The 115,343-nt window shown below is 34.5% G+C and carries 93 protein-coding genes and 2 riboswitches (1 of these 95 running past the window's edge); of the genes, 29 read left to right on the top strand and 64 right to left on the bottom strand.

Going from position 1 to position 115,343, the window contains the following annotated elements; genetic code table 11:
* A protein-coding gene (locus GWR14_RS09685; RefSeq protein ID WP_163408827.1) for a M16 family metallopeptidase crosses the window boundary here: on the bottom strand, nt 1-591 show its start. The gene continues 732 nt to the left of window position 1, outside the view; only the first 591 of its 1,323 coding nucleotides appear in the window; the start codon lies at nt 589-591; its stop codon lies beyond the left edge, outside the window.
* Between the two features lie 275 nt (nt 592-866).
* Here GWR14_RS09685 and rplU point away from each other — a divergent pair, with 275 nt between their 5' ends.
* Together rplU and rpmA are read left to right on the top strand one after the other, a co-directional pair.
* Nucleotides 867-1,310: a 50S ribosomal protein L21 gene (rplU, locus tag GWR14_RS09690; protein WP_078227187.1), complete on the top strand. Its 444-nt coding sequence runs from the start codon at nt 867-869 to the stop codon at nt 1,308-1,310.
* A 24-nt stretch (nt 1,311-1,334) separates the two neighbouring features.
* A complete protein-coding gene (gene rpmA, locus GWR14_RS09695) occupies nt 1,335-1,595 on the top strand; it encodes a 50S ribosomal protein L27 (RefSeq protein WP_025539465.1) in 261 nt (86 codons plus the stop codon).
* Between the two features lie 289 nt (nt 1,596-1,884).
* On the opposite strand, the gene GWR14_RS09700 is transcribed toward rpmA, so the two are convergent.
* Both GWR14_RS09700 and miaE read right to left on the bottom strand, forming a co-directional pair.
* Nucleotides 1,885-4,641, bottom strand: a complete 2,757-nt coding sequence (locus tag GWR14_RS09700; protein ID WP_163408828.1) for an AsmA family protein — start codon at nt 4,639-4,641, stop codon at nt 1,885-1,887.
* Nucleotides 4,642-4,690: 49 nt separating this feature from the next.
* Nucleotides 4,691-5,272, bottom strand: a complete 582-nt coding sequence (gene miaE / locus GWR14_RS09705; protein WP_163408829.1) for a tRNA-(ms[2]io[6]A)-hydroxylase — start codon at nt 5,270-5,272, stop codon at nt 4,691-4,693.
* Nucleotides 5,273-5,382: 110 nt separating this feature from the next.
* On the opposite strand from miaE, the gene GWR14_RS09710 reads away from it, so the two are divergent.
* From GWR14_RS09710 to GWR14_RS09725, 4 genes are all read left to right on the top strand, one after another.
* On the top strand, nt 5,383-6,630 hold the full coding sequence (locus tag GWR14_RS09710; RefSeq protein WP_163408830.1) for a glycosyltransferase family 4 protein: 1,248 nt from the start codon (nt 5,383-5,385) through the stop codon (nt 6,628-6,630).
* A gap of 170 nt (nt 6,631-6,800) precedes the next feature.
* Nucleotides 6,801-7,919, top strand: a complete 1,119-nt coding sequence (locus GWR14_RS09715) for a hypothetical protein (RefSeq protein WP_163408831.1) — start codon at nt 6,801-6,803, stop codon at nt 7,917-7,919.
* 74 nt (nt 7,920-7,993) lie between these two features.
* Nucleotides 7,994-8,551, top strand: coding sequence for a hypothetical protein (locus GWR14_RS09720; RefSeq protein WP_163408832.1), 558 nt, complete (start codon nt 7,994-7,996; stop codon nt 8,549-8,551).
* Between the two features lie 13 nt (nt 8,552-8,564).
* Complete coding sequence (locus GWR14_RS09725) at nt 8,565-9,230, top strand: fibrobacter succinogenes major paralogous domain-containing protein (RefSeq protein ID WP_163408833.1); 666 nt, start codon at nt 8,565-8,567, stop codon at nt 9,228-9,230.
* A gap of 68 nt (nt 9,231-9,298) precedes the next feature.
* Here the strand turns inward: GWR14_RS09725 and GWR14_RS09730 are convergent, their stop codons facing one another.
* The 8 genes from GWR14_RS09730 to porU all read right to left on the bottom strand — a co-directional run bounded on the left by GWR14_RS09730 (nt 9,299) and on the right by porU (nt 21,663).
* Nucleotides 9,299-10,189, bottom strand: a complete 891-nt coding sequence (locus GWR14_RS09730; RefSeq protein WP_246236310.1) for a helix-turn-helix domain-containing protein — start codon at nt 10,187-10,189, stop codon at nt 9,299-9,301.
* A 71-nt stretch (nt 10,190-10,260) separates the two neighbouring features.
* Nucleotides 10,261-10,812 (bottom strand): carboxymuconolactone decarboxylase family protein, encoded by a 552-nt coding sequence (locus GWR14_RS09735; protein WP_163408834.1) that lies wholly within the window; start codon nt 10,810-10,812, stop codon nt 10,261-10,263.
* A gap of 465 nt (nt 10,813-11,277) precedes the next feature.
* Nucleotides 11,278-13,125 (bottom strand): hydrolase/aminopeptidase, encoded by a 1,848-nt coding sequence (locus GWR14_RS09740; RefSeq protein WP_163408835.1) that lies wholly within the window; start codon nt 13,123-13,125, stop codon nt 11,278-11,280.
* A 93-nt stretch (nt 13,126-13,218) separates the two neighbouring features.
* The gene (locus tag GWR14_RS09745) at nt 13,219-14,865 is read right to left on the bottom strand and encodes a 2-oxo acid dehydrogenase subunit E2 (RefSeq protein ID WP_163408836.1); all 1,647 of its coding nucleotides are present in this window, start codon (nt 14,863-14,865) and stop codon (nt 13,219-13,221) included.
* A 6-nt stretch (nt 14,866-14,871) separates the two neighbouring features.
* The gene (gene pdhA / locus GWR14_RS09750; RefSeq protein ID WP_163408837.1) at nt 14,872-15,870 is read right to left on the bottom strand and encodes a pyruvate dehydrogenase (acetyl-transferring) E1 component subunit alpha; all 999 of its coding nucleotides are present in this window, start codon (nt 15,868-15,870) and stop codon (nt 14,872-14,874) included.
* A 161-nt stretch (nt 15,871-16,031) separates the two neighbouring features.
* Nucleotides 16,032-16,514 (bottom strand): cytidine deaminase, encoded by a 483-nt coding sequence (cdd, locus tag GWR14_RS09755; protein WP_163408838.1) that lies wholly within the window; start codon nt 16,512-16,514, stop codon nt 16,032-16,034.
* A gap of 75 nt (nt 16,515-16,589) precedes the next feature.
* A complete protein-coding gene (gene porV, locus GWR14_RS09760; RefSeq protein WP_163408839.1) occupies nt 16,590-17,777 on the bottom strand; it encodes a type IX secretion system outer membrane channel protein PorV in 1,188 nt (395 codons plus the stop codon).
* A 49-nt stretch (nt 17,778-17,826) separates the two neighbouring features.
* A complete protein-coding gene (gene porU / locus GWR14_RS09765) occupies nt 17,827-21,663 on the bottom strand; it encodes a type IX secretion system sortase PorU (RefSeq protein WP_163408840.1) in 3,837 nt (1,278 codons plus the stop codon).
* Between the two features lie 212 nt (nt 21,664-21,875).
* Between porU and gldJ the strand changes: the two genes are divergently transcribed.
* From gldJ to GWR14_RS09780, 3 genes are all read left to right on the top strand, one after another.
* Nucleotides 21,876-23,564, top strand: a complete 1,689-nt coding sequence (gldJ, locus tag GWR14_RS09770) for a gliding motility lipoprotein GldJ (protein ID WP_163408923.1) — start codon at nt 21,876-21,878, stop codon at nt 23,562-23,564.
* A gap of 112 nt (nt 23,565-23,676) precedes the next feature.
* Nucleotides 23,677-24,963: a UDP-N-acetylmuramoyl-tripeptide--D-alanyl-D-alanine ligase gene (locus GWR14_RS09775; RefSeq protein WP_163408841.1), complete on the top strand. Its 1,287-nt coding sequence runs from the start codon at nt 23,677-23,679 to the stop codon at nt 24,961-24,963.
* 57 nt (nt 24,964-25,020) lie between these two features.
* A complete protein-coding gene (locus tag GWR14_RS09780) occupies nt 25,021-25,341 on the top strand; it encodes an MmcQ/YjbR family DNA-binding protein (RefSeq protein WP_163408842.1) in 321 nt (106 codons plus the stop codon).
* Between the two features lie 5 nt (nt 25,342-25,346).
* On the opposite strand, the gene GWR14_RS09785 is transcribed toward GWR14_RS09780, so the two are convergent.
* The 8 genes from GWR14_RS09785 to ahcY all read right to left on the bottom strand — a co-directional run bounded on the left by GWR14_RS09785 (nt 25,347) and on the right by ahcY (nt 31,615).
* Nucleotides 25,347-25,955 carry an alpha-ketoglutarate-dependent dioxygenase AlkB family protein gene (locus GWR14_RS09785; RefSeq protein ID WP_163408843.1) on the bottom strand — a complete coding sequence of 203 codons (609 nt, stop codon included), beginning with the start codon at nt 25,953-25,955 and terminating at the stop codon, nt 25,347-25,349.
* Entirely contained in the window at nt 25,942-26,187 is a 246-nt protein-coding gene (locus tag GWR14_RS09790) for an Ada metal-binding domain-containing protein (RefSeq protein ID WP_163408844.1), read from the bottom strand. Before GWR14_RS09790 ends, GWR14_RS09785 begins: the two co-directional genes overlap by 14 nt.
* Before the next feature lie 234 nt (nt 26,188-26,421).
* Entirely contained in the window at nt 26,422-27,135 is a 714-nt protein-coding gene (locus GWR14_RS09795) for a 2OG-Fe(II) oxygenase (protein WP_163408845.1), read from the bottom strand.
* Nucleotides 27,136-27,196: 61 nt separating this feature from the next.
* A complete protein-coding gene (locus GWR14_RS09800) occupies nt 27,197-28,039 on the bottom strand; it encodes a bifunctional helix-turn-helix domain-containing protein/methylated-DNA--[protein]-cysteine S-methyltransferase (protein ID WP_163408846.1) in 843 nt (280 codons plus the stop codon).
* Between the two features lie 141 nt (nt 28,040-28,180).
* Entirely contained in the window at nt 28,181-28,513 is a 333-nt protein-coding gene (locus GWR14_RS09805) for a DMT family transporter (RefSeq protein WP_163408847.1), read from the bottom strand.
* 41 nt (nt 28,514-28,554) lie between these two features.
* Nucleotides 28,555-29,634 carry a hypothetical protein gene (locus GWR14_RS09810; RefSeq protein WP_163408848.1) on the bottom strand — a complete coding sequence of 360 codons (1,080 nt, stop codon included), beginning with the start codon at nt 29,632-29,634 and terminating at the stop codon, nt 28,555-28,557.
* A 111-nt stretch (nt 29,635-29,745) separates the two neighbouring features.
* Entirely contained in the window at nt 29,746-30,033 is a 288-nt protein-coding gene (locus GWR14_RS09815) for a hypothetical protein (RefSeq protein ID WP_163408849.1), read from the bottom strand.
* Between the two features lie 265 nt (nt 30,034-30,298).
* The gene (gene ahcY, locus GWR14_RS09820; protein WP_163408850.1) at nt 30,299-31,615 is read right to left on the bottom strand and encodes an adenosylhomocysteinase; all 1,317 of its coding nucleotides are present in this window, start codon (nt 31,613-31,615) and stop codon (nt 30,299-30,301) included.
* Between the two features lie 321 nt (nt 31,616-31,936).
* On the opposite strand from ahcY, the gene GWR14_RS09825 reads away from it, so the two are divergent.
* The gene (locus GWR14_RS09825; RefSeq protein WP_163408851.1) at nt 31,937-32,587 is read left to right on the top strand and encodes a 4'-phosphopantetheinyl transferase family protein; all 651 of its coding nucleotides are present in this window, start codon (nt 31,937-31,939) and stop codon (nt 32,585-32,587) included.
* Nucleotides 32,588-32,713: 126 nt separating this feature from the next.
* Here the strand turns inward: GWR14_RS09825 and GWR14_RS09830 are convergent, their stop codons facing one another.
* Complete coding sequence (locus GWR14_RS09830) at nt 32,714-33,580, bottom strand: DMT family transporter (protein WP_163408852.1); 867 nt, start codon at nt 33,578-33,580, stop codon at nt 32,714-32,716.
* Between the two features lie 101 nt (nt 33,581-33,681).
* Here GWR14_RS09830 and GWR14_RS09835 point away from each other — a divergent pair, with 101 nt between their 5' ends.
* Both GWR14_RS09835 and GWR14_RS09840 read left to right on the top strand, forming a co-directional pair.
* The gene (locus tag GWR14_RS09835) at nt 33,682-34,062 is read left to right on the top strand and encodes a heavy-metal-associated domain-containing protein (protein WP_163408853.1); all 381 of its coding nucleotides are present in this window, start codon (nt 33,682-33,684) and stop codon (nt 34,060-34,062) included.
* A gap of 165 nt (nt 34,063-34,227) precedes the next feature.
* A complete protein-coding gene (locus tag GWR14_RS09840) occupies nt 34,228-34,689 on the top strand; it encodes a VOC family protein (protein WP_163408854.1) in 462 nt (153 codons plus the stop codon).
* Between the two features lie 61 nt (nt 34,690-34,750).
* Here the strand turns inward: GWR14_RS09840 and gldD are convergent, their stop codons facing one another.
* Genes gldD through mutY form a run of 4 tightly spaced genes read right to left on the bottom strand, consistent with a single transcriptional unit; the run spans nt 34,751 to nt 38,150 of the window.
* Nucleotides 34,751-35,311, bottom strand: a complete 561-nt coding sequence (gene gldD / locus GWR14_RS09845) for a gliding motility lipoprotein GldD (protein WP_163408855.1) — start codon at nt 35,309-35,311, stop codon at nt 34,751-34,753.
* Nucleotide 35,312: 1 nt separating this feature from the next.
* The gene (locus GWR14_RS09850; protein ID WP_163408856.1) at nt 35,313-36,605 is read right to left on the bottom strand and encodes a gliding motility-associated protein GldE; all 1,293 of its coding nucleotides are present in this window, start codon (nt 36,603-36,605) and stop codon (nt 35,313-35,315) included.
* A gap of 23 nt (nt 36,606-36,628) precedes the next feature.
* Nucleotides 36,629-37,066, bottom strand: coding sequence for a single-stranded DNA-binding protein (locus GWR14_RS09855; protein WP_163408857.1), 438 nt, complete (start codon nt 37,064-37,066; stop codon nt 36,629-36,631).
* 37 nt (nt 37,067-37,103) lie between these two features.
* Nucleotides 37,104-38,150, bottom strand: a complete 1,047-nt coding sequence (gene mutY, locus GWR14_RS09860) for an A/G-specific adenine glycosylase (protein WP_163408858.1) — start codon at nt 38,148-38,150, stop codon at nt 37,104-37,106.
* 140 nt (nt 38,151-38,290) lie between these two features.
* Between mutY and GWR14_RS09865 the strand changes: the two genes are divergently transcribed.
* Nucleotides 38,291-38,581 (top strand): HU family DNA-binding protein, encoded by a 291-nt coding sequence (locus GWR14_RS09865; RefSeq protein ID WP_007805026.1) that lies wholly within the window; start codon nt 38,291-38,293, stop codon nt 38,579-38,581.
* Nucleotides 38,582-38,994: 413 nt separating this feature from the next.
* Entirely contained in the window at nt 38,995-40,539 is a 1,545-nt protein-coding gene (locus tag GWR14_RS09870) for an Rne/Rng family ribonuclease (RefSeq protein WP_163408859.1), read from the top strand.
* A 213-nt stretch (nt 40,540-40,752) separates the two neighbouring features.
* Here the strand turns inward: GWR14_RS09870 and pbpC are convergent, their stop codons facing one another.
* From pbpC to GWR14_RS09890, 4 genes are all read right to left on the bottom strand, one after another.
* Nucleotides 40,753-43,134: a penicillin-binding protein 1C gene (gene pbpC / locus GWR14_RS09875; RefSeq protein ID WP_163408860.1), complete on the bottom strand. Its 2,382-nt coding sequence runs from the start codon at nt 43,132-43,134 to the stop codon at nt 40,753-40,755.
* A gap of 149 nt (nt 43,135-43,283) precedes the next feature.
* Complete coding sequence (locus GWR14_RS09880; RefSeq protein ID WP_163408861.1) at nt 43,284-43,874, bottom strand: transposase; 591 nt, start codon at nt 43,872-43,874, stop codon at nt 43,284-43,286.
* A gap of 212 nt (nt 43,875-44,086) precedes the next feature.
* Nucleotides 44,087-49,774, bottom strand: coding sequence for an alpha-2-macroglobulin family protein (locus GWR14_RS09885; protein ID WP_163408862.1), 5,688 nt, complete (start codon nt 49,772-49,774; stop codon nt 44,087-44,089).
* Nucleotides 49,775-50,049: 275 nt separating this feature from the next.
* On the bottom strand, nt 50,050-50,493 hold the full coding sequence (locus GWR14_RS09890) for a nucleoside deaminase (protein WP_163408863.1): 444 nt from the start codon (nt 50,491-50,493) through the stop codon (nt 50,050-50,052).
* A 62-nt stretch (nt 50,494-50,555) separates the two neighbouring features.
* On the opposite strand from GWR14_RS09890, the gene GWR14_RS09895 reads away from it, so the two are divergent.
* The 4 genes from GWR14_RS09895 to GWR14_RS09910 are packed head-to-tail and all read left to right on the top strand — an operon-like array spanning nt 50,556 to nt 55,004.
* A complete protein-coding gene (locus GWR14_RS09895; protein ID WP_163408864.1) occupies nt 50,556-51,431 on the top strand; it encodes an energy transducer TonB in 876 nt (291 codons plus the stop codon).
* Between the two features lie 44 nt (nt 51,432-51,475).
* Nucleotides 51,476-52,126: a hypothetical protein gene (locus GWR14_RS09900; protein ID WP_246236311.1), complete on the top strand. Its 651-nt coding sequence runs from the start codon at nt 51,476-51,478 to the stop codon at nt 52,124-52,126.
* Between the two features lie 53 nt (nt 52,127-52,179).
* Nucleotides 52,180-53,970: a 1-deoxy-D-xylulose-5-phosphate synthase gene (locus GWR14_RS09905; protein ID WP_163408866.1), complete on the top strand. Its 1,791-nt coding sequence runs from the start codon at nt 52,180-52,182 to the stop codon at nt 53,968-53,970.
* Between the two features lie 35 nt (nt 53,971-54,005).
* Complete coding sequence (locus GWR14_RS09910) at nt 54,006-55,004, top strand: DUF3078 domain-containing protein (RefSeq protein WP_163408867.1); 999 nt, start codon at nt 54,006-54,008, stop codon at nt 55,002-55,004.
* Between the two features lie 4 nt (nt 55,005-55,008).
* Here the strand turns inward: GWR14_RS09910 and GWR14_RS09915 are convergent, their stop codons facing one another.
* The 3 genes from GWR14_RS09915 to GWR14_RS09925 all read right to left on the bottom strand — a co-directional run bounded on the left by GWR14_RS09915 (nt 55,009) and on the right by GWR14_RS09925 (nt 58,080).
* Nucleotides 55,009-56,355, bottom strand: coding sequence for a deoxyguanosinetriphosphate triphosphohydrolase (locus GWR14_RS09915; protein WP_163408868.1), 1,347 nt, complete (start codon nt 56,353-56,355; stop codon nt 55,009-55,011).
* Between the two features lie 344 nt (nt 56,356-56,699).
* Nucleotides 56,700-57,275 carry an outer membrane beta-barrel protein gene (locus GWR14_RS09920; RefSeq protein ID WP_163408869.1) on the bottom strand — a complete coding sequence of 192 codons (576 nt, stop codon included), beginning with the start codon at nt 57,273-57,275 and terminating at the stop codon, nt 56,700-56,702.
* A gap of 220 nt (nt 57,276-57,495) precedes the next feature.
* Nucleotides 57,496-58,080, bottom strand: coding sequence for an outer membrane beta-barrel protein (locus tag GWR14_RS09925; RefSeq protein WP_163408870.1), 585 nt, complete (start codon nt 58,078-58,080; stop codon nt 57,496-57,498).
* Nucleotides 58,081-58,217: 137 nt separating this feature from the next.
* Here GWR14_RS09925 and gldA point away from each other — a divergent pair, with 137 nt between their 5' ends.
* From gldA to GWR14_RS09965, 8 genes are all read left to right on the top strand, one after another.
* The gene (gldA, locus tag GWR14_RS09930) at nt 58,218-59,114 is read left to right on the top strand and encodes a gliding motility-associated ABC transporter ATP-binding subunit GldA (RefSeq protein WP_163408871.1); all 897 of its coding nucleotides are present in this window, start codon (nt 58,218-58,220) and stop codon (nt 59,112-59,114) included.
* 276 nt (nt 59,115-59,390) lie between these two features.
* A complete protein-coding gene (locus GWR14_RS09935; RefSeq protein WP_163408872.1) occupies nt 59,391-61,229 on the top strand; it encodes an O-antigen ligase family protein in 1,839 nt (612 codons plus the stop codon).
* A gap of 46 nt (nt 61,230-61,275) precedes the next feature.
* Nucleotides 61,276-62,841: a transglutaminase domain-containing protein gene (locus GWR14_RS09940; protein WP_163408873.1), complete on the top strand. Its 1,566-nt coding sequence runs from the start codon at nt 61,276-61,278 to the stop codon at nt 62,839-62,841.
* A gap of 79 nt (nt 62,842-62,920) precedes the next feature.
* Entirely contained in the window at nt 62,921-64,195 is a 1,275-nt protein-coding gene (locus tag GWR14_RS09945) for a hypothetical protein (protein WP_163408874.1), read from the top strand.
* A 76-nt stretch (nt 64,196-64,271) separates the two neighbouring features.
* Entirely contained in the window at nt 64,272-65,810 is a 1,539-nt protein-coding gene (locus GWR14_RS09950; protein WP_163408875.1) for a T9SS type A sorting domain-containing protein, read from the top strand.
* 5 nt (nt 65,811-65,815) lie between these two features.
* Entirely contained in the window at nt 65,816-67,288 is a 1,473-nt protein-coding gene (locus GWR14_RS23710; protein ID WP_187356529.1) for a hypothetical protein, read from the top strand.
* Between the two features lie 15 nt (nt 67,289-67,303).
* A complete protein-coding gene (locus GWR14_RS09960; RefSeq protein ID WP_163408876.1) occupies nt 67,304-67,828 on the top strand; it encodes a hypothetical protein in 525 nt (174 codons plus the stop codon).
* Between the two features lie 166 nt (nt 67,829-67,994).
* Complete coding sequence (locus GWR14_RS09965; protein ID WP_163408877.1) at nt 67,995-68,522, top strand: hypothetical protein; 528 nt, start codon at nt 67,995-67,997, stop codon at nt 68,520-68,522.
* Nucleotides 68,523-68,646: 124 nt separating this feature from the next.
* Here GWR14_RS09965 and GWR14_RS09970 read toward each other — a convergent pair whose 3' ends face one another.
* On the bottom strand, nt 68,647-69,501 hold the full coding sequence (locus GWR14_RS09970) for an alpha/beta hydrolase (RefSeq protein WP_163408878.1): 855 nt from the start codon (nt 69,499-69,501) through the stop codon (nt 68,647-68,649).
* Between the two features lie 407 nt (nt 69,502-69,908).
* On the opposite strand from GWR14_RS09970, the gene GWR14_RS09975 reads away from it, so the two are divergent.
* Nucleotides 69,909-72,032 carry an outer membrane beta-barrel family protein gene (locus GWR14_RS09975; protein ID WP_163408879.1) on the top strand — a complete coding sequence of 708 codons (2,124 nt, stop codon included), beginning with the start codon at nt 69,909-69,911 and terminating at the stop codon, nt 72,030-72,032.
* A gap of 149 nt (nt 72,033-72,181) precedes the next feature.
* Here GWR14_RS09975 and GWR14_RS09980 read toward each other — a convergent pair whose 3' ends face one another.
* The 20 genes from GWR14_RS09980 to GWR14_RS10070 form a co-directional block, all read right to left on the bottom strand.
* Entirely contained in the window at nt 72,182-73,384 is a 1,203-nt protein-coding gene (locus GWR14_RS09980) for a PepSY-associated TM helix domain-containing protein (protein WP_163408880.1), read from the bottom strand.
* 108 nt (nt 73,385-73,492) lie between these two features.
* Nucleotides 73,493-74,719, bottom strand: a complete 1,227-nt coding sequence (locus GWR14_RS09985; protein WP_163408881.1) for a DUF4374 domain-containing protein — start codon at nt 74,717-74,719, stop codon at nt 73,493-73,495.
* A 69-nt stretch (nt 74,720-74,788) separates the two neighbouring features.
* A complete protein-coding gene (locus tag GWR14_RS09990; RefSeq protein ID WP_163408882.1) occupies nt 74,789-77,146 on the bottom strand; it encodes a TonB-dependent receptor in 2,358 nt (785 codons plus the stop codon).
* Nucleotides 77,147-77,429: 283 nt separating this feature from the next.
* Nucleotides 77,430-78,833, bottom strand: coding sequence for a pyridoxal phosphate-dependent decarboxylase family protein (locus GWR14_RS09995; protein ID WP_163408883.1), 1,404 nt, complete (start codon nt 78,831-78,833; stop codon nt 77,430-77,432).
* A 60-nt stretch (nt 78,834-78,893) separates the two neighbouring features.
* Complete coding sequence (locus GWR14_RS10000) at nt 78,894-81,962, bottom strand: T9SS type B sorting domain-containing protein (protein WP_163408884.1); 3,069 nt, start codon at nt 81,960-81,962, stop codon at nt 78,894-78,896.
* A 184-nt stretch (nt 81,963-82,146) separates the two neighbouring features.
* Nucleotides 82,147-83,370, bottom strand: coding sequence for a dicarboxylate/amino acid:cation symporter (locus GWR14_RS10005; protein ID WP_163408885.1), 1,224 nt, complete (start codon nt 83,368-83,370; stop codon nt 82,147-82,149).
* Nucleotides 83,371-83,559: 189 nt separating this feature from the next.
* Nucleotides 83,560-84,213, bottom strand: a complete 654-nt coding sequence (locus GWR14_RS10010) for a class I SAM-dependent methyltransferase (RefSeq protein WP_163408886.1) — start codon at nt 84,211-84,213, stop codon at nt 83,560-83,562.
* 281 nt (nt 84,214-84,494) lie between these two features.
* The gene (metF, locus tag GWR14_RS10015; protein ID WP_163408887.1) at nt 84,495-85,451 is read right to left on the bottom strand and encodes a methylenetetrahydrofolate reductase [NAD(P)H]; all 957 of its coding nucleotides are present in this window, start codon (nt 85,449-85,451) and stop codon (nt 84,495-84,497) included.
* A gap of 92 nt (nt 85,452-85,543) precedes the next feature.
* A complete protein-coding gene (gene metH / locus GWR14_RS10020; RefSeq protein WP_163408888.1) occupies nt 85,544-88,219 on the bottom strand; it encodes a methionine synthase in 2,676 nt (891 codons plus the stop codon).
* A 236-nt stretch (nt 88,220-88,455) separates the two neighbouring features.
* Nucleotides 88,456-89,457, bottom strand: a complete 1,002-nt coding sequence (locus GWR14_RS10025; RefSeq protein ID WP_163408889.1) for a PDDEXK nuclease domain-containing protein — start codon at nt 89,455-89,457, stop codon at nt 88,456-88,458.
* A gap of 137 nt (nt 89,458-89,594) precedes the next feature.
* The gene (locus GWR14_RS10030; protein WP_163408890.1) at nt 89,595-90,599 is read right to left on the bottom strand and encodes a homocysteine S-methyltransferase family protein; all 1,005 of its coding nucleotides are present in this window, start codon (nt 90,597-90,599) and stop codon (nt 89,595-89,597) included.
* A gap of 270 nt (nt 90,600-90,869) precedes the next feature.
* Nucleotides 90,870-90,981: riboswitch (SAM riboswitch) on the bottom strand.
* A 204-nt stretch (nt 90,982-91,185) separates the two neighbouring features.
* On the bottom strand, nt 91,186-91,320 hold the full coding sequence (locus GWR14_RS24015) for a hypothetical protein (RefSeq protein WP_262888213.1): 135 nt from the start codon (nt 91,318-91,320) through the stop codon (nt 91,186-91,188).
* A gap of 205 nt (nt 91,321-91,525) precedes the next feature.
* Nucleotides 91,526-92,578, bottom strand: coding sequence for an NAD(P)/FAD-dependent oxidoreductase (locus GWR14_RS10035; RefSeq protein WP_163408891.1), 1,053 nt, complete (start codon nt 92,576-92,578; stop codon nt 91,526-91,528).
* A 96-nt stretch (nt 92,579-92,674) separates the two neighbouring features.
* On the bottom strand, nt 92,675-93,256 hold the full coding sequence (locus GWR14_RS10040) for a precorrin-2 dehydrogenase/sirohydrochlorin ferrochelatase family protein (protein WP_163408892.1): 582 nt from the start codon (nt 93,254-93,256) through the stop codon (nt 92,675-92,677).
* 42 nt (nt 93,257-93,298) lie between these two features.
* A complete protein-coding gene (gene cobA / locus GWR14_RS10045; RefSeq protein ID WP_163408893.1) occupies nt 93,299-94,072 on the bottom strand; it encodes a uroporphyrinogen-III C-methyltransferase in 774 nt (257 codons plus the stop codon).
* Nucleotides 94,065-96,155 carry a HEPN domain-containing protein gene (locus GWR14_RS10050; protein WP_163408894.1) on the bottom strand — a complete coding sequence of 697 codons (2,091 nt, stop codon included), beginning with the start codon at nt 96,153-96,155 and terminating at the stop codon, nt 94,065-94,067. The genes cobA and GWR14_RS10050 overlap by 8 nt, the downstream gene beginning before the upstream one ends.
* 74 nt (nt 96,156-96,229) lie before the next feature.
* Entirely contained in the window at nt 96,230-97,474 is a 1,245-nt protein-coding gene (locus GWR14_RS10055) for a sulfate adenylyltransferase subunit 1 (protein ID WP_163408895.1), read from the bottom strand.
* A 117-nt stretch (nt 97,475-97,591) separates the two neighbouring features.
* Nucleotides 97,592-98,491: a sulfate adenylyltransferase subunit CysD gene (cysD, locus tag GWR14_RS10060; protein WP_078227138.1), complete on the bottom strand. Its 900-nt coding sequence runs from the start codon at nt 98,489-98,491 to the stop codon at nt 97,592-97,594.
* A gap of 109 nt (nt 98,492-98,600) precedes the next feature.
* A complete protein-coding gene (locus GWR14_RS10065) occupies nt 98,601-99,311 on the bottom strand; it encodes a phosphoadenylyl-sulfate reductase (RefSeq protein WP_163408896.1) in 711 nt (236 codons plus the stop codon).
* A 26-nt stretch (nt 99,312-99,337) separates the two neighbouring features.
* Nucleotides 99,338-100,240 (bottom strand): sulfite exporter TauE/SafE family protein, encoded by a 903-nt coding sequence (locus tag GWR14_RS10070; protein WP_163408897.1) that lies wholly within the window; start codon nt 100,238-100,240, stop codon nt 99,338-99,340.
* A 309-nt stretch (nt 100,241-100,549) separates the two neighbouring features.
* Here GWR14_RS10070 and GWR14_RS10075 point away from each other — a divergent pair, with 309 nt between their 5' ends.
* A complete protein-coding gene (locus GWR14_RS10075; protein ID WP_163408898.1) occupies nt 100,550-101,332 on the top strand; it encodes a sulfite exporter TauE/SafE family protein in 783 nt (260 codons plus the stop codon).
* Nucleotides 101,333-101,412: 80 nt separating this feature from the next.
* On the opposite strand, the gene GWR14_RS10080 is transcribed toward GWR14_RS10075, so the two are convergent.
* The 11 genes from GWR14_RS10080 to GWR14_RS10130 form a co-directional block, all read right to left on the bottom strand.
* Nucleotides 101,413-101,823 (bottom strand): RrF2 family transcriptional regulator, encoded by a 411-nt coding sequence (locus GWR14_RS10080; RefSeq protein WP_031454305.1) that lies wholly within the window; start codon nt 101,821-101,823, stop codon nt 101,413-101,415.
* A gap of 236 nt (nt 101,824-102,059) precedes the next feature.
* The gene (locus GWR14_RS10085; RefSeq protein ID WP_163408899.1) at nt 102,060-102,575 is read right to left on the bottom strand and encodes an alpha/beta hydrolase family protein; all 516 of its coding nucleotides are present in this window, start codon (nt 102,573-102,575) and stop codon (nt 102,060-102,062) included.
* A 21-nt stretch (nt 102,576-102,596) separates the two neighbouring features.
* Nucleotides 102,597-103,115 (bottom strand): RDD family protein, encoded by a 519-nt coding sequence (locus GWR14_RS10090; protein ID WP_163408900.1) that lies wholly within the window; start codon nt 103,113-103,115, stop codon nt 102,597-102,599.
* 159 nt (nt 103,116-103,274) lie between these two features.
* A complete protein-coding gene (locus GWR14_RS10095) occupies nt 103,275-104,447 on the bottom strand; it encodes a trans-sulfuration enzyme family protein (RefSeq protein WP_163408901.1) in 1,173 nt (390 codons plus the stop codon).
* Nucleotides 104,448-104,612: 165 nt separating this feature from the next.
* Complete coding sequence (locus GWR14_RS10100) at nt 104,613-105,044, bottom strand: OsmC family protein (RefSeq protein ID WP_163408902.1); 432 nt, start codon at nt 105,042-105,044, stop codon at nt 104,613-104,615.
* A gap of 18 nt (nt 105,045-105,062) precedes the next feature.
* Entirely contained in the window at nt 105,063-105,365 is a 303-nt protein-coding gene (locus GWR14_RS10105) for a DUF1330 domain-containing protein (protein ID WP_163408903.1), read from the bottom strand.
* Nucleotides 105,366-105,395: 30 nt separating this feature from the next.
* Nucleotides 105,396-107,810, bottom strand: coding sequence for a bifunctional aspartate kinase/homoserine dehydrogenase I (gene thrA, locus GWR14_RS10110; protein WP_163408904.1), 2,415 nt, complete (start codon nt 107,808-107,810; stop codon nt 105,396-105,398).
* Between the two features lie 20 nt (nt 107,811-107,830).
* Nucleotides 107,831-108,796 carry an alpha/beta fold hydrolase gene (locus GWR14_RS10115; RefSeq protein ID WP_246236312.1) on the bottom strand — a complete coding sequence of 322 codons (966 nt, stop codon included), beginning with the start codon at nt 108,794-108,796 and terminating at the stop codon, nt 107,831-107,833.
* Between the two features lie 74 nt (nt 108,797-108,870).
* A riboswitch (SAM riboswitch) is annotated at nt 108,871-108,978 on the bottom strand.
* 187 nt (nt 108,979-109,165) lie between these two features.
* On the bottom strand, nt 109,166-109,363 hold the full coding sequence (locus GWR14_RS10120; RefSeq protein WP_163408906.1) for a hypothetical protein: 198 nt from the start codon (nt 109,361-109,363) through the stop codon (nt 109,166-109,168).
* A 717-nt stretch (nt 109,364-110,080) separates the two neighbouring features.
* Nucleotides 110,081-111,388, bottom strand: a complete 1,308-nt coding sequence (locus tag GWR14_RS10125) for an O-acetylhomoserine aminocarboxypropyltransferase/cysteine synthase family protein (protein WP_163408907.1) — start codon at nt 111,386-111,388, stop codon at nt 110,081-110,083.
* Between the two features lie 66 nt (nt 111,389-111,454).
* Nucleotides 111,455-111,625 carry a hypothetical protein gene (locus tag GWR14_RS10130; RefSeq protein ID WP_163408908.1) on the bottom strand — a complete coding sequence of 57 codons (171 nt, stop codon included), beginning with the start codon at nt 111,623-111,625 and terminating at the stop codon, nt 111,455-111,457.
* 750 nt (nt 111,626-112,375) lie between these two features.
* Between GWR14_RS10130 and metK the strand changes: the two genes are divergently transcribed.
* Nucleotides 112,376-113,626: a methionine adenosyltransferase gene (gene metK / locus GWR14_RS10135; RefSeq protein ID WP_163408909.1), complete on the top strand. Its 1,251-nt coding sequence runs from the start codon at nt 112,376-112,378 to the stop codon at nt 113,624-113,626.
* Between the two features lie 118 nt (nt 113,627-113,744).
* On the opposite strand, the gene GWR14_RS10140 is transcribed toward metK, so the two are convergent.
* Entirely contained in the window at nt 113,745-115,217 is a 1,473-nt protein-coding gene (locus GWR14_RS10140) for a M28 family metallopeptidase (protein ID WP_163408910.1), read from the bottom strand.
* Between the last annotated feature and the right edge of the window lie 126 nt (nt 115,218-115,343).

The raw sequence follows: 115,343 nt of genomic DNA on the forward strand, positions 1-115,343 counted from the left end.
AGCCTGAAATTCTTCCAGAGTGGCAGCGTCAAGATCTTTCATCGAACCAATAGTTGTCCATCGGTATGGGTGATTTTTGAACATGTATTTTTTGACCTCAGGCAAAATATTTCCGTAAGGCTGATTGTCATAACGCATTCTTTTTTCTTCCTTAACTACTTCATTCTGTGTTTCGACACCTATTTTGTTAATTATTGGATGCATTAATCTTTCTGATTCCATCCATAAGCCTAATTCTAAATTATTTGAAGGGAAAACTTCATAATAATAGGTTCTGTCGTCAGATGTATTGGCATTGTTTACCCCGCCATTTGCAGTAACGATTTTCATCCATTCGCCTCGTTTTATATTTTGGGTTCCTTCAAATAATAAATGTTCGAAGAAATGTGCAAAACCGGTACGATCAGGACGCTCATCTTTTGAACCTACGTGGTACATTACAGAAGTCACAACAACAGGTGCAGAAGGATCATTGTGCAAAATGACATGCATGCCGTTGTCTAAATTGTATTCTTCGAAAGCTACTTTTTGGGCATTAGCTACTCCGCCGAGCATTAGTGCAGCACTTAACATCATTATTGAGTTTTTCATAAAGATTAATAATTTTATAATTATCTAACTAAATTAGATATCCGAGGATTGATTATGTTACATCAAAAATAAGTTTTTTTAGTCATTATTTAAAAAAAGGGTAGCCGTTTTGGAAGATTTTTACTAATCTTCTACTTGGAAATGGTCTTTTAAAAGAGAATGAAAGCCTTGAAAAACAGGAATTAAAGCAGGAAAAATATTTTTGAAACAAGGGATTGCATACTAAAATTTTAATTGTATATTTGCATCCTTAAAAATCAATAAATCAATTTGGTATGTATGCAATCGTAGAGATAGCAGGGCAACAATTTAAAGTAAGCAAAGACTTAAAGGTTTATGTTCACCGTTTGGCTAATGAAGAAGGTTCAAAAGTTTCTTTTGACAAAGTTCTTTTATTAGACGATAACGGAAATGTAACTTTAGGCGCCCCAGCTATAGAAGGTGCTTCAGTAGAAGCTAAAGTGTTACAACACTTAAAAGGTGATAAAGTTATCGTTTTCAAAAAGAAAAGAAGAAAAGGGTACAAAAAGAGAAATGGTCACAGACAATATCTTACTCAAATTGTAATTGAAGGTATTACTGCAGCGGGAGGAACTAAAAAAGCAGCAGCTAAAAAAGCAGTTGTAGCAGAAGAAGCTCCGGCTACTGAGGCTGAAGCAGCTCCAAAAGCAAAAAAAGCAGCAGCTCCAAAAGCAAAAAAAGAAGCTAAAGAAGAATAATAACAATATTTAAACTCATACGTCATGGCTCACAAGAAAGGTGTCGGTAGTTCGAAGAATGGTAGAGAATCAGAATCAAAACGTCTAGGCGTTAAGATTTTTGGTGGACAGGCTGCTATTGCTGGGAACATCATCGTTAGACAAAGAGGTTCAAAACACAATCCAGGTGAAAACGTTTACATCAGTAAAGATCACACTTTACATGCTAAAGTTGATGGAGTTGTTAAGTTCCAAAAGAAAAGAGATAACAAATCTTATGTATCTATCCTTCCATTCGAAGCATAATCATTAGATAAATTATTATAGAAAACCCGATCTGAAAAGATCGGGTTTTTTGTTTTTAATAAAACAGCAAAGTTTGTTTTAAACCATGTAAGTAATATTTAAATAAGATGTGTCCGTTTTCTTCGATGTTTGTCATTTATGACAAACAACATACATGTCGATAAAGGATCACGCTTTGTAAAAGAAAAAACCTTTGTCTAAGTTTTAAACTTTGACAAAGGTTTTTTGATGATTGGAATTTGGAATTTCCAAAAAAATTGAATTTTGACATTGCAATTGTCATTGAATTTTACTCAGCATCTTGTGTTTCTTCCAGATCTTCAGTATTTCGGCCAACTTTTACTTTAGGGTTGTTCTGTGTTCCGGTAACAGTCAGCGGAATTCCAAATATTCCCAACGGAGGAAGTCCTAAACGCATTTTTAAATTCAGTTTTCCGTCCAGACTTGTAGTTCCTTCGATTCTTGGTCTGAATCCGGCAAATTTAAATTTAAAACGTTCAACAGTCATGATGTTGTTTTTGATTGTAGTTTTGATATCTACTCTGGAAACATCAGGGTTTTTCATGGATTCGGAATTTGTTTTTTTGCTTACAGCATTAAACATTTTTAATCCTCTTACTTTTACATCTTTCACAGAAAGTGTTCCGCCACCTGCTAAAGATGGATAAACTGGTTCCATATTCCCGTTTAAGCGTCCTTTTAGTTTGTAATCTAAAGAAACAATTCCCTGCGCTTTTTCGGCAGCGCTGGCCATTTTTCTAAACACTTCAATTTCATTATAAGCTCTTTTAATATCAAAATCTGAAGCTTTAATCGCATAATCAAAATTTGCTTTTTGAGGTGTTGTTGCCTGATAGTTACCATTCATGCTCACATTACACCCAATTAAATTAAATCCTGTATTTTTCATGGTCAATTTACCATTTTTCATGCTCAAATTTCCTTTTGCATTTTGCAGGTTAAGTTTATCAAAATATACTTTTTGTGCATTTGCCATTAGCTGCAGGTTCAGATTCGCCGGAATTATGATAACTCCGGTCTGGTGCGTTGTGCTCGGTTTTGTTTCTGATTGCGAAGCAGGATTTTTTGCTGGAGTTGTATTTGTTTCTGTACTGGACATGAATTCATCTACATTGATATATCGTGCAGAAACAGTAAAAGAACCTTTTAGAATTCCTGTATTAGTTGCGTAATTAAAAACATTTTGCAAATAACCATTCATTTTAAAATCTGATTGCCCGTAAGCAGCAAGAAAGTTATTAAATGACATTTTATCCTGGTTGATTTTAAAAATACCTTCTTTAATAATAAATTTTTTAGGAAGATATTCAGATGCAATTCCGATGTTTCTTAGTTCAAGTGTTCCTTTATTATTAAGTTTACTGTAATTGCCTTTTGTAGCATCGCTTTGTTTTCCTTTTAAGGTCAGGTCAGCTTTTATAAAACCATCCAGATCAAGTCCTTTTTGAGAGAAAACTTTATAGATTTTGTTAACATCAAGTTCGCCTTTGGCCTTTACATCATAATTTAAATCATCAAAATTGCTCAAATCAGCTGATACAAAAACAGGTTTTCCTTCAAAAGTAAATTGTGCAGGTTTTAGTTTTACTTTTAAATCGTCAAAAGTTCCTTTTTGATTGTTGATATTAGATTTTACAATAATATTCGTAATCGGGTTGGGATAATATTTAGTTTTTACATATCCATTATTTAAATCAATGAAACCTTTGGTAGTAGGGAAAAGTCTGTTTTTTTGATCAAATTTTCCGTTGGTTTTTACATCGCCCGTTAGAGTTCCTTTTAGTTCGATATCTGGAATTCCCAGAGCTTTAGTTAGTTTTCCAAGGTCAATTTTCGTTTTAAAATCACCATTGATTTCAGGAGTATTGACACCTTTTACGTAAAATTTAGATTTTAAATAATCCTGATTAATATTTAAAGACAAATTTTTCGCATCAACAATTACAAGATCCGGATTCAAAGAAGGAACTTTTGTTTTGATGTCTAAATTTAAGTTTGAAACTGGAAAAGCACTTTTATCATAGTTTACAAATCCATTATCTATTTTTACATCAAGATTCAGGTCTGGGGCTATGTTTTGTGCAGCAATGTAATCTCCTTTTAAAGTAAAAAGTAAATTAGTGTTTCCTTTTAATTCGGTTTTAGAAAGCCAGGTAATATATTTTGGCGGGAAAGCAGTAAAGACATCCTGTAAGTCACTATTGTCAGATTTTATAACAAAATCCATTTTGTAGCCATCTTTCAGGAAGTCAAATTTACCTTTAAAGTCAACTAAAAGCTGATTGATTTTTAGGTTGTTCTGTTCAAAGAAAAACGATAATGAATTTACATTTACTTTAGTAATTAAGTCTGCATCAACTTTTTTATTCATTAAATAAGGTTCGTCGTCATAAACAATATTTAGTTTTTCAATTTTAGCTTTTGAGTGTAAATCGAAAATAGCTTTATTCAAATCACCTTTTCCAAGATAATTAAAGCCAAGAGCATTAAAATGAACTTTTGTCGATTTATCGTCATAAATTATTTTACTGTTGATGATTTCAATTCGTTCTAATTTTAAGGCAGTTTCGGTGCTGTCTTTAGACTTTTCCTGATTTGATGAAGACTTATAGATATTGTAATTTGCCTCTCCGTTTGTGTTTACTTTTACGTTAATAAATGAATCAGATAAATAAATCTGATCAATTTTTACGGCTTTACTGAATATTAAACTAGCAACATTAATTCCAAAAGAAACTTCCTTTGCTGTAATAAACTTTTCCTTTGCATAGGGCGCAGAACCATTTAGATTTAAATCATTCAGTGTTAAAGTTAATGAAGGGAAATGATGGAAAAATGAAAGCGAAACATCAGAATAATTTAATTCTGCACTAAGTTTTTCATTTGCGGTTTTTTTAATCTGCTCCTTTATTTTATCAGCGAAAATAACAGGGGTCAAAAAAAGCAATCCTATAATAACTACGAAAGTTATTCCAAGATATTTTGCAGTTTTTAATAAAATGGATTTCGTTTTACTTTTGGACATGATATTTTTTTTTGATTAGGGAATATTTGAAAATATATTATTTTGATGCTTAACCGTGTACAGTTTCATTTTTGCCATAATTGGTAATAATTGAACCTTCGTATTCAATCCATTCCTTCCAGCGTTTGTCAATATCAATATTATCCTGATACTTTCTGGCGAAACCTAAAAAAGTAGTATAATGTCCGGCTTCAGAAATCATCAGGTCACGATAAAATTTTGCTAATTCCTGATCCTGGATGTTTTCAGAAAGGACTTTAAAGCGCTCACAGCTTCTGGCTTCAATCATAGCAGAAAATAATAAGCGGTCACAAAGAGCGTCTCTGCGGCTTCCGTCTTTTTTCATGAATTTGAAAAGTTCATTTACATAATGATCTTTTCTTTCGCGGCCTAAAGTAAGACCACGTTTTTTTATTACTTCGTGAACCATCTGAAAATGTTCTAATTCTTCTCTGGCAATTACAAGCATTTCGGTTACGAGTTCTTCTAATTCAGAATTATACGTTACGATGCTGATGGCGTTTGAAGCTGCTTTTTGTTCGCACCAGGCATGATCGGTCAAAATTTCTTCTATATTTGATTCAACTATATTTACCCAGCGAGGGTCTGTAGCTAATTTTAATCCTAACATAATTTTCGGAATTTAGATGTTGCAAAATTAGTGTTTTTTATAACCGAATATGAGGAAATGTCATGTAAATACGAGGAAAAGTCATTATTTTGCAGTAAGAAAGAATTAAAATGAATCACATGAAAAAGCTTTTGATTATTGGTTTTGTCTGGCCGGAACCCAACTCATCTGCAGCAGGGGGGAGAATGATGCAATTGATTTCTATTTTTGCAGCAAATGGATTCGAAATTACATTTGCAAGTCCTGCTTTAGACAGTGATTTTATGGTTGATTTGGAGGAGTTTGGAGTTATAAAAAAAAGTATTGAACTCAATTCTTCCAGTTTTGATGATTTTATTCTGGAACTTAATCCGGATGTGGTTTTGTTTGATCGGTTCATGACTGAAGAGCAATTTGGCTGGAGAGTATCTGAAAACTGTCCGAAAGCCATCAGATTATTAGATACAGAAGATTTACATTGCTTAAGGACTGCACGCCAAAAAGCATTCAGAGAAAACAGAACTTTTGAACTGTACGATTTGTTATCTGAGGAAGTGGCAAAGCGCGAAATTGCAAGTATTTTGAGATGTGATTTATCTTTAATGATTTCAGAATTTGAAATGGAGGTTTTAAATGACGTCTTCAAAATTGATCCAAAATTATTGTTTTACCTTCCTTTTTTAGTGGATGAAATGAAGGAAGACGACCTTTTGAAATTACCTTCTTTTGAAGATCGGCAACATTTTATTTTTATTGGAAATTTTCTTCATGAACCGAACTGGAATACAGTTTTATATTTAAAAGAAGCAATTTGGCCTTCAGTGAAGAAGCAATTTCCGGAGGCTGTTTTAGAAGTTTATGGAGCTTATCCTTCGCAAAAAGTTTTACAATTGCATCAGCCTAAAGATGGTTTTTATATCAAGGGAAGAGCCGAAGAAGCAAATGAGGTTGTGAAAAAAGCCAGAGTAGTTTTGGCGTCCATTCGTTTTGGTGCAGGTTTAAAAGGCAAATTATTAGAAGCGATGCAATGTGGAACTCCAAGTGTCACTACGGATATTGGAGCTGAGGCAATGCATGCCGGTTTACCCTGGAATGGCTTTATAGAAAATGATATTGAGAATTTTGCAAAACAGGCTGTTTTATTATTTCAGGATGAAAGTGTCTGGAAGCAATCGCAAAAAAATGGTATTGCAATTATTAATGAATGCTATCAAAAAAATAAATATTCAAATAAATTAATTGATGAAGTCAATACATTATTGATGGATTCTGAAAGTCATCGTCTGCATAATTTTATGGGAAGTCTGCTTCAGTATCATACCTTAAAAAGTACCAAATATATGGCAAAATGGATTGAAGCTAAGAATAAAAAGAATTAGTTTTTCAAGGTATTTCAAGTCATGAAATTTGCTTGAATTGACTTGAGATTTGTGTTTAGTATATTGATTTTTAAATATTTGTATTTTTCGTAACCAAGATTGTACAGGATAGTTTTTGATATAAATAGTAATAATTTACTGACCTTATTAACTATCAACCAAAATTAATTATGAAAAAAGAAATGTTTAAGAGGCAATTTTTTGTCTCAGTGTTATTCGTTGGTTTAAGTTTTTTTGCCGGCTGTACAGCCGATAGTGAAGAAACAAACGCTGAAGCTGAAGCTGCGGCGCAAAATGAAACTTATCAGGTTTCAACTGCAAAAGGAGGCAATTTATCTGGTGAAGTAACCGGTTCAACAGGTGCCTATGTTACTAAAGTAAATGGTGTAACCAAATACACAGGTTCTGATTATGTGGCTGCAATTCAGGCTGCGATTAACAATCTTACTTCTGGGAGGGATGTAAAAGAATGGGTAACTGTTCGTGTTTCTGGTGCATCAGGTTCAACTGGCGGTGCTCTGAAATATGTAAATATGGCTAGTTATACCGGTTTGGATTTTGTAAACAATACTTTTAATGCGAATAGTGGTGATGCTTTGGTTATTCCGATTTGGGCAGACAGAAAAACGAATGTCGAAGTAAAAAACCTGAAAGTTACCGGAAAGCCACGTTATGGTATTTGGTTTAAAGGCTGTACGGTAATGAATATCAGTAATATTACTATGAATATTGGAGTACCTCAGGCTGATTTAGGATTAGGAATCAGAGTTGATAATAGTACGGCAGCTACCAGTAATCTGACTATTAGCGGAACTATTAATATTACAGGCGGTGATAATTCTATCGAAACCTATGGTGTTGACGGATTTTCTATTGGAAACGTGACTTCCAGTAATAATGCCGCTTGTGGAGTATTATTGAATCAATCTAAAAATGGTACTGTGGGTACGGTTACAGGAACTAATAACAGTACTACCGGTTCAGTTACAGGTTATGCAACTTTTCGCTGCGCCAATAATAACGGACCAAATATCGTTTGTACTAAAGTGTATTCCCGAGGCAGCGGACGCGGTTTCTTTAGTGTTACAGGCAGCAATGGCTGTACTGTAAATACTGTAGATATTGCAAATACAGCCATTCAGGGCATATTATTGCAAGATGCGTCTAATACAAAAGTATTAGCCGGTACAGTTAGTAATGGTCATCCTAATGTTCAGCATGTAAATTCAACAAGCTGTAGTACTAAAGTAAATGGTCAGACCTATACTGCTACAAACGGTAGCTGGTAATTATTGTAATATAAAAACAAAGGCGATGTGAAAAATCACATCGCTTTTATTATAACCTTTTTATGAATGGATTAATGAGTCGATTTGTTTTTTTTGCACTTCTGTTGCTTTTTTACGGATGTAAAGATTCTTCCCGAGAACAGATTGTAGATTTTAAAAGGACTATTTTAGAACAGAAGAATGTTTTTACAGTCCCTAAAAAGTTGAAAGATAATTTTCTGCAAAAATTCCCGACACTTGAAATGATAAAAAAAGAAGATTATTCTAATTTATTTTGGGACTTTTATGACCGAAATATGATTCCAAGCGAATGTTATACGGATATTAATAACGACCAGATACTTGATTATGCTTTGTTAGTAAAGGATGGTGATAAATTAAAATTAGGAATCATTTTCTCTTCAGATAAAGATTATTCATATTGGATTTCTCCTTTTTCGATTGAAAATGTAAATTCTGGAGGAGTGAATTTTTGCGTGTCTGTAAAACCTGCGGGAAGAACAGATGTTGTAAAAAAAGCCCCGGAATCTCTCGTAATAAAGAAAAACGGATTTCTTTTGAGGAATTTGGAACAGGATTCCTTTATATTTTATGAAACCAATGGAGAAATAAAGACGTTTAAAATGCTTTAGAACAATTGACTTAATGAAACAACTTAATATTTATAAAATAGTTTTTTTTCTTTTTTTCATTTCTTTATTTTCTTGTAAAAATGCTGAAACGGCAGAAGATATAGACGGAAATGTATATCATACAATCAGGATTGGAAGGCAAACATGGATGGTAGAAAATCTTAAAGTTACTCGTTTTAATAATGGGGATTCAATTAAAAAGTTTGAAAGTAACAGCGATTGGAAACAGGCAAACCAGGCGGGTTATTCTTTCTATAATAATGATGTTACTATTGTAAAAGATTATGGTTTTTTATATAACTATAAATGTCTGCAAGATGCACGAGGAATTGCTCCGGAAGGTTGGAGGATTCCAACAGAAGAAGATTTAAGAGAACTGGAGTCATTTGTAAATTCCAATTCAATAGGAATTTTTTTAAAAGAAAAAGGGAATTCACATTGGTTGCCATCTAATGTAGTTGGAAATAATGCAACGGGTTTTAATGCATTGCCGGGTGGTTATCGCGATGAGGAAGGAAATTTTTACATGCTTAGATCTAACGGGTATTATTGGACTACGAATGGAAGTTTTGAATTCTACAATTGGAGCGACAGAATGTTTCAGGCTTTTGCAGATACAAGAAGGGACAGTGTTTTTAAGCGATACGGATTTTCAATCAAATGTATTAAAGAGGAATAATTTTATGGAAAGCCTGCTATTTATTCTGCTTTAAAAAACACAAAATAGACAGAAGACTAAAAATAAAATTAAACTTCCATTTTTCCAAAACCTACCGTTTCGCGATAAATTTGCGGAGAGATATCTGCATTGGTTTTAAAGAAACGGCTGAAATAATGTTCGTCGTCATAGCCTAATTCATAAGCGATTTCTTTTACAGTTTTATTAGTCATATAAAGTTCTCTTTTGGCTTCAATAATGATTCTTTCTGAAATCAAATCGGTCAGGGTTTTGTTGAAGTAGTTTTTAGACAATTTAGCCAATGCTTTAGAGGAAATATTAAGCATATCAGCATAATGTCCGGCCGAATGTTTGGTTTTAAAATTAAGTTCAATTGCATCCTTTAGATTTTGAAGAATAACAGGTTCCTTAGAATCGGGAACCGATTTCATTTCTTCTAATTGTTCTGTTTTTAATCGTGAAGCTGTGATTAAAAAGATTTTTAAGTACGAAATCAACAACTCATACTGCGCCAATTCCGCATTCTGAATTTCAGCTTTCATTTGATCAATCACCATTTTAAAAGTCTGTTCCGCTTGTTCGGTAACCTGAACATAAGGTGGCTGATAAATATTGTTGAACAAAACGCCATTGCAGGAAACCTCTTTTTGATGCATGTGAATGCAGTAAAAACCGGGGTGAAAATGAATTGCAATTCCTTCAATCGGCTTATTTACACAAAGCATAAATGGTTGATAAGGAGAAAAGGCGAGGAGGGAATTTTCCTCAAAATGATGTTCTGCAAAATCGGCTTTTACTTTCCCTTTTCCTTTGGTTACCCAAATTAAAGAGTAATAATTATTGCGCTGTAAATGGTCAAAATGGCTGTTGTCATCAAAGGGAAGAATTTTAAAAGCCAAATTCCCATTCTGTGGATTGATTAAAGTGAAAACATTTTGAGAGCTCATAATCGGTTTCATTTTTAGAAATATAAAGATAGTCATGAAAATAATTCACAACTATCTCTATAACTTGTTTTTTGTTGTCTGTATTAGTTTTGTAATTCCAAGTTAGAAACTTTTGGAAAGTCAATTTCTGTGTTTGCTACGTTGTTAAAGTAGTTTGTCAGTACATTCAAAGCAACATGAGCGATAGTTTCTGCAATTTCAGCATCAGAAACTCCTGTGTTTTTAGCTTTATTTACATCTTCATCGTTTGCTAAACCACCTTTACTGATTAATGTTTTGGCTAATTGCAAAATTGCTTCTGTTTTAGCGTCAGCAGCATTTCCTGTTCTTGCTGCGTGTAAAACTGCTGGATCTGCTTTTACCAATTTTTCTCCGATAAAAGTGTGAGCGGCTAAACAGTAATCACAAGAGTTGCTTTCTGAAACCGCCAATGCAATTAATTCACCTGTTTTTGCGCTTAATTTTCCGTGGCTCAAAGCGCCGCTTAAATTCAAATATCCTTCCAAAACTGCTGGAGAATTCCCCATTGTTCTCATCATGTTTGGTACAACGCCTAATTTTGCCTGAACTGCGTTGAATAAATCTTTAGTTTTTCCTGTAACTTCTTCTGGGTTTAATGCTGTTAATCGTGCCATTGTATTTAATTTTTAATGTTATTATTAGTTGTTGTCTTTTGACATTACAAAGTTGCAACGATTACAGATTTTAGAACATGGAGAATGTACGCTATGTGATGGACAATTTTCCCTGTTGTTTTTTTAGTGAAGAATTATCTAGGTATTTTGGTTTTCATAATAAAGTTTATCAGGAGCTAATCCCGCTATCCGTTACAATCTTTTGTGTCTCATTAAAGAAACGAGACACAAAAGGATTTTCACTTCTATCGGGGCTAGGGCATTCGGTTTCATAAGAATGTTTTTGTTTGTTTTGTCATTTCGACTGAAAGGAGAAATCACACACGAAATTCGACAAAGATTGACGACATACTTTGTCGAATTTCGTGTGTGATTCCTCGTTCCTTGGAATGACAAACCAAGTGTAAAAAAATAGGTTGTTCCTTTCAGGAACAACCTATTTTAAAATTATATTATTAAAAATGTCTATTTCAAAACCCCTTCAACAGCCTGAATAGTCGTTGCATGATAACCAGATTTCGCTTTATCAAATACTTTGTTAGCCCAAACTTTTCCTTCTGGAGTTTTAACCATTTCTTTATAAAGCATCATAACAGAACCTGTTCTGCTGATTCCAATCAAAAATTGTTCAATTGCAGGATCAGCCACTTTATATTGATGACGAATTGCCTGAACAAACCATTGACGTTTGATGATAAAGTTACCGCCTTTTGTAAAGTTGAATTCTTTATCAATCGCTTCCATTTCTTTTGCTGTAATATCAGCTGGAAGGTGATCAATAAAATGCTGTTTTTCTGCAGTTGTTGTAATTTTTTTGCTCAAACCGGCAACACCAGTTTCTCTCCAGCTTTTTTGAATCGCATCAATAGTATCAAATTCTGCTGAGCTTACCGGAAGAATATTCGATGGGATTCCTGGTTTGTAAATCCAATCTTCCAATTTGATTTTATCTGCCAAGGCTTTGTCTCCTTTAATAAGATTTTCATTCAAATACTTTACAAAATCTTCTGTTGTGATAGATTGGAAAGCATGAGAATCAAAATAATTCTTAATAAACGGATCAAATTTGTCACGTCCAACCGCATTTTCAATAACTCTTAAAAATGCATACCCTTTTACGTAAGGAATCTGGCTGATTCCATCATCAGGATTTCTGCCTGTTAAACTTACTTTTAATCTTGTATCAGGACTTGTATCTCCGTATTCCGCAACATTGTCAGTCAACTCTTTATTCGTGATAACGTTTTGCATGTCAAATTCTTTCTTTCCGAAAATAGCTTCGCCAATTCTATGTTCCACATAAGTAGTAAAACCTTCGTTTAACCAAATATCATCCCAAGTAGCATTTGTAACTAAGTTTCCGCTCCAGCTGTGTCCTAATTCGTGTGCTAACAAGCTTGTCAACGAACGATCTCCGGCAATTACTCCCGGAGTTAAGAAAGTCAAGTTCGGATTCTCCATTCCGCCATAAGGGAAACTTGGAGGTAAAACCAATACATCGTAACGTCCCCATCTGTATGGCCCGTATAATTTTTCGGCTGCGTTTACCATTTTTCCTAGCTCAGCAAATTCGTAAGCCGCACTTTTTAAAACAGATGGTTCTGCGTAAACTCCAGTTCTGTTGTCAATTGCTTGGAATTCGATATCTCCAACCGCAATTGCCATTAAATAAGAAGGAATTGCCTTGTCTTGTTTGAAAGTATAAACTCCAGTATCGTTTTTCTTCTGTGGATTTACAGCACTCATAACTGCTAATAAATCTTTAGGAACTGTAACTTTTGCATTATAAGTAAAACGAATTCCTGGTGAATCCTGACACGGAATCCAAGTACGAGACCAAACACTTTCGCCTTGAGAAAACAAGAAAGGTTTCTTTTTGTCTGCTGTTTGTGCTGGTTTCAGCCATTGTAATGCTACAGCGTCTTTAGTGGTGTTGTAGTAAATGTTTACTTTAGTTGTATTGGGTTCAATTGTGATATGAAGCGGTTTTCCGTGAAATTCAACATCTTTTCCAAGTTCAAATTTGGTTTCTTTTTCTTCATCTCCAAGGGTAACTTTTGTAATGTTTAAAGTGTTTTCGTCGAAAATAATTTCGTTTCCTTTACTGATGTTTTCAATTGTCCAAGATGCTTTACCGGAAATGGTTTGTGTATCAAAATCAACTTTGATATCAAGATCAAGATGCTTGACAACGGCAAGTTCCGGTTTAGAATAACTGTGTTCGTCTGTAACAGCAGTAGTTTTTTCTGTTTGCTCTTTTTTCTGGCAGGCAATTGCTGTCAGAAATAAAGCGACAAGAATTAGTTTCTTCATTTTACAAGGTTTTGAATTTGAGGATGAAAAGTAAACAAAAAATCCCGTCCCGAAAAACTTCGGGACGGGATTTAATTATAAAATTAACAACGATTACGCCAACATTGTAACTGGGCTTTCGATGTATTGTTTTAATGTTTGTAAGAACTGAGCACCAGTTGCACCGTCAATTGTTCTGTGGTCGCAAGCTAATGATAACATCATTGTGTTTCCAACTACGATTTGACCGTTTTTAACTACTGGTTTTTCAACGATTGCACCTACAGAAAGGATTGCAGAGTTTGGTTGGTTGATAATTGAATTGAATTCAGTAATACCAAACATACCAAGGTTAGATACTGTAAAAGTACTTCCTTCCATTTCCTGTGGTCCTAATTTTTTGTTTTTAGCTCTTCCGGCAAGATCTCTTACTGAACCACCAATTTGAGATAAACTCATAGCGTCAGTAAATTTCAATACAGGAACAACTAATCCGTCTTCAACAGCTACAGCAACACCAATATTTACGTGGTGGTTGATAATGATAGCATCTTCTTTCCAAGTAGAGTTGATTTTTGGGTGTTTTTTCAATGCTAAAGCACATGCTTTGATCACCATATCGTTGAAAGATACTTTTGTATCTGGAACGCTGTTGATAGCAGCTCTTGCCTGCATTGCTTCGTCCATGCTTACCTCGATCACTAAGTTGTAGTGAGGAGCAGTGAATAAAGATTCAGAAAGACGTTTTGCAATGATTTTACGCATTTGAGAGTTTTTGATCTCTTCTGTGTAAACTTCACCAGCAGGAACGAATACTTTTGGTGCAGCAGGAGCAGTTGCTTCTTGTTTAGCAGCAGGAGCAGAAGCAACAGTTTGTGCTTGTGCAGATGGAGTAAAGTTTTCGATATCGCTTTTTACGATTCTTCCGTTTTCTCCAGATCCTTTAACTTGATTTAATGAGATTCCTTTATCAGAAGCGATTTTTTTAGCTAATGGTGAAGCTAAAATTCTTCCTCCGTTTGAAGTTTCAGCAACAGCTTCTGTAGCTTGTGCAGCAGCAGGAGCAGCAGCTTTTGTTTCTTCAGCAGCAGGAGCACTTGCAGTTGCAGCGCCACCAGCAGTAAAGTTATCAGCAATTCCGGAAATGTCAGTTCCTGCAGGTCCGATGATTGCTAATAAGCTGTCAACAGGGGCAGTATTTCCTTCCTGAATTCCGATGTATAATAATGTTCCGGCATTGAAAGACTCAAACTCCATAGTAGCTTTGTCTGTTTCAATTTCGGCTAAAATATCGCCTTCAGCTACAGCATCACCTACTTTTTTCAACCAGGTTGCTACTGTACCTTCTGTCATTGTATCACTCAAACGAGGCATTGTTACAACGACAACACCTTTTGGTAATTCAGCTGCAGCTTTTGCAGGAGCAGCAGTTTCAGTTTTTGCTTCTGCAGCAGGAGCATCCGCTTTTGGAGCTTCGGCAGCAGGAGCAGCACCACCGGCTAAAAGAGCAGAAATATCTTCTCCTTCGTTACCAATGATTGCTAATAATGAATCAACCGGAGCAGTTTCTCCAGCCTGGATTCCGATATGTAAAAGAGTTCCTTCGTTAAAAGATTCGAACTCCATAGTTGCTTTGTCTGTTTCGATTTCAGCAAGGATATCTCCTTCGCTTACTTTATCGCCCACTTTTTTAAGCCAAGTCGCTACCGTTCCTTCCGTCATAGTATCGCTCAAACGAGGCATAGTTACTTTAATTGCCATAATTTTTTATAATTTATGAGGTGTAAATGGATAGTCTTCTTGTGCGTATACTACATCGTATAATTGTTGCAAGTCTGGATATGGAGATTCTTCAGCGAATTTCTGACATTCCTCAACTAAGTCTTTAACTCTTTGGTCAATTACTTCAATTTCTTCTTCAGTAGCATATTTTTGGTCTAAAATTACATCAAGAACCTGAGTAATTGGGTCGATTTTTTTGTATTCTTCAACCTCTTCTTTAGAGCGGTATAATTGTGCATCAGACATTGAGTGTCCTCTGTAACGATACGTTTTCATTTCAAGGAAAGTAGGTCCGTCTCCGCGACGTGCTCTTTCCATAGCCTCATGCATTGCTTCGGCAACTTTTACCGGGTTCATTCCGTCAACAGGTCCGCAAGGCATTTCATAACCTAAACCTAATTTCCAGATATCAGTATGGTTTGCAGTTCTTTCTACAGAAGTTCCCATAGCATAACCGTTGTTTTCAACGATAAATACAACTGGAAGTTTCCATAACATGGCCATGTTGAAAGCTTCATGTAAAGAACCTTGTCTGGCAGCTCCGTCACCAAAATAAGTTAAGGTAACCCCACCAGTCTCAAAATATTTATCAGCAAAAGCTAAACCAGCTCCTACAGGAATTTGTCCACCTACGATTCCGTGCCCTCCATAAAAACGGTGTTCTTTAGAGAAAATGTGCATAGAACCTCCCATACCTTTAGAAGTTCCTGTTGCTTTTCCTAAAAGTTCAGCCATAACGTTTCTAGGATCAACTCCCATACCGATTGGCTGTACGTGGTTTCTGTAAGCAGTAATCATTTTATCTTTGGTCAAATCCATAGCGTGCAAAGCGCCTGCCAATACAGCTTCCTGACCATTGTAGAGGTGAAGAAATCCTCTGACTTTTTGTTGGATGTATAACGCTGCAAGTTTGTCTTCAAACTTTCTCCAAAGCAGCATGTCTTCATACCACTTTAAGTAAACCTCTTTTGTAACTTCTTTCATCTGAATTCTTTCTTTTGCTAAAGTTGTTTTTTTTGTGTTATCAATTATTACCTATAACGCAAAATAGTTTCCTCCCACAAATTTGCGCCCGAAGGGTCGGGATGCAAAAATAAGACATTACATTTAAGAACTAAAATTTAAAAGCTACTTTTTGTTTTTTTTTACAAGAACTTTTTATCAAACATGAAAGGGAGCAGATTTTTAAGGGATGCTGACTGATAAATTATGCCTATTTCTCCCATAAAATAGATTTCTATAGGGGTGTCCTGCTTGATTTCGTATTCTGCAATAGATTGTCGACAGGAACCACAAGGAGGAATAGGGGCTTGGGTTTGATTTATATCTGAAGCAGCTGTTATTGCCATTTTTAAGATTTTAGCCTCTGGGTAAATACTTCCTGCGTGAAAAATAGCCACACGTTCTGCACATAATCCAGACGGGTATGCTGCATTTTCCTGATTTGAACCTAGAACAACTTTTCCGTTGTCCAACAATAATGCTGCGCCAACCCTGAATTTAGAATAGGGAGCATATGCTTTTTTACGTATTTCTACAGCCTGATTCATTAATTCCTGAATGTCATTTGGTAATTCCTGAAAGGTGTCGAAAACCAAAAATGATGTTGTTATGCTTATTTCTTTCATTCTTTTTATGGGAAAAAAAATCCAAATCTCTGTTTAGAAATTTGGATTGATATTATTTTAGTTTTTGTTTTCGAATTAATACTCTTCGTATTTATCACCAAAGTTAAATGTTAATGAGAATCGAAGTGTGTTTTCCAGAGGGTTTTTTACTTTTGATGCAGAGAACAGGTATGAAACATCAACTTTTACAATGTTGTATTTGAATCCGGCTCCTAATGAGAAAAATTGTACTGCACCTTTCTCTGGGCTTTGATGAAAATATCCTGCTCGCATAGAAAAGGAATCCTGATAAGTGTATTCTCCAGAAAGGCTATAGGTGATTTCTTTTAACTCTTCACTAAATCCGTCCGGGGCATCGTGAAAAGACTGAAACATTCCTTCTACCCAGCCAATTGAATTGTATTTGTTATTAGCTTCCTGAATACCGTTAGTTTCTCCCGTATCATCAGTGTCTCCGTCATTATTAAGGTCGACAGGTACTGGTATTTGTGGGGTAGGAACAAGTAATTTTGTAAATTCAAGACCTACAGATACTTTATTATAATCGTCTAATATGAAATCAAAGCCTCCACCAAGTCTTAAATTAGCAGGAAGAAAGTTTGATCCGTTATCAGAATCACTTAAATCGTAATTAATTTTCGGACCCATATTTTGGAAATTAAATCCGGCTCTCCATCTCCCGTTAAAGTCAGTGTAAGCAATTTCTTCAGACTGATAAAACCCGGCAACATCAAACGCAAATGATCTGGCTGCTGATAAACTTTGCCCTCCTGTTGTAATTCCTAAATTTGAGCTGATGAATCTTGCGCCTACTGCCATTGAGAACATTTCACTTAATTTTAATGAATAAGATCCGTCTATTGCATATTCAGATGGTTTAACTGTATTGGCAGGGTCATTGGCGTTTTCTCTTAGTTCAATATCACCAATACTAAAATAGCGAATACTTCCGGCAAAAGCACTTCGTTCGTTAATTTTGTTGTAATAAGTTAACTGACTTAATGAAATGTCATTTACCAGATCAGTCAGATAAGGAGTATAACTCACAGAGAAACCTTGTTTGTCAATTGAAAAAGCATATTTTGCAGGATTCCATTGTTGAGAGAAAACGTCTGCAGATGTTGCAACACCCTGATCACCCATACCCGCTGCTCTGGCATCAGCAGCTACTTGTAGAAAGGGAACCCCTGTTGTGATTGGTCTATCTTGTGCTTTCGCAAACGATATAATAAAATAAAACAATAAGAGAGATATTTTTTTCATTTATAATAAGTAAGTGTTAGTTTTTTTGTGTTAGTTGTGCAAATATATATTATAGAATAACAAGTTTTTCATACTTCTCAGCTTTTTTATTTGTCGTATTTGATTTTACAGTGAGTTTATAAATATAAACGCCTTTTCCTATTCTGTCTCCAAAATCATCCTTCCCGTCCCAGGTAATTTCTCTTGATAAAAAACCTTCCGTCGTAATGATTTGGTTTTTGGTCCAGACTACTTTTCCTGTTATAGTCATGACTTGTACCTGAACATCCAAAGGTTCATAAGGTTTGTTGTGAGAAAACCAAAACTGGGTATAGGTAGAAAAAGGATTCGGATAATTAAGAACGTGGGTCAGCTCAAGTGAATCATCTCCAACAACTACAAACTGTATTTCACTTGTCACCGGATTATTATAAACATCCCAGGCTGTAAAGGTAATAGTGTGCATTCCGGCACTTAGATTACGTAATGGAAATCGCAAATTTCCATTAGTGTAATCATCTAATTTTGTCTGATAATAATCATTCAGAATGTAAGGATTACTAACGTCTCCATCTAAAACAGCAATGATATCATGACCAATTCCACTTGCTGTATTAATTCCGTTTTCATCTTCAAGCAATGCTAAAAGAAATGGAGAAGCATTTGTAATTCCTCCCGAAACGAATGTTTCATCGTTCATATATAACTTCACTTTTGGACTAATATTGTCCTGAGCTGCATTTTCGTTAATTCCTCCAATTTTTATGATATCATTATAGCCCGACTGGTTTTCTAAAACGTCATTTTTTTTCGAATAGAAGCTGATTCTGCCATTATTTACAGGAATTCTAATATCTCTAGGAACTACAAAACTAAATTCGAACTGACCATTTGTAACAGAAGCGTTTCCTCTGAAAATGGTTTCGCCCAAAGTTTTAAACTGCATTGCCGGACTGTAGCCATCATTGTTAAGAGTTGTGCTGGTAATCAGTTTATCAAAAATGGCAGTTGAAAGCTCTCCGTTGTAATTACTTAAAAGAGTATTATTTTCATCTGTAACTTCTCCTGAAATCTTAATTTTTGCTAATGATTTAAAATCATCGATGGTTCCGGAAACAGATACATCATTTACCTTTGTTAAGTTAATTCGGGGTTTGGGAATAGCCAGCATTATAGCAGGATCTCCCAAATAAAAGACGACATTGCTGGAAGAACTTGGGTTTTCGTTTTTTGAAATGCGCAAAGCTTCGGCAATAGTCTGATATTGATTTGATCCGTAAGACAAAAGATTTTTTGCTAAGATATCGTTGAAGTTTTCAGCGTTATATTGCCCGATAGAACGAATTGTACTCAGCATTGCAATAGCTCCACCTTTTGGATTCCAGAAAGTATATTCTCCTGCAGTTGGATGTGTTGGGTCGTCAAAACGTGAAAACTCACAGGTTATCGTTATAAATAATGGGTATTTATATTGATTACTTAAATTTTGCCCGTCAGATTTTTCCCAAATTCGTTCGGTGGCTAAGCCATCTTCTCCGCCATGTCCTAAATAGTTAAAGACCAAAGCTCCTTTTTCGAAAGCATTAAAAAGATCGGTTCTGGCTTTTGGATACCTTGAACCTCCGGCAGATGCTTCTTGTGTATAAGAGTCCATAAGGATTTTATCAATATTTAAAAATGGTTTTTCAAGAGCGATTTTGTCGGCTAAAGTGTTTTGACGGGATTGTAATGTCGCATCAGAAGCCTTGTCAGAATCATCACTTATTAAAACAAAGTTATTTCGCCAGTTTCCATAAGATTTTGTGTTGTGGTATTCTAAAACTTTGTTGACCATTTCTTCTGCCTGTGTATTGTCAGAAACCAGCATTCTTCCTGTAGCTATGTCAATACCTCCAAAAAAAGATATTACGTTTCCTTCATTGTCATCCATCAGGCCAAAGAAATCGTCAGATGAAAATGAAGATTCTCCGCCAGTGCTGCTGTTCAACGAATGATAGATAGGTACAATGTTGGTATTGTTGGAAGTGCGGTTTTTATAATCAAATGAGGCATCGCCAAAGAGATTTAGATATTTTATTCTTTTATCTGAAGATGAGGCGTTTTTATAAACATATTTCACGCAGTTTCTGATTGCGGCAATGTCTTGTTTTCCCGAAGAGAATTCCTGGTAGATGTTTTCAAGTGTAACTACCTTTACATTTAGTTTTGAATAACTTCTGTGAAAAGCAGCCAGTTTTTCGGCCTGAGAAAGTAATATTTTAGGTGTTAAAATTAAATAATCAATGTCCTGAAAACTGTTTTGGGCATTCTTAAAAAGGGTGCCTTTTAGATTTTGATTGGTAATTTTGGACTGACCTTCTTTTAAAGGTGTATAATAATCCCTTGAGTCTATTGCAATGTATTTTCGGACTTCTCCTAAAGGTGCTTTGAAGCTCAAATTGTTCAAATTGTTGTTTTCGATATTTGACACATTGTATAAGTCGGTAATATCCCAGACTTGAGAAATTCCCGAAGCATCAGAAATAGTATAATTCACAATTCCGTTGGTTGAACCTGCAAGGTCGTATTGAAATAAAAATTGTTTACCTGTACCTTTTAGTTTTCTTTTTGCAATTAGATTAATATAATCCAGATAGCCTTTTGATCCTGGTACTCCATTATTATTATAGGTGAGTTTTATTTTTACATTTTCAGTTCCTGTAAAACTTGTATTAGCAGGAAGATTACCAGTGTAGAATTTTGTTTCAGAACCGCTGACTAGTGAACTGAAGGATATGTTTCCAATAGTTTGACCATTGGCAGAAACAGCAAATGAAGTATTTGTAAATGCAGCAGAAGCAGTTAGAGTTTCAATTTTTATTGGAGTTGTAACTTCCAGATTAGGAAAGTTAAACTCGAATTCCTGTTCGTTGTTGATTTCAAAAGACTCCCCAAACCATTGGCGGCCTGTATGTACTATATTAATTAGATCTGTTTCGTGAAATTGATGGTCGTCGAAAGTGTTTAATTCTAAGGTGATATTCCCAGAAGGTTGAGAGATATTCGGAATTCTTTTCCCATCACTTCCCTGAGTGGTAATGTAATAATATGACTTAGTATCATATAAGTTTATATTGGTTTGGCTTTCGGAGTTCCAGTTGTTGATTCCTTCAGCATAAAAAAGTATGTAATCATCATTGTTAAAGATGCCGTCGTTTTCGCCTATAACCTGAATTGCATTTTCAGCTAAGTCTTCCGGATAATATATATTGTTGGCTAAAGGAAGCATTCGTCCTCCATTTCCATAAATTTTAATTTTTCTTGGATCACTTTTGCCTGCATCAAAACCAAGACTTTGTAAAAACGATTTTGAAATTTTATAAACGCCTGACTTTTCTACATAAAAACGATACCAGTCACCCGAGGATAATACCGAATTTGAGATAATATTTGATTTTGATGTAGAAACATTGCTGTTGTTTGTCGAAGCGTTGCCTATAATTGAATAAGAAAATGATTTTATTCTCTTGAAGCTATTTCCTTCAGAGATTATAGGTGATAATGAAATGAATCCTTGTTTTTGATCTCTTGAAGTTGCTATTTGGAGTGTTTCGTTTGGTTGTTTGGGTATGTTTGCTAATGATAAATCACCCAAATCAGAAGCAGAAACAGATTCGTAAATTATGTTTGAAATTTTTACGGAGCTGGCGTTTGAGTAATCTGAATAATCAGGTCTAAAGAGTAAGGTTATACTTTTTTTAGTAATATCGTACCGGAAATAATCACCTGTAAAGTAAGGTATGCTTGTTTTGAATTCACCAAAATTCATTTCTTTTTTACTATGCCAGTCTATTGTGAGTGCCCCGTTTTTCTGAGAAAACAAGAAAAATGGAATTAAAAAAAGATATAAAAATATGGCTTGTTTCATAGTTAAAGAAAACGAAATTAATCTTAAAATATTTTAGTAAGTAAAAATATGTTTTTTAATGCAATAGTAATAATAAAAAGTATATTTTTGCGTTCGAAAACTATAGCTTATTTTCTGGTAAAAACAGCTAAACAAAATTATTAGAACAGATGTTGCTAATTAAATGTTAATTATTATATTGCAGCACCTAAATTTATCACCTAAGAATGAGTATGAAAGTAAACAAAATTGTAGCCTTGCAAGTAATGATGTCAATAGTTTTGATGTTGGGCACGGCTAGTTGTAGCAAAAAATCAAGTTCAAGCCACGCTTCAAGAGCAACCGGTTGGGATGTTGACAGTCAAAACGGAACGGCTGCTAGAAATGCAGGAAAAAAACAACAGGCAGGACCTGGTTTAGTTTTTGTTGAAGGAGGTACATTTACAATGGGTAAAGTACAGGATGATGTTATGCACGATTGGAATAACACACCAACTCAACAACATGTTCAGTCGTTTTACATGGATGAAACAGAGGTTACTAATGGTATGTATCTGGAATATCTGGAATGGCTGAAAAAAGTTTTCCCTCCTACAGAAGAAATTTATAAAAATATTTATGCAGGGGCATCACCTGATACCTTAGTATGGAGAAATCGTTTAGGATATAACGAAACGATGACAAATAATTATTTAAGACACCCTGCTTATGCTAACTATCCTGTTGTTGGTGTTAACTGGATTCAGGCAGTTGAGTTTAGTAAATGGAGAACAGATCGTGTAAATGAAGCAGTTTTAGAAAAAAGCGGATATATCAAAAGAGGTGCTAAAACAAATGATGTTAGTGCTGAAAGTTTATTTAACACAGAAACTTATATCGCTTCTCCAACTTCAACTTATAGTGGTAATGAAGAACTTGTACTAAAGAAAAGCCCTAACGGAAGAAGACCAAGAAAAGGAAAAGACGGAGCTGTAGAAGAACAGAAAAATGTTTATGCACAGCGTTCTTCAGGTATTATTTTACCTGAGTACAGACTTCCTACTGAAGCAGAATGGGAATATGCAGCAGCAGCAGATGTTGGACAAAGAGAATACAATATCTATAAAGGGCAAAAGAAATATCCTTGGTCTGGAGACTATACACGCTCTAACAAACGTAAAAACAGAGGTGACCAATTGGCTAACTTTAAACAAGGTAACGGTGATTACGGTGGAATTGCAGGTTGGTCAGATGATGGTGCTGATATTACAAACAATGTAAAAAGTTATCCTGCAAATGATTTTGGTTTATATGATATGGCAGGTAACGTAGCAGAATGGGTTGCTGACGTTTACAGACCAATAATCGATAACGAAGCAAATGATTTTAATTATTACAGAGGGAATCAATATGCTAAAAACAAAATTGGTAAAGATGGTAAGTTAGAAATTATCACAAAAGATAATATTAAATATACCACTTTAAGTAATGGTAAAGTAGTTGCTACAAATTTACCTGGAGAAATAGCTCAGGTTCCGGTTGATGAAAATGAAACGTATTTGAGACAAAATTTTAGCAAAAGTGATAACATTAATTATAGAGATGGAGATAAACAATCTTCAAGATACTATGATTTTGGGGATTCAGAATCAGCTGATGATGCTAAAAAAGAGACAATGTACAATTCTCCAATACACAATGTAACTACAGATAGTTTAGGTAACATGGTAAGGAAATATGACAGCTCAAGCAAAAGAACTACTTTAATAAACGATAATGCAAGAGTTTATAAAGGAGGTTCATGGAGAGACAGAGCTTACTGGTTAGATCCTGCGCAAAGAAGATACTTCCCTCAGGATATGGCTACAGACTACATCGGATTTAGATGTGCGATGTCTAGAGTAGGTGCTAAAACTGAAAGAAGAAAATCACCAAGGAATTAAATTTTAGAAATTCCAAAATAAAAAAATTCCAAATTCCGAAGCTGAGTTCAGTAAGGAATTTGGAATTTTTTTATTGTTTTTTTATTTTTATAATCTATATAAATGATGTAAAATGAATATTAAAGAAATTCATGCTTTATTTTTAAAATGCAAATCTCTTTCAATTGATACACGCAAAATCGAAAAAGATTCTATGTTTTTTGCTATCAAAGGAGAAAGATTTGATGCTAATACTTTTGCTCAGGAAGCTCTGGAATTAGGAGCTTTATTTGTAATAATTGATAATCCGTCTTATTTAATAGACGAAAGAACAATTTTGGTAAAAGATAGTTTAGAAATTTTACAAGAGTTAGCAAAATTTCATAGACAATATTTAAAAATTCCTATTGTTGCATTGACGGGAAGCAATGGAAAAACAACGACAAAGGAACTTATAAATGTTGTTTTGGCACAAAAATATAAGACAAAAGCAACTGTCGGAAACTTAAATAATCATATTGGTGTTCCGTTAACATTACTGTCTTTTACCAATGAAACCGAAATTGGAATTGTAGAGATGGGAGCCAATCATAAAAAAGAAATTGAGTTTTTATGTTCAATAGCGCAGCCTGACTATGGTTATATTACGAATTTTGGAAAAGCACATTTAGAAGGTTTTGGAGGTGTGGAAGGTGTAATTGAAGGGAAAAGCGAAATGTACAAGTACTTGTTGGAGAATGATAAATTGGCTTTTGTTAATTTGGATGATGCAATTCAGGTTGAAAAATCAAAAAAAATAAAAACTTTCACATTTGGATTGGACAATAGTCTTGCTGATATTAATGTTCAGGAGATAGAAGCAAATCCGTTTGTTGTGATTAATTATGATGACTTTTTTGTGAAATCTAATTTGATCGGACTTTATAATGCTAACAATATTAATGCTGCCGTTGCTATTGGAAGTCATTTTAAAGTGGATAACAACGACATTAAAACAGCAATTGAAAATTATACGCCAACCAATAACCGCTCACAGTTGTTAAAAAAAGGAACATTTGAAATTATTCTGGATGCCTATAATGCTAACCCAAGTAGTATGGCTGTGGCAATAACTAATTTTTCACAATTAGATAACACAAATAAAATAATGATTTTAGGTGACATGTTCGAGCTTGGAAGTGAAAGCCAGCAAGAGCACAAAATTATTGTTGATTCTTTGAAGAATCAGGATAAATCTGTTTGTTATTTGATTGGAAAATCGTTTTATGAAAATCGTATTTCTAATGAAAATCTTCACTTTTTTGAAACTTTTGATGATTTTTCCAAATTTTTGGAAAATAATAAATTTACTTCTCAAAGTACTATATTGATTAAAGGTTCACGTGGTATGGCATTAGAAAGAACTTTGGATCTTATTTAACAGAAGCCTTTAAATGATTGGATTAAGACCTTAGATTAGAATTTAAAATTGAAATTTATGGTCTTAATCGAAACATTTAGAAAATTAGCTTTATCTTTTCCGAATGCTGCTGAAGAACCTCATTTTGAGAAAACATCTTTTCGTATTAACAAAAAAATATTCGCAACTTTTGATGAAAAGAATAATCGGGCTGTATTAAAATTAAACGAAATTGATCAATCAGTTTTTTGTGCTTCAAGCGAGAAGATTTTCTATGAAGTTCCAAATAAATGGGGAAAACAAGGCTGGACAATTGTTGAACTTTCAAAAGTAAGACCCGAAATGTTTGAAGATGCATTAATGCGTTCTTATGAAAATGTTGCGTCAAAAAAGAAGTAGCATTTCTATTTTACAATAGTTCTGAAAGTCAAATTAACTCTTGATTTTTGAGTGCTTTTTGTCGGAGGTAATCGATGCAGCCAATGCGTCTGCGTTTCATCTTTCATAATCAATAAACTGCCATGTTCTAAAATCAAGGAAACCGTTTCTTTAGTTTCTTTATGTTTAAAAGCAAACTTACGCTCTGCTCCAAAACTTACCGATCCAATTGCACCATTCTTTTTCAAATCTTTCTCTGCATCGCTATGCCACGCCATCCCTTCTTCGCCAGTATGATATAAATTCAAGAGACAAGAATTGAAAGTTTCTCCCGTTTTTTCTTCAATGATTTTCTTTAATTTTGAAAGTTCAGGAATCCAAGGCAGCGCTTTTTTGGTAGTATTCGAATACGTATATTCAAATTCCTGATCACCGTACCAAGCTACTTTTCGTTTAGTTAAAATTAATTTTCCAAAAATTACAGCTTCGTCATTTTTCCATTCAATTGTGTTTAATAAGACATCACGATAGAAATCAGCTTCTTGTCTGGAGAAGCATTTTCCATAATAATTTACCGTTCCATCTTTCGGAAGAAGATTTGTAGTTTCGTCTGTTTGAGGATTAAATAAGTCCATTTTTCCATTTTTGATATTCCGATTTCATACAATGTCCGCAAGGCCTGAAACCATTTTGTTTGGCGTCATTTTCAGATAAAAAGAAAACCCGATTTTCTTTTTTTATTCTTTTTCCTGAAGAACATTTGAGTGTTCCGTAGATTTTTAATTTTTGGTTGCCACCGAAACAAATTTCCGCATTTTTAATTTTACGAAGCAATTCAGAATCGGTTATTTTTTGATGATTAATCATGAAGTTATAAGTTTTGAATTTTAGAGATGCACAGCAATACGAATAAGCAAAGATTGGTTTTTAATTTATCACAGATTATAAGAATTATTATGGTTAAAAATCTGTTTAAATCTGGCGGCATCTGCGAAAAAAATGCTTTTGTGATTAACGTTGTGTAGACGCACTGCAGTGCGTCTCTACAGATATGCGTTGGTTCGAAACCTCAGAACCTTTGCGACTATGTACCTTTGTGTCTTAATTTAATGCATCATGAAAAATAATTCCCAACGTATATCTTTCGCCAGAATGAATCTCACTTACTCCATGTTTCATATTTACGTGATAATACCCTTTTGTGCCTTTTACAGGTCTAAAATTGGTTGTAAAAACTAGAATATCTCCCTTTTTGGGTTTCAAAACAATAGCTTTTGATTGTGCTCTTGGAGTTTGTTGAGTCAAAACAAATTCTCCTCCAGTAAAATCTTCATCGGGTTCATTTAGAAAAAGCACAATTTGAATAGGGAAATATATATCTCCATACAAATCCTGATGTAAAGTATTGAATCCGCTTTTTTCATATTTTAAAATTAAAACCGTCGCTTTCAATTGATTATTGTCGTGACATTGTTTTAATAATTCTGAATGAGTTTCTGGAAAAACAGAATTAATATTGAGGGCTTTCATCCAAGAATTGGCAATTGGAGCAAGTTTTGGATAAATTGAAGTTCGAATATTTTGAATTAAATCCGGAAGCGGATAATTGAAGTATTTGTATTCGCCTATACCAAATCGATAACGTTCCATAACAACAGTTTTTCGATATATAGATGGATTATCATAATCGAATTTTAAATCTTCGCATTGTTCATTATTAAGCACTTTTGGAATAATTGAGAATCCATTTTCGTGCATAGATTCAGTGATGCTTTCCCAGTCTTGAGAAGCAATTTTCGATTGTATATTTTGCATAGTAATTAGATTTTATGAAATTTCCAATGAAGATTAATCATTGAAATTTGAAATTTTATTTTTAGGGATTTATTTGCGAACCTTCCCAGCCGATTATGGCTGTTTTTCGGGTATTTCCCCACATATAACCGCCGAATATTCCAGAAGATTGGATTACACGATGACACGGAATTAAAAATGCAACAGGATTACTTCCAATTGCTGTTCCCACAGCGCGAGAAGCATTTGGTTTCTGAATTTGATGCGCAATGGTACCATAAGTTGAAAGCTGTCCCATTGGAATTTTTAATAGCGCTTCCCAAACTTTCAATTGGAAATCGGTTCCTTTTAAATGCAGTTTGATTTCAGATAATTTGCTCCAATCGTTTTGAAAAATGAATAAAGCATTCTGCTGAGATAAATCCAGTTTTTTCGAAAATTGAGCATTCGGGAATTTATCTTTCAACACAATAAATCCAGTGATTTCATCTTCGGCGAAAGCCATAAAACAAACGCCTTTTTGAGTAGACGCGACAATAATATTCCCAAATGGACTTTCGGCAAAACTGTAATTGATCTCAAGATTTTTTCCTCCATTTTTATATTCGGCAGGTGTCATTCCTTCGATATTTACAAATAAATCATGAAGTCGGCTAGTTCCTGAAAGTCCAGTTTCAAAAGCAGTTTCAGAAATTGTTGCCTGATTTTCTTTAAGTAGCTTTTTAGCGTGTTCGATACTTGTATATTGTAAAAACTTCTTCGGACTCGTTCCAGCCCATTCGCTAAAAAGTCTCTGAAAGTGAAACGGACTCAAATGTACTTTTTCTGCAACTTCATCCAGATTGGGCTGATCTTTAAAATTAGCTTTGATATAATCTATAGCTTCAGCGATACGATTATAATTTATGGTTTCCTGTGTGTTCATCTTCTTTCCATTTTATAATACAAATATCGATTGGTTTCTAAAGTTATAAAATCTGAAACTTGCTGAAATGCTTTTTTGTTGTTTTAGTTTCAAGTTTCAGGTTTCACGTTCCAGCATAACTTGAAACCTGAAACTTCAATTCTAATGCGCTACAGTCTTAGAAAAAACATTAATCACAATAACGCCAATTACAATTAACGCAAGACCAATAATTGCTGGTAAATCTGGAATTTCTTTAAAGAAAACAGCACCAATAATCGTGATTAAAACAATGCCGACTCCAGACCAAATTGCATAAGCAAAACCAACAGGAATGGTTCTAATAGCAAAACTCAAACAATAAAAAGCACCGCAATAGCCAATAATAGTAATAATACTTGGAAGTGATTTGGTAAATTCTTCGGATTTTTTTAATGCTGAAGTAGCAATGATTTCGAAGATTATGGCAAGAAATAAAAATAGAAAATTCTTCATGGCTTACTTTTTTACAAAGTTAGACTTTAAAGCGGAAAGAATTATTTAAGATTATCTTTTCCAGAAGAAACACTAATCAATTTGTATCCGTTTTCAGTTCGTAGAAACTCAAAATGATCTTGCCCGCTATCGGTTTTGTTTTTTGGATTGATTATAAGATCCATTGTTGGGTACATCCAATCTTTCGATTCTCTGCAATTGTTGAAATAAACATCGTATTCTTCTGTTTCAAAAATAAATTGATTTAATCCGTCAGAAGAAATAAAATAATCTGTTTTTGGATTTTTGAGTTCCTGAAGTTTTAGTTTTAAGTAAGTATAATTCTGACTGATAAATTTAGTTTTAGGCGCGTTGATCCAACCGTCTGGTTCTTTCCAATAAGTAATTTTTTCGAAAGCGTGTTTTTCTAAATTTGCTTTAGACAAATCCTGAAGTAAAGTATTTTCCAGCCAATATTTAAATTCTTTGTTATAATTGATGAACGAGTAATATTGTCCATCAACACCAAGGAAACTATCCCTTGTTTTGTCTTTACTGGGTTCTTTTGATTTTTCTAAAGAATAAAAATTTAAATCATCGTTGTAAGCAAAATTTTCAACTAAGATTTTGTTGTTGATGTCAATAAGGAATTCTTTTCCTCCAGTCCAGAAAAGATGTTCTCCGTCTTTTTCTTTTTTGGCGTCTTTTAATGCAATGAACATTCCGTTTTTGGCTTTGGTTACATTGCTATATCCTGCTGGAATGACAATTTTTCCCTGGCTGTCAAACATACCCATTTTATCAGTTTTGTGATCTGTGAATCTTATAAAACCTTCATTTTCGCAATCCGGACTATTGTCAAAAACATATAAACTGTCTCGCCCGACAATCTTTCCCTGCTTAGTTAAATAATAGTTTTTCCATTTACCGTTTTCTTCTTCGGTAACGGCAATTATATTTTCAAATTTACGCGCAATAGTAAAACCATTCAATTTTGGTTCAATTTTGATTACTCCGTTTTTGTCATTAAATCCAATCAGCGTAGTGTCTTTGTTAGGAAATGAAGTCCATATATCATTTTTTTGTGCAAAAACAGAAGTATTTAAACACAAAAGCAGGCAAAGTGCAAGGATATTTTTCATGAAAGTTTATTTATCTGATTGAGTTTCTAGTTTATTTTTTTACTTCTTCAAAACAATTAGAACATAATGTTCTATTTTTTTCGAACATAATTTTGCATTGAAAAAGACATGTTACATTACTTCAATTAACTTAAAACGTAATGTATTATTGTTGAATTCGGTATGTAAAGTCAATTCGGTTTCTTTGTTGTCGGAGGTAAATAAATTTGTTTCAAGGATTTTTAGTTTTGGGAGATCTTCGGTTTCGAAATAGTCGAATAATTCTTCTTTGATTTCTTCAAAAAGAGCTGAGTTGATTCCGAAATTATTTTTTAAGTTTTCGAAATTCATGGAATTGATATTTTCTACTAATTCGGAGTTTAAGCGGAAGGCGGTTTGGGAGCTATTTTCTTTTGTCATTTCGTAAGTTTATACTTCAAATTTAAAGTTATAAAGTTTAAAGATTATAAAGATCTTGTTAATTTAATTGGTTCTTGGGCTACGTAAGCGTGAGGGATAGGAATAAGCTACCGAAGTAGCATGGATAGCCCGACAGCATTTAAGAAAAGGCCTAATGAGCGCAAAGTATATTTGGGCCTTTTTTTAAATGGTGGCACGCCCAAATAAAAAACCCTCACATTTCTGCAAGGGTTCTATCTTAATTCTTAGTACTAAAAACTTAATATTAGTATCTGTAATATTCTGGTTTGAATGGACCCTGAACTTCAACACCAATATAAGCAGCCTGATCTTCTCTAAGAACTTCAAGTTCAACGCCTAATTTAGCTAAGTGTAAAGCAGCCACTTTTTCATCTAAATGTTTTGGTAACATATAAACTTCATTTTTGTAAGCTGCGCTGTTGTTCCATAATTCGATTTGAGCCAAAGTCTGGTTTGTAAATGAGTTACTCATTACAAAACTTGGGTGACCTGTAGCACAACCAAGGTTTACCAAACGTCCTTCAGCTAAGATAATGATATCATTTCCAGCGATAGTATATTTGTCAACCTGAGGTTTGATTTCGATTTTAGAAGCACCATGGTTTTTGTTTAACCAGGCCATGTCGATTTCGTTGTCAAAGTGTCCGATGTTACAAACAACAGTTTTGTCTTTCATTTTTTCGAAATGACTTCCAACTACGATATCTTTATTTCCTGTAGTTGTAATGATGATATCAGCATTAGCAATTACAGTATCTAATTTTTTAACTTCGTAACCGTCCATTGCAGCTTGTAAAGCACAAATCGGATCGATTTCAGTAACTGTTACGATAGAACCAGCACCTCTAAAAGAAGCTGCAGTTCCTTTTCCTACGTCACCGTATCCGCACACAATTACTCTTTTTCCAGCTAACATTAAGTCAGTAGCACGACGAATAGCATCTACTGCAGATTCTTTACAACCGTATTTGTTATCAAATTTAGATTTAGTAACAGAATCGTTAATGTTGATAGCAGGCATTGGTAAAGTTCCGGCTTTTACTCTTTCGTAAAGTCTGTGAACACCAGTTGTAGTTTCTTCAGAAAGACCTTTAATTCCAGGAACTAATTCCGGGTAACGATCGATAACCATGTTAGTTAAATCTCCACCATCGTCAAGAATCATGTTCAAAGGTTTTCTGTCTTCTCCAAAGAATAACGTTTGCTCAATACACCAGTCAAATGATTCTTCGTCAAGACCTTTCCAGGCATAAACTGAAATTCCGGCAGCAGCAATAGCAGCAGCAGCCTGATCCTGAGTAGAGAAAATGTTACAAGAAGACCAGGTAACCTCTGCACCAAGAGCAATTAAAGTTTCAATCAAAACAGCAGTCTGGATTGTCATGTGTAAACATCCTGCGATACGCGCACCTTTAAGTGGCTGCTCATCTTTGTATTCAGCGCGAAGTGCCATTAAACCTGGCATTTCAGCTTCAGCTAGTTCGATTTCTTTTCTTCCCCAAGCTGCCAGAGAAATGTCTTTTACTTTGTAAGCCACATAAGGCGTAGTTGTAGTACTCATTTATAGTATATTTGTAATTGTAAAATTTTTGCAAATTTAAGGAATAGGTTTTTAATTTTACTACTTTCAGTAAGATTTATGAAATCTTTAATTTCTTAATCTTTAGAATGTTAGTTGCATTCTTTGTTTGTCATACTGAGCGTAGTCGAAGTAAGAAGCTAATCCTGCTGTCCACTGTATCTTTTGTGGCGAACCCCGTCACAAAAGGTAATTGCGAGAGCAATTCGACCATTAGGGCTAAACCAGAGTTCATTAGATAAGTTATTTTCAAAAAGAAAGTAATTTATAATTTATCATTCATTAATTTATAATTAAAGAGAAATGCCTTTATTTCAAACTATACAATGCAATGAAAACACCCGAATTTTAATTTGGGAGATAACCGAATCTTTTGACGAATTAAGAAGTAAAGTTGTCTTAAAAGAAAAAACGCAATTGAGGTTGAATGGGATGAAATCTGAAATGCATCAGCGCGCTTTTTTGAGCGTTCGCATGCTAATTCAGGAAATGGGTTTCACAGATAAAGACCTGCATTATGACGAATTCGGAAAGCCGTATTTCGATTGTCATAATTATATATCAATTACGCATTCGTATCATTTTGCCGCAATTATTATTAGCGATGAAACAGTTGGAATCGATATGGAGTTGCAGCGTGAAAAAATCATCCGTATAGGGGATAAATTTACTGATTATGAATGTAAATATCTGTACCCTGATTTTTTAGAAGAATACATTAAAAAACTAACTTTCATTTGGGGTGCCAAAGAAGCCATTTTTAAAATCAGAAACGAAAAAGGAATCAGTTTTAAAGATCATATTTGGGTCGAAGATTTTTCTTTGAATGAATCCCAAACACAGGCAAGTCTACATTTCGATGATTTAGTTAAAGATTTCGATGTATATCATCAGGAAATCAAATCAGATCATTTTGAAGGAACTTTTACTTTGGTTTATGCTTTTGAAAAGTAAATCCAATATAAAAATTCCAAATCTTATAGAATGTAAGAATATCTAAAAAAACTTATCCTAAAACAACAAAAACTGTACATTATAACTTTGTAAAGAAAGTTTAAATCAAAAAAGCTTTACTATTTTTTACTTCTTCGCTGACAAATAAACCCCAATCAGAATAATAAATGCTCCAAAAAACTGAATCGGCGTCAGCATCTCGTTATCCAGCAACCCCCAGAAAAAAGCCACTATCGGAATCAAATAGGTTACCGATGTTGCAAATATCGGCGAGGACATTTGTATCAGTTTAAAGAACAAGACATTTGCAATTCCTGTTCCTAAAACGCCTAAAATCATTACAAACAAAACAGAATATTGTGTTGTCTCCAGATGTATTTTTTGTGTAAAATCTGTAGTACTCAAAATAAGTAAAGCCGGTAAAAACAAAACCGCAAAATTACCTGTCGTAATACTCAATGAATTCAAATCGGACAAATATTTTTTGATCAGATTGACGTTAATTGCATAACACAGCGTTGCAATTACAACTAAAATCAAATAATAATAATTTTGACCGGAATGATCCGAAGACCCATTCAAAACCAGTAACAAACAGCCAACCAATCCGATAAAAACACCTAAAACCTGACGTTTTTGAAACTGAATTCCAAAAAATATAATTCCTAAAACTAATGTATTTAAAGGTGTAAGCGAATTTAAAATAGCTACAATTGAGCTATCCACCTGAGTTTCGGCAATCGCAAAAAAGAAAGCAGGTATAAATGTCCCAAAGAATGAAGTCAGAGCCACAAATTTCCATTGCCGCAGGGAAATTTTCTTTAAACTCGAAAACCCGACTACAAGCAAAAACAAACCTGCAAAAATAATTCGGAGCGAACCTACCTGAATCGCCGTTAATCCTACTAATCCCCTTTTGATTAGAATAAACGAACTTCCCCAAATTAGCGAAAGCAGCAATAAATAGAACCATTTTAATTGTTTTGCATCCATAAAACTGTATTTTACTACAAATTTGTAATAATTTTAGGAACTGACCTTTCCTTTTTTATTAATTTTGCAACAAACATATTGACAAACTAAAATCATATATAATGAAATTTACAAAAATAATAACATCGTTAGCCATTGCAGGCTTGGTACTGGTAAGCTGTAAAAAAGAAGAAGATAAAAGCTTAGCGGTCGCAAGAGGCGAAAAAACAGAAACTCCAAAAGAACACAAACCAATCGCTGCAGAAAATGTACAGACTGCCAGTTTTACCATCGAAGGAATGACTTGTGCAATGGGATGCGCCAAAACCATCGAAAAAGAATTAACAAATCTGGACGGTGTTGAAAAAGCAGCTGTTGATTTCGACAAAAAAACAGCAACTGTAACTTTTGATAAAACAATTCAGAATCCTGAGTCTTTGACAAAAGTCGTTCAGGAAACCGGAGACGGCAAAACATATAAAGTTTCGAATATGAAATCGTAATTAAAGCGATTATCTAATTCTGATAAAAAACAATTATAGACAGTATTAAACTCAGGTTTAACTACTGTCTTTTTTTCTGAATTACTTTCATAAAATCTAACTGCATAATCATTTTCGAAACAATAGTAAAAAACCACGTCAATTTTACGACCAAATAGAAAAAGAATGAATCTTAAGTTTAGTCATATAGATATTTTAGTTAATAATCTTGAATCAGCTTGTAATTATTACGCAAAAACACTTGGTGCAGAGATCTCAAAAAAATTCACCTGGAAAAGAAAGGAACTTCATGTCACATATGCTGTTGTAAAAATTGGTCAGGAACGATTTATGCTTGTAGAACCTTTTTCAGGAAATTTAAAAAATCTGTTAGATACCAAAGGCGAAGGAACGATATATCGCCACTGCTATTCTACTCCTGATATTGAAGCCGTTTTTGATGAATTAACAGCTTCAGGTGTTCAACCAGAGGACGAAAATGGAAATCCTTTATCAAAAGAAAGCCTAAATTCCCCTAGTGGAGTCAGAATTATTTGGCTTCCAAAACGTTTTGGTGAATTTTCAATTGAAATACTTGAAGAGACAGGTCTTCAACAATTTATGACAGAAGCATTTTCAGCATCTTAATCTATTATTCTATATTTTAAACAAACAAAAGGCGTTCGAATTGAACGCCTTTTGTTTGTCTTTACTTCCACTTCAAAGTCTCCATCAGCCTCTGCATATCATTTTTGATATAACTTGCAGCCGGCATAACCGAATCAAAATTAGGTTTGGTGTAAAAATAAACTGATCCTGTAATGAAATGCTTTGTACTATCTGTCACATAAAATTGTGAGTTAGTCGCTGCATTTCCGTTTACCTGATAAAACATTCCGTATACTTTTTTTTCAGGGTTTAAATACGGCTGTTCTAATATGTCATCAGCTTTTATAACATGCTCGTAAGTTAACTTTTGAGCATCTCTCAACAGTTTATCTATATTATTATTTACAGGCTTATAGGTCAAATAAATTGTTGCCTTCATTTTTGGATATGTAATAGCAAACCCGCATTCCTTTTCACCCTTAATTACAGCCGCTTCATTCATTTGAAAAGAAAACGGACATGTATTTTCAAAGTTTACATATTTAGCTACCGGATAATCCAAACGTAAAAAACCGGCCGGTTTTGGCAGCACATCATCTTTACAACTTACAACAGTCAGGCTCAGTAAAATTACTGCTATCCAAATTGTTTTTTTTAACATCTTATTCTATTGTTACTTTTATTTGTTTAATACGTTTTTTATCAACTGCTTCTATAGTAAAGACACAATTCTCAAACGTTACTTTTTGGTCTTTTTTAGGAAAATTGCCCAGAATTTCAAGTATAAAACCAGCCAATGTTTCTGCCTCACCTTTGTGTGATTCAAAAAGATCTTCATCAACATCGATAATTCTGTAAAAATCCTTCATATTGATTTTTCCCTCAAAAAGAAAATTCTTTTCATCGATTTGAGAAAAATTCAAATGTTCATCATCAAATTCATCACTGATATCTCCTACGATTTCCTCAATTACATCTTCTAAAGAAACCAAACCAGAGGTTCCGCCATATTCATCAACTACAATCGCCAAATGGCTTTTCAGGCTCTGAAAATCTTTCAATAGATTATCCAACTTTTTATTCTCAGGAACAAAAAAAGCTTCTCTGATTAGAGTTGTCCATTCGAATTCTGTTTTATCTATATGAGGCAATAAATCCTTAACAAACAAAACGCCTTCAATCTGATCAATATTATCACGATAAACCGGAATTCTCGAAAAACCTGTTTCAATTATTTTTGGATAAATCTCAGCAAATGTTTCTGATATTTCCAATGCAAAAATATCAATTCTCGGACTCATTACCTGTTTAGTATCTGTATTTCCAAAAGAAACAATTCCTTCTAAAATCTTTTGTTCTTCTGTCGAAGTCCCTTCAGAATCTGTCAATTCCAACGCCTGTGAAAGTTGATCAACCGAGAAATTTGTTTTTTGTTTCCCTAATTTATTGTGCAAATATAGCGTAACAGCCCGCATTGGCAAACTTACAGGAGAAAGTAATTTATCCAAAAAAGCAATTGGATAAGCTACACGTTTGGCAAATTTTATATTATTGCGGCTAGCATAAACTTTAGGAAGAACTTCCCCAAAAAGAAGAATCAAAAAAGTAACCACAATTACTTCCAAAATAAACTTTAATAAAGCCGAATTAACCTCTTCAAAGATATTTCTGCCGATAAATGAAAACAGAATGACCACTCCAATATTTAAAAAATTATTGGCTACTAAAAGTGTCGCTAAGAGTTTTTTGGGTTTTTCTAAAAGGTTTGAAATTATTTTTCCCTTCGAATTATTTTCCTGCAATGTATCCTCGATATCCTTTTGAGACAGGGAGAAAAAAGCAACTTCAGCACCTGAAACGATCGCTGATAAAAAAATTAAAATAAAAATTCCGACAAAACCAACAATTAAATTGTTGTCGGGAGATGCAAAAAGTAAACTGGGCTCCGGGTCCAAATTAAAAAAGATTAGTTAAACAATCAAAAAGGCAAATCGTTGACTGGCAAGCCTTCATTGGGATTTTCAAAGTTAGTGTTTTTTGTCGATTCAGAAGCCTGATGTTGTTTATGCTCTGTTTCTTTTTTAGTTGTCAAAAAGGTAAATTCGGTTACCTGAATTTCAGTGGTATATTTTGTGGTTCCGTCTTCAGCCTGCCATTGTCTTGATTTTATGCGGCCTTCCACATATATCTTATCTCCTTTTGAAAGATATTTTTCGCAGATTTCAGCGGCTTTATTTCGCACAACCAGATTATGCCACTCTGTCGAGGTAATTTTTTCATTTGTTGTTTTATTAATATACACTTCGTTAGTTGCCAGCTGAAAACGGCCAATACAGTTGCCTCCGTCAAAATAATGCATTTTAACGTCGTCTCCCAAGTGGCCTATCAACATTACTTTATTTAATGTTCCATTCATGATATAACATTTGTGTTTGTATCAAAGATACTTTTTTTTAACGACTTTTTTCCTCGTTTTCAATAAAATTATAAATAACAACCGGAAAAGGATACAACTTTAATTCATTATAATTCAAACCATTAACCACTACATCACTTACTTTTACTTTCCAAAATTGTATATGCAAATGTTGATGCGAAAGCTTATGAATTACTGTTGCATGCGAACATTCCTCAACTCCAGTAATCGCATATGAAGACAAAATTCCCTGCCGTATTGTTTTCGAAACAAAATCAAAATCGACAATTTCATTCGTTTCCAGCAACGGAAATTCGTATAAGTTGTGCCATATACCTTTTGATGTACGCTTCTGAATCAAAGTATTTCCCAAATCATCTTCTAATACCAGATAATTAAAGAAGCGATTTGTAATTTTTAGTTTTTTAGATTTTACAGGCAGAACACCTACCTTCTTTTTTTGCAAAGCCAGACAGCTTTCATTAAAGACACAAACAGAACAATCCGGATTTTTAGGAACGCACTGTAAAGCACCAAACTCCATAATCGCCTGATTAAAGATCGCTGGATTTTCCTTCGGCATCAATTCGTATGCAAGCTCAGTAAATTCTTTTTTTGTTGCCGGTAAAGCTATATCTGATTCAATATCAAAATAGCGTGAAAGCACCCTGAACACATTTCCGTCTACCACCGGTACAACTTCATTATAAGAAAAAGAAGCAATTGCGGCTGCTGTGTATTCTCCAACTCCTTTTAGTTTCAACAACTCTTTATATGTAGGAGGAAAAATACCGTTTAAATCATTTGCTATAAACTGAGCGGTTTTATGCAGGTTTCTAGCCCTCGAATAATATCCTAATCCCTGCCAGAGTTTTAAAACTTTCTCTTCATCAGCATTTGCCAGCTCAAAAACAGTAGGAAATTCCTTTGTAAAAGAAAAAAAATAAGGCATTCCCTGAGCTACTCTTGTCTGTTGAAGCATAATTTCTGACAGCCAAATGTGGTACGGATTGGTTGTTTTTCGCCAGGGTAAATCGCGTTTGTTTTGTAAATACCATTTTATCAGCGTGTTATGAAAATCCATTTAAAAATACTTAGAAAACAAAAGTAAATGTTTATGTAATTAAAATTTAACGAATTAGCTTGATTAATTATTTTTTTAATTCCTATATTTGCAAACTCAAAAAAATAGTACATCATTTATAAAATAAAATAGGAAAGAAAATGACGAAAGCAGATATCGTAGCGAAAATTTCAGAGAAATTAGGTCTTGAAAAAGGAGATGTTCAGGCAACAGTAGAAACTTTTATGGAAGAAGTTAAAACTTCATTAGAAACTGGTGACAATGTTTACCTAAGAGGTTTCGGAAGTTTCATCGTGAAAACCAGAGCTGAGAAAACAGGAAGAAACATTTCTAAGAATACCACAATCAAAATTCCTGCACACAATATTCCTGCTTTTAAACCTGCAAAAGTTTTTGTAGAAGGAGTTAAAACAAACAACGAAGCAAAATAATACTATTAATTAACATAAAATCTGACACGATATGCCAAGTGGTAAAAAAAGAAAGAGACATAAGGTAGCGACTCACAAACGTAAGAAAAGAGCGAGAGCTAACCGTCACAAAAAGAAAAAGTAGTTTTAAACTACTTTTTTCTTTTTAAACGTTCATTGAAATTTGGGAAATTTCAAAAATTCCAAAAAAGAAAATCCAAAATCCAAAAATTAAGGCTTCAAAGCCGATTTTAACTGGTATTTGGAATTTAAAAATTGAAATTTAATTTTTCCCTCCGGGTTAATACCTGTTAAAAATATTGTTTAATCCATCCTTGTAGAAGTTGATGGTTTTTGGTTCTTGGTTTTTGGTTCTTTTACCAACAACTATCAACAAACAACCGACAACCAATTCACGGATAAAAATTTACAGTGTGAATAAAGAATTAATCATTAGATCTAGTTCTGAAGCCGTAGATTTTGCCTTATTAAAAGATGGAAAACTAATTGAATTACACAAAGAACAAGAGACAAGCAACTTTCAGGTTGGTGATATTTTTATTGCCAAAATACGAAAACCGGTTGCCGGACTTAATGCTGCTTTTGTAAATGTAGGCTTCGAAAAAGATGCTTTTTTACATTATCACGATTTGGGTCCAAACTTAGCTTCCCAACTGAAATTCATAAAACTTGTAAGCGCAGGTAAAATAAAAGATTTCTCCCTAAAAACCTTTCAGTTTGAAAAAGAGATTGACAAAGATGGCATCATTACTGATATTTTAAGTGCCAATCAATCTGTCTTAGTCCAAGTTGTAAAAGAACCTATATCTACCAAAGGTCCAAGAATAAGCGCTGAGCTTTCACTGGCAGGAAGATTTATTGTTCTGGTTCCTTTTTCTGATCGTGTTTCTATTTCGCAAAAAATAGAAGACAAAAAAGAAAAGGACCGTTTAAAAAAACTTGTTCTATCGATCAAACCTAAAGGATTTGGTGTTATTGTTCGTACAGTAGCCGAAGGCAAAAATACAGCCGAATTAGAAAAAGATTTGCAGAACCTGCTTGGCAGATGGACTGCAATGTGTAAAAAATTACCAACTGCTCATCATCCATCCAAAGTATTAGGAGAACTTAACAGAGCTTCTTCAATATTAAGAGATGTATTTAATGATACCTTCAGCGGTATTCAGATAGATGATGAAGAGTTGTACAATCAAACGAAGGATTATCTGCAGGAAATTGCACCTTCAAAACAATCAATTGTGAAGTTTTATCAATCAAACGACACTCCAATTTTTGAGAAATACAATATAGAGAGACAAATCAAAACTTCTTTTGGCCGAACTGTTTCCATGAGTAAAGGTGCTTATCTTATCATCGAGCATACAGAAGCATTACACGTTATAGACGTAAACAGCGGAAACCGTTCGAATAAAGCAACCAATCAGGAAGACACTGCCATGGAAGTAAATATGATTGCAGCAGCAGAAATCGCCAGACAATTACGTCTTCGAGATATGGGCGGAATCATAGTAGTTGATTTTATCGATATGTCTAATCCTGAAAACAGGAAAGTCCTGTTCGACTTCTTGCGAGAAGAAATGAGCGACGATAAAGCAAAACATAAAATATTACCGCCGAGTAAATTTGGTTTGGTCCAGATTACAAGACAGCGCGTAAGACCAGAAGTGAATATCAAAACCAGAGAGGAAGATCCTAACAAACATAATGGTGAAATTGAAGCTCCAATTTTAATCATTGACAGAATCACCGCTGATTTAGAAAGACTTTTAAAAACCCACAATAAAGTTGTGCTCAATACACATCCGTTTGTGGCTGCATACCTCAGCAAAGGTTTTCCATCATTACGTTCAAAATGGTTTTTTGAACATAAGAAATGGGTGAAAATCATACCTCGTGACGCTTACACGTACTTAGAATACCATTTCTATGATAAAAAAGGAAATGTTATTTCAGAATAAAAACAAAACCGCTTTTCGTGAGATTGGCGGTTTTTTTTATGTCTTTTTATAGCCACGAATTAATTTTATAATTGTAGTGAAAATTAAACAAATTTTTATTGTCCTCCTGAGCGAATTCAAAGAACCCTCACGTAAAAAAGGATTTCGACTCCCCTCAGCCTTACAATCGGTGGTGCTTTTTGGAATTTAGAATTTTAAAAATTGGAATTTAATTCATTTTTTATCCCTTACGATCTCAATTTTTCTTCTAATTTCATTTCCAGAAGCATCTACAACTGTAATATAATGTGTTCCGGTTGTGGGCGTAATAGGAAGTTCGTGAAAGGTTTTTGTAGTAGCCTTATAAACATCATCAACATACCAAAACAGTTCTTTATCTCTTTCAGAATAAGCCACTTTTAAAATTACGGGCTGCACATTACTATTAAAATCTTTTGTCAAATAAATTTTACTATTGGCTTTTGGATAAATAAAATCCATTGTTGTTATCTGTGTTCCTTCACAACCTTCTTTAAATGGAGGCAGTGGCAGATATTCTATGTGCTGGCTTTTGTAATACCAAGCCATAACGGGAGGAAGTACAAACCAGTTTCTGGTTACTATATTATCTATATTTTCACAACTGCTATTAACTTGAAACTGCTCTGTTTTGTCCAAATGAATCATTCTATGGTACGGACAAACTTTGGTCGATTTCCCTTTTTTGGCAACCCATTGTTTGATTTTTGGACAATTGTCTTTTGCCAGATAACCGCTTAAACGGCAAGCCTCAACCTCAGCCAAATCTTTATACGGCGTATCAAACCATCTTTGCCTTGGCAGTAAATTAAAAACATCAAATAAAATAGGCGCTGCACTAGTTACACCTGTTAAAGTTGGTCTTCCCTCTCCTGTTGCATTTCCAACCCAAATTCCAACCACATATCTTGAATTAGTTCCAATGGCCCAAGCATCTCGATTTCCGAAGCTTGTTCCTGTTTTCCATGCAATTTTAATCGAACTGTCATAAAACTTCCAGGCTTCGTCTCCTTCAGGCCTGTTAACTTCTTCCATCGCGTTATAAGTCAACCAAATTGATCCTGCACCCAAAATATTCTTCTGGTTAGTTTCTGAACCAAAATCGGGCTTAAAATCGTTTTTATAATTGAGTTCTGTAAATTCGTTGATTCGGTATTGCCCTTTATTTTTAGTATAATAATTAACTGTAGATGAAAGATTAGCATAAGTTCGGCATAAATCCCATAAATTACTTTCTGCACCTCCCAAAATAAGTGACAATCCATAATGATCTGGGGTTTTATTAATGTTCTTCAATTTGAATTTTTGAAGTTCTTCATAAAACTTACTTACTCCATATTCCTGAAGCATTAAAACTGCCGGAATATTTAAAGATCTTGACAACGCTCGATGTGCTGGAACGGCTCCATCAAAAGTCAGATTAAAATTTTGAGGGGTATAACCTGAAATCTGTGTTGGAATATCTGCCACTAAGGTATTCGGCAGCAATTCACCTTCATCGAGCATAGCACCGTATAAAAGCGGTTTCAAAATACTTCCTGTACTTCTTGGCGCATCAATGATATCAACATCTTTTTGATGATCGCTATCTGTGGGCGAATTCCCAACATAACTGATCACATTTCTACTCTCCACATCAATGATTAAAACCGCCAGATTGTGTACTTCATTTTGTTTGTACTGATTGTAATAATATTTCGCAATTTGATTTACTCTGTTTTGCAATGCATAGTCTACAGTAGTTTTTACCCTTGTTCCTTCTTCATTTTTAGCCACTCGCTGCAACAAATGAGGTGCAATCTGCGGTAGATCATATGGTTTTTGAGGCAAAGGTTCTTCTATAGAAAGTTCGTATGTCTGCTTGTCAATAATTCCTTCCTGATGCAATTTTAATAAAAGCCGGTTTCGTTTATTCAGTAATTTAATTTGATTTTTTCCGGGATAAATTAAACTTGGCGCATTAGGTAAAACGGCCAAAACTGCATTTTCTGCCCATGATAATTGATTCGACTGAACGCCAAAATAACGCCATGAAGCCATTTCTAGCCCCACAACATTTCCTCCAAATGGCGCATGCGCTGCATACATTTCGAGAATTTCGTTTTTAGAATAACCTAACTCTAATCTTGTAGCGAGAATTATTTCTACTAATTTTTCAAAGTAAGTTCTGTTTTTTCCTTTTCGGGAAAGTCGAATAACTTGCTGCGTTAATGTACTTCCTCCTCTGACTACTTTCCCTGCTTTTTTATTTTGTTTAAAAGCATTTAACATTGCAACCGGATTAAATCCTGGGTGCTTATAGAAGTATTCGTCTTCAAAATACACAATGCATTTTTTGAATTTATCTGGAACACTATCCTGAGCCGGAAAACGCCATTGCCCGTCGCGGGCAATTTTAGCCCCAAGCAATTCCCCCTCTTTGCTCTCTATTACGGTAGAATAAGGTTCTTTGAATAAAGTTCGAGGTATCGAAAAATAGTAAATCAGCAAGAGCAGAAATGCAATTGCTGATTTTATTTTGTTTCTTTTTATCCAGTTTATAATGCGTTGAAGAAACGCTTTTAATTTATTTTTCAATCCTTAATTTTATTGTTTCGTATCCTAACAGGTTTTAAAAACCTGTTAGGTATTCTTTATCTACTCCTAAAAGAAAAAATCTAAAATTAATACCTTATCAAGATACCTAACAGGTTTTGGAAACCTGTTAGGATAACCAATACAATTTCCTATTCATCCTGTAAATTAATCTCATTAAGTACTCCTTCATAAATCAATCGTCTTTCATCATGGCAAAATATGAAATTTTCTACATCATCAAACAATTCAAGAATAAATTGACGATCAATATTATTTGGTTTACTTGACAAATATGAACGCCAAGATGAATGTTGATATGATTGAAAATCTTTAGAAAATTTATGTTTTACGGGATTCAAATGAACATAAACGATCAGCTGCTTTAAATAACTTTCATTTTCAATTCTATTCCTTTGTAAATGTTCCTGAAAAAGACTACCGTTTCTCCCATACATTTTATTTATACTTTTAGAATAAGAATTAAATAAATTCGAAAATGGAAGATGAATTTTTTCTTTAACCTTTTCAGGCAGATCTGTCTTATCTTTTATTCTTAAGACTACATGAAAGTGATTCTTTAATAAACAATAGGCATAAATATCTGCAATTGGTAAAATGTATTTTTTAACCTTTTCGAGAAAATATTTATAGTTTTTCTCTTCTAAAAAAATATTCTCATTATTGTTCCCTCGATTATAAACATGGTAATACTGCCCAGCCTCAAAAACATCTTTTTCCAAAATATTACTCTTTTTTATTATCCTAACAGGTTTCCAAAACCTGTTAGGTATCTTTTTAATTTATTCTTTTATATTCAAAATTAGATAAATACCAATAAGTTTTGGAAACCTGTTAGGTATCTTTTAATTTATTTCTTTATATATTCAAAACTTACAAATGAATGCCTAACAGGTTTTAAAAACCTGTTAGGATACATAAACTTATATAACACTTATTTCACCACCTCAACCCAGAATCCTTTTGTTCTGGCCAAGAAAGTATTATCATACATGGCTTCACATTGTAACCCTGGCAGATAATAATTTCCTAAATAAGAAGCATTCAACAGAATTCTAAATACTTTTGTTTCTCTGGCTTTCATTCCGAAATAGAAATTAGTTCTGTCGTCGCGAATGTCAATGTAATCTGCAATATTGTTTACAGCATCACCGTAATCGGTAAAACGAGTATTTACAATTTCAAATCCAGAAGGTAGAATTTGTGATAATGCAACGTTTTGAACACTTTCTCCTCTTTGGTTTTTAATTGTTACTTCTGCAACAAATTCAGTTCCCTGATTGATTCTTGAAACATTAATTACACTTCCTTTTCTGTCTTTGAATACGATAGAAGCCGTAACATCGCTTTGAACCGCGTTTTCTTGCCCGATTGGAAGAATTCCTGTATTCAAGACGCGAACATAAACCGTATTCGCTTTATTATTTTTCAGCGTGATACTGTTTGTACCAGAAGCAACAGACAAACTGCGATCTGCTACCGATTTTCCTGTGTTAATAGTTTCTCCTTTTCCGTTTTTACTAAACTGAATATTGATTCCTTTTGGACCGTTGCTTACTGCAAATTTCGACATGGCATACAAGCAATAAGCCGTCGTCTGCGTACTCATCCATTGATTAGCCGACATTTCTTTGGCCAGTTTTGTCGCTGTCACAAATGCTTTTTGTTTTTGATCTAGAAGAAGCATCGTTTCAAGAGCCATCGCTCTGTTTCTTTCACTTGAACCGTAATAGTAATAACTATATCCATCAGAACTTCCATCAATACTCGTTTTTAAAAACAAATTTTGTCCAGCTGATTTCTGACCCGCTAAAACATAAGCAGCAGCTAAACGAAGCATACTTTCATTAGAAATCCCTTTAGTTTCTCTAAGCCTATTCATAGAAGAAAGATCAGCACTTCCTGCTAAAGCCAAAGTATACAAACGATAGGCCTGAGCTAAATCATTTCCGTATTTCGGTTCGAAACGCCATTGTTTTGCTTCTTTCTGCTGGTACGACAGCCATTTTGATTTAAAATTAATTGGCAGTACATATCCTTTTTTCTCTGCTTCAATCAAGAAATGTCCGGCATAAGAAGTTCCCCAGTCATCTGCAATTGCATTTCCTTGCCAGTAAGGCATTCCGCCGTTTGATAGCTGGAAATTACCCAATCTTGCAATTCCCGCAGCGATATTTTTCTGAATCAGATCTTTTCGTTTTGCATCAATATCGGCTACATCTCCTAAATACAATTGAGGAAAAACTGATGAAGTGGTCTGCTCTACGCAACCATGAGGATATTGAATTAAGAACTGTAATCTTCCATTAAGATTCATTGACGGCATAGACGAAACTTCCAATCTCGCCTTGTTGCTTCCTGCAATACCGAATGTTTTCCATGAAATTGTTTTCGAGCTATTTGGTGTTAAAACAATATCTGTAAATGTACTCGTAACCGGATTTGGATTGGTCATGTCAATTTCAACATCATAAACCGATTTCTCGCTTCCCGATGTGGCAATAACCTGAACTTTTGCAATTCCTGTTGCAGAACCAACCACTAAATTGAAATACGCCATTTTCTCATCAGGCTGTGCGAAACTCAGTTTTTGAACTGCACTTCCCATTACTTTCAACCCGTTGCTTGTTTTTACCTGAATCGAAACATTTTTGATTTTGCTTTCTGTAGCAAAAACAGTTACCGGCAATGTAACTTTTTCTGATGGCGAAATCTTTCTCGGCAGTGAAGCTAAAACCATCAGCGGACTCTTAACTTGAGTTGCTTTTTCAGCACTTCCATAAGCGCTTGTCGCTGCATCTCCTGCCACCACCATTGTTCGAACTGAACCAATATATTTTGGAAGTTTTAACTGATGTGATTTTGTTTCGCCTTTATCCAGCTTAAATGGACCATAATATAATACAACAGGTTTAAAACGGTTTGCTTTTTTAGCTTTTCCGCCACCTAAATCCTGATCTCCACCAATACTGAAAATCTGATTTATTTTTCCGCCGTAAGCACCAATTACATCATCGTAAATATCCCAGGTTTTTACGCCCAAAGCTTCACGAACATAGAAACTATCCCATGCATTTGGTGTTTTAAAACGAGTTAAATCTAAAAGTCCTTCATCGACAACTGCGATGGTATAGGTCATTTCTTTACCAGATTTCTCGCCTACTTTAACCGTAAATGGCTGTTCTGGTCTTAATACATCCGGCATATTCAGCGTTGGTGCCAGAATAGTATTTTTATCTACCACTTCGATTGGAACAATTCCGTACATACGAATAGGAGAATCATTTTTGGTTGAGGCATGAGGCTGTAAAAGCGTAATATTGAAATATACATTAGGCGCCATAGCACCTGTAATTGGAACCTCAACTTTTGTTTCTCCTTTTTTCGTTTCTGCCCAAATCGTCTGCACTACTCTCGAACCATTTTCAACAGAAATTAAGGCACGCCCGCCTTCACTTGAAGGGAATGAAATCTGTGCTTTTTCTCCCACTGCATAATTTTTCTTATCGGTAGAGAACACTAACATATTAGCTGTAGAAGCGTCTCTATTACGTGTTTTTCCAGACCAGATTGGCCAGTCGATATTTACGGTTAAAGAAGCTGCATGTCCGCTTTCGCCATCTTCTACACGAATTAAGTAACGCCCCCACTCTTCATCTGTCAAAGCAAATTGGAAACTTCCTTTTCCACTAGAGTCCGTATTGATGACAAATGTTTTATAGGATGTTGTAGCATTTGACGAATTGTAATTTGATAAATTATCGCTTGAAGAATCCCACCACCATCTCCAGTCTACTTTGTAAACTCTTACTTCGAGATTACGAACTGATCTAGGTCTTCCGTTTTCATCAACCGTTACCACATCAAAACGATTATTTGTTCTGGTTTCAAGCATGCTGTACTTGTTCAGTTCTGGCGTTTTAAGTCCGACATAGGTTTTGTATGGAGAATAAGTAGTAGACATCACATCGGTGCTAAAATCGCCTCCTTCTTCGTACACTTTTGTAATGAATGAAGCACGGAGCATTCCTGGTGCCTGACCTTGTAATCTTGGCTGAATATTTACCGAAGCTTTTCCATTTTCATTCAATTTCCCAGAAAAAACATTCATCTCTTCTGTACTGAATTGACGTGCCAGATCATCAAAAGTATATTTTTCATAGCCTTTAAAAGTGGTGGTCTGCTGCGAGAATTTAGCCTGCATTTCTACATTTAAATTCTTAGCAATCGCTCCATGGAGCCATGTCACTTCTAGATTATCTGTATTTGGATAAGATGCTGAAAGTGTTTTTCGGCTAAATGTATTTTTGATTTTTAAACGATTTGGTTTAATCGTTTCTATTTTAATACTCTTATAGAATTTTGCCCCTCCAACGCTAACCATGGCTTCCCAATTTCCTGTTGGGGCATCTTGGTTTGTTGGCACTGTAAAAGCGTAATGATTGAGATCATTTGTTTTTTGAACCGTTTGATAAACTGTTTTACCATTCGGATCATTTAATCGGAATTTAATCGGGTGCGATTTCGGAAGTTTATTCGCCGCATCATTCAAAATAAATGACAGATACAAATTATCTCCTGGACGCCAAACACCTCTTTCTCCGTAAATAAATCCTTTAAGTCCTTTTTGCAATGTCTCTCCTGCTACATCAAAATTACTTACCGATAATGAAAGTCCATCGTCCAACTTCACGTAAGTCGATTGATCTCCTAAAGTCACGATGGCGAAATAGGCAAATTTATCTAACTGAAAAGAGGCAATACCTTCACTACTGGTTGCCTCAGTTGCTATTTTTTGCTGTTGGAAATTGTACAAATCAACTCTTGCGTTTGATACCGGTTCTGTCGTAACAATATTGTTTACAGCAAATAAATACGATTTGTTTTCGCCTCTTTTGGCAATAACGCCTAAATCTGTTGCTAAAATATTGGTTGCAATTCTGGCATTGTAGTAGTAAGAACCAGTACAAGGATCCTGACTTTCTCTCCAATCGTAATCATCATAATAGTAATAATCGTCGTAAGAGTTGCCACTGTAATTTACGTCGTTCTCATCCACTTCTTCTTCCTCTGCTTCATCGTCACTGCTATCTGATGTTTCACATTTGTACAATGAATATTTCTTTTTGTAGACAAATTCTACTCTGTAAATCGCACCCGGTTCTGGTTTGATTATTTTAGATAAATCTAAAGCATAGGTATTCCATTTAGAAAGATTTACGAGCGTGCTTTCCCTTAAATTCAAGGTTGTTTTTGCTATTGGCTGTGCTACTTTCTTGAGATTCTGTCCACCGTTTAATTCATTATATTGAAGAAACTGCAGGATATTGTTTTTGTAGATTTTATACACTTTTACATCGACAGCGCTTAAGTTTACGGCTTCGAAATTCAGTTTCAAATTATTGGAGCTTGGCAGTATCGTTCCGTTTTTAACAAAGCGGACATTTGGTTTTATCTGGTCAAAAGAGATTTTCTCTGTATAATTGTTTTCTAGTTTTTTACCGTACTGACTTTCGATTCCTTGAAAAATTTCCAATAATAATTCACCTGTAACGACTTGTTCTGGTTCTTCGTCTGGAACATATTCAACGACTTCTTCTACAACTGCGGCGGCTGAATCGACTGCGACAGCAGCTGAATCAACTACAACTGCGGCAGAATCTACAGCAACTGCAACGGGTTCTTCTACTGCTACCGTTACTGGTTCTTCCTTTTTAGGCGCATTTTGATTGGTAAAATATACTTTTAGTAAATTTCCTTGTGTCGAAAATTTCAGATTATTGGTGTTTTGAATCGAAACCAATCCGGCAAAATCCTGTCCTTTCTCTAATGGTTCTGAGAAATTGATTAGAACCTGTTGATTGTTTCCGTCTGGAACTTCAACTTTTATAACTTTAAACTCGTTGATACTGGTAATCGGAAAATCGATTTGTCCTTTTTGGTCAATATCAAAATCATTCCCATCATAGATAATCTCTAAGTTGGATGCTTCTGACTGACGCTGAATGCTGTCAATTATAAAACGGAATTCTTTTGCAGGTCCGTTTGTTTTCTCAAACTTAATTTTAAGATTGTTTCCATTATGTTTGGCCTCAACCAGCTTTTGAGCTGTTTCCAAATCAATATTATCGGCTGTTTTTAAAACACAATTTAAATACTGATATTCTTTACTGTATGATTGAACGTCGCCTGTATTGATAGTAAAATCCTGTTTTACGGTTTTGACTGTAAAATTGAATTTAGACAATTCTTTTTCTTTCTCTTTTGGAATGGCCGTCAGTTTATCTAAGTTTAAAGTAACCTGATATTCTGTTCCCATTTTTAATTTTTTCTCCGGAATAAAAGCTAAAGTATTTGTTGAAAGCGCAATCACTTTTCCACTTACGCTTGGTGAAATATCAAACAAATCGTCGTCTAATTCCTGATTCGGTTTCCAATCGTTTTTGTCGAAAGCCAAAACCACACGAATATCAGAATCTGCCGAAACGATACCGCCAGTAAAACTGGTAATGTAATCTTTGAATAACGAAAAATCGGAATTGAAATCTGCAGCTGATTTACGTCCGCAGGATTGAAAAATAAAAAACACAAAAAATACGAGAGATAGTCCTTTTGCTTTCACTTTTATTTAGAGTTAAATGGTTTACAATTTAAAAATTAACACGAATTACCCGTTACAGCCATAACAGTAAAATCGTAATTAAATTATGTTAAAAGTAAAATATTTTTAAGAAGAAATTTCTGCTTCAATACGATTTAACTTTTGTTGAAGTTTTCAGACAATTATAAGTTGATTCAGGAGCTTATTCCAGCTGTCCGCTATATCTTTTTCTTGCTGAAAAAAGCAAGAAAAAGGATGCCGCTTCCATCTGGGCTAAGGCTCTGGTTGCCATAAGACTATTTGCGCCTTTCCAGAAAAAAACGCTTCATTAAATCAGCTGCCTCATTAGCCATAACTCCTGAAACGACAGTAGTTTTAGGATGTAGTTTTGTTCCCATATTCATAAATCCTCGTTGTTCATCGCGCGCTCCAAAAACAATTTTAGAAATCTGGCTCCAGTACAGCGCACCGGCACACATCTGACAAGGCTCTAAAGTAACATAAAGCGTACAATCCTTTAAATATTTTCCTCCCAGAAAATTAGCCGCAGCGGTTATCGACTGCATTTCAGCATGGGCCGTAACATCATTTAACAATTCCGTTAAATTATGACTGCTTGCAATCACTTTATCAGCCACCACAATAACAGCTCCAACAGGAATTTCGCCTTTATTAAAAGCCATTTCAGCTTCCTGCAAAGCTTTCTTCATAAAATATTCGTCGGTGAAGGGATTTATCATGAAACAAAAATACATTTTTTACTTAGGAATTTTTATTACTTTTATTTTTTGATATTTTAAAAATGGGAAACAATTACAAAATCACAATTCCTAAACCTTGCCATGAAGACTGGAACAAAATGTCTCCAAAAGATAACGGAAGATTTTGTTTAAGCTGTAGTAAAACTGTTGTTGATTTTACATCGATGCTTCCTGATGAAATTCAGCATTTTTTTATTCAAAATCAAGGCAATAAAATTTGCGGAAGGTTTAAAAAAACGCAATTAGACAATGTAATAATTCAGATTCCAAATCAGATATTATATTCCCAAAATCATTATCATAAGATGTTTTTACTGGCATTGTTTATTGCTATGGGCACAACTTTGTTTAGTTGTACCGATAAAAATGGAGATAAAAAGAAAATTGATAAAATTGAAATCGTTAAGACTTCGAAAACAGAAATTATACAAGTTGGCAAGATTAAGATAAAGGGAAATAATAATTTTGTACCGCCGCCACCTCCTCCGCCAAAAACAGATAACGTAAAATTTGTAAAAGGAAAAGCTAAAATAAGCGATACCAAAATTAATAGTTCTTCTAGTCCTGATTGCAAAGCATCAGTACAGGAATCTACTGTGCAAGGAGATACTTATATTACAGGAGCTGTTATGGAAACAAAAGCAGACTATCCGGGTGGGATTAACAACTTTTATCAGTTTTTAGTAAACGAATTAAAACTTCCTAAGGAAGCTGAAAATCCAAAAGGCCGAATTATAGTTTCGTTCGTAATAGAAAAAGACGGCTCTTTGTCATCATTTGAATTCCCAAAAAACATTGACTCAAAAGTAGAAGCAGAAATAACACGTGTTTTAAAACTTTCTCCCAAATGGCAGCCAGGAGAACAAAATGGCAAAAAAACACGAATCAAATATAGTTTACCCATGTCATTTCAATAATGGAAAGAAAACAAACAACTATTCGAGAAAAACAAAACAAAATAATGCTAAAACATTACTCTAAAATATTTTTACAGGCTTTGTTTATTATCATAGGAACAACTTTATTTAGTTGTACAGATAAAGAGGCTAACAAAAAACAAAATAACGAAATTGAAGCTGTTGATTCAGAAAAAGATGAAATCAACAAATCAGAACAGATTCCTGATTCGTCTCAGCTATCACAAGAAGACAATCTGGAACATCCTGAAAAAAATATTGAACTCAATAATGAAGAGGTTATTTCATCACTAAAAAAGGCAAATCAGGTAAAATCTGCCAAATCAGAAGAAACCATCGCTAACCTTGAAAAAGACACAAAAAACAGTACTTCAAAAAAGGATGCCTTAGCCAAGCCAGAAGCCCCTCTTAACAAAAATGCAGAATTCCCGGGCGGTATCGAGCAATTCCATAGTTTTTTCATGAAAGAATATAAAAAACCGGAAGGTGTAAGTTATTGGAAACTCAATTTTACACTTGCATTTGCTGTAGAAAAAAATGGTACTTTATCGTTTCTTGAATGTTCACCGGCAGTTGAAGAACCTCTTCAAAAAGAAATTATCCGGGTTCTCAGTTTATGCCCTAATTGGCAGCCCGGCGAATCGAACGGCAAAAAAATCAGAATGCAATATTCTGTCCCTATTTTATTGAAATAAGACTCTGTCAAAAAAATTAAATTTAAAACCGTAAATTTGCTTTTTACCTTACAATGAAAAGCGATTTACTTTCCAACATATACAATCCTGCCGATTTACGTCTTTTAAAAGAAGAGCAGCTCATTCAGGTTGCGCATGAACTTCGTCAGTTTATTATTGATGTGGTTTCAGTAAAAGAAGGACATCTGGGTGCAAGTCTCGGAGTTGTAGAACTTACAATTGCTTTACATTATGTTTTTAATACACCTGAAGATTTATTGGTCTGGGATGTAGGTCATCAGGCTTACGGACATAAAATCCTGACTGAAAGGCGAGAAAATTTTCATACCAACAGACAGCTTGGAGGAATTTCCGGTTTTCCAAAAAGAGCAGAAAGTGTTTACGATACTTTTGGTGTTGGGCATTCTTCAACGTCAATCTCGGCTGCACTCGGAATGGCAATTGCCTCTAAACTGAAAGATGATTTTGACAAAGAACATATTGCCGTAATAGGTGATGCCTCAATCGCTAGCGGAATGGCTTTTGAGGGCTTAAATCATGCCGGAGTTACCGATGCTAACATCCTTGTTATTTTAAACGACAACGCCATCGGAATTGACCCAAGTGTCGGTGCCTTAAAAAAGTATTTGACAGCGGTTAAAAACGGAAAAAATCCGAAACAGAACAATATTATCAAATCATTGAATTTTGATTATTCAGGTCCGATTGACGGACATGATCTTCCACTTTTGATTAAAGAATTAAACCGTTTAAAAAAGATTAAAGGTCCAAAATTCCTTCACATTGTGACCACAAAAGGAAAAGGTCTGCAACAGGCTGAGGAAAATCAGGTAAAATATCATGCTCCCGGAAAATTTGATGCTTCAACCGGAGAAATTCATTTAAAATCGGAAGAAAATCTTCCACCTAAATTTCAGGATGTTTTCGGACTGACAATTTTGGATTTAGCCAAAAAGAACGAAAAAATTATTGGAATCACACCTGCAATGCCGTCCGGAAGTTCTTTAAAATTCATGATGGACGAATTCCCCGAACGTGCTTTTGACGTTGGAATTGCAGAACAACATGCCGTAACACTTGCAGCAGGAATGGCAACTCAGGGCATGATTGTGTACTGCAATATTTATTCGACATTTTTACAACGTGCCTACGATCAGGTTATACATGATGTGGCACTGCAAAATTTACCGGTTATTTTTTGTCTCGACAGAGCAGGTTTGGTTGGCGAAGACGGCGCCACACATCATGGTGTTTTTGATATTGCATATTTACGCACTATTCCAAATATTATTCTTTATGCACCAATCAACGAAATTGCCCTGCAGAATATTTTGTATACTGTTCAGTTAGGTTCTTTAAACCATCCAATAGCTATACGTTATCCGAGAGGCCGTGGCGTTTTGCCAAATTGGAAAACAGAAAATTACGGAAACTATGAAAAAATAGCGATCGGAAAAGCAAATTGTTTAAAACCAGGAATAAAAATAGCTGTTTTATCTACAGGTGCGATTGGAAATAATGTAATTGCCGCCTTAAAAGAGTCTGGCAATCCCGAAGCAATTGCTCATTACGATTTCCCTTTCATAAAACCGCTGGACAATCATTTGTTAGATAACATATTAATCTCATTTGACCACATTATTACCATTGAAGACGGTGCAAAAACTGGTGGCTTTGGAAGCGCTGTTTCAGATTATGCTGCAGCTAATAATTTTGCAAAAAAAATAGAAATTCTAGGTATTCCGGACACTTTTATCGAACATGGCACAGTAATTGAGCAACAACATTTCTGTAAAATTGACGTTAAAAGTTTGTCAAATCTTTTTTCAGAAATTGAAAAATAGTATTTTGCACAGCCAAAAAATCAAATGTTTTCCTGATGAAATTATTACGAACACCCCTTTTATTACTTCTTTTTTTATTTGCTTCAAATAGTTTTTCGCAGATCATCCGAACGACTTTAGCACCAGGCCAGGTGCCTCAAGTCCCTTCTAACTGGACTAAAAAAAACAAACTTGGTTTTGACATTTCAGAAATTGCTTTTGTCAATTGGAGTGCGGGGGGAACCAGCTCCATCTCAGGTCTGTTTAAAGGTGAATTTAGCCGAACTTATCTGAAAGACAATCATAAATGGTTTAATGAACTTATTGTAAAATATGGTTTAAACAAACAAGATGGTACTGAGTTGAGAAAAACAGATGATGCTGTCCAGTTTAACTCTACCTACGGTTTTAGAAAGGACACGACCTCGAATTGGTTCTATTCTGCTAAATTCAATTTTAATACACAATTCACAAACGGTTATAATTACCCAAATCGCGACATTGCTATTTCTAAACCATTTGCACCGGCGTATATCTTTTTAGGAGCCGGAGCTGAGAATTCGAACAAGAAAAAAAACAGAACCTTTTATTTCTCTCCAATCACATTAAAAACCACTTTGGTATTAGATCAATATTTGGCTAATAATGGATCTTTTGGTGTTAAAAAAGCAGTTTATGCAACTGATCCTCTTGATCCGGATAATGAAATTTTAATTAAAGAAGGTCAAAAAGTAAAAGCCGAGTTTGGTATTTTATTTACCGGATATATGAAAAACGAAATCTACAAAAACATTTTTTACGAAAACCGACTGACTTTATATACAGATTATTTAAACCAGTTTGGAAATGTCGATGTGGATTATGACACTCGTTTAGACCTTGTAGTAAATGCTTACGTAAAAGCCAATATTGGTGTTCATATCATTTATGACGATGATATTAAAACTAAAAAAGATGTCGTTGATCCTGCAACAGGTACAAAATCACAGGTAGATGACGGACCAAAAACCCAGTTAAGACAAGTTCTGGGTGTTGGCCTTGTATATGCTTTTTAACTGATTAGCTGTTTTTTCTGCCATTAATCATTTCATATAACTTTAACGCATTTCCATCCGTTAAAAGAGAAACATAGTGACAAATATGAAGCAGTCGCTCGTACAAATTACCTTTTTCTAAATTATGCTTCTCAGGAAGCATTTTCAAAATCAGTTTATCGTAATTTGAAGCGGTTCCTTCATATTTGTTATTAAAAGCAGTTATAAACTTATCCAGTAAAGTCTGGATTATTTGGTAACCTACAATTTCTTTCTCAATTACTTCACGGCTTTGGTAAATTTTTTCGATACTCAGTTTAATAATATCATTCATCTGAGCTTTGTATTTGCTTTTATCTGTTAATGCAAAAGGGAAATTCCCGGCCAGGATTGCTTCTTCATTTTCAATAAAAACATCCACTGCATCATTAATCAAAGCTCCAATAGCCAAAGCACGCAGATAACTGATTCTGTCTTCTTTGGTTTCCAACAAATTGTATTTATCAACCCCAATATTGTCTTTTACCAATTTGATCAGATATTCCAAAGCATAATCTTCCGAAACCAGACCAAGGTTTATACCATCTTCAAAATCGATAATGGTATAGCAGATATCATCGGCAGCTTCAACCAGATAAGCCAAAGGATGTCTTTCAAAACCAATATCGCCATCTTCTTTATTGGCAATCAACCCCATATTATCTGCAACATCCTCGAAAAAAACTTTGTCGGCCTGAAAAAAACCATATTTTTTATCTGCAATATTGTTAGTCGGTTTTTTAGGAAGGCTTTCTTTTGGATATTTCATAAAAGCTCCTAAAGTAGCATACGAAATTCTAAGTCCTCCTTCTATTCCCGGACGGCTTCCTGTTAAAACAGAGAAACCATTGGCGTTCCCTTCAAAATCAATCAGATCCTGCCATTGCTTTGCCGTCAGTTTATCTTTATACTTTAATCCTTTACCACTCGAAAAATACTCTCCAATCGCTTTCTCACCTGAATGACCAAAAGGCGGATTCCCGATATCATGTGCCAAAGAAGCAGCAGCCACGATAGCTCCAAAATCATTCATATGATAACCGTGAACTTCTTTTAAATACGGATATTTTTCGATGATTTTTTTTCCGACCAAACGTCCTAAAGATCTTCCCACAACCGAAACTTCTAAACTGTGTGTTAAACGCGTGTGAACAAAATCTGTCTTAGAAAGCGGAATTACCTGGGTTTTATCCTGCAAAGACCGAAACGCAGCCGAAAAGATTATACGATCATAATCGACCTCAAATCCTAACCGCGTATCATCTTGTTCTGCACGTAGTCTTTTGGTTGTATCGCCCTGGCGTTTTAATGATAAAAGTTGTTCCCAGTTCATTTTTCTATTTTAAATTGTAGGTTATTGATTTTAGATTGAGGATCTAAAATTCAAAAATACGTTTTATTTTAGATTTTTTTACCTTATATCAGTTGACGAAATAGAAAATTTCACAGCTGTGTTTGCCTGTTTCGCCTACTTGGCATTATTTTTTTAGAAGCAGAAATTTTCGTTTTCAAAACACCTGCGGTCCTGCTATCCGCTATATCTTTTGCGGCAAACACTGCCACAAAAGGATAACGCTTCTATCAGGGCTAAATAAAATTTTTTGTTTTCAAAAGATTTTATCAACAAAAAAGCACTTCCAGTTGGAGTGCTTTTAAAATTGAATGTAAAACTTAAGATTAGAAGTTTTTAGAAATTCCAATGTTAAAAGTTTGTCCAAAATTAAAGTAGAATTTACTGTAATCGGCATCATCATAACTTAGGGTTTCATATCCTAAACCTCCAATATTAAAATTCACTCCAAAACCTTTTTTCATGTTTATAAAAAGAGCAGGTGTAAGTCCAACATACAAACCATCTGCTTTATTTTCAGAAGTTTGAGATCCATTCTCATAAGCTTTACTTTTTTGATTATTAAAACCAGCTCCTAAATCCCCAAAAACAGAAAAAGTTTCATTCAAGGGAACCGTATAACGAGCAAACGCTCCAACTTTAAAAGAATTAAATTTACCTTCTACATCTCCATTAGTAGTTTTTGAAGATCCAACAGCAAATTCAGTTCCCACTGTCCAGTTATCATGAAATTGATAACCCACTCTTGGAGAAAAGGTAAACACATTTGATTTTACTGGTGAAACTTCACGATCAATTTTATCAGAAGTATAACCAATATTACCTCCAACTAATACAGTTCCTTTTTGTGCATTTGCAAAGCCAAAAACTGACAATGCAACAATAAGTAGCATTTTTTTCATAATGATTTATAATTTAAAATTTAAGAACATTAACCAACAACGATGCCATTAGCCAAAAAATAACAGGTAAAAACTCATATTTGCAATTAGTTAATAAATACCAAACACATCATTCGAAATAAGCCATTTGTTATAAATCCCTTTACACTAAATTTACATACTCCATAAAAAAAGCACCCCAAACCGGAGTGCTTTCTGAAATTGAATATAAAACTTAAGATTAGAAGTTTTTAGAAACCCCAATATTAATTGTTTGACCGAAATTAAAGTAGAATTTACTGTAATCAGGACCATTGTTGTCGTAACTTAATGTTTCGTATCCTAAACCTCCAATATTGAAGTTTAAGCCAAAACCCTTTTTCATGTTGATAAAAAGAGCCGGAGTTACACCTACGTACATACCGTCTGCTTTATACTTTGAAGTAAGGTTTCCATTATCGTACTCTTTTGTTTTTTGGTTCTGGAAACCAAGACCAAAATCAGCAAAAGCAGAAAATGTCTGATTCAATGGCACTGAGTAACGTAAAAATGCTCCTAATTTAAAGTTGTTGTTTTTAGTCTCATCTCCTCCATCGTAATCTTCTTTAGAAGAACCAACAGTAAATTCACCTCCAACAGTCCAGTTGTCATTAAACTGGTAACCAACTCTTGGAGAAAAACTAAATTCATTAGTTTTTTCCTCTCCATTCTGATACTCATATTTCTCAGACGCGTAAGAGATGTTTCCACCTACTAAAATTGTTCCTTTTTGTGCATTTGCAAAGCCAAAAACTGACAATGCAAGAATCACTAGCATTCTTTTCATTTTGTATTATTTTTAAAAATTTTAATATCCCCTTAACAATAACGATGCCGTTGTTAACATCAATTTTAATTTCTTTTGAAAGCCAAAATGTAGCAAACAAGACTATTTCTGTTTACTTTTGTAACAAATAAAAAGTCATGTCGATAGAAGTAAACAGCATATCAAAAAGTTACGGAGAGCAAAAAGCTTTAGATGAAATTTCTTTTAAAATTGAGAAAGGAGAAATCGTAGGATTTCTGGGCCCAAACGGAGCCGGAAAATCTACTTTAATGAAAATTTTGACCACTTATTTACTTGCCGATAGTGGCTCAGCCCTTGTAAATAGTCATGATGTCATGACAAGCACCAAAGAAGTACAACGTTCAGTCGGGTACCTGCCGGAACACAATCCGTTGTATTTAGATTTGTATGTTCGTGAATATTTGGCTTTTAATGCCGATGTTTATAAAGTTCAAAAATCAAGAATAGAAGAAGTAATTCAACTGACAGGACTGACACCAGAAAGCCATAAAAAGATCGGACAATTGTCAAAAGGATACCGCCAGCGTGTGGGATTGGCCAATGCTTTATTACACAATCCGGATGTATTAATTTTGGATGAACCAACTACAGGTCTGGATCCGAATCAGTTAATCGAAATCCGTAATGTAATTAAAAATGTGGGTAAAGATAAAACTGTTTTTTTATCAACACACATCATGCAGGAAGTTGAAGCCATTTGTGATCGTGTCATCATTATTGACAAAGGAAAAATTGTGGCAGATAAAAAACTGGACAACTTAATTTCTGCAGACAAAGAGCAGGTAATCGAAGTTGAATTTGACTATAAAATTGAAGAACAGGCAATTGCTGCAATTCCGCATTTAAAATCATACAAAAACATCCACGATTGTTTATGGGAACTGACTTTCTTGTCTGACAAGGACATGCGTCCCGCAGTTTTTGATTTCGCACACGATAATGGTTTGAAGACTTTACAACTCAACCAAAAAAATAAAAATCTGGAAGCTGTATTTAGAGAGATTACTAAATAAGTTTTTTAGGTTCATACAATAAAGAGGAAGCCGTACATATGAGTACGGCTTCCTCTTTTTGTATAATGACAAATTACAGAGGAGACTATATTCTAAAATCAATATGTCATAAAAATCAACAATAGTAATTTTTCACAAATAAAAGTCCCTAAAATTACACTTTACTAAGCATAAAATTAATAAATGTAAAAAATACAAATATCACTAAATTCAGGTATTACCCATTCATTTTTTTAACCATATTTTTACGCCTTAATTATTTTTAATGTTAAAAAATTGAAGTCTATTTCTTATTCCGCAAATTTGCTCCACGTTCTACTGCTTATTGCAATTATTGTAGCCACACTTCTTAATTCAGCGTATTTTTACAATTCAACAGCTTTTGCTTACTATGGATTTTGTATAACGGTTTCGCTCTTTACCATTATCTCCATTTTTGCCTTACCAGAAAAGAAACAATCCTTTTTTAAACTCCCTGTTCTTCTATTTGGGTTATGGTGCCTTTACGTTCTTCTTAATTATTTTACGAACAGGGCAACTCTGGTTTTTACAATATACAGCATTGTACTTTATTTTTTACTCCTTAGGGCAATCGTTCTTTTTAGTACTCCCAATTTTAAATTCAAACCATTTTTTATCGGAATTGTCGGAATTGCTGTTATTGAATCTGTGTATTGCATTTTACAATTTTTAGGAATATGCAAAAGCGAAAACAGGTTAATTGCTGTTACAGGCAGCTGGAACAACCCCAACGTAACTGCCATTTTTTTATCTCTCACTGTACCAATTTTCCTGTATTTGTTTAAGGTAAAAAACAAAAAAGCAGTTGTTACCGGATTTTCATTTTTGTTAATCGCATTACTACTACTCAAATGCCGGGCAGCTTATATTGGTACAGTGCTGTCCGTGATCATTTTCTATGCGTTGGAATACCAATTTATAAACTGGATAAAAAACAATAAAAACAGTATCACTGCAAAGGCATTATTCATTTTGGCTTTGATGATCATTATTCCATTAAGTTCTCAGTTATACAATGCAAAAAAAGCTTCGGCTGACGGCAGAAAATTCATCTGGAAATTATCTGCTCAAATGATTCCCGAGAAACCGTTAATAGGCTATGGCTATGGGTTTTTCGAAAAAGAATATAATTTGTATCAGGCAGATTATATTAAAAACGGAAAGGCTACTGCTGAAGAACTCATCAACGCAGGTCCCGTTATTATGCCGCATAACGAATTACTTCAAAATGCTGTCGAAGGCGGTATCGTGGGACTATTACTAATTTCACTGTTTTTTGGTTCTATTCTTTTTGCCCACAGACAAAAAAACGAAAATCAAACTGTTTTAAATTCTGAACCGGCTTTACCAACACAAAAAAGCTATTTTAACTTAGCTTATACAGGAGTTGTATCTTTTGTTGTGATGTCAATGGTTAATTCTACCATTCAGATTGTACCCGTAATGTGTCTGACTATTATCTATACTGCTATTGTTTGCAGCCCGCTAAAAAACATTTCACTTATAAAACTTTCATTTCTTCAAAACAGAAAGCCTTTTTATATCTTTTCTAAAATCGGGATCCTTACGATCAGCCTGTATTCATCATACCTTATTTTTGGTATGGCCAGAGCAGACATTTTAAACAAAAAAACGAAACTTCTAACCGAAAAAGGAAATTACAAAGAAGCTTTACAAATCATGCCCGCTTTAGAACCTTACCTAAAAGAAAATCCCAATTATTGGAAAAATTATGGCACAATTTATTTTCAAAATCATAGCTACAACGAAGCTTTAAAATGCTTCGAGAAAGCGCAATCTTTAAGTTCGTTACCGGATGTTTATAATGGAACCGGAGTTAGTCACGAAAAATTAAAACAATACCCGCAAGCCGTCCTGCAATACGAAACACTTACTGCCTTATACCCTACAAAATTCTTGTATAAAATGTGGCTGCTAAAAGCTTATTTAAAAAATAGGGAAACCGCCAAAGCAATTGCTTTAGCTAATGACATCATTCTGTTAAAACCCAAAATACCATCAGAAAAAGTCAATGAATATAAAAAAATGTGCCGGACTTTAATAAGCAATTTAGAAAAGCAAAACATCAACTAAACCAAACAGAAAACTGAAATAACTAACTAAACCAAAATTTATTTCTATGTATAATCAAAAATCTGCGAAAACAGATAAAAACCAAAGTCTGGCTTTATGGCCTGGGAGAATTTTTAAAACAATTGTCTTTCTAATTCCTTTTTTAGTTCAGGCGCAATATCCATCAGCAGTTGAAGCCGTTTTAAAAAAATCCGGAACCAACAGACCTGAACTCGAAAAAGCATTGGCTTATAGCGACAAAACCGGTGATCCCTACAAAATAAAAGCCATGCAGTTTTTGATTGCCAATATGGATATTCATTCTTCATCAGATTATTACTGGGAAGATAGTGCCAATAATAAGATTGCGTACAATGAACTGGATTATGCCGATTTTGAACAATCAAGAAATGCTTTCGCAACCGTTAAACAGCAAAATCCCGGTTTAAAAGCCAAACCTGTTGTTTATAAAGACATCGAAACCATAAAAGGCGACTATCTAATCAATAATCTGGAAAAAGCTTTTACTTCCTGGCACACATCCCCCCTAAAAACAACCTCATTTGAAGATTTTTGCGAGTACATATTACCCTACAGAGTAAGCGTAGAGCCGGTACAAAATTGGCGTCCTGCTTATACAGGCAAATTTAAATGGGTAAGTAATCAGATCACTGAAAAAGGTCTAAATTCTGCTTTGCAATATGTTAAAGATGATTATGACTCATGGTTTGTCAATAACTGGAAAGAAAAACGCACTGAGCCTCTGCCAAGACTCGGCAGCCTGCAATTGCTTTTCCGTAAACAAGGAGCCTGTTCTGATATTGCCAGTATGAGTGTGTTTACCATGCGCTCACAGGGTATTCCTGCTGCTGTTAACATCATACCCTTTTGGGCAACGGCTACCGAAGGACATTACACCAATACTTTTTTTGATGAGAATAAACAAATGCTTAACTGCGATTACGGAACAAAGGATTTTCGGCAAAATCTGGTAAGGGAACCTGCCAAAGTAATTCGTCTGACGTATTCTAAAAATCCGGAAACATTGGCCAGTTTTGAAGATATGGGTAATATTCCAAAAGGTTTTTTACAGCAGCAAAATTACATTGATGTGACCAATGATTTCTGGGAAACTACAGATGTTAAATGTCCCTTATATGTTGATGCAAATCCATCAAAAATTGTATATGCAACCACCTTCAACGGATTGGCATGGAGACCTTTTTGGTGGGGGAAAACAGCAAATAACGAAACCGTTTTTACAAAACTCTGCAGAAGGACCGTCATTATTCCACAATATTACAGCAACGGGAAAATGATTCCCGCTGGAGCTCCTGTTGTTATCGGTAATACCACCACAAAAGTATTACAGCCAGATCTGACACAAACCAAAGAAGTTACAATAGCCGAAAAAGAAAAATACCTAAAATTTAAACTGGGTATTACCTACCAGCTCTTGTACTGGGATAACAAATGGATAATGCTCGGAAAACAAACGGTAAACAGCCCCATAACCGAAATGAAGTTTGAAAGGGCGCCAAAAAATGCCCTGTTTTTATTTGTAGCAAGTGACTCCAGAGGACTGGAACGACCTTTTATCATTGAGGATAATGGCGAGCGCTTTTGGTTTTAAAAAAAGATCAATTACAATGTCAAAAATCAATTAAAAAATCAATTACAATATCAATTAAAAATCTAAAATGTAAGTACAAATGAAAAAATTATTTCTAACCCTACTCTTACTGCCTGTCTTTAGTCAGTCGCAAGTTAGTCCTAACGTTAGCAAACGTTATCCTGCACATATCGTTTATAAAATTGATGAAGTAGCCTCTAAAATTTCTTTAAACGAAGACAAACAAATTAAAATTGCTCAAAAATTTATCAAAAATGACAGCATTGTCAATGCAGCCCTGGCTTCTGGTACACCTTCAAACCTGCTGAAAAATCAATACACTATTGACCGGGTATTTTTAAAAGACATATTATCTGTTGAAGAAATGGAACAATTTGCATACGAAACAGATAAAGATAATCGATTTCTAGCCACTTTGATTTTGACTCAGCCAATAAAACTACAAACTGATCAAATAAAAAAAATACGCCATATTAATGATTCGTTAAGCGCTACTCCTAAAAAATCTCCAAGGGAAACCATTCAGTTTTATAACAGGAAACTATCAAAAATCTTAAATGAAAAGCAGTACGTTGACGTAATAAAATTCAACTATAAAGACGAATCTTTTATCGATGCCAAAATGGACTGGGAAAGAATTTTGAGATTAAAAATAAATACTCCCGGAAAGGAAAAAGAAGAATCTCAAGAGATCGTTAATTTTCATCTGGCCAAAAATGGTTATCTGGATAAAAAAGCAGAACGATATGAAAAAAAGAAACAGGATTTCTTAAGCCTGAAAGCTACACTCATGGAACCGCCATTGCTGATTCGTGCCAAAATCCTTTCTGACCAAAAACATGCAAATAACAAATACGCATCGATCGTTAAATTTGAGAAAGAACTTAACCTAAGTCAAAGTCAAATTGACACACTACTGGCTAAATACGTTGCATTTGAAAGAATCATACTTGAGAATAAAGAAAATGACTTAAATGGAAATTTTACTACTCCCAAACCATTGCCTTCAGAATTTGAAAACATAGCCAAAATTGTAACCTCAGAGCAAATGAACAAATGGCTTAATCTCAAAAACAAAAATGAAGCAATTAAAAAAGCCAATCAAAGCTGGGCTGCATTAGAATCAGAAGGATTGACTAAAAATACAGACCAACAAAAACTAATGCCTGAACTCGCAAATTATCACCTGAAATTATTAATCGCATTAGAAAAAAACAAAAACTGGAAAACTTCTGAAACCCGTTTTCTTGTGCGTGATGTTGAGCAAAAAAAACCTGAAATCTTAGTACAATTAGATGCTATAAGCCGAAGCAAAGCTAAAAGTGAAAACGCCAAAAATGCTTTAGCCTGGTAGAATCTGCTAAACCGGAAAAACATAAAATTCCTGTTAGAACACCTAATTATTAACCTCAATATATAACAACAACCAAATGAAGAAAATTACCAAAAAAGGAGTATGTATGTTACTACTCTTGGGCAGTATACTGAGTCATTCACAGGAATATCAGGATACTCAAAAAATACTAAGAACGGCAAGGCTTCAGCTTGTAAAAGGGAGTCAAATGTACAACCCCGAGAAAGCAATAGCGAGTTACACTACATTAGCATCTCAGGGCGATCCGGTAGCCATGAATGCACTGGGACTGATTTACACTAAGGGTATTGCCGTAGCAACCAACGAAGAAGCAGGCATAAAGTGGTTTGAGCTTGCAGCACGGGTTGGCTATCCCAAAGCCTGGTACAATCTGGGAATTTTATATCAGGAAGGAGTAAACTCCAAAACAGATCCCGCCAAAGCTATACAATATTTCGAAAAAGCAGCCATTGCCGGTTATAATTCTGCCTATACCGCCTGGGGACGAATGGTAATGAGAGGAAACGGAGTCCCTCAGGATTACCCTCTGGCGATGAATATCTTTAAGCAAGGTGCCGAAAAAGGAAATTCGCACTGCAGTTATTTACAAGGCTATCTGTACTACAAAGGTTTTGGATGCACACAAGACTACAATCTCGCCATACAACACTTTGAGTTGGCAGTGCAAAAAAACAACCCCTGGGGAATGTATATGCTTGGTCTTTGCTATCGTAACGGGTATGGTGTAGCTATAGATTTAGAAAAAGCAAAATTCTACCTCAGCAAATCTGCTGCAATGGGCGTAAAACCATCCCAAATGGAACTGGATGATCCGGAAGCCGAAAACCATAGTCCTGCTCAGAAAAAAACCATTTCGACTCCTGTTGACGAAGTCATAACTATTACCGAGACAGAAGCTCCGGAAACCTTTAAAAAGGTGAAACAGGTGCCTATTACAACTGATATTTCAGGAAATTACACTGGTTATGTATCGCGCTATGACTTTAGCGGACAAAATATCTTAAGCAAAACACCATTGCAAATAGATTTGAAACATGATGGTAAAAAACTGACAGGAGAATGGAAAGAAACCGATGGTGACACTGTAGCTTTTACTGCTCAGATTCAGGACGATGCTATTGTTTTTCAAAATTCTAAGATAGACCGTACCGAGCATTTTTACAAAGGAAGTCTTAACACGTATGAGTTTAAAGATGCCAAACTGCAATTATTACAAACCGATGAATCGCTTTTTATAGTAGGCAACCTACAGTTGTATAATATCAAAGAAAGGGAAAATGAAAAACCGATGTACCTGATTTTAGAGAAAAAACAAGTCCGAACCAGCGGAACTCAGGAAATCATTTCTTCTGTTTCAATTTATCCTAATCCTGTCCTAAGCGATTTTAACCTAAGTTTCAATCTTGCTAAACCGGCTGATATAGAAGCCAGTATTTACTACAGTACCGGCAGGGAATTATATCGTCAGCAATGGAAAAATCTGGAAGAAGGAACACAGACTAAAAGTCTTACCCTAAATGTACCGCCGGGCTACTACATATTGCGGCTGACTTATGGGACAGAAATAAAAACGACCATTTTAATTAAAAAATAAGAACAATGAAAAAGAAATATTTTATAGTCGCTCTTACATTTCTGTTATTTTTTATAATACAGAATAGTTTTGGACAGGTAAGTCCCAGTGATTATGGTGAAGGCCCATACCTCAATCCTTGTGACCATACAAGTGACAACTATGATCCATATGATCCATCATGTAATGAAGAATCTGACCCTTGTGATCCTTTAAGTGCTAATTACGACCCTGCAATATGCGATAGCAGTTCAGGTGGAGGAAGTGGTGGCAGCGGCAGTGGTGGTGGTGGTGGTGGTGGTGGCGGTAGTTCTTCTGGAGGCACAAATCCATCAGCAAAACCACTTACAAAACAAGATTTTGATAAGTTGATAAATGATAATAAGGATACTTATAACATAACCGCCAAAACAAATCAGGTCATTAAAACGTCAGACGGTATAACGCATATTGGCACTCTTACTAAATTTAAGAATGATCAGGGTTATATATTTTATTATTTTACGCCCAATGTTACTGATAGTCGATTTCAAGTAGGAATGTATTACAGGATACCTGATAGTCAAGGAAGTACAGCAATATTTGGTAATACTGGTAGTACCGGAAATATAGGGAGTAGTGCTGTAACTCCAACTTATTATAGCTATGATTTTTATGATTTCCCTTTTGGTCAGGGTTACTACTATACAAATCAGTATGGTGGTGAAGTAAACATAAATATTTTACCTAATGATACGACGGAGACAGTTGTTAATACTTGTACCTCTTGCACTCAAAATGACCCAGACCCTAATGCAACCAGTGTAGGTGGAGCAAGTGTATCTGATGCCCGAAAACTTCAAGAAAGCATTATGAATGTCTTGGATAAAAGTCCTAAATTTAACAAGTTTAAAGCTTTAATAAAAAGAGGACCAAGAGATAATAAAGAATTTTTTTCTAAAATACCACAAGATAAATTAAATGAAGCATTAAATGACCTTGATGAAGGGGATCAAAAAATATTTGCTACAATTGTAGCTAACACAATAAATTCAAATAAGTCTATGACGATTCAGTATTTTTCTACAGAAACTTTGCTAAAAAGAAGTTCAGGGGATGTTATTACCAGATACAGTAAAGTTGCAAATGCATTAAAATTAAGTCCCACATTAGAGAGCACTTTATTAGCATCAGGAGATGGTCTTACTTCAAAAGAATTACTAGATATTTATGGAGGAGGTGCCACGGCTAAATTATATGGCACTATTGTTTCAGCCTTAGATACTACATCTCCAAAATATGATGAAGTCACTGCTTTACATGAATTTTTTGGACATGGCAGGCCTTTATCAATCGAAACCTCAACTTATACACATGATGAAAAAGATGCTATTCTTTTTGAAAATATGGTATGGCGTTTGTTAGGACAACCAGCAAAACAAAGGAATGGTTTTGATCATGGCAAACAACCAAGACAAATTATACCTAACCATACAACTGCTTTACCTTCATTCAGATAATTTAAAAACAAAACTATGAAAACAATAATTATAATATTAGTAAGCATGATTACATCAATGTTTTATGCTCAAAATTCAGAAGAACTACAATCATTCAACAATATAAATAATCTTGTATTAAACACCATTCCCAATTTAACAGGAAAGGAATATTTTATATGGGAAGGTAAGGTAGGCTATGTGGTTGTTATTAGCAAAATAAATAACAATTACACTTATTACAATTTAGAACTTGGACGGCTTAGCGGAGCTACAATAAAAAGCACTAAATCTGTAAGTTACAAGCCTGTATTAAATAAAATATTTATAAATTTCGCACCTAAGCCTGGTGTAAAAAGATATATAAGCGAATATGGACATAATGGATTGAAAGAGCATATATTAGGAGTGGATTATTTTGCAATCTATAAAAACGGTGTCAAAACATTTGATTATTGCTTGCCTTCGTATTTAGATGACAACCCTATAGAAAAACCTATTGATAATGAATTATTAGAGTTCCTCTATGTTAATGTGTTGATTAATCCTGATAATCTTTAAACTAATTTCAAAAACATGATTGAAATTTTTATGTACATATCAATAGAGACCTAATTAATCTTAATACACAAGACAAAAGTGAATTTAAAAAAGCTACATCTGCAAAAAAGGTGTAGCTTTTTTAGCAAAATTTAGTAATATAGACTATGGATAAAAAATCATAAACATGAAAACAAAAATTATTATATTAATTAGCATGATTACCAATGTATTTTATGCTCAAAGTTTAGAAGAATCACAATCATTCAATAATGAAAATAATATTATCTTGAATACTATTCCTAGTTTAGCAGGAAAGGAATATTTTATTTTGGACGGAATAGGGGGAAATATAGCTGTAGTTAGCAAAGTAAATAACAATTACACTTATTATAATATAAAACTTAACCGTGCAGGTGGCGGAGCTACAATTGTAAACAACAAATCCATAGCTTTTAAACCTATTTTAGATAAAATATTTATAAATTTTGTACCTAAGGCTGGTGTAAAAAGATATATAAGTGAATATGGACACAATGGCTTAACGGAGCATATATTAGGAACAATTTATTTTGCAATCTATAAAAATGGAGTTAAAACATTTGATTATTGTTTACCTTCGTATTTAGATGAGATCGTTGTAGAGAAACCTATTGATAATGACATTTTAGAATTTCTTTACGTTAATGTACTAATTAATCCCGATAATCTTTAAACTACTTTTAAAAAACTTCTTTAACAGTTTTATATACTGGATGAATATATTCGGATTTAGTCCATAATATATAGACAAAATAAGCTACATCTGTAAAAAGATGTAGCTTTTTGTATAAATAAAATCACTTCAAAAAATAATCATTATCCTCAAACCAATCCGCCAATCGCTGTGGCCATGTTTTCAGTGAATTTGTTTTGGCCCTTTTTCCCATATTAAAAGCATGTCCCCCTTTAGAGTATAAATGCATTTCTACCGGAACATTTGCTTTTCGGTAACCATTAAGTAATTCTACTATGGGAGCCGAACAACAGGAATCATCGTTTGCCGCCAATAAAAAAGCCGGAGGCGCATCAGACTTAATTTCTTTTGGGATAAACAACGGTCCTGGGTAAATCAATATCTGAAAGTTGGGCTGTGCATCTATTTTATCAATTGTATCGGAGGAATCTTTTAAAATATTATTGGAGTTATAAGCAATCATTGCGACAACTTCTCCACCTGCAGAAAATCCCATAGCACCAATTCGGTTAACATCAATTTTGAATTCAGCTGCTCTGCTTCTTATGAGTCTCATCGCTCTTTCAGCATCCTGTTTAATGTGAGTTTCCAGTTTGTATGGAGAATCTTTTGTTCTGGCCAGGCGGTATTTTAAAACAAAAGCGGTTACACCAATACTGTTTAAAAATTCGGCAGCATCCTTTCCTTCAGAATTAAAAACCAGATTTTCATGACCTCCTCCGGGACAAATAAGTACTGCCATTCCGTTTGGTTTTTCAGGAAAATAAGCTGTTATTGATGGATTATGAATATTTCTGACCCACCAGTCCTGAGCTTGCTCCGGTTCGTCTTTGAGATTTTCAAAACCCGGTGCACCATTTTCCCAAAGCGGAATTTTAAGCCCTTCCTTTTGTGCAAACAGCATGCTCGAAAACATCAGAATAAATAAACAATTATATCTTTTTAGCTTTAATATCATCTTTACTTTGATTTAAATATGCTAAATATAAAGCAATCCTAATAATCTGCCTGATACGAAATCGTCATTTCCTAATTCTAAAATTCTATTTTTCTTACAACCTTAATTTTTCATTTCAAAATACAGCTCCTAATTATCAGCATATTAAAAATTTTGATATAATTATTACTTATTTTTATTTAGACTTGTTTTAAATAGTGTTATATTTGAAAAATAAAAACTTCAAATACAATCCAGATGTCAACATTCCATATATCAGCCAAAAATAGTATTCTGTCACTAAACATACTTTGTGATTTTTTTGTAGAAAATAAAAACATTTACCCAATGAACAAGAACTCTGACGGTCTTTAATTTGACAAATCAGGTTACAAATTCAAATTCATTCTACAAAATCATTAAATTTCATGAAGCATATTATTACGTCTGTCATGCTGGCTTTTTCAGTATACTCCTATTCGCAAACCGAGCAGGAAAAAGACAGTATTGTTGAAACATCCATAAATGTTTTGGATGAAATCGTTATTACAAAAAAGAAAGTTTTATATACCCAAAAGTCCGATCGCCTTGTTTTTAATGTTGAAAACAGTATCGTATCCGAAGGCGGCACAGCATTAGATGTTTTGTCAAGAGCCCCTGGTGTTGTTATTTCCCAGGACGGAGATTTATCCATTCGTGGCCAGCAGGGAGTAGCTGTAATGATCAATGGCAAATTAACGCAGCTTTCGCAAAAAGAACTGGCGAATTACTTAAAATCAACTACCTCATCAAATATCAAACAAATAGAAGTGATTACCAATCCTTCATCTAAATACGATGCTGCTGGAAAAGCAGGAATTATCAATATTATCCTTAAAAAACCAAATAATTCAGGATTAAAAGGAACTGCATTTACGAGCTACGCCAGAGGAAGAAAAAACAGAACTAATTCCGGATTTAATCTGAACTATAATAAAAACAAACTCGGCGTGTATGGCAATTACAGCTATACTTTTAGGGGAGAAGAGGAACGAAAAGAGTTCGATCAGATTCAATATACAGATCAGACCCGCCAGCAAATTGCTTCTACCAATCATCAGACTTCAATTACAGATGAGCCATTGACTTCTAACAATTTCAAAATTGGAAGTACATTTGAAATTTCTCCAAAAACAAATATTGAGGCTTATGTTGATGCAAAAATCGGACGCTATGAAAATATGGCTGATGGCCGAAACACCTTGTTAAACGCATCAAATCAATTGTTATTTGATGCTATAACTTACAATGACAGTAAAGAAAAGTGGTTTGATTATACTTATGCTTTTTCGGGTGTTCATAAGTTTAACACTGAAGGTAAAAACATGTCTTTTGATTTTGAATATGAAACTTCAAAATTCAGATCTAATCAGTTTCAGAGTGCCGAAAACGCAGATCCTTCGAGTTCAACAGTCGTTAATGACAGAAAAGGTTATATCCCTTCACAATTAAGAGTTTTTACAGGAAAGGTTGATTTTACAAATCCTTTAAAAGAAAAACAGTCTATTGAATGGGGATTTAAGGCCAGCGTAAAAAACAATGATAATCCGTCTGTTTATGAATATTTTGAAAATAATGAATGGATAATAGACGCAAATTCTACCAATCATTTTGAGTATAAAGAGCAAATTTATGCTGCCTATGCCAATTATAAACAGCAGATTGGAGATTTGAACATTCAGGGCGGTTTACGTTCAGAGTACACGGCTATTGATATTCTGCAAAAAACGCTGAATGAAGAACATCAGGATGATTATTTAAAATGGTTTCCGAGTGTTTCATTAAAATATGAATTTACAAGCAGTCATTCGATGCATGCTTCTTACAGCAAAAGAATCAACAGACCGAGCCAGTTTGATTTGAATCCGTTCCGATTCTATGATGATACGTTCAATTATTCACAGGGAAATCCAAACCTGATTCCCGAAATTACGCATGCGGCAGAAATAGGATATGCGTGGAAAAGTGCTTTTATGGCATCCTTATATTTTAACACTACAAAAGATGTTTTTACAGAAGTGTACGTTTATAATCCTGACAACAACACTACTGTAACTTCTCAGATAAATGTATCCAAATCGTACAATTATGGCGCAAACATTACGCATACGGCTGAACTTTATAAATTCTGGTCGGTGAATACTCTATTTAATGTTTTCGAAAACAGATTTATGGGAGACGTATTAAACTCAACTACAATTGATCCAATTGCGACATTAAACCTAAGTGTCCAAAATTCATTTACGATATCAGAAAGTTTAAAAGCGGAAGCCAACGCACAATATCAGTCGAAATCAAATCTTGGAATTTACGAAAGAGCTTCTTTCTTTGATTTCAGTATCGGAATTTCTAAACAGGTTCTTTCAAACAAAGGCAATGTTAAATTCAATCTGACTGATATTTTCAATACCAATAATTTCAAGATCAATTCGGTTGTTGCCCAGACAAGTATCAATAAAAAATATGAGCTGGACAATCGTATTGCAACACTGGCTTTTACTTACAGAATCTAAATCATAGTTTCTTCATTTTTTGTTTTTTTATTTTTTTTGATTGAAAAGGATCTGTTTTTAAAGCGGGTCCTTTCTTTTTAATAAAAAAGTCTTTTAAGATTTTTACTTCTTAAAAGACTTTTATGATACCAATGAGATAAAAGTGTAAATTATGGGTTTGATTTTTTCTTTTTTCCCCATTTTCTATTGTACCAAATAATAAATCCGGTAACAGGTAAAGTGGCACCAATAAATGCTGCAAAAAAAGCAAGTACTTTTCCCGGAAACCCTAAAATGGATCCAATATGTATGTCGTAATTCATTTTTCTTAATTTACCTCCAAAACCCACTTCTTCATACTTTTTACTATCTAAGGCATCATCTGCAATTCGTTTTGAAGTATGCTGATCAAAATAATAGAAATTAGCATTATAAAACTGCCCTTTATTAGGGTAGGCCATCATATAAATAGATGCTTTAGCATTTGTTGTATCAGGAAATCTATAATAAAAGCCCTCAGATTTTGGATTATCTGCGATTACCTTTTTCCAGGAAGCATCCATTGCTTGTTTTAAACTATAATGTTTTCCTTTTTGCAAAGAGTCCGACTCTTTTTCTTTCCATTCAGTGAGTGTCTGTCCTCCCGAGGTAGTCCAATATAATCCCTTACTATACCATTCTATTCCCCAAACCATTCCGGTAAGTGCAATTGCGAGTAAAAATAAAAGCGAATAAAATCCCAATACATTATGCAAATCTATATTGATACGCTTCCAATTGGCAGTCCATTTGATTTTAAAACTTTTATCACGTGTAGTTTTATTCCATTTTTTTGGATACCACCAAATCAATCCTGTAATCAACAAAACAACAAAGACTAATGTTGCATAATTCACTATCGGTCTTCCTATTTTCCATGGCAGCCATAAAAAACGATGTCCTTTCAGCACCCAATCAAAAAAAATAAATTCGTCTTTGTAATGTGTTTCAATAGCTACAACTTTACCATTATAAGGATTTAATTTTAACGTATAACGTTCCTTGTCTTCCCACTCTCCAATACCTACATCAATTGTTCTTCCTTCTTTGAAAATAGCCGATTCAATTTTTTTACCAGAAAACTTTTCAGTTGCTATTTCCATTATTTTCGACGGAATAATAACTTCTTTTTGTTGTGGTTTCACATTACTTTTAGCATCTATCAATCTTGTAATTTCTTCATTGAATATCCAAATACAGGCAGTAAGACAAACAACAAATACAATTGCTCCGGATATAAGTCCTAACCACAGATGTAGCCAATCATTAATTTTACGAAAAGCAGATTTAGATTTATTAGCTTGTTTAACACTTTGTTTTTTGATGAAAGTCATTGTTTTTTGAAATTTAAATCGGAGAACTGAAGTTACTGTTATTAAAAAACCATATAATCAAAACTAATAAGCTTTGATTATATGGCTGTTAAATTTAAAAAATTGTAATTATTGTCTTGGTGATAATTTAGTAATAGCTGAAATATCAGTTCCTCCACCTACAACCTTTGCTCCGGCTGTAGCTACACCTGTCTCCAGATTAATTCTATAAATACGTACTTCCTCAGCTGTTTTAAATGCTTTATATGCATTTCCATCTTCAACATACATACTTCCAACTCCAAAATAGTAATCCCCTCCATGTAATGGTAATCCTGTTACAGGAGTGATTTTTTTACTAGGTAAATCAACAATCGCAGATTTGAATTTATAGTTACTAAATAAGAATCCCCATTCTATATCATCTGATCCCTCAGGAAGGTAAACAATATATGCTTTTTCTCCTCCAATAGGATATGCTGCTAATACTTTTCCTTTAAGCGAACTATCTTCAATATTAAAGAAGTAATCATCATCAAACTCTGTTTTTCCTTTATTAATTCTTAAAATTCCTGATTTTTTACCCTCCACTAAAGGATATCCGGCAGCAATAGAATTTGAAGAAAAAGTATAAATATTTCCTGCATCGGTACGGATAATACCTGTACCTGTATAATACATACCAGCAGAAGTTGTACGTGTATCCTCAATTCTCTTTACAAAATTTAAAGAAGGATAATCATATATTCTAATATAAGCCTTTGACTGATCCATACCCCAATTAGCACTTGCATCTCTATTAAAAACTGACACATATACTTTTCCATTGCTTACTGTTACAGCAGTAGGAAAATCAAAACGTCCTGTAGCAGTAGCAAAATCATTAAATTTACGAGCCGTAATAGCTTCTTTTACTGGATCATAAACAATTAATTCATTTTCTGTAGATGAGCCTTCCCAAGAAGCACCAACAACAATTACTTTGTCATCTTCAGTAACACCATAAGCATATGATGATTCAATAAATACTCTGTTTCCTGCTGTTAATTGGCTGGCAGCATTTAAATAATAAGGAGCTCCTCCTTCCACATCAGTATCAAGTGCAAACATTGTATTGCCAACAGGTACATAAGAACCTCCCTGCTCAATTCCTTTACCCGTCATATCAATAGTTCCGGTCATAAACTCATCTAATGAATCAAACCCCCACATATAATTCGCATTCCACGTATCAGTTTGGTAACCAATCACATACTTACTCCCTGGAATTGTTTTCTCTCCCGAATTATCATCACTACTACATGACAATAAAGAAACTGAAGCCAACATAGCTGCTAAAAAAGTTTTAATTTTCATTTTATTTCAATTTTTTATTATGATTATTATTTACTGCTTTAAAAACAGTTTATTATATTTAAGTTTGGTTTAATTAAGCACATACCTTAACTTCAATGTAAAAGATCTTCCTGGTTTCTGTACATTAAAATAATCGTATAGCTTCTCGTCATTAATATCAAAACATTCAAAAGCAACATTATATTTACCATTTTGTAGTGAATAAGCCAGATTTAATGAAAAATACAATTGCTCTGGTATTTCTTTTTTATTTTGTCCGCCTAATGAAGGAGGATTTAAATAATAACTATCCGTATAATTTGTAGAAACATTTACAGAAAAATTATCCGTTTTATATTTTATGTTTCTAAAATGAAATCCTAAATCCGCATTTCCATATAAAATAGGAACGTTCTGTACTTGCTTATTGTATAAATAATTAACCTGATCAGTCCCTGGCTGTAAACTATTATCTTTATTCAATGTTTTCTGATAAGTTGCATTCAAATCAAAAGTTAACCAATCTTTAAACCCATAATGAACTACCCCATCTACGCCATACACTGCAACATTTTTAAAATTCACATAAATACTTTTATTTCCATCGATTCTTGATTGTATAAAATTTTTAGCATTTCTGTATAAAAGATTTCCTTCTATCCCAAAACTATGTTTTACCTTACTCTGTTTAAATGACACTCCCAGATTAACATTATCACTTTCTTCAGGTTCCAAATATGGATTAGGATTAACTCGAATACCTCCATCTCCTAATAACTCAACTGCAGCAGGAAGCCTGAAAGCATGTTCATAAGAAGCTTTTATCTGTAATTGTTCCGGAATAACAAAATATGCTCCTGCTGTTCCATATCCAAAATCATTAAATGAAGGTTTAATCACTTCATTTTCCTGATACTGATAATATGTTCTTATTTCTCCTTTTAAATCATACATTTTTGTAAAGGCAGTATAGGAAAATCTTTTCTCTAGAGCTGATAAATTATATGCAAATCCCAATATATTTTTATTTACAAATGGCTTGGTTACTATGTAATCAGGATCACGTTCATTATCCTGGCTTCGCTTGTAGCCTAAATAAGTATAGTTGAATGCAAAAGAATTTTTTTCGTTTAAATCATATTTCAAATTAGCATTACTCTGAAGTGATTTTACATCAAAAACCATTAATGTTTTCTGATCATTAATTTCTCCACCACTAGTTTCATAATTTTTAATCGTATAATTTCCAGACCAGTCATATCTGGCAGAAGAAGTATCAACAGAACGCTCTTGAGCAATATTATAGGACGCTGCTAAACTTGCTGTTAAATCTTTAATAAAAAAATCAGTTTTTTTAAATTTAAGAGAAGGAACAAAATTATGACTATCCGTAAAAGCATCACCAACAACTCTAAACATTGTAGTTCCTTGCTGTATCTCTTTTTTGTTGGCACTAGCTGTTAATCCAAATAATAAATAATCAGCATACTTTTTATTCTTAACACCTGCCTCAGCCATAATAGCTCCTGATTTATAACCATCATGAAAATGTTTCAATTTTTGCCATGGGCCAAATGTTCCGGAAAAAGCATCCGGAATTCTTGCATCTACCTTATAGCTGTTGTCAGAGTAATTAAAAAAAGCATTTATGTTTGTTACAAATCCATTATTACTTGTAAACTGAGAATTAATGGCTGCTTTATGTGTGTTGAAAGATCCGTAGCTATAAGAAGCATCAATATATCTTTTAGTATTTTTATTACTTACAATATTTACTGCCCCCCCTAATGCATCACCTCCTAATTCTATTGGAACAACACCTTTATAAACTTCAATACGTTCCGCCATAGTAACCGGAAAATTATTTAAAGTAAAAGAGGAACCGTAATTATCAATTGGAATTCCATCTAAAAAGAACTTAATCTGACTACCCGAAAAACCATTTAATGAAAAAGTAAACGTAGATCCCATTCCTCCATTTTCTCTAACACGAACACCCGTAGTTCTATTCAAAACCTGATTCATATCAGCTGAAGTATTATATAGTTTTTTTAAATCAACAGCTGTAATATTAAAAGGTTCTTCTTTAATCCGTTGTATTTTAGATTTACCTGTTACCTGAACTTCATCCAAAGCTGCCATATCCTCTTCAATGGTTATGCCTGGAGCAGTTTGATTTGATTGCAGATTAATTTTAGTTTGCTTTGACTTAAAACCAACATAACTAATTAATAATGTATAATTACCCGGTACAGCACTAATTTCATATTTACCTTCTTCATTTGTAAGGGCTGAATAAGCTGTTCCTTTTAAGGCTACCGAAACCCCTTCAAGAGGCTGTCCGTTATTTCCTGACACTACACCTTTTAAAAGTACTTTACTGTTTTGTGAAAATCCTTGTGCCGAAAACAAAATCAATAGCAGTAGAAATAATCTATTTATTTGCATTATTTAGAATTGGTTTAAATTAAATTTGTGACAAAATTAACACCAACAAAAAGGATGTCCAAATTATTTTTAATTATTCTAAATAAATTATACAATTGGCTTTAAAAGTGCTTTTTCAATAAAAAAAAGACATATTCTTAAGATTAAATTAATTTTAGATTAAAATAACCTTAAAATTAGAATTGAATCAAAAAAGACACTTTATAAAAAACCTTACAAAAAGCAATAAAAAAATCCTGCTTATCTTCAACAAGCAGGATTCTAAAAAAGTATTTAATAAATTTTAAATGTCAGAAATAATCTTTCTCATCTCATCAATTACAATCCGGATATCTTTTTCGGTAGTTCTCCAATTGACAAATGAAGCCCTGATTCCTTTTCGGTTTTGATATACTGTTGGCGTCATGAATACTTTTCCGGTATCGTTAAGTTTAGTTAAAAACTGAGATACTTTTTCCTGATTATGATCTCTTTTTAAAGTAAAACAGACATTATTCAGGCGAATGGGTGCAAGAAGTTCAAAAACCTCATCCTCAATAAGCGCATTTCCAAAATGCAAAGCAAGGGAAACACTATTTTCAACTATTTCCTGAAAGCCTTCTTTACCATAAGCTAATAACGAAAACCAGACCGGCAGGGCTCTTAATCTTCTTGAATTTTCAGGTAATACATTTAAATAATTGAAATTTTCCAAAGGATTTCCTAAATACGGTGCATTTGAATTCTGAAAAGTTTCAATCTGTAATAATGTATGCTGTTCTTTTATCAAATAAAAAGCACTTTCATAAGGAACATTCAGCCATTTATGACAATCGATCGTAATACTGTCTGCTCCTTCCCAGCCTTTTACAAAATGTTTGTATTTGTCTGAAACCGCTGCAAAACCGCCAAAAGCAGCATCAATATGCCACCAGAAATTATATTGTTCTTTAAGTTTTGAAATTGCATCAAAATCATCAAAATCGGCCGTGTTTACAGTTCCGGCACTTGAAATTAAGATAAAAGGTTGTCCTTTTAAACTTTTGATATTTCTTTTCAAATCTTCAATATCAATTGCTTCACGATTTCCCTCTATCGTTTTGATTGTTGTATAATTCTGGCTTCCGATCCCTAACATCGACAGTGATTTTATGGAAGAAGAATGCGGAGTTGCGGTCAAAATATTAATAGGTTCAGAAACTCCATTTTTGGCAAAATCCTTACCCAATTGCTTTCCAAACCATTGTCTGGCAGTTCCCAGACAGGTAAAATTTGACATGGTCGCACCGGTTACAAATCCGCCTAAAAAAGATTTCGGAAGTTTTAATAACTGTAAAAGCAAATGGATTGTCTCAAATTCAATTAAGGCAGAATTCCCGCCCTGTGCTGTGACTGCCTGCGTATTTTGATCGTAAACTGAGGCTAGCCAGTCACCGGCAATTGAAGCCGGCGTTGAACCGCCAGTTACAAAGCCCCAGTATCTTGGTCCGGGCGAAGCGACCATAAGAGGAGCCAGCCTGTTATTAAATTCTTCGAAGGCTGCTAAAGATCCCAAACCGGACTGGTTTAACTCACGGTTGGTATCAATCGTTTCTCTTTTTGAAGTTGGGATATTTTCAAGGTCATTTAAAAAACCTATGGCCCGTTGTTTGGCTTTTTCAAGTATATTTTCAAAATCGTTTAAATCTTGTTGCAAGGCTGAATTCATTTTTTTTTGAATTAAAATAATTTTGCCCGAATTTAAACAATTGTATTTATAAGAAAAAATTTATCTTTTTAATGAAAAATGCCCTTTATAGACTTTCCCATTTGCCCTTGTTACCACAAACCAGTAATCTGTTGAAGGTAATTGGTGTGCACTAAAAGTTCCGTCCCAAGCTGAAGTTGCATTTAATTCTTTAATAAATTTACCATATCTGTCGAAAATTTTGGTATTTATCGTAGGCTCAGTTTCTGAGAATTTTATTTTCCATGTATCATTGTATCCGTCTCCATTTGGCGTGAAAAACTTAGGGTAATTTAGCAAAAAGACTTCCTGATTTATAGTTCCGCAACCATTTTTATCGCGCACATATACAATATAATCACCCGTTTGTAATCCCGAAAAAGTATTGCTGTCCTGATAGGTAATTCCGTCCACTGAATATTCATAATCTCCTAAACTGCTGTCGGCAAGTTCTACCACAATTACATTCTCTTCGTCTGTCCAGTCCTTAGTGCCTATATTTAAAATTGTGGCGCTATTGGATAATTTTACCTCAAAGTTTTTAGTCGAAGAGCAAACTGTATTTCCATGATTTTGGGTCACAGTAACCGAATATGATCCTACATCGGAAACTGTTATCGATTGTGAAGCTGCACCTGTAGACCACAAATAACCATCGAAACCTGAGCCTGCACTTATAGTAACATTTTTATTTTGACATAACGTAACAGTATCTGAAATAGCAATAACAGGCACGGCTACTAATCCTAAATTTAGCTGAACAACCTGATAACATTTATCATCCGAATCAATTCTCACATACAGTACCACATTACTCTGAGACAAATTGTAATTGGTTTGCGTTGTTATTTGTTCCGCAACAGTTTGATTTTGTGCTCCCGATAATGTTGTAAAAAAAGTAAAAGCGCAGGTAGTACAAGTCGTTATTTTAGCATTATAAATTGTCAGATCTACCTGTTCTGAACCATCATTATCAATATCACAAATAATATCCGAAACGTCATTTACAGGAATACTGGGTGATACTATTGATACCAAAACCGGTAATCTGTTAATACTTTCACAGCCGTTTAAAGTCTGGGTAGCATAATACGTCACACCGTTTGAAAGTGAGGTCGCAGCCGGTAAAACGTTTCCGTTTACTGACGCATCATACCAAACTATATTAGTCCCTGCAACAGATAAATTTGCAATAGTAGCTTTTTGAGTGGTACAAAAATTCTGTTGGGAATCTCCGGTTGGTACTGGTGTATTTTGAATGGTTATCGTTATTGGGATTCGTAAACTTTCACACATACTTACGGTTTGAGAAGCATAATAAGTCTGATTCTGCAAAATGGTTGAACCTGCCAGAAGATTTCCGTTTACAGCAGCGTCGTACCATTTGATATTCGTGCCGGTCACGGCAACATCGCTTAAAACCGCATTCTGCTGCACGCAAAAAGACTGATTGGCTGTTGCTGTCGGAAGCGGTTCAGTATTAACATACGGTTTTATCTCTACTTCGTTTGCCACAAGTGAAACACAGCCTAAAGTATTTTTTATAAGTATTTGATACGTAGCCGGAGCTAAATTACTTTTTGACTTTGAAGTTGTCCAGTTTTGTCCATTATCAAAACTATAAGACGCAGCATCGTCAGAAATCGTGATAGCTCCTGTTAAGGTTAAACAATCCGGTTGTGTGACTGAAACCGTTGGCGTTGGCGGATAACCAGGCGGAATAGTAATTGTTGCCTTAATTGGTGTTGTTTCACACAAGGTACTGTTTCGTGTTTTGACCCAATAATCACCGGGAACAAATCCGGTTTTTACATTACTTGTCTGCCAGGATAAACCATTATCAAAACTATACTCAGCATCTGGGCTGGTAACTGTAATTGTCCCATAAGGATTAGTACAAATTACAGGCTGAACAATATCTATCGTAGGTGTCTCACTAGAAACTGCTACTAAATTAATATGAGCTGAAACCGGCGCCGAAATGCAGCTGGAACTTTTGGTGGTAACATTATAATCACCACCCGCCAAACCAGAAAAAACCATAGATGACTGATAATTCACACCATCTACGCTATACAAAAGACCAGTGGGAGCTGTTACCGTAATAGTTCCTGAAGGGACATCACAATTGGGCTGCGTAGTTTCTACTGTCGGTTTTATAGGTCCGGATTTTACATTTATGGTTATCTCGTTGGAAAATACACGACAATTCGTAGAACTAATATTGGAACTGTCAGCGGTTGCCAAACGGTATTTATAAGTACCAACAGCACCTGAAACAAAAGTATAGGTAGCGGCATTTGCTCCCGAAACATCTGTCCAGGTTATTCCTCCATCAGTACTATTTTGCCATTGATAACCAGCCGTTGTATAAGCAGAAGAAGAAACAGATCCACTAAGTGTAATTGATCTTGATTCTCCTTCACAAACTTCAAGGTTCGTTACCGACTCGTTTACAATTGCCGAAGTAACCGTTGGTCCGCAGGCTCTAAAAGTAATATCATCCAGAGCGATATCATTGCCCGGAGCAGCACCTGCTTTATTATTTCGCATTCGGATAACAACTGTTGAAACTCCTGATGGTGTGGTAAAAAAGAATCCGTATTGTTTCCATGTCGCACTACTCGACAAAGCAATATCTCCTGTATTGTAGGTTCCTAAAATTGCCCCGCTGGTATCTTCAATTGTAAAAGTAATATTAGGCGGACTATTGTCCTGGCTTCTCAGTAGATTCATAATCCAGGCAGCAAATTCATAAGTTGTACCTGCACACAAGCCGGAAACCGTATTTTTATAGAAATAATCTGTAGTCGAAAGGCTGGCGTTTACCACCATCATATAACCTCCGCCTGTATGGTCTGTAGTTGTCCACCATGTTCCTGCTGTATTTGTTCTGCTTTCAACTGTATAAGAACCATCGCTTGGAAAATCTGCTGTAGTCCATGTATAACTGGTAATTCCTGTTCCTAAAGCTGTTCCGTGAGTCGAAGTTCCGGAACCAAAATCGATTTTAACCACAGGATCTCCCAAACTGCCGGTACACAATTGTGCCTGTAATTTTGGTACCAAAAAAAGTATGATTACTACTAAATAAAAGCTTTTACTGTTCAAAATAGATTCATTTTATTGCAGTAAAACTACTTTATAATAGAATGAATAGTTAAACTTTTAGACCAATCTGTATAAATGAACGATGAATCATAAACTACTATCTATTAATGCTTTATTTCTAAGTTAAATCTTTAACACAAGCATAGTTATATCACTAAGAATGAATAGCTAACATAATTATTTTTTACCATTTTGTCTTCTCAGAGAATCTGGAAACCATCATAGAACAGATGACATCTCCGTTAGCATTCAATAAAGTAGCTATCGGATCGACCAAAGTACCCAAAATCATCGCAACAGGAAGTGCCTGCTCCATTGGAAAACCGTAAACTGTTATGGCCAGAATTTCGCCAATATAACCTCCGTTTGGAATTCCGCCTTCGACAATGGAAACTACAACTGTAATTCCGAGAGCTAAAAGAATCGTCATAGGATCTGTAAAATCTTTTCCAAACATCGCAAACAGAAAAGTAATTTTTAGGATGGATGACATACTCGAACCGTCTTTATGCAAAGGCGCACCAAGTGGAATTACCAAATTTCGAACATGTGCTGGAATTCCCATTTTTTGTGCAGCATCCAAATTCGCCGGAATAGTGGCAATACTGCTGCAGGTTCCTACAGCCGTTAAAGACGGCATTATATTGTTGCTCCAAAAAACTTTTAAAGCTCTTTTTCCGCCAGCGACAAATGCATACAAACTAAAAAATACAAAGAAATAGAAAATGCAGGCTGCATAATAAACCGCCATTGGTTTTGCATAAACGCCAAATAACTGCGGACCAAAAATACCAACCTGATAAGCAAAATAAGCTCCTAAACCAATTGGTGCAGATTTCATAATGATATTCAAAAGCTGTTTCATGACTTCATTTCCTGAATCTAGAAAACTCTTAAAAGCCTTTCCTTTTTCTCCTGATTGTAATGTGGCAAAACCGACTAAAAAAGAGAAAATAATCAAAGCTAACATGCTTTTTCGAGACAATAGTTCGAAGAAATCATTTGCTGTAAGCAGTTTTGCAATTTGATCTCCCGCCGACCCTGAGGTTACTTCTTCAAACGGAACTTTAGCAATCGCTATGTCTTCATGTATTGGAAAAAGATAAACCGCGCAAATCATTACAATGGCCGAAATCAAAATTGTAGTGAGAAAAACGAGAATCATGATAACAAACAGTTTTCCTAATTTTTCTGTTCGTTCCAAATTAGCAATTGAAGAGCCAATCGTGAAAAATATAAGTGGAATAATGGCTGTGAAAAGTAAATTCAGGAAAATATCGCCCAGTGGTTTTATGATCAAAACATCTTCTCCAAATACCAACCCGAAAATACTTCCGATTATAATTCCGCCAAGAAGCCATAAAATACTGCTGTAACTCTGCAAAAAATTGATTTTCTTAACTTCCATAACGACACAAGGATTTAGAATTCAGCAAGCTTTATATTTTTTAAACACATAGAAGCATAGAATTACTTTGCGTAAAAAGGCGTTTCACTCATTTAAAAAACATATCTATGTGTGAAAAATATGTTTCTCTTTAAATTCTCTCAACTAAAATTAAAAAAATCTATGTTCCTATGTATTTAAAAATTTCAACTATTTCTCCAGAACTATTGTTGTAAAAGCTCTATCAGCCAATTCGCCGGTTTTGCTTTTTACTTTTTCAGTCTGTGTTTCGGTATAAACGATTTTGAAATCTGATTTTTTAATTAAATCCTGCGCTTTTTCGGTGCTGTACAATTCAAATTCGAATTGCGTAAAAGGCAGTTTTTTCATAAAATCTTCTTCGGCAAATGTCAGACAGAAATTTCCGTTTGGCTTTAAAACCCTGTAAATTTCCGAAAGCAATTCTTCGGGTTTCTGCCAAAAATAAATTGTATTTACAGTAAATATTTTATCGAATAATTCAGACTCAAACGGAATTGTATTTCCGTCATAAATTGAAAAGAAAGCCTGTTTTTGAGAAACAAAATTTCGATTGATCTGACGCGCTTCCTGAAACATCAGTTCCGACATTTCCAGTCCGTAATATTTTAGTTTTTCGGCTTGTTCAAACAAAAATTCTACGTGACCTGCGTTTCCGTGACCCAGTTCCAAAATTCTGTTTTCATTTGAAATATTTAGATTCAGAATCGAATGTTTCGTCATATTGATGTTTGTTTCGTTCATCATATTGCCCATTTCGATTCCTTTTTCTCCTGTTGGATGTTTTAACTGGGAGGCAATTTCCTGTAATTCTTCATTTTTCATAATGTTCAAATTTAATACAAATTGAAATTAAAACTCCTAATGCCTTAGCCCAGATGGGAACGGCATCCTTTTGTGGCGGGGTTCGCCACAAAAGATATAGTGCACAGCTGGAATTAGCTCCTAAAACTTTTTATTCTTAGCCTTTCAGAAGAAACAAGCTTACTTTATTTTTACCATTAAGGCATTAAGAAAATTAAGCTAAACTTTATAAGCTTATCACTAAATGGTAAAAAGAAAATTAAGACCTCGCTTTATGAACTTAATCTCTTAATGGTAAAAAACTAAAAAACCTGACTTGCAATCTGGCGGATATTCTCAGATTTACCCATTGAATAATAATGTAAAAACGGAACTCCGGCGGCTTTTAATTCTAATGACTGCTGGATCGCCCACTCGACTCCGACTTGTTTGATTTCAGCGTTGTTTTTGCATTTATCAACTGCGTGAATCAAATCTTCTGGTAAATCGATACGGAAAATCTGAGGCAGAATCTGCATGTGTTTTTGAACTGCGATTGGCTTAATTCCCGGAATAATTGGTACTGTAATGCCCATTTCCCTTGCTTTTTCCACAAAAGCAAAATATTTAGCATTGTCGAAAAACATTTGCGTTACCACATAATCTGCACCTGCATCTACTTTTTCTTTTAGTCGTCGCAAATCAGACTGCAAAGAAGGAGACTCCAGATGTTTCTCCGGATAACCGGCAACACCAATACAAAAATCGGCTCTGTTGTCGACATCCATTACTTCATGAAGGTATTTTCCGCAATTCAGATCATTTATTTGTCTAACCAGATCAACAGCATAATGATTACCGCCCTCTTTAGGAACGAAAGACTGTTCGTGTTTCATCGCGTCACCACGAAGCGCCATCACATTATTAATTCCCAGATAGTGACAATCCACTAACACATATTCCGTTTCTTCCTTAGTAAATCCTCCGCAAAGTAAATGCGGCACAGTATCTACATTGTATTTATGCTTTATAGAAGCACAGATTCCAAGCGTTCCCGGACGCATACGGGTCATTTTTTTGTCTAAAAGTCCGTTACCTTTATCAATGTAAATGTACTCTTCACGAGAAGTTGTTACATCAATAAACGGCGGATTAAACTCCATTAACGGATCAATATTATCGTATAATTCCTGAATGCTTTTCCCCTTTTGAGGAGGAATAATTTCAAATGAGAATAATGTTTTTCCTTTGGCGTTTTCTATATGTTCTGTTACTTTCATTATTTGTTTTTTGTTTCAGGTTTAAGGTTTAAGGTTTCAAGTTCTCTACAGCAACTTGAAACTTTAAACCTGAAACCAAAATAACTTTTTCGTTAATCTGCTATATTAGGGTTTAACCATTTCATGGCGTAATCAAGCGGTACATTTCGGCGTTTGGCGTAATCTGTGACCTGATCTTCTTTTATTTTTCCGAGTCCGAAATAGCGGCTTTTTGGGTTTCCGAAATAATATCCTGAAACCGATGAAGCCGGCCACATTGCCATACTTTCTGTCAGCTTTACTCCTATTTGTTTTTCAACATCCAAAAGCTTCCAGATTGTCGGTTTTTCCAAGTGATCTGGACAAGCAGGATAACCTGGCGCTGGACGAATTCCTTTATAACTTTCTTTGATCAATTCTTCATTAGTTAAAGATTCTTCGCTATCATAACCCCAGAAATCTTTACGCACTCTCTCGTGAAGATATTCGGCGAAAGCCTCAGCAAAACGATCCGCAAGCGCTTTAACCATAATCGAATTATAATCGTCTAAATTCTTTTCGTATTCCGCCGCCCATTCATCAACACCAAAACCAGTTGTTACACAGAATGCGCCCATATAATCATCGATTCCGCTTTCTTTTGGCAGAATAAAATCGGCCAAAGCGATGTTTGGAGCGCCTTTTGTTTTTTGTGACTGCTGACGAAGCGTTAAGAATTTCTCTAATACTTTTCCGTTTTCATCACGTAATTCAATATCATCGTCATCAACCTGATTCGCAGGGAAAATTCCGTAAATACCTTTTGCTTTTAGTTTTTTCTCTGCTAAAATTACTTTCAGCATTGCCTGAGCATCATTAAAAACCGAAGTCGCTTCTTTACCCACAACCTCATCCGTTAAAATTGCCGGATATTTTCCGTACAATTCCCAAGTCTGGAAAAATGGTGTCCAGTCGATATACGGAACCAAAACATCCAATTCTACTTCGATGGTTTGTGCGCCGATTACTTTTGGTTTAACTGGAGTATATTCGCTCCAATCCAATGGTAATTTGTTTTTACGGGCATCTTCAATCGTCAAGAAATTCTTGTCTCTCGAACGGTTCAAGAACGTTTCTCTAAACGAATCGTATTCTGCGCGAATATCTGCAGCATATATTTTTCTATTATGATCTAACAGATTTCCGGCAACGGTAACAGCTCTCGAAGCATCGTTTACGTGAATTACCGTTTCTCTGTATTGAGGTGCAATTTTCACGGCTGTATGCGCGCGAGAAGTTGTTGCTCCACCAATCATAATTGGGATTTTAATATCTTGTTTGTCTAATTCTTTGGCCAAATAAACCATTTCGTCAAGCGAAGGTGTGATCAGTCCACTTAATCCAATAATATCAACTTCGTGTTCAATCGCTGCCGCAATAATTTTCTCTGGAGCAACCATTACACCTAAGTCAACAATCTCGTAATTGTTACAAGCTAAAACTACCGAAACGATGTTTTTACCAATATCATGAACGTCACCTTTTACAGTTGCCATTAAGATTTTTCCGTTTCCTTGTTTGTCTCCGGCTTGTTTGCTGGCTTCAATAAAAGGTAATAAATAAGCCACCGCTTTTTTCATTACACGTGCCGATTTTACTACCTGTGGCAAGAACATTTTTCCGCTTCCGAATAAATCTCCAACCACATTCATTCCCGCCATTAAGTTGATCTCGATAACTTCGATTGGTTTTGTTGCTGCCAAACGCGCTTCTTCAACATCTTCTTCAATGTAAGTATCAACACCTTTTACCAATGAATGCGTAATACGCTCCTGAACAGTTCCTAATCGCCATTCCTGAACGGCTTTTTCGTCACTTTTTGCTTCACCTTTTACGCTTTCAGCAAAATCCAAAAGTCTTTCGGTTGCATCGTTGCGTCTATCTAAAATTACGTCTTCAACGTATTCTAATAAATCTTTCGGAATATCATCATAAATCGTCAGCATTTCTGGGTTTACGATTCCCATTGTCATTCCTTCTTTAATCGCGTGGTATAAAAATACCGAGTGCATCGCTTCACGAACGGTATCGTTTCCTCTAAAAGAGAACGAAACGTTACTCACTCCACCGCTGATATGCGCATGCGGAAGGTTTTCACGAACCCATTTTGTTCCTCTAAAGAAATCCAATGCGTTCAATCTATGCTCTTCCATTCCCGTTGCAACTGGGAAAATATTCAAATCGAAAATAATATCCTGCGGAGGAAACCCAACCTTGTTCACCAAAATATCATACGAACGCGCACAAATTTCCACTCTACGATCGTAATTATCGGCCTGACCTACTTCGTCAAAAGCCATAACAATCGCTGCCGCTCCGTAACGTTTGATTAATTTAGCATGGTGAATAAAAGCTTCTTCTCCTTCTTTTAACGAAATCGAGTTTACAACGCTTTTTCCTTGTACTACTTTAAGACCTGCTTCAATGATTTCCCATTTCGAACTATCGATCATAATTGGCACTCTCGAAATGTCTGGTTCTGCAGCAATCAAGTTTAGGAATTTGGTCATGGCAGTTACCCCGTCCAACATTCCCTCATCCATATTGATATCGATGATTTGCGCTCCTCCTTCTACCTGCTGTCTTGCAATATCAAGTGCCTCGTCATATTTCTCTTCCTTGATTAATCTCAAGAATTTTCTTGAACCTGTTACGTTTGTACGCTCACCAACATTCACGAAAACACTTTCCGGCGTAATAATCAACGGTTCTAATCCTGATAATACAAGGTCTCTTCTTTTTTCTGTCATTTTTTTTTTAAGTTACTGAGATCCTGAGATACTAAGGTTCTAAGTTTTTTATTCTATATTTTTTAGGTCTTTAAACCTGTAATCTTTTTAATACTTTGGGCGTGTCCCTCCGGGTCGGGCTATCCGTTACAAGTCCTCGCTCTTCCTTCGTCAAGCTGTGGGCTTTTCACTTCTATCCCTCACGCAAACTCGGTTTCATAAGTCCATTTATGTTTTCCAAGTTTCAATTTTATTATTTATTCTTCCAACAATTTGTCCAATTGATTTTGAAGTGTTTTTTTATCTGGCAAATACAATTGATATTTACTTAATAAAACCTTATTTGTAATACTATCCGTTGCATATTCAACTAAAATATGATTTTTATGTGCTCCCAATACAATACCAATTGGCTCATTATCTCCTTCTGTTGCTTCTTCTTTTTTGAAATAATTCAGATACAAATTCATTTGACCAATATCTTGATGATCGATTTCACCTCTTTTCAAATCTACCAAAACAAAACATTTCAGTATTCGATGATAAAAAAGCAAGTCCAGATAAAAATGTCTTCCGCCAATACTCATTCGATATTGTCTGCCTATAAAAGCAAAACCTTTTCCCATCTCCATAATGAACTGCTGTAGATTCGAAATAATTTTCTCTTCCAGTTCATTTTCTAAATATTGATATTGTTCAGGAATATTTAAAAAGTCCAGTACAAATGGGTCTTTAATTAAATCCTCTGCATTTTCTACAATATGTCCTTCTTTAGCCAATCTCAAAACACCTTCTTTATCCTTGCTTAATGCTAATCTTTCAAACAATGAACTCTTCATTTGACGTTTTAATTCTCTTACACTCCAACGTTCATGCTGACATTGTTTAGCATAAAAACCCAATTCCAAATCATTATTTGATTTTAATATCTCTGTATAATGACTCCAGGTCAATTGTCCAGACAGTGTCTGGATATTTTGAAACTTGATATAAAATTGGCGTATCTGAAAAATATTGGAACGACCAAAACCTTTACCATACTTTTGTGTCAAATCATTAGAAAGCGTATCAAGCAATTGACTTCCGTATTCAGCTTTTTGATTTCCTTTTTGCTCAAACTCCACAATGTGTTGCCCCACATACCAATAAGTCTGCACCAAAATTGTATTGACAGATTGTATCGCTTGTTGCCTTCCTTGTTGCAACAAACTACCAATTTTATCTATAAGTTCATTATAAGGTTCTTTCTCTAAACTCATAATTGTCATTTACAATTTCAACGAAATTTTTGCTTCATCCTAACCTGCACTGTTTTGAAAAGCTTGGAGGTTTCTGCTTTTATACCTCAATAAAATTATACCTACAAGGTTTTGAAAACCTTGCAGGAATATGAATATTATTCAAAAACTGGCGCCACTCTCGGTTTATAATCCTTAGCAACCTCAGCCATTAATCGAATATGATCTGGCGTTGTTCCGCAACAACCGCCGATGATATTGATCAAATTATCTTCTAAATATTCTTTAATGAATGCTTGTGTCTGTTCTGGTGTTTCATCGTATTGTCCGAAAGCATTTGGCAATCCAGCATTTGGATGCGCTGAAACATTAAAGCTTGTATTATGCGCTAATGTTTTTAAATACGGTTTCAGCAAATCGGCTCCAAGAGCACAATTGAATCCTACGCTTAATAACGGAATATGCGAAACCGAAATCAAAAATGCTTCAACAGTTTGCCCAGAAAGCGTTCTTCCTGAAGCATCTGTAATCGTTCCCGAAACCATGATTGGAATATCAAGATTGCGTTCTTCTTTTACTTCTTCGATTGCAAAAAGTGCTGCTTTTGCATTTAAGGTATCGAAAATCGTTTCTACTAAAAGCAAATCACAGCCACCGTCCATTAAAGCTTCTACCTGCTCTTTGTAGGCAATTCTTAAATCATCAAAAGTTACAGCTCTGTAACCCGGATCGTTTACATCTGGTGACATACTTGCTGTACGGTTTGTAGGTCCGATTGAACCTGCTACAAAACGTGGTTTCTCTGGATTTTTTGCGGTAAACTGATTGGCAACCTCGCGTGCAAGTTTTGCCGATTCGTAGTTTAACTCGTAAACCAAATCTTCCATGTGATAATCGGCCATACCGATTGTTGTTCCGGAGAAGGTATTGGTTTCTACGATGTCAGCACCTGCTTCATAATAAGCGGCATGAACATCGCGGATTGCTTGTGGTTGTGTTAGGGATAGTAAATCGTTGTTTCCTTTTAACGGATGCGGGAAATCTTTGAAACGCTCTCCTCTAAAATCTTCTTCTGAGAAGTTATAGCGTTGCAGCATTGTTCCCATTGCTCCGTCAAGGATTAGGATATTTTTTTTAATTGCTTCCTGAATTGTAATCGACATATTTTTTTATCTTTTAGCTGCTAAGAAGCTAAGGTTCTTAGATGCTAAGTTTTTTAATCATTATTAATTCCAAAAGTTCACTATTACCGGCTAATTAGCCCCGATGGGTGTGATATCCTTTTATTCTGGGGTTCAGAATAAAAGATATAGCATACAGCGGGAACTTTGACTGCAAAAATGCGTCAATAATTCGCTCGAAATACTGAATCTGTTTCAGTAATTATTGTAAGTTGTCAGGAAAAGTTTTTTGAGAAATACGTAATGTATTTTGCGTTATCTATCTTGAATACGTTGCTGTATTAAGTAGAATGTAGCACCTTCTTTATGGCAAAGGGTTGCTAAGGTTTCATTGGGTCTTTCCCTCCGCCTTTCGTGATAACTTTCAATAAAATTAGGAACGGCGCAAAGGTACAAAATAGCCTTTCGACTTGCAAGTTTTTTTTAAGAATCTAAATTGCTAAGGTTCTGAGACTCTAAGCTTAAATTTTCTGAAATAAAAAAGCTCAAACTATTACTGTTTGAGCTTTTGATTTTAAATCTTAGTCTGTAAGCCTAAAGAGACTTATTAATGTCTTCAAGGGATTGTTTAAAAACTTCTTTCCCATTTTAGAAATGTATCCATGACTTCCTGATGATCTGTTAATTCATTATCTGTCATTTTCATTTCACTGCCAATTTTTGAATTTTCTTCTGGTAGCTGTTCTTCATTCCATTTGTCCATAAATAGATAATTTTAAATACTTTCTTAAAGTTAACATTTTTTCTTCATCATTCAAAATACTAAAATCAAAATTTCTCTTTCTGAAAAAAAATAATACTGCAAAGTTACTTCGCTTCTGACAGACTAAGTTTAAATTAACATCAACAAAAAAGCCCAAACTAAAAAAGTTTGAGCTTTTGATATTTAATAAGAATCTTTTTCCCTATTAAACTATCGCTTTCACAACAGCTTTTGGAGCTTCTTTACGTGTTCCGTCAAAACCGTCTACACCTGAAACTGTAGTGTATTTTAAAACGTATTTTTTACCAGGGTTAACGATTTGATAAGCCGCCTGACACATCAAAGTCGCTTCGTGGAATCCACAAAGGATTAATTTTAATTTTCCTGGATATGTATTTACGTCTCCAATAGCGAAAATTCCCGGAATATTAGTCTGGTAATCTAATGCGTTGTTTACTTTGATCGCATTTTTCTCGATTTCTAATCCCCAGTCAGCAATTGGTCCTAATTTTGGAGTCAATCCGAAAAGTGGAATAAAATAATCTGTTTCGATTTTACGGTGTGCTCCGTTTTCTTCAATATCCAAAGATTCAACATGCTCAGCACCATTGATTCCAATTACCTCAGCTGGCGTAATTAATTTGATTTTTCCGGCTGATTTTAATTCCTGAACTTTTTCTACAGAATCTAAAGCGCCTCTAAATTCGTTTCTACGGTGAATCAAAGTTACTTCTGAAGCTACATTTGCTAGGAAGATACTCCAGTCTAACGCTGAATCTCCTCCTCCGGCAATAACTACTCTTTTGCCTCTGAATTTCTCAGGATTTTTGATGAAGTATTTTACACCTTTGTCTTCATAAAACTCAATATCTTCAATAAGAGGCTTACGTGGTTCAAAACTTCCTAAACCTCCTGCAATTGCGATTACAGGCGCATGGAATTTCTTTCCTTTGTTTGACGTCACGATAAAACTTCCGTCTTCTTGTTTTTCGATAGTTTCTGCACGCTCACCTAAAGTAAAACCTGGTTCAAACTGCTTAATCTGCTCCATTAAACCGTCTACTAAATCTCCTGCCAAAACTTCCGGAAAGCCAGGGATATCGTAAATAGGCTTTTTAGGATACAATTCCGAAAGCTGTCCTCCAGGCTGAGGCAAAGCATCTAAAATATGGCATTTTAATTTTAATAATCCTGCCTCGAATACGGCAAATAAACCTGTTGGTCCTGCTCCAATTATAAGTATATCTGTTTTAATCATTATGGTGTTGTTTATAATCATTCTTAATAATACAAAGAAACAAATAATTTATTCTAATTTCAATGATTTTTATCATTCATTTCTTTGCGAAACTTTTTACTCTTTATTTTTTAACGAAGCCGTAATTTCGTTCATTCTTTTAACCTTATCTTCAAAATCACCTTTCAGTGTTTTTCTGTATTCATTGAGGTTCTCAACCATTTTATTGATATCCTCCGGAATCACTTCTTCAAAAAACTCCCTTAGCCTTTTGGCTGTTGTTGGTGATTTTCCGTTGGTCGAAATGGCAATTTTCACATTTCCTTTTGTTACGATTCCACCGAGATAATAATCGCATAAATCTGGTGTGTCGGCTATATTGCAAATCAGATAACGCTTTCTCGCCAAATCATATACCTTTTTATTTACTTTTAAATCATCAGTACACGCAATTACCATATGGCGTTTTTTGAGCATTTTCTTTTTAAATTTCGATTTTGTCAATGTAATCGAAGGATGCTGCTCTGCCAATGCTTTAATTTCTAAATGAAATTCTTTTGCTACTACCTCAACATTTGCATTCGGACTTGACTTTAGCAAGAAAGAAAGCTTTTCCAGACCTACATTTCCTCCGCCTACAATCAGAACATTTAAATTGTGAAGCTTTAAAAATATCGGATATAATTCGTTTTGTTCCATTTTAATTTATTTTCATCCAACCAAAATTAGATGATTTTCATTTTATCGAACGGCTTCTTTTGATAAAAATTCTTCGTAAAATCCTTTTAGTTTGTGGCTTTCTTTTACAACTTCGCCTAAAACGATAATTGCCGGAGAGCCTAATTCTTTTTCTTTTACGATTTCCAAAATCGAATCGACTGTTCCTACACCTATTTTTTCTTCTGTTGTTGTTCCGTTTTGGATAATGGCAACCGGCAGATTTCCTTTGTTTTCTTTTTGAAACAAATCTACAATCTGAGGCAGTTTATGCATTCCCATCAGGATTACAACTGTTGCAGAAGATTGTGCTGCCAAAGCTACATCTGAAGATAATTTTCTGTCTGATGTTGTGCCAGTAATCGCCCAAAAACTTTCTGAAACTCCTCTTTTTGTAATCGAAATTCCCTGGCTTGCCGGAACTGCAACTACTGATGAAATTCCCGGAATTACAATCGTTTCAATTCCGAAGCTTTCTGCGTATTCTATTTCTTCACTACCTCTCCCAAAAATAAACGGATCTCCGCCTTTTAATCGAACTACATTTCCATACGTCAGTGCATTATCAACAATCAACTGATTAATCTGATCCTGCATGTAAGCATGGTTTCCGATTCTTTTTCCAACAAAAATTCGAATCGCATTTTTTGGTGCGTAATCCAGAATTTCTTCGCTGGCCAAAGCGTCATACAAAACCACATTAGCTTCAGCCAGTGCTTTTACAGCTTTCAGCGTCAGTAAATCGGGATCTCCCGGACCTGCACCGACTAAAGTTATTTTGGGTTTTATATTAAGCATCTGCTAATTCCTGAGCTCTGAATGTTTCGATTTTATCAAAGAAAACTGTTGCTTGTGCAATATAATCTTTAGCGAAAGCTTCAGATGGTTCATTTTTATTGATTTGGTAAACCAAGTCTTTAAAAGTTGAATTCAATTCAATTTTATTGCTTTCGATAAAAATAGTATCAAACAAATCAATAATTCCCGCGTGGTGGTTTGTCTTTTGATTTTCAGATAATAACAAAGCTTTCGCTCCATTTACAAATCCTGCATAAGCATGATAAATCGCATCCGACCATTTTTTCTCGTCGAAAGATTCCTGAGCTAAGATTAATTTCTCTTTAGCTTCAAACAATAATGTTGCCACTAAATCGATCACCACTCCGGCACATTCTCCCACTCCAACTGCTTTTACGTAATTATCTGCATTACCCCAATCCACAAAATCAGCTTCTGTTAAATTGGTCACATCAGATAATGGTTTTAAGATTTCGTAGAAGTATTTCTCTCCTTTTGCATCATAATAGTTCAGGAATTTTTCTCCATTAGCATTAGCATCAAAATCATTTAAGATAGTACGTAATGCTTCTGGCCCTCTACGGCTTGGAATTTTAATTACTTTGTCGGCAAAACGTCCTTCTCCGTTTCCTAATCTTCCTCCACCCAATAAAACCTGTAAAGCCGGAGCCACTAATTTTCCTGAGTTGATAGACATTCCCTGAAATCCAATTGCAGACATATTGTGTTGTCCGCAAGCATTCATACAGCCTGAAATTTTAATTTCGATTTCACGGTTATTTAAATACTGAGGATATTCTGCACTTAAAACTCTTTCTAATTCTTCTGCAATACCGGTACTGCTTGCAATCCCCAAATTACAAGTATCAGTACCCGGACATGCCGTAATATCCCCAACTGAATTATATCCCAGATGAACAAAGTCAAGTTTGGCTAATTCTTGATAAAAGAAAGGAAGATTCTCTTCTTTTACGTGACGTATTACAATATTTTGACGCAATGAAAAACGTAGTTCGTTTGCTGCGTAATTTTTAATTAAATCTGCTAATAATCTCGCTTTATCAATATAAAAATCTCCTAATAAAACTTTGATTCCAATAGCATAATATCCTGCTTGTTTTTGTGCAATTACATTCGATTTTTTCCAGGCTTCATAAGCTGCCGAATCTTCAATTGTAACCTGAGGCACTTCTAATAATGGTTCAGGAATAGCTCCTTCAAAAGCAGTTGTATCAATTTCGTATGTTTCAAAAGCGATTGCTTTTTTCTCTTTTTCAACTAAATCCAGGAAAACATCTTTCCCGATCTCTTTGATTAAGAACTTCATACGTGCTTTCATTCTTTTGGCACGCTCACCGTATCTGTCGAAAATACGAATGATTCCTTCTGCTGTCGGAATGATTTCGTTAACCGGAACAAATTCAGAAAGTAATTCTGCATGCGCCGGCTGAGATCCTAAACCTCCTCCAAAAACCACTTTGAATCCTTTTTGTCCATCTTTGATTTTTGGAATAAATCCTAAGTCGTGCAAATAACTCAAAGCCGTATCTTCGTCTGAAGATGAGAACGAGATTTTGAATTTACGTCCCATTTCCTGACAAATCGGATTTCTTAATAAATACTGAAACATTCCGTGCGCATAAGGCGTAACATCAAACGGTTCGTTTACGTCTACACCTGCTAACTCACTTCCTGTTATATTTCTTACGGTGTTTCCACAAGCTTCACGAAGCGTAATATCATCTTTAGCCAGATCAGCCCAAAGTTCAGGAGTTCTGTCTAAACTTACATAGTGAATTTGAATATCCTGACGAGTAGTAATATGCAAACGTCCTGTAGAATATTCTTCAGAAACATTTGTTATCCTTTTCAATTGCTCACTGGTTACTTTACCGTAAGGCAGTTTGATACGAATCATCTGCACGCCTTCCTGACGCTGACCGTAGATTCCGCGCGCTAGACGAAGACTACGAAAACGCTCATCATCAATTTTTCCTCCACGGAATAAGTGAATCTTTTTTTCTAATTCGATAATCTCTCTTTGAACTACCGGATTTTCTATTTCTGTTCTAAAACTTTCCATATTTTTTTAGTTTATGGTTGGTGGTTGGCGGTTGTTGGCAGTCTAACTATCAACTAAAAACCATCAACTATCAACTATTTTATGAATCCTACTCCTGCTGTTGTATTGGTTACGGCATCGATTAAAATAAAAGCTCCGTTTGACTTGTTTTCGTTATAAGAATCAAAATACAACGCTTTGCTTAATTTAATGTTTACTTCTCCTATTTCATTAATTGCTAATTGTGAAGCCGGAGTTGTACCTGAATAATCTGTAGCAATTGTGTTTTTAACGCTCTCAATTTTTGCTAAAACCCTATTTGTATTGTGCTGTACAAAATATTTAGTTCCGGGAACCAGTTTTTTACTGTCCATCCAACAAATAGTCGTTTCAATATCTTTCTCAATTTTTGGAAGCTCTGATGATTTTACAATCATATCACCTCTTGTCACATTGATATCATTTTCTAACTCGATTGTAATAGAAGAACCTGCAACAGCTTCATCAAATTGTTTATCGAAAAAGTGAATGTTTGTAACTGTTGATTCTGTTAAAGAAGGAAGAACTGTTACAGCATCCCCTACTTTAATTGAATTTCCGTATAATTTTCCTGCGTAACCTCTGAAGTCATGGTATTCTTCTGTTTTTGGACGAATAACTGTCTGAACCGGGAAACGTGCTTTTCCGCTTTCAAAAACATCCGAAGAATGTAATCCTTCTAAATGTTCTAAAATAGTCTGTCCTTTGTACCAAGGCATTCCATCTAATTTATCTACAACATTATCTCCTGTCAAAGCGCTTAAAGGAATGTAACTTACGTTTTGTTCTTTGAAAGTACTTTTTGCATTTAATGCCTGGAAATCAGCTTTGATTTTATTGAAAACTTCTTCTGAGTAATCGACCAAATCCATTTTGTTAATGGCAACGATTACTTCTTTTACTCTCAATAAATTATTGATAAAAAAGTGACGATACGTTTGCTCGATAACTCCTTTTCTGGCATCAATTAAAATGATAGAAACCTGAGAAGTTGAAGCTCCTGTAACCATGTTTCTTGTATATTCTACGTGACCCGGAGTATCGGCAATAATGTAACTTTTCTTTGCAGTCGAAAAATAAATGTGAGCTACATCAATCGTGATTCCCTGTTCTCTTTCTGCTACCAAACCATCTGTTGCTAACGAAAAATCAAGGTAATCATATCCTTTTTGTTTACTGCTTTTTTCAATTGCTTCTATTTTATCTGTAGTCAACGATTTTGTATCGTACAATAATCTTCCAATCAAAGTACTTTTTCCGTCATCTACACTTCCTGCTGTTGCTATTTTTAAAACGTCCATCTTATATATTGTTTCAGGTTTAAAGTTTCAGGTTTCATGTTCTCTCGAAACTTATAAATCTGTATGTTTTTGTTTTTTTGATTCTTCTTACTTCTAACTTTTAACTTCTTACCAAAATTAAAAGTATCCCTGTTGTTTTCTTTTCTCCATTGCAGCTTCAGAACGTTTATCATCGATTCTGGCTCCTCTTTCGGAAATGGTAGATTCTCTGATTTCACCTACTACCTCTGCAATTGTTGCTGCATAAGATTCAACAGCAGCTGTACAACTCATATCTCCAACGGTTCTGAAACGAACAATTCGCTCCTCGATTTGTTCGTCTTCTTCCTGGTACACAAAAGGAGAATGTGACCAGATTAAACCGTCTCTCAAAAAAACTTTTCTTTTATGTGAAAAATAGATTGATGGAATCTCGATATGCTCTTTTTCGATATAACTCCAAACATCTAATTCTGTCCAGTTTGAAATTGGGAAAACACGCACGTTTTGTCCATTTTCAATCTTTCCGTTCAAAATATCAAATAATTCAGGTCTCTGATTTTTTTCGTCCCATTGTCCGAAATCATCACGAACAGAAAAAATACGTTCTTTAGCTCTTGCTTTTTCTTCATCACGACGTGCTCCGCCAATACAAGCATCAAATTTGAATTCTTCAATTGCATCCAAAAGTGTTGTAGTCTGTAAGCTGTTTCTGCTTGAATATTTACCCGTTTCTTCAACTACTTTTCCTTCGTCAATAGCATCCTGAACATTACGCACAATCAACTCTAAACCTAATTCCTCAACCAATTTATCTCTGAAAGCGATTGTTTCAGGAAAATTGTGTCCCGTATCAACGTGTAATAGAGGAAACGGAATCTTAGCAGGGAAAAATGCTTTTTGTGCCAAACGCACTAATGTAATAGAATCTTTTCCGCCTGAGAAAAGTAAAACCGGTTTGTCAAACTGAGAAACAACTTCTCTAAAGATGTATATAGCTTCACTTTCTAAAGCATTTGTTTTTAACACTGAACTCATTTTTGATATTTTATTTGATATTTTATGTCTGTGTCAAATTTCAGGTTCTGATCTAAAATTCTCCACTCTGTATTCTATATTCTCTTGTCTCTAATTTTTAGAAACTTATTTATTCTTTCTTAGTACCGTGCAAACCACATTCTTTGTGACTTGACTCCCAGTACCATCTTCCTGCTCTGATATCTTCTCCCGGAAAAATAGCTCTCGTACAAGGTGCGCAACCGATACTTACAAAGCCTTTTTTGTGTAATGCATTTTGAGGCACATTATTTTCCTGTAAATAATCTTCAACTTCCTGTAAAGTCCATTTTAATAACGGATTGAATTTAATGATTTCAAAACCTCCGTCATATTCGAACAAACTCAAATCTTGTCTGTTCTCAGATTGTTCTGCTCTTAAACCTGTAATCCAGATTGCATTTCCTGCCAAAGCTTTTCGCAACGGAATCACTTTTCGGATAAAACAGCATTCTTTTCTATTTTCAACTGAATCGTAAAAACTATTCGGGCCTTTTGTTTTCAGTAAATTTTCAACCGATGTAGCTTCCGGAAAAAACACTTCAATTGGTCTTTTGTATTTTTTTAATGTCTTATGAAAAACATCGTAGGTTTCCTGAAATAATCTTCCTGTGTCTAAAGTAAACACTGTAATATCTGTGTTACTTTTCGCAATCAAATCTGTAATTACCTGATCTTCCTGTCCGAAAGAGGTAGAGAAAATTACTTTTCCCGGAAATTCATTTGCTAAAAAAACTAAGGTTTCGTCAAGCGAAAAATCTTTAGTTTTTTCTAATAATTCTTGTACAATACTCGCACTCATAATCTCTCCCTCCCTAAAATTATTTTTTACAATAATTTAGATAATGTTTTTAAACTCAATAATATAATTAGAACCCCAACTGCAACCATCATTGGTTTTCTTTTGATTTTATTTACCAGATAAGCTGCTAATGGAGCTGAAAGAACACCTCCTAAAATCAACCCGATGATTACCTGCCAGCCGTGAATACCTCCAAAAAGCATGAATGTGATACCACTCGCAAACGAAATCGCAAACTCAGCTGCGTTTACAGAACCAATCGTATATCTCGGATTTCTTCCTCTTCCTAATAATGTTGAAGTTACAATTGGTCCCCAGCCTCCTCCTCCAACAGAATCCATAAAACCTCCAAAAACAGCTAAAGCACTCAATTTTGTAGTTTTCTTTTTTACGATGCTCTTTTTTAATGCTTTCCTAATAATAACAACCGCTAAAACGATCATATAAACTGCAATAAATGGCTTAATCACATCTCCGTCAATCACATCAGACAACAAATAAGCTCCTGTAATTGAACCTAATACTCCCGGAATCAATAAATGTTTTACCAGTTTTTTATTGATGTTTCCAAATTTATGATGTGATATAGCAGATGCACCTGTAGTAAACATCTCAGCTACGTGAACTCCTGTACTGCTAACAACCGGAGGAACTCCGTAAGCCAGTAAAAACGAAGTTGAAGTCGCTCCATAACCCATTCCTAAAGTACCGTCTACCAATTGTGCAAAAACACCAATAGCAAAAAAAACTAAAAACTCCTGATTGAATCCTCCAATAAATCCATCCCATGAAAACTCGGCGTGATGGTTATATATCAGAGTACTTAGCAAACCTACCAGCAAAACAACTGGTATTCCTATCCATAATTTTTCTTTTACTGTCACAGAAAACTTAGCATTAACACTATTTAATTTTAGTTCTTTCTCCATAATTACTGGGTTTCTTTGCTAAAATCCATTACCCTATCGGGTTAGTAGATTGAAAAGCAAAATTACTACTTATTTCTAAATATCAAAACAATTTTTTAACTTTTTACATTTCTAAACTTCTTAAAATCAAATTTTAAGGATATTTTAAAAGATTAATAAACAAATACAATAAATCTAAAACCATATTTAACTGTTTTTAAGACACATACATTTAATTCTCTTTTCCGTTTCAAAGATACACTTTTAAAGCCTACCATTTCCATAGGATAATTGTAAAATTGTTTCTATTTTTGCGCCAAACTTTTTTTTATGGATTTTCAGATAGGTTTGGTTATAGCAGGTTTGGCTGTAGGTTTTATAGTTGGTCTGACCGGTGTTGGAGGAGGTTCTTTAATGACTCCTATATTATTATATTTTGGTATTCCGCCAACTAAGGCTGTTGGAACTGATTTGCTTTATGCTGCTTTTACCAAAGCCGGAGGAATATTTGTACACAACAAAAAAGGCAACATCAACTGGAAAATTACTGGCTGGCTAACATTAGGAAGTGTCCCTGCCGCTTTATTAACGCTATGGATTTTAAACAGTATCAAAACAGACATTGAAACGGTAAATAAGGTAGTTAAAACAAGTTTAGGCTGGGCATTACTTTTCACTTCTGTAGCCATTATATTTAAACAAAAAATATTAAAATTTTCCCAGAAACATGCCGGAGATAAATTTCATAGTGAAAGCACAACACAAAATATGCTAACCATAGGAATTGGTGTTTTATTGGGCGCAACGGTAACTTTGACTTCTATTGGTGCCGGTGCATTAGGAACTGTTACGTTGTTTTTTCTTTATCCTTTATTGCCAACACCCCGTTTAGTAGGAACCGAAATTGCACATGCTGTTCCATTAACATTAGTTGCCGGAATAGGGCATGCCTCAATGGGAAATATGGATTTGATATTATTAGGTCAATTACTATTAGGATCTCTTCCGGGAATTGTAATTGGAAGTATGCTGAGTGGGAAAGTTCCGGATCAGTTTCTTAGAAATGCAATTGCAGTAATGCTTTTCTTAGCCGGATATAAATTAATTTTTTAAATAAAAAATACACCTTACAAAAAATGACCATTTCTAGATTTGAAATGGTCATTTTTTTATTTATTAATAGTAAGATTTAATTAAAAAGCTATATCAGCCAAAGAATTACTTTCCAGTATTTTAAGTGTATTATCACGAACTTCTGTCATTAAACGTCTTGCAGCACAGGTTGATTCATCATCACAGTCATCGCATTTTTCATAAAAGTTATGGCTGGCACAAGGCAACAGAGCTATAGGCCCTTCAAGAATTCGGTATACTTTGGCCATACTAATATCTTTTGGCTCTTTTATAAGATAATAGCCTCCTCCTTTACCTTTTTTGGCTCCCAGAAAACCGGAATTTCTTAATAGTAACAAAATACTTTCCAGAAATTTAATCGAAATATGTTCGCTTTTGGCAATCTCAGCAATTTGAACAGGTTCATTGTTTTCACGTCGGGCCAAATAAGTTAGAGCTTTAATTCCGTATTTTGTTTTCTTTGAAAGCATTTTTAAATTTTAGATTGTAAATTTAGTTCAGAAGCTATCAATGAATTAAACAAACGGCTTCTTATTATTTCGCAGCAAAAATAAGCTTTTTGAACGATATTACTAAATAGAACAAAAGTTAATTCTACTAATTTGGTATAGTTTTATCAATCTTCTTCCTAAACTTCAATTAAATTGAATTTATGTCAGGTTTTTAATTCTCACTGTTAACAAAAATATACTTTTTGGATAAAAAACTACAAAAAATTATTACAAATAATAAAAGCATTCTCTTTTTGTAAATACAATTGATGCCCTTGGTTTTCAAAAAATTGATTCGATATATTTAAATCTGAAAACCACTCCGAATTTGGCACATTTAAATCTTTTTCTCCAAAATACAAATTGATTTTGCAGTCCGGAATTTGGGTTTCAAAACGTAATCTTGTTGATGAAACTGCGATTAAATGAGAAACTTTCAAGCCGTTTAAAGCAGCTTTCCAGGCAATTGTTCCTCCAATACTGAAACCTAAAATGACAATTTCTTCTTTTTCAAGTTTTAATAAATTCTCAACTGCTTTTTCAATTCCTCCATTTAGAAATTGATCGTGAATATCTGATTCACTAATACTTTCTAAACAGATATTTGCCAATACACGAACATCATAGTACTGAACATCAAATTTAGATTGTAATATTTCAGTATACAATTTTACCCATTCCGGATTTTTTCCTCCAAAGAGATCTGATAAAATGAGTAATCTTGGTTTCATAGTTGTATAGAAATGAATTTATCACTCTATTTCCTTTACTCCAATTAAATCAAATTCATAATATAATTTTATACTTTCCTCTAATGCTTTTTTGTTCACTACATAAGTATTTGAAAAGGAATCATGCCAACCTCTTCCAGAATTCCCTAAAAAAGAAAGGATATCTAAAGGAATAAATCTAATTAAAGTTCTTATCAAAATTGTTCTAAAACCTGGTTTATTGCCATTCTTATTTATCACAATTGTACCTGTAATAAATTTCCCAAGCGACCTGCCCAAAAAACCTTCTGTTAAAACATAATAACCTAATGTCAGTCCCCAACTAATACTCAACCAGTACCATTCATTTAAATTGTAATACCAAATTCCAAAACCAGTTAAATCAAACGAGTCAAAAAAACCGATAAGAAAAGGAAAAAAATAATATTGTAACACTAACAAAAAAGCACATGTAAGGGATGAATCTACAAGATTATTTATAAAACGACTGTCATTAGAAGCCAATAATTTGTTGTCAAGGATGTAGGTAGAATTACTCATGTGGGTTGGTTTGAATAATATATGCTATTTAAAAAATTGGATTTTAATCAAAACAAAAATATACTTTAAGTTCAAACAAGCATTAAAAGCAAATGACAATTTTTAACAGTAATAAGTTTACGGTCAAAAATTGTCATTTTTGTATTATCTAAAATTATTTTAAGAAAGCGCTTGCTCTAAATCGGCAATTACATCTTTTACTGTTTCCAAACCTACAGAAACACGTACCAGACCTTCAGTAATTCCTACAGCTAATTTCTCTTCCACAGACAATTTACTGTGTGTAGTTGACGCCGGATGTGTAACAATTGTTTTTACGTCACCAATATTGGCTGAAAGTGAACATAATTTAATTTTGTCCAAAAATTTACGTCCTGCTTCGATTCCACCTTTAATTTCAAAAGCAATAATATTACCTCCTAAAAGCATTTGTTTTTTAGCGATTTCATACTTTGGATGTGATTTTAAGAAAGGATATTTCACACTGTTTACATTTGGATGACTTTCTAAAAACTCGGCAACTTTCAAAGCATTTTCGCAGTGTCTGTCCACACGAACCGCCAAAGTCTCTAAACTTTTTGATAATACCCATGCATTAAATGGCGACATTGCCGGGCCTGTATTTCTTGAAAACAAGTATATTTTGCGAATTAACTCAGCATCACCAACAGCAACTCCTCCTAAAACACGCCCCTGACCGTCCATTAACTTTGTAGCAGAATGCACTACGATATGCGCTCCGTATTTAATTGGCTGCTGAATGTATGGCGTTGCAAAACAGTTGTCAATTATTAAAATCAAATTATGTTTCTTGGCTATTTGCCCTAACAATTCCAAATCAATTACATCTACACCAGGGTTTGTAGGTGTTTCAGCGTATAAGATTTTAGTATTTGGTTTGATAAAACTCTCAATCGTTTCCGGTTTGTTAATATCGAAATAGGTCGTTTCAATATTCCATTTTGGGAAATAAGTCATAAACAACGCATGTGTTGACCCGAAAACGCTTCCGGCAGAAACAATATGATCACCTGAGTCCAATAAAGCGGCAAAAGTTGAATAAATTGCAGCCATCCCGGTTGCAAAAGCATATCCTGCCTCAGCTCCTTCCATTGCACAAACCTTATCCACAAACTCTGTGGTGTTTGGATTACTGAAACGAGAATAAATATTACGTACTTTTTCTTCTGTAAAAGACGCTCTCATATCCTCTGCATCTTCAAATACAAAACTTGATGATAAATATAAAGGAGTTGAATGTTCCTGAAATTGTGATTTCTCTAAATGTGTTCTGATGGCTTGTGTTTCAAAACCAAACTCTTGTTCGCTCATTTTGTTTTTTTGTTTAACACGAATTGTATCAATTGGCACTAATCCGTTGTTTTTAAATTTCACAAAGACTCGCAGATTCACTAAGAAATTTAATGCGAATTTTTATGATTCAATCAAAAATCAGAGAATTATCTCATTTTCTAATTGACTAATTCTCTAATTATTTTATTTTTCTAATTCTACTCCGTTCAAAATTACTTTGTAGTGTATCGTCGCAGTTGGTTCTACCGTTTTAGAAACCGAGCAATATTTATCGAATGATAATTGTGCTGCCTTAGCCGCTTTATCTTCTTTGATGTTTCCTTCCAAAGAAAAAACAACATAAATATTTTTAAAAGGCTTTGCCTCTCCTACCTGTACACGCTCGCCTTCAACATCAGCTTTAAAAGAAGTAATTTCCTGACGCTGTTTTTTTAGAATCGAAATCATATCGATTCCGCTGCAGCCTGCTACTCCCATCAAAACCAATTCCATCGGGCTTGGCCCCATATCGTTACCTCCAAACTCAGGACGTGCATCAACATTTACAATATGTCCACGTTCATTTTTTAATTGAAAGTGGAAGTTTTCGTTTACTCTGTCTAATGTTATTTTCATTGTGTTGTTATTTTTTTGTCAAAGTTTATTTCCTTTTATGAACAAAACAGATTTTATAGACTGTTCTTTCAAATGAAGAAACTTTTTTCGCTCCTCATCGTGTTTAAAATTCTCAAAATCTTCTTCTGATTCGAATTCTACCAAATGAATTTCATAAGGTTGCTCTATATTGCTTTCTATATAACTCTTTTCATCTGGTCGTACGCGAAGCAATAATTTTCCATTGTACTTCAAAATTGTTGGAATCGCAATATCTTCAAACTGATGAAAAACTTCTTCCTGACCTTCGAACAGATAAATAAATTGTGTTATGAATATCATTTTTAAGAATTTTTAGCCTCAATTAAATCTCTATCCTTTATCAGACAACCTCAAAATATCTCCAAAAACTCCTCTTGCCGTAACCGCTGAACCTGCTCCGGCTCCCTGAATTACAATTGGTCTGTCTCCGTAAGATTCTGTATAAATTTCGAAGAAAGAATCAGAGCCTTTTAGTCCGCCAAGAGCAGTGTCTGATGGTACTGAAACTAATTTTACTTCAAGATTTCCTTTGTCATTCTGCAAATCTCCTGACAATTCACCGATGTATCTCAATACATGATTCGGTTTTTGATCTGCTTTTATTTTGTCGTAAATCGGATCGAATTCTTTTAATTTCGTTAAGAAATCAGCAACATTTCCTTCGCGTAAATGTTCCGGAATTAAATTCTGAATGGAAATTTCTTCAAATTCATTCTGTAAATCTAATTCTCTTGCCAAAATCAATAATTTTCTTCCCACATCATTTCCGCATAGATCTTCACGTGGATCTGGTTCTGTATAACCATTATCAATTGCCTCTTGTAAAATTTCGCTGAAAGGAACATCTTTCGCAGAGAAATTATTGAAAAGATAACTCAACGTTCCAGAGAAAACCCCTTTTATTTTAGTGATATTTTCACCTGAAAGATGCAGTAATTTTATCGTATCAATTAATGGTAAACCGGCACCAACATTGGTTTCATACAAATAATTCTTTTGATTTTCAGCCAGAACTTTTCTTAACTCTTTATAAAAACCATAGCTCAGCGTATTAGCAACTTTGTTCGAAGAAATCAAATCGAAGCTACTTTCTGCAAGTTTAATATAATTCTCAACAAATGCAGCACTTGCTGTGTTATCAATGGCAATTAAGTTTTCTAAATGGTATTTATCTGCGTAATCAATAATATCCTGAATAGTATAATCAAGTCCTTTTTTCTCTATCTCATTTTTCCAGTCAGAAGTTACGCCGTTTTTATTTAAAATCAGTTTTTTAGAATTCGCAATTGCAAAAACATTCAGCTTAATATCTTTACGTTTTTCAATCGCTGAAGCCGACTCCAAAATTTGATTGATTAAAGTTCCGCCCACTAATCCGTGACCAAAAACAGCGATATTAATTTTCTTAGAAACCCCAAAAATCTCACCGTGAATTACGTTTAAGGCTTTATTAAGTTCAGATTTTTTAACCACCAAACTCACGTTTTTACCTGTAACCGTATTATTGAACAATATCGGAACAATTTTATTTTTGATTAATGCTGTATATGGTTTGTGAAACGTACTCAAATCCTGACCAATAATTGAAATAACCGAAACATTATCTGTCACTGTAATCTGGTTTACGTCTTTAGAATAAAAGTCATTTTCGAATTCTTTCTCCAATTCGACCATTGCTGTTGTCGCTTTATCAGTCGCCACAACCAAACCAATTCCTCTTTCTGAAGAACCTTGCGAAATAATACTTACACTGATGTTGTTATCGCCCATTACCTTGAAAATTCGGGCATCAACTCCGGCTTTTCCAAGTAATCCACGTCCTTCAAGATTCAAAAGAGAAACATTTTCAAGAACAGAAAGCGTTTTTATTCCTTCTTTAGTCGAATCAGAAGTGATTAACGTTCCGCGATTTTCATGATTGAATGTATTTAGAATTCGAAGCGGAATATTTTTTTCCAACAAAGGAATAATTGTTTTGGCATGCAGAATTGTAGCTCCAAAATTGGCTAATTCGTTTGCTTCATTGAATGATAAAAATTCGATTTTTTTGGCATCTTCTACCAAATCAGGATTTGCAGTATAAATTCCGTCAACGTGTGTGAAGTTTTGTAATTCTTCTGCATTCAGGTAATTTGCAATTAACGAAGCTGTGTAATTACTACCGTTTCTTCCTAAAGTTGTCGTGTCATTATTATTATTAGAACCAATAAAACCAGTTACGATATTAACTGTTGAACCATTATGTTCTTTAAAATAATTGACAACATTTTTCTTCGAAAGCTGTTCTAAAGGCTGTGCATCACCAAATTTAGAATCCGTTTTCAGCAAATCTCTGGTATCTGTAAAATTTGCAGGAATACCTTTTTCGATCAAAATAGCCGTTAATAATTTTGCCGAAAGCAATTCACCTTTAGACAAAATCTGATCTTTAATTTTATTGCTGTAATCTCCAATCAGGCTTACTCCTTCGTAAAGTTTGTCCAGAATAGTAAACTCTTCAGATAAATCAACCTGAGGATAATCTGAAACCTGATACGTTTTGAAATTCTCTAATAATCGTTTGTAATCGCCATTTTTAGCAGCAATTTTTAAAATATATTCTAATTCATCTGTAGCATTTCCTCTTGCAGAAACTACTACAGCAATTTTTTCACCCTGGCTTACTTTCTCAGCAATGATAGAGACAACTTTGTTAAGTCCTTCTCCGTTTGATAATGATTTACCTCCAAATTTTAATATTTTCATTTTATCTTTTGTTATTTATGCTAAAAAATAGCAGCAAGTAAATTATCTAATTGTTTGTACTCTATTAAAAAAGCATCATGTCCGTGTACCGAATTTATTTCGCTGTAAAAAACATTGTCTTTGAACTTTTTTAATTCCTGAAACGTTTCCCGATTTTCTTTTGGTGTAAAAAACAAATCTGAATCGATACCAATAATATGGATATCCGCTTTTGTTTTTAACATTAAAGTTTTAAAATCTTCTCCGTTTCTGGTAATATCTATTGTTTTAAGCAGTTGGTTCATTAGTTTGTAAGAAGCCAACTGATATCTTTTTTGTAATTTATCTCCGTGATGTGCCAGCCAGCTTTCTATATTAAAAACAGAAAGGTTTTCATTTACAGTCCGTTGAAATTTCTCTTTAAATGATTCCGGAGAACGGTAGCACAACATGGCGTGAATTCTGGCATCTTCAATTGGTTTTGACGAATTTTTCAGGATTTGCTCCTGTAAAAAACAATTTGCAATCATCCAGTCCGTCGATTTCCAGTCTGTCGCAATCGGAATTAAATGTTTTGTGATGTTTGGCTCTAATGCCAGCATTTCCCAGGCAATTCCTCCGCCTACAGAACCTCCGATAATGGCATAAAGCTGTTCAATTTGTAAAGCTTCTATTCCTTTCAAAAAAATAGCGGCAATATCTCTTGCCGTAAAATCCTGATAATTTTCAATGATAAAAGAATCATTTCCGTTACCGGGAACATTAAAAGCCAAAACGGAATATTTATTTGTGTCTATTGTTTTTCCTTCACCAATCAAATCATTCCACCAGCCATTTTCTCCAGTAACCTGAGCATTTCCGGTTAAAGCATGATTGACCAAAACAACAGGAGCATTATGCAATGGTTGACCAAAAAGTACAAAACTTAAGGGTAACGAATTATATTGAGCACCACTTTCGGTAGTGAAATTTTGTAATATGATAGGGTTTGGTGGTATACTTTCCAATTTCAAATCTTTTATTTTTTGATTTGTATATGGAAATATTAGAAAGAAAGTTTAGAACTAACCTGAAAAACTTTTTGTTATCTTTCCACGTTGGGCGTGGTAGAATGCAGCACCTTCTTCGCTTTACCGAAGGGTTGCTAAGGATTCATCGGGTCTAATCCCTCGTCCTTTCTTTATAACATTTCAATACATTTCTGAACTTAACGGTGCAAATTAACTACTATTTTCTTAAACAAACAAATTTATCTGAATAGATTCTTTTGTTTATTAACTATATCACAAACAAAAACTATTGTACGCAAAAAATTACCGAACAAAATTGCCCAGTAAAATTAAGCAGGTAATTACCTATTTGAAAAACTCTTTAATTTAGATAAAAAGCGTTTCATTTTCTTTTGAATACATCAAAAACAATAAAGATTTAGGATCTTTCTTTTCGGTTTTTATATCCGTTTCAGTGATTCCGAATCTTGGATGAGTCAATTCATTTTTTGGCAAATTGTTTCTTCTGTGCCTTATGTTTTTCAATGTAATGAATGTTTTTGCTAAGTAGTTTAAAGTGCTCATAATATTAAGTTTTAGTCTGTTTATTTATTTTTCTTTATTATTCTTTTACTATTTTGTTAAGTCGTCTGACGAAATAAAAAAACCCTTTTGGATTTAGATACCAAAAGGGTCAAGTCGTTTTAACTTATTATACTTTTGGAATCAACAGACGCATACGCCAATAGACGCGACATTGAACATCTTGTTCATCTGAAGGGACTTATTCATCTGTGATTTATTTGTTATTTTAAAAAATTCTGACATTTGTTGTATAAATTTAAAAAGCCTCCCAAAATATTTTGGGAGGCTTTGCTATAATGATATTGTTTTTACAATTTTAAGCAATAGACAACCCAACGGTTTCTTCTTTCGAAAGGACGCAAAACATTTGGTATTGATTAAACATATTTAGTAGCTTTTGGGTGTAACAAATATGCAACCTTTTTTTTTATTTACCAAATATAAACCCACAAAATCAGCATAAAAACGATAAAAAAACGCTATTTAACACCAAAAAACATCTTACAAAAATTACAACGTTTGAAAAATAAGCCAAAACCTACAATTCAAACAAAAAACTCCGCTTGTACTTTACTTTTAAATAAGTATTTCAAAGAACTTATTTTTAGAAGGAAACCCTTTTACCTTATTGAATTAAAAAAGTTTGTTCTAAAAAAAATCACCTTTAGCAAATCCACTTTACTAAAGGCAATTTTTCAAACAAAAAACAAAAAAACTTTAATTTTTATTAAGGACTGTATGGTGTGATTTTGCAACACTTTCAAAAACAGTTTTTAAATCCTCAATTAAATCTTCGATATCTTCTATTCCGACAGAAAGACGAATTAAATCTTTTGAAACTCCTGTTTCCAGCTGTTCCTCGTCTGTCAGTTGTTGATGTGTTGTACTGGCCGGATGAATAATAAGTGATTTTGTATCTCCAATATTTGCCAGAAGCGAGAACAGTTTAGTTTCATCAACTACTTTTTTAGCTGCTTCATAACCTCCCTGAAGCCCAAAAGTAATAACACCGCTTTGGCCTTCCGGCAGATATTCTTTGGCTAAATCATAAAATTTATTGGATTTCAGTCCCGGGTAATTCACCCAAACCACCTGGTCCTGTTTTTCAAGCCATTCGGCAAGAGCCAGCGCATTTTCGCTATGTTTTTTTATTCGGATTGGCAAAGTTTCCAGTCCCTGAATAATCTGAAAAGCATTAAACGGACTCAAAGCTGCACCGAAATCACGTAAACCTTCGATTCTTACTTTTGCAATAAAGGCTGCATTTCCAAGAGCTTCGTGATATACCAGTCCGTGATATCCTGCAGAAGGCTCTGTAAATTCAGGAAACTTTCCGTTAGCCCAGTCAAAAGTTCCGGCATCAATAATAGCGCCTCCTAATGAAGTCCCGTTTCCTGAAATATATTTCGTTAATGAATGAATTACGATATTGGCACCATATTCAATTGGTTTCAATAAATAAGGAGTCGCTACGGTATTATCTACAATAAAAGGCACTTTGAAGTTTTTAGCCTCTGATGAAATTGCTTTCAGATCTAAAACATCTAGCTTTGGATTTCCTAAAGATTCAGCAAAAAAGGCTCTGGTATTTTCTTTGGCAGCTTTAGTAAAATTTTCCGGATTAGAAGGATCTACAAAAGTGGTTGTAATTCCTAAACGAGGCAAAGTCACTTTTAAAAGATTATATGTTCCTCCGTATAAACTATTTGAAGCCACAATATGATCACCTGCTTTTAGTAAAGTAAGCAAAGCTGTAGTAATAGCCGATGTACCTGAAGCGGTAACTACTGCTCCAATTCCGCCTTCAAGAGCTGCAAGACGCTGTTCCAGAATGTCGTTGGTCGGATTATTCAATCTTGTATAGATAAACCCTGGTTCAGCTAAACCAAATAAGTTGGCTGCATGGTCAGAATTATTAAAAACATACGATGTAGTCTGATAAATCGGCACCGCTCTGGTTCCTGAATTTTTAGTTACGTCGTGTCCTGCGTGTAATGCGTTTGTTGCAAATTTTTGTGTGCTCATGATTTCTTAGTTTTTAAAGTATTAATACTATTCTTATTTTTTATTATTATATTATGAAATGAATTATTAAATAAAAAGATTCTCGTTTTCTGCAGAATACATCAATGCAAGCAATGAATGCCTCTCGTCAGAATATAATTTCCCCTTTTGTAAACTGAAGTTTGATTTTTGATTTTGAACAATCCCAAAAACATTTTTAGGATTAATAGATTTTAAGATTTTATATATGGTTTTCATGATTCTAATTTTAATTAATGAAATAAAAAAAGCCCTTTCGGATGGCTACCAAAAGGGCTTATAGTTTAGGAACTATAACAAAGATTTTATCTTTCACTTTCGGCAACAGTAAATCGGGATACACATTGGCATCTTACAACACATCATCATTTTATTTACTACTGTAGTATTCATTGTTTTATTTTTATTTTTCTCTTTCTGTAATTTTAGATGCACTACCGTGCATCTCTACCGCTGTGTATCTCTACGTATGATTTTTTCAAATTCAATTTAAATCAAAAAAAAACCTCCGCGATTGCAGAGGTTTCATTTATATTTAGTTTTAATCCTAAACAATAGTGAACTCTGCGGAAGTTTCCGACATCATACAACACATATTTTTAGTAATTAAATTCATTTTGCTTTTCTTTTGTATGGCAAATTTGAGAACTTTTTTTCAAACCACCAAACAAAAAGTAAATTAATTTCTATTACCCTATCAATTTAATATGTTACTGTTAAATTTATCTTCAAAAAATAAAATAAAGTTGAACTTTAATTTGCAAATCAAAATGGTTTCATACCTTTGCACCCGAAAAAGAGGAAAAATTTGAACTGATTGCAACCTCTTCATAATGAAACTGTTTTGTTATGAATGCTGAAAGATTCATTTCAGTAGTAAAAAATGCTAAAGCAGAAACTCTCCTTTAGCCCTTTTAGCAATTCTTTTTCCCGCTTAATTTTAAATTAATACATTATTATTACATTATTATGGCTTATTTATTTACGTCAGAATCTGTTAGTGAAGGGCATCCAGACAAAGTTGCAGATCAAATTTCGGATGCATTAATTGACAACTTTTTGGCATTTGACGCTGACTCAAAAGTAGCTTGTGAAACATTAGTTACGACTGGTCAGGTTATTTTAGCAGGTGAAGTAAAATCGAATACTTATCTTGATGTTCAGCAAATTGCACGTGAGGTAATCCGTAAAATTGGATATACTAAAAGTGAATATATGTTTGAAGCGAATTCTTGTGGAATTCTTTCTGCAATTCATGAGCAGTCTGCAGACATTAACCAAGGTGTTGACAGAGCTAAGCCAGAAGAGCAAGGTGCTGGAGATCAAGGAATGATGTTTGGTTACGCAACAAACGAAACTGAAAACTTCATGCCATTGGCACTTGATTTATCTCATAAATTACTACAAGAATTAGCTATTTTAAGACGCGAGAACAAAGAAATCACGTATTTACGTCCGGATGCTAAATCTCAGGTAACTTTAGAATACAGCGATGACAACAAACCAACTCGTATCGACGCAATTGTTATCTCAACACAACATGATGATTTTGATGAAGAAGCTGCAATGTTAGCTAAAATCAAAAAAGATATTATCGAAATCCTGATTCCAAGAATTATCGCTAAAAACCCAGAGCATGCTCATTTATTCAATGATAAGATCAACTACCACATTAACCCAACAGGAAAATTCGTTATTGGAGGACCTCACGGAGATACTGGTTTAACTGGAAGAAAAATTATCGTTGATACTTACGGTGGAAAAGGTGCTCACGGTGGTGGTGCTTTCTCTGGAAAAGATCCAAGTAAAGTAGACAGAAGTGCTGCTTATGCAACTCGTCATATCGCTAAAAACTTAGTTGCTGCTGGTGTTGCTGACGAAATCTTAGTTCAGGTTTCTTACGCAATTGGAGTTGCTGAACCAATGGGAATTTTCATTAATACTTACGGCAAAGCAAAAGTGAACTTAACGGATGGTGAAATCGCTAAAAAAGTAGAAGCTATTTTTGATATGCGTCCTTACTTTATCGAGCAGCGTTTGAAATTAAGAAACCCAATTTACAGCGAAACAGCTGCTTACGGACACATGGGACGTAAACCGGAAACTGTAACTAAAACTTTCTCTGCTCCTGGAGGAAACGAAAAAACAGTTACTGTTGAATTGTTTACATGGGAAAAACTTGATTTTGTTGATCAGGTTAAAGCTGCATTTGGGCTTTAATTTAGAATATTAGACTAATAGATTGTTAGATTTTTTGACAACTATTTTATTCTTAAACATCAAAAGACCCGATTTCAATTTCTTGAAATCGGGTCTTTTATTTTTATCAAATAGACTTTTATCTTTCCAATTTTACATTTGGTAACGTTTTAGGACGATTTGGATCGTTTGACAAAATCCATCCTGTACGGTACATCCATTCAGTCATTTTATGCAGTTTTACGTAATCAATATTTTCAGATTCGTCCATTGGAGTGTGGTATTCGCTATGTAAAACACTTGTAAAAAAGACCGCAGGAATTCCTTTGCGTGCATAAGGTAAATGATCTGAACGGAAGTAAAAATACTCCGGATGTTCCGGTCTGTCCCAAAGTTTATCCAGATCAAATTTTGGCCCTTCTTCATTGGCTCTTTTTGCAATTGCCACTAAATCGGATGAATTTTCATGAGGCGAACTTGATCCTAATAATGCCGCCTGATTTACATTGTTTCTTCCGATCATGTCACCATTTAAAACTGCGATAATGTCTTTTTCAGGAACTGTTGGATGTGATGCATACCAGCTTGAACCTAACAATCCTCTTTCTTCTGAACCATGAAAAACAAACAAAGCCGTTCTTTTTCCCGGTTGTTTTTTATAAGCCCTTGCAATTGCGAGCATTGCTACACAGGTACTTGCATTATCATCGGCACCATTGTAAATGGAATCCTGACCGTACTTTTGACGTACACCATCATGATCCTGATGACCACTAAAAAGCACATATTCATTTTTTAATTTAGAATCTGTCCCTGCAATGGTTCCGACCACATTTACTGAAGGATATTTATACGTTTCAGAAACAACTTCAGTCGACAATAAATCTTTTGTGTTTTTCAAATATTCTAACTGATCCTTGTGCACCCAAAACGCAGGCATTCTTGGAGGTACAGGTATTTTATCTCTAAAACCTTCAATTCCGTAAACTCCTCTTGTCATTTGCGGTTCTACTTGCGACCAGCTCTGTTCTCCTAAATCATCAGCTACAAGTATTAGTGCCGCAGCTCCTTTTGAAAGTAATAAATCGTAATATTTTTGTTTTACCAAACCCGGATAACGTCTGTCAAAAAGAGAAATTTCATCTGAAATACCTTCTTTCGAAGCCAAAATCACAACTGCTTTTCCCTTCACATCAGTTTTTTCTACTTCCGCCTTAGTCGCCGTTCCCAAATAAAGCAAAGGAGCTTCTACCTTAATATTAGTTGTTTCTGCAACTAAAACCTCACTCCATAATTTATATGATTTCTGGCCAATTTTAAACTTGGTGTTTGCCGTAACCTGATGTCTGTATAAATCAAAAAACTGAAAATAAGTTCCGTCATCACCAGCAGGTGCCATTCCGGCCTCTTTAGCTTTGTTCGCCAGCCACATTGATACTTTCAGTTCATCTAAAGTCCCGGCTTCACGTCCATTAAAATGATCACCCGCCATTTGGTACATATCGGTTCTAAGATCTTTATCTGTAATTGCAGAAACTAATGGTTTTTTAACTGCCTGTGAAAACACAACACTGCAGGAAGCAATTAAAAGCAAAATTAATTTGTTTTTCATATTCTTTAATTTAATACACCAAATTTAGTCATTTACAAAGAAATAATTGCTTTTTACAATCCAAACATTGCTAAAAATGCAACAATAAGAACAAAAAAGCCTTTGAAAATTACAATTCAAAGGCTT

Origin of the sequence: Flavobacterium ajazii, from assembly GCF_010614725.1 — a bacterium.
Classification (GTDB): domain Bacteria; phylum Bacteroidota; class Bacteroidia; order Flavobacteriales; family Flavobacteriaceae; genus Flavobacterium; species Flavobacterium ajazii.

What these genes read in the sequence shown, in the direction of transcription:
- rplU (WP_078227187.1), top strand. Translation starts at nt 867, where the DNA reads ATGTATGCAATCGTAGAGATAGCAGGGCAACAATTTAAAGTAAGCAAA.
- rpmA (WP_025539465.1), top strand. Translation starts at nt 1,335, where the DNA reads ATGGCTCACAAGAAAGGTGTCGGTAGTTCGAAGAATGGTAGAGAATCA.
- GWR14_RS09700 (WP_163408828.1), bottom strand. Translation starts at nt 4,641, where the DNA reads ATGTCCAAAAGTAAAACGAAATCCATTTTATTAAAAACTGCAAAATAT.
- miaE (WP_163408829.1), bottom strand. Translation starts at nt 5,272, where the DNA reads ATGTTAGGATTAAAATTAGCTACAGACCCTCGCTGGGTAAATATAGTT.
- GWR14_RS09710 (WP_163408830.1), top strand. Translation starts at nt 5,383, where the DNA reads ATGAATCACATGAAAAAGCTTTTGATTATTGGTTTTGTCTGGCCGGAA.
- GWR14_RS09715 (WP_163408831.1), top strand. Translation starts at nt 6,801, where the DNA reads ATGAAAAAAGAAATGTTTAAGAGGCAATTTTTTGTCTCAGTGTTATTC.
- GWR14_RS09720 (WP_163408832.1), top strand. Translation starts at nt 7,994, where the DNA reads ATGAGTCGATTTGTTTTTTTTGCACTTCTGTTGCTTTTTTACGGATGT.
- GWR14_RS09725 (WP_163408833.1), top strand. Translation starts at nt 8,565, where the DNA reads ATGAAACAACTTAATATTTATAAAATAGTTTTTTTTCTTTTTTTCATT.
- GWR14_RS09730 (WP_246236310.1), bottom strand. Translation starts at nt 10,189, where the DNA reads ATGAAACCGATTATGAGCTCTCAAAATGTTTTCACTTTAATCAATCCA.
- GWR14_RS09735 (WP_163408834.1), bottom strand. Translation starts at nt 10,812, where the DNA reads ATGGCACGATTAACAGCATTAAACCCAGAAGAAGTTACAGGAAAAACT.
- GWR14_RS09740 (WP_163408835.1), bottom strand. Translation starts at nt 13,125, where the DNA reads ATGAAGAAACTAATTCTTGTCGCTTTATTTCTGACAGCAATTGCCTGC.
- GWR14_RS09745 (WP_163408836.1), bottom strand. Translation starts at nt 14,865, where the DNA reads ATGGCAATTAAAGTAACTATGCCTCGTTTGAGCGATACTATGACGGAA.
- pdhA (WP_163408837.1), bottom strand. Translation starts at nt 15,870, where the DNA reads ATGAAAGAAGTTACAAAAGAGGTTTACTTAAAGTGGTATGAAGACATG.
- cdd (WP_163408838.1), bottom strand. Translation starts at nt 16,514, where the DNA reads ATGAAAGAAATAAGCATAACAACATCATTTTTGGTTTTCGACACCTTT.
- porV (WP_163408839.1), bottom strand. Translation starts at nt 17,777, where the DNA reads ATGAAAAAAATATCTCTCTTATTGTTTTATTTTATTATATCGTTTGCG.
- porU (WP_163408840.1), bottom strand. Translation starts at nt 21,663, where the DNA reads ATGAAACAAGCCATATTTTTATATCTTTTTTTAATTCCATTTTTCTTG.
- gldJ (WP_163408923.1), top strand. Translation starts at nt 21,876, where the DNA reads ATGAAAGTAAACAAAATTGTAGCCTTGCAAGTAATGATGTCAATAGTT.
- GWR14_RS09775 (WP_163408841.1), top strand. Translation starts at nt 23,677, where the DNA reads ATGAATATTAAAGAAATTCATGCTTTATTTTTAAAATGCAAATCTCTT.
- GWR14_RS09780 (WP_163408842.1), top strand. Translation starts at nt 25,021, where the DNA reads ATGGTCTTAATCGAAACATTTAGAAAATTAGCTTTATCTTTTCCGAAT.
- GWR14_RS09785 (WP_163408843.1), bottom strand. Translation starts at nt 25,955, where the DNA reads ATGGACTTATTTAATCCTCAAACAGACGAAACTACAAATCTTCTTCCG.
- GWR14_RS09790 (WP_163408844.1), bottom strand. Translation starts at nt 26,187, where the DNA reads ATGATTAATCATCAAAAAATAACCGATTCTGAATTGCTTCGTAAAATT.
- GWR14_RS09795 (WP_163408845.1), bottom strand. Translation starts at nt 27,135, where the DNA reads ATGCAAAATATACAATCGAAAATTGCTTCTCAAGACTGGGAAAGCATC.
- GWR14_RS09800 (WP_163408846.1), bottom strand. Translation starts at nt 28,039, where the DNA reads ATGAACACACAGGAAACCATAAATTATAATCGTATCGCTGAAGCTATA.
- GWR14_RS09805 (WP_163408847.1), bottom strand. Translation starts at nt 28,513, where the DNA reads ATGAAGAATTTTCTATTTTTATTTCTTGCCATAATCTTCGAAATCATT.
- GWR14_RS09810 (WP_163408848.1), bottom strand. Translation starts at nt 29,634, where the DNA reads ATGAAAAATATCCTTGCACTTTGCCTGCTTTTGTGTTTAAATACTTCT.
- GWR14_RS09815 (WP_163408849.1), bottom strand. Translation starts at nt 30,033, where the DNA reads ATGACAAAAGAAAATAGCTCCCAAACCGCCTTCCGCTTAAACTCCGAA.
- ahcY (WP_163408850.1), bottom strand. Translation starts at nt 31,615, where the DNA reads ATGAGTACTACAACTACGCCTTATGTGGCTTACAAAGTAAAAGACATT.
- GWR14_RS09825 (WP_163408851.1), top strand. Translation starts at nt 31,937, where the DNA reads ATGCCTTTATTTCAAACTATACAATGCAATGAAAACACCCGAATTTTA.
- GWR14_RS09830 (WP_163408852.1), bottom strand. Translation starts at nt 33,580, where the DNA reads ATGGATGCAAAACAATTAAAATGGTTCTATTTATTGCTGCTTTCGCTA.
- GWR14_RS09835 (WP_163408853.1), top strand. Translation starts at nt 33,682, where the DNA reads ATGAAATTTACAAAAATAATAACATCGTTAGCCATTGCAGGCTTGGTA.
- GWR14_RS09840 (WP_163408854.1), top strand. Translation starts at nt 34,228, where the DNA reads ATGAATCTTAAGTTTAGTCATATAGATATTTTAGTTAATAATCTTGAA.
- gldD (WP_163408855.1), bottom strand. Translation starts at nt 35,311, where the DNA reads ATGTTAAAAAAAACAATTTGGATAGCAGTAATTTTACTGAGCCTGACT.
- GWR14_RS09855 (WP_163408857.1), bottom strand. Translation starts at nt 37,066, where the DNA reads ATGAATGGAACATTAAATAAAGTAATGTTGATAGGCCACTTGGGAGAC.
- mutY (WP_163408858.1), bottom strand. Translation starts at nt 38,150, where the DNA reads ATGGATTTTCATAACACGCTGATAAAATGGTATTTACAAAACAAACGC.
- GWR14_RS09865 (WP_007805026.1), top strand. Translation starts at nt 38,291, where the DNA reads ATGACGAAAGCAGATATCGTAGCGAAAATTTCAGAGAAATTAGGTCTT.
- GWR14_RS09890 (WP_163408863.1), bottom strand. Translation starts at nt 50,493, where the DNA reads ATGATAAATCCCTTCACCGACGAATATTTTATGAAGAAAGCTTTGCAG.
- GWR14_RS09895 (WP_163408864.1), top strand. Translation starts at nt 50,556, where the DNA reads ATGGGAAACAATTACAAAATCACAATTCCTAAACCTTGCCATGAAGAC.
- GWR14_RS09900 (WP_246236311.1), top strand. Translation starts at nt 51,476, where the DNA reads ATGCTAAAACATTACTCTAAAATATTTTTACAGGCTTTGTTTATTATC.
- GWR14_RS09905 (WP_163408866.1), top strand. Translation starts at nt 52,180, where the DNA reads ATGAAAAGCGATTTACTTTCCAACATATACAATCCTGCCGATTTACGT.
- GWR14_RS09910 (WP_163408867.1), top strand. Translation starts at nt 54,006, where the DNA reads ATGAAATTATTACGAACACCCCTTTTATTACTTCTTTTTTTATTTGCT.
- GWR14_RS09915 (WP_163408868.1), bottom strand. Translation starts at nt 56,355, where the DNA reads ATGAACTGGGAACAACTTTTATCATTAAAACGCCAGGGCGATACAACC.
- GWR14_RS09920 (WP_163408869.1), bottom strand. Translation starts at nt 57,275, where the DNA reads ATGAAAAAAATGCTACTTATTGTTGCATTGTCAGTTTTTGGCTTTGCA.
- GWR14_RS09925 (WP_163408870.1), bottom strand. Translation starts at nt 58,080, where the DNA reads ATGAAAAGAATGCTAGTGATTCTTGCATTGTCAGTTTTTGGCTTTGCA.
- gldA (WP_163408871.1), top strand. Translation starts at nt 58,218, where the DNA reads ATGTCGATAGAAGTAAACAGCATATCAAAAAGTTACGGAGAGCAAAAA.
- GWR14_RS09940 (WP_163408873.1), top strand. Translation starts at nt 61,276, where the DNA reads ATGTATAATCAAAAATCTGCGAAAACAGATAAAAACCAAAGTCTGGCT.
- GWR14_RS09945 (WP_163408874.1), top strand. Translation starts at nt 62,921, where the DNA reads ATGAAAAAATTATTTCTAACCCTACTCTTACTGCCTGTCTTTAGTCAG.
- GWR14_RS09950 (WP_163408875.1), top strand. Translation starts at nt 64,272, where the DNA reads ATGAAGAAAATTACCAAAAAAGGAGTATGTATGTTACTACTCTTGGGC.
- GWR14_RS23710 (WP_187356529.1), top strand. Translation starts at nt 65,816, where the DNA reads ATGAAAAAGAAATATTTTATAGTCGCTCTTACATTTCTGTTATTTTTT.
- GWR14_RS09960 (WP_163408876.1), top strand. Translation starts at nt 67,304, where the DNA reads ATGAAAACAATAATTATAATATTAGTAAGCATGATTACATCAATGTTT.
- GWR14_RS09965 (WP_163408877.1), top strand. Translation starts at nt 67,995, where the DNA reads ATGAAAACAAAAATTATTATATTAATTAGCATGATTACCAATGTATTT.
- GWR14_RS09970 (WP_163408878.1), bottom strand. Translation starts at nt 69,501, where the DNA reads ATGATATTAAAGCTAAAAAGATATAATTGTTTATTTATTCTGATGTTT.
- GWR14_RS09975 (WP_163408879.1), top strand. Translation starts at nt 69,909, where the DNA reads ATGAAGCATATTATTACGTCTGTCATGCTGGCTTTTTCAGTATACTCC.
- GWR14_RS09980 (WP_163408880.1), bottom strand. Translation starts at nt 73,384, where the DNA reads ATGACTTTCATCAAAAAACAAAGTGTTAAACAAGCTAATAAATCTAAA.
- GWR14_RS09985 (WP_163408881.1), bottom strand. Translation starts at nt 74,719, where the DNA reads ATGAAAATTAAAACTTTTTTAGCAGCTATGTTGGCTTCAGTTTCTTTA.
- GWR14_RS09990 (WP_163408882.1), bottom strand. Translation starts at nt 77,146, where the DNA reads ATGCAAATAAATAGATTATTTCTACTGCTATTGATTTTGTTTTCGGCA.
- GWR14_RS09995 (WP_163408883.1), bottom strand. Translation starts at nt 78,833, where the DNA reads ATGAATTCAGCCTTGCAACAAGATTTAAACGATTTTGAAAATATACTT.
- GWR14_RS10005 (WP_163408885.1), bottom strand. Translation starts at nt 83,370, where the DNA reads ATGGAAGTTAAGAAAATCAATTTTTTGCAGAGTTACAGCAGTATTTTA.
- GWR14_RS10010 (WP_163408886.1), bottom strand. Translation starts at nt 84,213, where the DNA reads ATGAAAAATGAAGAATTACAGGAAATTGCCTCCCAGTTAAAACATCCA.
- metF (WP_163408887.1), bottom strand. Translation starts at nt 85,451, where the DNA reads ATGAAAGTAACAGAACATATAGAAAACGCCAAAGGAAAAACATTATTC.
- metH (WP_163408888.1), bottom strand. Translation starts at nt 88,219, where the DNA reads ATGACAGAAAAAAGAAGAGACCTTGTATTATCAGGATTAGAACCGTTG.
- GWR14_RS10025 (WP_163408889.1), bottom strand. Translation starts at nt 89,457, where the DNA reads ATGAGTTTAGAGAAAGAACCTTATAATGAACTTATAGATAAAATTGGT.
- GWR14_RS10030 (WP_163408890.1), bottom strand. Translation starts at nt 90,599, where the DNA reads ATGTCGATTACAATTCAGGAAGCAATTAAAAAAAATATCCTAATCCTT.
- GWR14_RS24015 (WP_262888213.1), bottom strand. Translation starts at nt 91,320, where the DNA reads ATGGACAAATGGAATGAAGAACAGCTACCAGAAGAAAATTCAAAAATT.
- GWR14_RS10035 (WP_163408891.1), bottom strand. Translation starts at nt 92,578, where the DNA reads ATGATTAAAACAGATATACTTATAATTGGAGCAGGACCAACAGGTTTA.
- GWR14_RS10040 (WP_163408892.1), bottom strand. Translation starts at nt 93,256, where the DNA reads ATGGAACAAAACGAATTATATCCGATATTTTTAAAGCTTCACAATTTA.
- cobA (WP_163408893.1), bottom strand. Translation starts at nt 94,072, where the DNA reads ATGCTTAATATAAAACCCAAAATAACTTTAGTCGGTGCAGGTCCGGGA.
- GWR14_RS10050 (WP_163408894.1), bottom strand. Translation starts at nt 96,155, where the DNA reads ATGGAAAGTTTTAGAACAGAAATAGAAAATCCGGTAGTTCAAAGAGAG.
- GWR14_RS10055 (WP_163408895.1), bottom strand. Translation starts at nt 97,474, where the DNA reads ATGGACGTTTTAAAAATAGCAACAGCAGGAAGTGTAGATGACGGAAAA.
- cysD (WP_078227138.1), bottom strand. Translation starts at nt 98,491, where the DNA reads ATGAGTTCAGTGTTAAAAACAAATGCTTTAGAAAGTGAAGCTATATAC.
- GWR14_RS10065 (WP_163408896.1), bottom strand. Translation starts at nt 99,311, where the DNA reads ATGAGTGCGAGTATTGTACAAGAATTATTAGAAAAAACTAAAGATTTT.
- GWR14_RS10070 (WP_163408897.1), bottom strand. Translation starts at nt 100,240, where the DNA reads ATGGAGAAAGAACTAAAATTAAATAGTGTTAATGCTAAGTTTTCTGTG.
- GWR14_RS10075 (WP_163408898.1), top strand. Translation starts at nt 100,550, where the DNA reads ATGGATTTTCAGATAGGTTTGGTTATAGCAGGTTTGGCTGTAGGTTTT.
- GWR14_RS10080 (WP_031454305.1), bottom strand. Translation starts at nt 101,823, where the DNA reads ATGCTTTCAAAGAAAACAAAATACGGAATTAAAGCTCTAACTTATTTG.
- GWR14_RS10085 (WP_163408899.1), bottom strand. Translation starts at nt 102,575, where the DNA reads ATGAAACCAAGATTACTCATTTTATCAGATCTCTTTGGAGGAAAAAAT.
- GWR14_RS10090 (WP_163408900.1), bottom strand. Translation starts at nt 103,115, where the DNA reads ATGAGTAATTCTACCTACATCCTTGACAACAAATTATTGGCTTCTAAT.
- GWR14_RS10095 (WP_163408901.1), bottom strand. Translation starts at nt 104,447, where the DNA reads ATGAGCGAACAAGAGTTTGGTTTTGAAACACAAGCCATCAGAACACAT.
- GWR14_RS10100 (WP_163408902.1), bottom strand. Translation starts at nt 105,044, where the DNA reads ATGAAAATAACATTAGACAGAGTAAACGAAAACTTCCACTTTCAATTA.
- GWR14_RS10105 (WP_163408903.1), bottom strand. Translation starts at nt 105,365, where the DNA reads ATGATATTCATAACACAATTTATTTATCTGTTCGAAGGTCAGGAAGAA.
- thrA (WP_163408904.1), bottom strand. Translation starts at nt 107,810, where the DNA reads ATGAAAATATTAAAATTTGGAGGTAAATCATTATCAAACGGAGAAGGA.
- GWR14_RS10120 (WP_163408906.1), bottom strand. Translation starts at nt 109,363, where the DNA reads ATGAGCACTTTAAACTACTTAGCAAAAACATTCATTACATTGAAAAAC.
- GWR14_RS10125 (WP_163408907.1), bottom strand. Translation starts at nt 111,388, where the DNA reads ATGAGCACACAAAAATTTGCAACAAACGCATTACACGCAGGACACGAC.
- GWR14_RS10130 (WP_163408908.1), bottom strand. Translation starts at nt 111,625, where the DNA reads ATGAAAACCATATATAAAATCTTAAAATCTATTAATCCTAAAAATGTT.
- metK (WP_163408909.1), top strand. Translation starts at nt 112,376, where the DNA reads ATGGCTTATTTATTTACGTCAGAATCTGTTAGTGAAGGGCATCCAGAC.
- GWR14_RS10140 (WP_163408910.1), bottom strand. Translation starts at nt 115,217, where the DNA reads ATGAAAAACAAATTAATTTTGCTTTTAATTGCTTCCTGCAGTGTTGTG.